This is a genomic window from Streptomyces sp. NBC_00887 (genome assembly GCF_045207585.1).
In genome coordinates, this window is sequence record NZ_CP108788.1 from 4,118,932 (window position 1) to 4,234,274 (window position 115,343).

General features: G+C 69.5%; 86 protein-coding genes, 1 tRNA gene and 3 rRNA genes (2 of these 90 only partly in view). 24 read left to right on the plus strand and 66 right to left on the minus strand.

All coding sequences use genetic code 11. The annotated features are described in order from the left end of the window. Positions 1-3: the start of an AraC family transcriptional regulator gene (locus OG844_RS18695; protein WP_406391685.1), read on the minus strand. It extends 849 nt beyond the left edge of the window; the window shows 3 of its 852 coding nt (coding positions 1-3); its start codon is at positions 1-3; its stop codon lies off the left edge, out of view. 102 nt (positions 4-105) lie between these two features. On the opposite strand from OG844_RS18695, the gene OG844_RS18700 reads away from it, so the two are divergent. Further along, entirely contained in the window at positions 106-4,794 is a 4,689-nt protein-coding gene (locus tag OG844_RS18700) for a DEAD/DEAH box helicase (protein WP_406391686.1), read from the plus strand. Between the two features lie 66 nt (positions 4,795-4,860). After that, positions 4,861-5,667 (plus strand): Fpg/Nei family DNA glycosylase, encoded by an 807-nt coding sequence (locus tag OG844_RS18705; protein ID WP_406391688.1) that lies wholly within the window; start codon positions 4,861-4,863, stop codon positions 5,665-5,667. Positions 5,668-5,750: 83 nt separating this feature from the next. Here the strand turns inward: OG844_RS18705 and OG844_RS18710 are convergent, their stop codons facing one another. The 11 genes from OG844_RS18710 to OG844_RS18760 form a co-directional block, all read right to left on the minus strand. Continuing rightward, positions 5,751-5,981, minus strand: coding sequence for a hypothetical protein (locus tag OG844_RS18710; RefSeq protein ID WP_406391690.1), 231 nt, complete (start codon positions 5,979-5,981; stop codon positions 5,751-5,753). A gap of 279 nt (positions 5,982-6,260) precedes the next feature. Then, positions 6,261-6,455, minus strand: a complete 195-nt coding sequence (locus OG844_RS18715) for a CsbD family protein (protein ID WP_406391691.1) — start codon at positions 6,453-6,455, stop codon at positions 6,261-6,263. 65 nt (positions 6,456-6,520) lie between these two features. Beyond that, positions 6,521-6,991 (minus strand): Dps family protein, encoded by a 471-nt coding sequence (locus tag OG844_RS18720; RefSeq protein WP_406391692.1) that lies wholly within the window; start codon positions 6,989-6,991, stop codon positions 6,521-6,523. Between the two features lie 197 nt (positions 6,992-7,188). Then, the gene (locus OG844_RS18725; protein WP_069169097.1) at positions 7,189-7,572 is read right to left on the minus strand and encodes a helix-turn-helix domain-containing protein; all 384 of its coding nucleotides are present in this window, start codon (positions 7,570-7,572) and stop codon (positions 7,189-7,191) included. Positions 7,573-7,681: 109 nt separating this feature from the next. Continuing rightward, positions 7,682-8,194, minus strand: coding sequence for a CinA family protein (locus OG844_RS18730; RefSeq protein WP_406391693.1), 513 nt, complete (start codon positions 8,192-8,194; stop codon positions 7,682-7,684). After that, the gene (gene pgsA, locus OG844_RS18735) at positions 8,191-8,991 is read right to left on the minus strand and encodes a CDP-diacylglycerol--glycerol-3-phosphate 3-phosphatidyltransferase (protein ID WP_406391694.1); all 801 of its coding nucleotides are present in this window, start codon (positions 8,989-8,991) and stop codon (positions 8,191-8,193) included. The genes OG844_RS18730 and pgsA overlap by 4 nt, the downstream gene beginning before the upstream one ends. Next, positions 8,988-10,469, minus strand: a complete 1,482-nt coding sequence (gene rimO, locus OG844_RS18740; RefSeq protein ID WP_351167757.1) for a 30S ribosomal protein S12 methylthiotransferase RimO — start codon at positions 10,467-10,469, stop codon at positions 8,988-8,990. The genes pgsA and rimO overlap by 4 nt, the downstream gene beginning before the upstream one ends. Positions 10,470-10,622: 153 nt before the next feature. Continuing rightward, positions 10,623-11,423, minus strand: coding sequence for a helix-turn-helix domain-containing protein (locus OG844_RS18745; protein ID WP_406391695.1), 801 nt, complete (start codon positions 11,421-11,423; stop codon positions 10,623-10,625). A gap of 213 nt (positions 11,424-11,636) precedes the next feature. Further along, a complete protein-coding gene (locus OG844_RS18750) occupies positions 11,637-14,399 on the minus strand; it encodes a DNA translocase FtsK (RefSeq protein WP_406391696.1) in 2,763 nt (920 codons plus the stop codon). 109 nt (positions 14,400-14,508) lie between these two features. After that, positions 14,509-15,189: a two-component system response regulator gene (locus OG844_RS18755; protein WP_406391697.1), complete on the minus strand. Its 681-nt coding sequence runs from the start codon at positions 15,187-15,189 to the stop codon at positions 14,509-14,511. A 244-nt stretch (positions 15,190-15,433) separates the two neighbouring features. Next, entirely contained in the window at positions 15,434-20,866 is a 5,433-nt protein-coding gene (locus tag OG844_RS18760) for a HAMP domain-containing protein (protein WP_406391698.1), read from the minus strand. A gap of 400 nt (positions 20,867-21,266) precedes the next feature. Between OG844_RS18760 and OG844_RS18765 the strand changes: the two genes are divergently transcribed. Continuing rightward, positions 21,267-23,894, plus strand: a complete 2,628-nt coding sequence (locus OG844_RS18765) for a SpoIIE family protein phosphatase (protein ID WP_406391700.1) — start codon at positions 21,267-21,269, stop codon at positions 23,892-23,894. A gap of 159 nt (positions 23,895-24,053) precedes the next feature. Here the strand turns inward: OG844_RS18765 and OG844_RS18770 are convergent. The 7 genes from OG844_RS18770 to thyX form a co-directional block, all read right to left on the minus strand. Then, positions 24,054-24,129, minus strand: a tRNA-Thr gene (locus tag OG844_RS18770). A gap of 229 nt (positions 24,130-24,358) precedes the next feature. Next, positions 24,359-24,475 (minus strand): 5S ribosomal RNA (gene rrf, locus OG844_RS18775). A gap of 79 nt (positions 24,476-24,554) precedes the next feature. Continuing rightward, positions 24,555-27,679 (minus strand): 23S ribosomal RNA (locus OG844_RS18780). A gap of 301 nt (positions 27,680-27,980) precedes the next feature. Continuing rightward, positions 27,981-29,506, minus strand: a 16S ribosomal RNA gene (locus tag OG844_RS18785). Together the 16S, 23S and 5S rRNA genes with 1 tRNA gene alongside form the textbook arrangement of a ribosomal RNA operon. A 638-nt stretch (positions 29,507-30,144) precedes the next feature. After that, a complete protein-coding gene (locus OG844_RS18790) occupies positions 30,145-31,830 on the minus strand; it encodes a ribonuclease J (protein WP_329206795.1) in 1,686 nt (561 codons plus the stop codon). Positions 31,831-31,960: 130 nt separating this feature from the next. Next, on the minus strand, positions 31,961-32,860 hold the full coding sequence (dapA, locus tag OG844_RS18795) for a 4-hydroxy-tetrahydrodipicolinate synthase (protein ID WP_406391701.1): 900 nt from the start codon (positions 32,858-32,860) through the stop codon (positions 31,961-31,963). Positions 32,861-33,012: 152 nt separating this feature from the next. Then, the gene (gene thyX, locus OG844_RS18800) at positions 33,013-33,750 is read right to left on the minus strand and encodes an FAD-dependent thymidylate synthase (protein WP_406391703.1); all 738 of its coding nucleotides are present in this window, start codon (positions 33,748-33,750) and stop codon (positions 33,013-33,015) included. A 235-nt stretch (positions 33,751-33,985) separates the two neighbouring features. On the opposite strand from thyX, the gene OG844_RS18805 reads away from it, so the two are divergent. Together OG844_RS18805 and OG844_RS18810 are read left to right on the plus strand one after the other, a co-directional pair. Then, entirely contained in the window at positions 33,986-34,225 is a 240-nt protein-coding gene (locus OG844_RS18805) for a hypothetical protein (RefSeq protein WP_406391704.1), read from the plus strand. Positions 34,226-34,318: 93 nt separating this feature from the next. Further along, the gene (locus OG844_RS18810; protein WP_406391706.1) at positions 34,319-34,870 is read left to right on the plus strand and encodes a hypothetical protein; all 552 of its coding nucleotides are present in this window, start codon (positions 34,319-34,321) and stop codon (positions 34,868-34,870) included. Between the two features lie 55 nt (positions 34,871-34,925). Here the strand turns inward: OG844_RS18810 and OG844_RS18815 are convergent, their stop codons facing one another. From OG844_RS18815 to eccD, 6 genes are all read right to left on the minus strand, one after another. After that, positions 34,926-35,378, minus strand: a complete 453-nt coding sequence (locus tag OG844_RS18815; RefSeq protein ID WP_406391707.1) for a hypothetical protein — start codon at positions 35,376-35,378, stop codon at positions 34,926-34,928. 13 nt (positions 35,379-35,391) lie between these two features. Next, positions 35,392-36,144 (minus strand): 4-hydroxy-tetrahydrodipicolinate reductase, encoded by a 753-nt coding sequence (gene dapB, locus OG844_RS18820; protein WP_406391709.1) that lies wholly within the window; start codon positions 36,142-36,144, stop codon positions 35,392-35,394. Positions 36,145-36,182: 38 nt separating this feature from the next. Continuing rightward, positions 36,183-37,562, minus strand: a complete 1,380-nt coding sequence (locus tag OG844_RS18825) for a M16 family metallopeptidase (RefSeq protein ID WP_406391711.1) — start codon at positions 37,560-37,562, stop codon at positions 36,183-36,185. Next, positions 37,559-39,772: a polyribonucleotide nucleotidyltransferase gene (locus OG844_RS18830; protein ID WP_406396181.1), complete on the minus strand. Its 2,214-nt coding sequence runs from the start codon at positions 39,770-39,772 to the stop codon at positions 37,559-37,561. The genes OG844_RS18825 and OG844_RS18830 overlap by 4 nt, the downstream gene beginning before the upstream one ends. A 266-nt stretch (positions 39,773-40,038) precedes the next feature. Beyond that, the gene (gene rpsO / locus OG844_RS18835) at positions 40,039-40,329 is read right to left on the minus strand and encodes a 30S ribosomal protein S15 (RefSeq protein ID WP_003965855.1); all 291 of its coding nucleotides are present in this window, start codon (positions 40,327-40,329) and stop codon (positions 40,039-40,041) included. A gap of 177 nt (positions 40,330-40,506) precedes the next feature. Continuing rightward, positions 40,507-42,009, minus strand: a complete 1,503-nt coding sequence (eccD, locus tag OG844_RS18840) for a type VII secretion integral membrane protein EccD (RefSeq protein ID WP_406396182.1) — start codon at positions 42,007-42,009, stop codon at positions 40,507-40,509. Positions 42,010-42,254: 245 nt separating this feature from the next. On the opposite strand from eccD, the gene eccCa reads away from it, so the two are divergent. After that, a complete protein-coding gene (gene eccCa, locus OG844_RS18845; RefSeq protein WP_406391713.1) occupies positions 42,255-46,223 on the plus strand; it encodes a type VII secretion protein EccCa in 3,969 nt (1,322 codons plus the stop codon). A 272-nt stretch (positions 46,224-46,495) separates the two neighbouring features. Here eccCa and OG844_RS18850 read toward each other — a convergent pair whose 3' ends face one another. Next, complete coding sequence (locus OG844_RS18850; RefSeq protein ID WP_406391715.1) at positions 46,496-46,924, minus strand: nucleoside deaminase; 429 nt, start codon at positions 46,922-46,924, stop codon at positions 46,496-46,498. Further along, complete coding sequence (locus OG844_RS18855; protein ID WP_406391716.1) at positions 46,921-47,784, minus strand: TIGR03619 family F420-dependent LLM class oxidoreductase; 864 nt, start codon at positions 47,782-47,784, stop codon at positions 46,921-46,923. The genes OG844_RS18850 and OG844_RS18855 overlap by 4 nt, the downstream gene beginning before the upstream one ends. Positions 47,785-47,878: 94 nt before the next feature. Here OG844_RS18855 and OG844_RS18860 point away from each other — a divergent pair, with 94 nt between their 5' ends. Beyond that, positions 47,879-48,349 (plus strand): Lrp/AsnC family transcriptional regulator, encoded by a 471-nt coding sequence (locus tag OG844_RS18860; RefSeq protein WP_406391718.1) that lies wholly within the window; start codon positions 47,879-47,881, stop codon positions 48,347-48,349. Positions 48,350-48,620: 271 nt separating this feature from the next. On the opposite strand, the gene OG844_RS18865 is transcribed toward OG844_RS18860, so the two are convergent. The 7 genes from OG844_RS18865 to eccB all read right to left on the minus strand — a co-directional run bounded on the left by OG844_RS18865 (position 48,621) and on the right by eccB (position 55,839). After that, the gene (locus OG844_RS18865; protein ID WP_351171188.1) at positions 48,621-48,920 is read right to left on the minus strand and encodes a WXG100 family type VII secretion target; all 300 of its coding nucleotides are present in this window, start codon (positions 48,918-48,920) and stop codon (positions 48,621-48,623) included. A 63-nt stretch (positions 48,921-48,983) separates the two neighbouring features. Continuing rightward, positions 48,984-49,337 carry a WXG100 family type VII secretion target gene (locus OG844_RS18870; protein WP_406391720.1) on the minus strand — a complete coding sequence of 118 codons (354 nt, stop codon included), beginning with the start codon at positions 49,335-49,337 and terminating at the stop codon, positions 48,984-48,986. 77 nt (positions 49,338-49,414) lie between these two features. Then, entirely contained in the window at positions 49,415-50,668 is a 1,254-nt protein-coding gene (locus tag OG844_RS18875) for a S8 family serine peptidase (protein WP_406391722.1), read from the minus strand. 25 nt (positions 50,669-50,693) lie between these two features. After that, entirely contained in the window at positions 50,694-52,448 is a 1,755-nt protein-coding gene (locus OG844_RS18880) for a hypothetical protein (protein ID WP_406391724.1), read from the minus strand. Further along, positions 52,445-52,885, minus strand: coding sequence for a hypothetical protein (locus OG844_RS18885; protein ID WP_406391725.1), 441 nt, complete (start codon positions 52,883-52,885; stop codon positions 52,445-52,447). The genes OG844_RS18880 and OG844_RS18885 overlap by 4 nt, the downstream gene beginning before the upstream one ends. Positions 52,886-53,050: 165 nt before the next feature. Then, positions 53,051-54,298: a type VII secretion-associated serine protease mycosin gene (gene mycP / locus OG844_RS18890; RefSeq protein WP_406391726.1), complete on the minus strand. Its 1,248-nt coding sequence runs from the start codon at positions 54,296-54,298 to the stop codon at positions 53,051-53,053. Between the two features lie 11 nt (positions 54,299-54,309). Then, positions 54,310-55,839, minus strand: a complete 1,530-nt coding sequence (gene eccB / locus OG844_RS18895; RefSeq protein ID WP_406391727.1) for a type VII secretion protein EccB — start codon at positions 55,837-55,839, stop codon at positions 54,310-54,312. A gap of 183 nt (positions 55,840-56,022) precedes the next feature. Here eccB and eccE point away from each other — a divergent pair, with 183 nt between their 5' ends. The 9 genes from eccE to OG844_RS18940 all read left to right on the plus strand — a co-directional run bounded on the left by eccE (position 56,023) and on the right by OG844_RS18940 (position 67,825). After that, the gene (eccE, locus tag OG844_RS18900; RefSeq protein ID WP_406391729.1) at positions 56,023-57,363 is read left to right on the plus strand and encodes a type VII secretion protein EccE; all 1,341 of its coding nucleotides are present in this window, start codon (positions 56,023-56,025) and stop codon (positions 57,361-57,363) included. Continuing rightward, positions 57,360-58,070 (plus strand): hypothetical protein, encoded by a 711-nt coding sequence (locus OG844_RS18905; protein ID WP_406391731.1) that lies wholly within the window; start codon positions 57,360-57,362, stop codon positions 58,068-58,070. The genes eccE and OG844_RS18905 overlap by 4 nt, the downstream gene beginning before the upstream one ends. A gap of 84 nt (positions 58,071-58,154) precedes the next feature. After that, the gene (locus OG844_RS18910) at positions 58,155-58,388 is read left to right on the plus strand and encodes a DUF397 domain-containing protein (RefSeq protein ID WP_406391733.1); all 234 of its coding nucleotides are present in this window, start codon (positions 58,155-58,157) and stop codon (positions 58,386-58,388) included. A 339-nt stretch (positions 58,389-58,727) separates the two neighbouring features. After that, positions 58,728-61,679 carry an SCO5717 family growth-regulating ATPase gene (locus OG844_RS18915; RefSeq protein WP_406391734.1) on the plus strand — a complete coding sequence of 984 codons (2,952 nt, stop codon included), beginning with the start codon at positions 58,728-58,730 and terminating at the stop codon, positions 61,677-61,679. Positions 61,680-61,876: 197 nt separating this feature from the next. After that, positions 61,877-63,751, plus strand: coding sequence for an ABC transporter substrate-binding protein (locus OG844_RS18920; RefSeq protein WP_406391735.1), 1,875 nt, complete (start codon positions 61,877-61,879; stop codon positions 63,749-63,751). A gap of 3 nt (positions 63,752-63,754) precedes the next feature. After that, positions 63,755-64,846 carry an ABC transporter permease gene (locus tag OG844_RS18925; protein WP_406391736.1) on the plus strand — a complete coding sequence of 364 codons (1,092 nt, stop codon included), beginning with the start codon at positions 63,755-63,757 and terminating at the stop codon, positions 64,844-64,846. Continuing rightward, positions 64,843-65,763 carry an ABC transporter permease gene (locus OG844_RS18930; protein WP_406391738.1) on the plus strand — a complete coding sequence of 307 codons (921 nt, stop codon included), beginning with the start codon at positions 64,843-64,845 and terminating at the stop codon, positions 65,761-65,763. The genes OG844_RS18925 and OG844_RS18930 overlap by 4 nt, the downstream gene beginning before the upstream one ends. Further along, positions 65,760-66,821 carry an ABC transporter ATP-binding protein gene (locus OG844_RS18935; protein ID WP_406391740.1) on the plus strand — a complete coding sequence of 354 codons (1,062 nt, stop codon included), beginning with the start codon at positions 65,760-65,762 and terminating at the stop codon, positions 66,819-66,821. The genes OG844_RS18930 and OG844_RS18935 overlap by 4 nt, the downstream gene beginning before the upstream one ends. Beyond that, positions 66,818-67,825, plus strand: a complete 1,008-nt coding sequence (locus OG844_RS18940) for an oligopeptide/dipeptide ABC transporter ATP-binding protein (RefSeq protein ID WP_406391742.1) — start codon at positions 66,818-66,820, stop codon at positions 67,823-67,825. The genes OG844_RS18935 and OG844_RS18940 overlap by 4 nt, the downstream gene beginning before the upstream one ends. A gap of 19 nt (positions 67,826-67,844) precedes the next feature. Here OG844_RS18940 and OG844_RS18945 read toward each other — a convergent pair whose 3' ends face one another. The 10 genes from OG844_RS18945 to rimP all read right to left on the minus strand — a co-directional run bounded on the left by OG844_RS18945 (position 67,845) and on the right by rimP (position 80,869). Further along, entirely contained in the window at positions 67,845-68,948 is a 1,104-nt protein-coding gene (locus tag OG844_RS18945) for an XdhC family protein (RefSeq protein ID WP_406391743.1), read from the minus strand. An 82-nt stretch (positions 68,949-69,030) separates the two neighbouring features. After that, the gene (locus tag OG844_RS18950) at positions 69,031-69,984 is read right to left on the minus strand and encodes a bifunctional riboflavin kinase/FAD synthetase (RefSeq protein WP_406391744.1); all 954 of its coding nucleotides are present in this window, start codon (positions 69,982-69,984) and stop codon (positions 69,031-69,033) included. 43 nt (positions 69,985-70,027) lie between these two features. After that, complete coding sequence (locus OG844_RS18955; protein WP_406391745.1) at positions 70,028-73,588, minus strand: serine protease; 3,561 nt, start codon at positions 73,586-73,588, stop codon at positions 70,028-70,030. Positions 73,589-73,796: 208 nt separating this feature from the next. Continuing rightward, positions 73,797-74,693, minus strand: a complete 897-nt coding sequence (gene truB, locus OG844_RS18960; protein WP_329206841.1) for a tRNA pseudouridine(55) synthase TruB — start codon at positions 74,691-74,693, stop codon at positions 73,797-73,799. Further along, a complete protein-coding gene (gene rbfA, locus OG844_RS18965; protein ID WP_329206843.1) occupies positions 74,690-75,160 on the minus strand; it encodes a 30S ribosome-binding factor RbfA in 471 nt (156 codons plus the stop codon). Before rbfA ends, truB begins: the two co-directional genes overlap by 4 nt. Before the next feature lie 25 nt (positions 75,161-75,185). Next, positions 75,186-75,482 (minus strand): DUF503 domain-containing protein, encoded by a 297-nt coding sequence (locus tag OG844_RS18970; protein ID WP_329206844.1) that lies wholly within the window; start codon positions 75,480-75,482, stop codon positions 75,186-75,188. A gap of 167 nt (positions 75,483-75,649) precedes the next feature. Next, positions 75,650-78,769: a translation initiation factor IF-2 gene (gene infB, locus OG844_RS18975; RefSeq protein WP_406391746.1), complete on the minus strand. Its 3,120-nt coding sequence runs from the start codon at positions 78,767-78,769 to the stop codon at positions 75,650-75,652. A gap of 149 nt (positions 78,770-78,918) precedes the next feature. Beyond that, on the minus strand, positions 78,919-79,197 hold the full coding sequence (locus tag OG844_RS18980) for a YlxR family protein (protein ID WP_406391747.1): 279 nt from the start codon (positions 79,195-79,197) through the stop codon (positions 78,919-78,921). Positions 79,198-79,328: 131 nt separating this feature from the next. Continuing rightward, on the minus strand, positions 79,329-80,369 hold the full coding sequence (nusA, locus tag OG844_RS18985; protein WP_406391748.1) for a transcription termination factor NusA: 1,041 nt from the start codon (positions 80,367-80,369) through the stop codon (positions 79,329-79,331). Between the two features lie 2 nt (positions 80,370-80,371). Then, positions 80,372-80,869 (minus strand): ribosome maturation factor RimP, encoded by a 498-nt coding sequence (gene rimP, locus OG844_RS18990; RefSeq protein WP_406391750.1) that lies wholly within the window; start codon positions 80,867-80,869, stop codon positions 80,372-80,374. 172 nt (positions 80,870-81,041) lie between these two features. Between rimP and OG844_RS18995 the strand changes: the two genes are divergently transcribed. Genes OG844_RS18995 through OG844_RS19005 form a run of 3 tightly spaced genes read left to right on the plus strand, consistent with a single transcriptional unit; the run spans position 81,042 to position 83,036 of the window. Beyond that, complete coding sequence (locus OG844_RS18995) at positions 81,042-81,563, plus strand: hypothetical protein (protein WP_406391752.1); 522 nt, start codon at positions 81,042-81,044, stop codon at positions 81,561-81,563. Beyond that, positions 81,560-82,087, plus strand: a complete 528-nt coding sequence (locus tag OG844_RS19000) for a DUF4439 domain-containing protein (protein WP_406391754.1) — start codon at positions 81,560-81,562, stop codon at positions 82,085-82,087. The genes OG844_RS18995 and OG844_RS19000 overlap by 4 nt, the downstream gene beginning before the upstream one ends. 28 nt (positions 82,088-82,115) lie before the next feature. Further along, positions 82,116-83,036, plus strand: a complete 921-nt coding sequence (locus tag OG844_RS19005; protein ID WP_406391755.1) for an aminoglycoside phosphotransferase family protein — start codon at positions 82,116-82,118, stop codon at positions 83,034-83,036. A gap of 71 nt (positions 83,037-83,107) precedes the next feature. Here OG844_RS19005 and OG844_RS19010 read toward each other — a convergent pair whose 3' ends face one another. The 13 genes from OG844_RS19010 to OG844_RS19070 all read right to left on the minus strand — a co-directional run bounded on the left by OG844_RS19010 (position 83,108) and on the right by OG844_RS19070 (position 100,967). Further along, complete coding sequence (locus OG844_RS19010) at positions 83,108-84,808, minus strand: proline--tRNA ligase (RefSeq protein ID WP_406391757.1); 1,701 nt, start codon at positions 84,806-84,808, stop codon at positions 83,108-83,110. A 72-nt stretch (positions 84,809-84,880) separates the two neighbouring features. After that, on the minus strand, positions 84,881-85,456 hold the full coding sequence (locus OG844_RS19015) for a GNAT family N-acetyltransferase (protein ID WP_406391758.1): 576 nt from the start codon (positions 85,454-85,456) through the stop codon (positions 84,881-84,883). Positions 85,457-85,485: 29 nt separating this feature from the next. Further along, the gene (locus OG844_RS19020; protein WP_406391760.1) at positions 85,486-86,346 is read right to left on the minus strand and encodes a GNAT family N-acetyltransferase; all 861 of its coding nucleotides are present in this window, start codon (positions 86,344-86,346) and stop codon (positions 85,486-85,488) included. Positions 86,347-86,509: 163 nt separating this feature from the next. After that, complete coding sequence (gene ispG / locus OG844_RS19025; RefSeq protein ID WP_406391761.1) at positions 86,510-87,667, minus strand: flavodoxin-dependent (E)-4-hydroxy-3-methylbut-2-enyl-diphosphate synthase; 1,158 nt, start codon at positions 87,665-87,667, stop codon at positions 86,510-86,512. Between the two features lie 182 nt (positions 87,668-87,849). Then, positions 87,850-89,160: a M50 family metallopeptidase gene (locus OG844_RS19030; RefSeq protein WP_406391763.1), complete on the minus strand. Its 1,311-nt coding sequence runs from the start codon at positions 89,158-89,160 to the stop codon at positions 87,850-87,852. Continuing rightward, positions 89,157-90,410 carry a 1-deoxy-D-xylulose-5-phosphate reductoisomerase gene (gene dxr, locus OG844_RS19035; protein ID WP_406391765.1) on the minus strand — a complete coding sequence of 418 codons (1,254 nt, stop codon included), beginning with the start codon at positions 90,408-90,410 and terminating at the stop codon, positions 89,157-89,159. The genes OG844_RS19030 and dxr overlap by 4 nt, the downstream gene beginning before the upstream one ends. 61 nt (positions 90,411-90,471) lie before the next feature. Next, on the minus strand, positions 90,472-91,164 hold the full coding sequence (locus OG844_RS19040) for a hypothetical protein (RefSeq protein ID WP_406391767.1): 693 nt from the start codon (positions 91,162-91,164) through the stop codon (positions 90,472-90,474). A gap of 136 nt (positions 91,165-91,300) precedes the next feature. After that, positions 91,301-91,795, minus strand: coding sequence for a nucleotidyltransferase domain-containing protein (locus tag OG844_RS19045; protein ID WP_406391769.1), 495 nt, complete (start codon positions 91,793-91,795; stop codon positions 91,301-91,303). Positions 91,796-91,841: 46 nt separating this feature from the next. Continuing rightward, the gene (gene aroA / locus OG844_RS19050) at positions 91,842-93,080 is read right to left on the minus strand and encodes a 3-phosphoshikimate 1-carboxyvinyltransferase (RefSeq protein WP_406391771.1); all 1,239 of its coding nucleotides are present in this window, start codon (positions 93,078-93,080) and stop codon (positions 91,842-91,844) included. A gap of 81 nt (positions 93,081-93,161) precedes the next feature. Next, positions 93,162-95,108, minus strand: a complete 1,947-nt coding sequence (locus OG844_RS19055) for an acyl-CoA dehydrogenase family protein (RefSeq protein WP_406391774.1) — start codon at positions 95,106-95,108, stop codon at positions 93,162-93,164. A gap of 186 nt (positions 95,109-95,294) precedes the next feature. Then, on the minus strand, positions 95,295-96,740 hold the full coding sequence (locus OG844_RS19060; protein WP_406391775.1) for an aldehyde dehydrogenase family protein: 1,446 nt from the start codon (positions 96,738-96,740) through the stop codon (positions 95,295-95,297). Between the two features lie 168 nt (positions 96,741-96,908). Continuing rightward, on the minus strand, positions 96,909-98,498 hold the full coding sequence (locus OG844_RS19065) for a PucR family transcriptional regulator (protein WP_406391776.1): 1,590 nt from the start codon (positions 98,496-98,498) through the stop codon (positions 96,909-96,911). 108 nt (positions 98,499-98,606) lie between these two features. Next, positions 98,607-100,967, minus strand: a complete 2,361-nt coding sequence (locus OG844_RS19070; protein WP_406391778.1) for an ATP/GTP-binding protein — start codon at positions 100,965-100,967, stop codon at positions 98,607-98,609. Between the two features lie 245 nt (positions 100,968-101,212). On the opposite strand from OG844_RS19070, the gene gabT reads away from it, so the two are divergent. Beyond that, positions 101,213-102,553 (plus strand): 4-aminobutyrate--2-oxoglutarate transaminase, encoded by a 1,341-nt coding sequence (gene gabT, locus OG844_RS19075; RefSeq protein ID WP_406391780.1) that lies wholly within the window; start codon positions 101,213-101,215, stop codon positions 102,551-102,553. A 150-nt stretch (positions 102,554-102,703) separates the two neighbouring features. Continuing rightward, on the plus strand, positions 102,704-103,522 hold the full coding sequence (locus OG844_RS19080) for a phosphatase PAP2 family protein (RefSeq protein WP_406391782.1): 819 nt from the start codon (positions 102,704-102,706) through the stop codon (positions 103,520-103,522). Here the strand turns inward: OG844_RS19080 and OG844_RS19085 are convergent. Further along, positions 103,473-105,299 (minus strand): chitinase, encoded by a 1,827-nt coding sequence (locus tag OG844_RS19085; RefSeq protein WP_406391784.1) that lies wholly within the window; start codon positions 105,297-105,299, stop codon positions 103,473-103,475. The two genes, OG844_RS19080 and OG844_RS19085, sit on opposite strands and share 50 nt — an antisense overlap. A gap of 229 nt (positions 105,300-105,528) precedes the next feature. On the opposite strand from OG844_RS19085, the gene OG844_RS19090 reads away from it, so the two are divergent. Continuing rightward, complete coding sequence (locus tag OG844_RS19090) at positions 105,529-105,855, plus strand: GYD domain-containing protein (RefSeq protein WP_406391786.1); 327 nt, start codon at positions 105,529-105,531, stop codon at positions 105,853-105,855. A gap of 36 nt (positions 105,856-105,891) precedes the next feature. Here OG844_RS19090 and OG844_RS19095 read toward each other — a convergent pair whose 3' ends face one another. The 7 genes from OG844_RS19095 to OG844_RS19125 all read right to left on the minus strand — a co-directional run bounded on the left by OG844_RS19095 (position 105,892) and on the right by OG844_RS19125 (position 113,691). Beyond that, on the minus strand, positions 105,892-106,359 hold the full coding sequence (locus OG844_RS19095; protein ID WP_406391787.1) for a hypothetical protein: 468 nt from the start codon (positions 106,357-106,359) through the stop codon (positions 105,892-105,894). A 145-nt stretch (positions 106,360-106,504) separates the two neighbouring features. Next, positions 106,505-107,920 carry an NAD(P)/FAD-dependent oxidoreductase gene (locus tag OG844_RS19100; RefSeq protein WP_406391788.1) on the minus strand — a complete coding sequence of 472 codons (1,416 nt, stop codon included), beginning with the start codon at positions 107,918-107,920 and terminating at the stop codon, positions 106,505-106,507. A gap of 21 nt (positions 107,921-107,941) precedes the next feature. Then, positions 107,942-108,745: an ABC transporter permease gene (locus OG844_RS19105; protein WP_406391790.1), complete on the minus strand. Its 804-nt coding sequence runs from the start codon at positions 108,743-108,745 to the stop codon at positions 107,942-107,944. Continuing rightward, positions 108,745-109,683, minus strand: a complete 939-nt coding sequence (locus OG844_RS19110; RefSeq protein WP_406391791.1) for an ABC transporter permease — start codon at positions 109,681-109,683, stop codon at positions 108,745-108,747. The genes OG844_RS19105 and OG844_RS19110 overlap by 1 nt, the downstream gene beginning before the upstream one ends. Next, positions 109,680-110,831 carry an ABC transporter ATP-binding protein gene (locus OG844_RS19115; RefSeq protein WP_406391793.1) on the minus strand — a complete coding sequence of 384 codons (1,152 nt, stop codon included), beginning with the start codon at positions 110,829-110,831 and terminating at the stop codon, positions 109,680-109,682. The genes OG844_RS19110 and OG844_RS19115 overlap by 4 nt, the downstream gene beginning before the upstream one ends. A gap of 51 nt (positions 110,832-110,882) precedes the next feature. Beyond that, a complete protein-coding gene (locus tag OG844_RS19120; protein ID WP_406391795.1) occupies positions 110,883-112,130 on the minus strand; it encodes a PotD/PotF family extracellular solute-binding protein in 1,248 nt (415 codons plus the stop codon). Positions 112,131-112,176: 46 nt separating this feature from the next. Then, positions 112,177-113,691, minus strand: coding sequence for a gamma-aminobutyraldehyde dehydrogenase (locus tag OG844_RS19125; RefSeq protein ID WP_406391797.1), 1,515 nt, complete (start codon positions 113,689-113,691; stop codon positions 112,177-112,179). Between the two features lie 219 nt (positions 113,692-113,910). Between OG844_RS19125 and OG844_RS19130 the strand changes: the two genes are divergently transcribed. Further along, positions 113,911-114,450, plus strand: coding sequence for an NADAR family protein (locus OG844_RS19130; protein WP_406396183.1), 540 nt, complete (start codon positions 113,911-113,913; stop codon positions 114,448-114,450). A gap of 60 nt (positions 114,451-114,510) precedes the next feature. Here OG844_RS19130 and OG844_RS19135 read toward each other — a convergent pair whose 3' ends face one another. Further along, complete coding sequence (locus tag OG844_RS19135; RefSeq protein WP_406391799.1) at positions 114,511-115,194, minus strand: DUF4190 domain-containing protein; 684 nt, start codon at positions 115,192-115,194, stop codon at positions 114,511-114,513. A 119-nt stretch (positions 115,195-115,313) separates the two neighbouring features. Between OG844_RS19135 and OG844_RS19140 the strand changes: the two genes are divergently transcribed. Next, positions 115,314-115,343, plus strand: partial view of an adenosine deaminase gene (locus OG844_RS19140; protein ID WP_406391800.1) — the start only. The gene runs 1,005 nt beyond the window's last position; only the first 30 of its 1,035 coding nucleotides appear in the window; its start codon is at positions 115,314-115,316; its stop codon lies off the right edge, out of view.

A 115,343-nucleotide genomic window follows, 5' to 3' on the forward strand; every position in this document is an offset into this window, starting at 1 on the left:
CATGCTCGCATTCTCGCAGCTCCGGGCCGGTGCCCGCAGGTCCGCTCGGTGGACGTCAGGCACGCTCGGCGGCCGTTGTCAGTGGTGGGGTGCACGATGGGGGACATGGCCGGTTCCGCACTCGATTCGTTCTCACCCGCGACCCGCAGCTGGTTCACAGGTGCCTTCGACGCGCCCACCGCGGCGCAGGAGGGTGCCTGGCGTGCCATCGGCGAGGGTTCGGACGTTCTGGTCGTCGCGCCGACCGGTTCGGGCAAGACGCTCGCCGCCTTCCTCGCCTCGCTGGACCGGCTGGCCGCGGTCCCGCCGCCGGCCGAGGCGAAGAAGCGCTGTCGGGTGCTGTACGTATCGCCGCTGAAGGCTCTCGCGGTCGATGTGGAGCGCAATCTGCGCTCGCCGCTGACCGGGATCCGCCAGGAGTCGGTGCGTCTGGGGCTTCCCGAGCCGGAGGTGCGGGTCGGGATCCGCTCCGGCGACACCCCGCCGGCCGAGCGCCGTTCGATGGCGACCAAGCCGCCTGACATCCTCATCACCACCCCCGAATCGCTGTTCCTGATGCTCACCTCATCGGCCCGGGAGGCGCTCGCGGGGGTCGAGACGGTGATTCTGGACGAGGTGCACGCCGTCGCGGGCACGAAGCGTGGTGCCCACCTCGCCGTGTCGTTGGAGCGCCTGGACGAGCTGCTGCCGCGGCCTGCGCGTCGCATCGGGCTGTCGGCGACCGTGCGCCCGGTCGGCGAGGTGGCGCGCTTCCTGTCGCCGCAGCGGAAGGTGGAGATCGTCCAGCCTCCGTCCACCAAGGAGTTCGACCTGTCGGTCGTGGTTCCTGTCGAGGATCTCGGTGAACTGGGCGGCTCTCCCGCCACCGACGGCGGGGCGGACCAGGCGGAGAAGCCGTCGATCTGGCCGCATGTAGAGGAGCGGATCGCGGATCTCGTCCAGTCCCACCGTTCCACCATCGTCTTCGCCAACTCCCGGCGGCTGGCGGAGCGGCTCTGCAATCGGCTCAACGAGATCGCCTACGAGCGGGCAACGGGCGAAGCGATGCCCGAGGCCCACTCCCCCGCCGAGATCATGGCCGAGTCCGGGGCGGCCAAGGGTGCGCCCGCTCTGCTCGCCCGTGCGCACCACGGTTCGGTGTCCAAGGAGCAGCGCTCCCAGGTCGAGGAGGACCTCAAGGCCGGCCGGCTGCCCGCTGTGGTCGCCACCTCGAGCCTGGAGCTCGGTATCGACATGGGTGCGGTAGACCTGGTGATCCAGGTCGAGTCCCCGCCGTCCGTCGCCTCGGGGCTGCAGAGGGTGGGCCGCGCCGGGCACCAGGTGGGCGCGGTGTCCACCGGGGTGGTCTTCCCCAAGTACCGCGGCGATCTGGTGCAGGCGGCGGTGGTCACCGAGCGGATGCGCCAGGGAGCCATCGAGGCCCTGCGGATCCCGTCCAACCCCCTGGACGTGCTGGCCCAGCAGCTGGTCGCCATGGTGGCGCTCGACACCTGGCAGGCCGATGATCTGCTGGCCCTCGCCCGGCGGGCCGCCCCGTTCGCCTCGCTGCCCGAATCCGCGTTCACGGCGGTGCTCGACATGCTGGCCGGGCGCTATCCGTCCGACGCATTCGCTGAGCTGCGCCCGCGCGTCGTCTGGGACCGCGTCGCCGGTACGGTCACGGGCCGCCCCGGTGCCCAGCGACTCGCCGTCACCTCGGGCGGCACCATCCCCGACCGCGGACTCTTCGGGGTCTTCCTCGCCGGAGCGGACCCCAAGAAGGGCGGCGGACGGGTCGGCGAGCTGGACGAGGAGATGGTGTACGAGTCCCGGATCGGCGACGTCTTCACTCTGGGCACCACGTCCTGGCGGATCGAGGACATCACCAGGGACCGGGTCCTGGTCTCGCCCGCCCCCGGTGTCCCGGGGCGCCTGCCGTTCTGGAAGGGCGACCAACTGGGGCGGCCGCTGGAGCTGGGCCGCGCGCTGGGCGCTTTTCTCCGGGAGGTCGGCGGGCTGTCGCCCGAGGACGCCCGGCACCGGCTGCTCGCTGCCGGCCTCGACACCTGGGCCGCGGACAACATCCTGTCGTACCTGGACGAGCAGCGTCGTGCCTGCGGTCACGTCCCCGACGACCGGACCATCCTCGTCGAGAGGTTCCGCGACGAGCTCGGCGACTGGCGGATCGTGGTGCATTCGCCGTTCGGTGCCCAGGTGCACGCCCCCTGGGCTCTCGCCCTGTCCGCCCGGCTCGCCGAGCGCTACGGCATGGACGCCCAGATCATGCATGCGGACGACGGCATCGTGCTGCGGCTTCCGGACGCCGATCTGATGGGCCTCGATCTGCTCGACTTCGACCCGGTGCAGGCGGGTCCCGGACACCAGGCGGATCCCGAGTCCGGGCCGGGCGACGTGGCCCCGGGTTTCCCGGGTGCCGGCGGGTACGACAGTGAGCAGCCTCCCGTCGGCGCCACGGATGTGGTCTTCGACAAGGGGGAGATCAGCCAGGTCGTCACCGATCAGGTGGGCGGATCGGCCCTGTTCGCATCCAGGTTCCGTGAATGTGCGGCGCGTGCCCTCCTGTTGCCCCGCCGCAGCCCCGGGAAGCGCACACCGCTCTGGCAGCAGCGCCAGAGAGCGTCCCAGTTGCTGCAGGTGGCCTCCGAGTTCGGCTCGTTCCCGATCGTTCTCGAAGCGGTCCGCGAGTGCCTCCAGGATGTCTTCGACGTCCCGGGTCTCACGGAGCTGATGGGCGACCTGGAGGCACGCCGCATCCGTCTGGTCGAGGTGACGACCACCGAGCCTTCACCGTTCGCGCGCTCGCTCCTCTTCGGCTACGTCGCACAGTTCCTGTACGAGGGTGACTCCCCTCTCGCCGAGCGGCGTGCCGCCGCACTCTCGCTCGACTCCCACCTCCTGGCCGAGCTGCTCGGCCAGGCGGAGCTGCGCGAGCTCCTCGACGCCGATGTCCTGGACGAACTGGAGCGGGAGCTGCAGTGGCTGACGGACGACCGGAGGATCAAGGACATCGAAGGAGTCGCCGATCTCCTGCGCGTCCTCGGTCCGCTCACCGACGACGAACTGGCCTCGCGCGGTGCCGAGTCCGAATGGGCGCCCGAGCTCGCCTCGGCCCGGCGCGCGATCCAGGTGCGGATCGGCGGGTCCGCCCACTGGGCGGCCATCGAGGACGCGGGCCGGCTGCGCGACGCCCTCGGAACCGCGTTGCCCGTGGGCGTTCCCGAGGCCTTCACCGAGCCGGTGAAGGATCCTCTCGGCGACCTCCTGGCCCGCCATGCCCGTACCCACGGCCCGTTCACCACCACCCGGGCCGCCGCCCGCTTCGGTCTCGGCAGCGCTGTCACGGACGGCGCGCTGCAACGGCTCGCCGCGTCCGGCCGGATCGTGCAGGGCGAGTTCCACCCGGCAGGAATCGGACAGGAGTGGTGCGACGCCACGGTCCTGCGGCGCCTGCGCCGCCGCTCGCTCGCAGCACTCCGCCAGGAGCTGGAGCCTGTGCCGCCCGCCGCCCTGGCCGGCTTCCTCCCCCAGTGGCAGCACATCGGCGACAACAGCCTGCGCGGGATCGACGGACTGGCCCGTGCCATCGAGCAGTTGCAGGGTGCCCCGGTCCCCGCGTCGGCTCTGGAGAAGCTGATCCTGCCGAGCCGCGTCGCGGGGTACACCCCCGCGCTGCTCGATGAGCTGACGACCACCGGCGAGGTCGTATGGGCCGGCGCGGGCGCGCTGCCCGGGAAGGACGGCTGGCTCTCCCTCTATCCCGCGGACAGTGCGCCGCTGCTCCTGCCGCCGCCCCATCCGCTGGAGCAGACCGCGCTGCACGAGTCGGTTCTCACCACCCTGCGGGGCGGGTACGGCCTGTTCTTCCGGCAGATCGCCGATCAGGTCCGCGCCACCACCCACCCCGACTGCACCGATCCGCAACTGGCGGACGCACTCTGGGACCTTGTCTGGTCCGGCCGCCTCACCAACGACACCCTCGCCCCGCTGCGCTCGTTCCTGGGCTCGGGGCGCACGGCAGGATCCACCGCCCACCGGGCGAAGCGCAGTGTTCCGCGCGGTCGTTACGGCTCGCTGACCGCCGCCGCTCGTCCCGCGTCCCGCACCGGTCCGCCGACCGTCTCGGGCCGGTGGTCCCTGCTGCCCCCGGCCGAGCCCGAACCGACCCACCGCGCACACGCACTGGCCCGCACGCTCCTGGACCGCCACGGTGTGGTGACCCGTGGCGCCGTGCAGGCGGAAGGTGTCGAGGGCGGGTTCTCCGCGACGTACCGCATCCTGGCCGCGTTCGAGGACAGCGGCCAGGCACGCCGCGGGTATGTCGTCGAGGGCCTGGGAGCAGCCCAGTTCGCGATGGACGGTGCCGTGGACCGGCTCAGGGCGACGTCGACCGCCCGTGACCGTACGGACCCCGGGGCGACTCCCCCCGCGCTCGTTCTCGCGGCGGCCGATCCGGCCAACGCGTACGGCGCGGCCCTGCCGTGGCCCGATTCCCCGGACGGCGCAGGGCACAAGCCCGGCCGCAAGGCCGGCGCGCTGGTGGTCGTCGTCGACGGTGAGCTGACGCTGTACATGGAGCGCGGCGGCAAGACCCTGCTGGCATGGCCGACCGACCCCGCCGATCCCGCGCTTCTGGCTGCGGCCGAGGCGCTCGCGTCGGCCGCCCGTGCAGGGACGCTCGGCACGGTGACGGTGGAGCGCACCAACGGTGCCTCCTCCCTCACCTCCCCGCTGGGCCGCACCCTGGAGGCCGCCGGTTTCCTCGCCACGCCCAGAGGGCTGCGTCTGCGCGCCTGAAACCCCTCAGGTGACGGTGGCGGCCGGCAGTTCCCGTCCGTGCCGGGGGCCGCGCATCATGGAGACATGCCCGAAGGTGACACCGTCCTGCAGACCGCCAAGCGTCTCGACGCGGCGCTCGCAGGTCATGTGCTGACCCGCTCCGACCTACGGGTCCCACGGTTCGCCACCGCGGACCTGACCGGCCGTGCTGTGCTCGATGTCACCGCGCGGGGCAAGCATCTCCTCACCCGCATCGAGGACGGTCTCACCCTCCACAGCCATCTGCGGATGGACGGCGCCTGGCGCGTCTACGACGCGGGAGAACGCTGGCGCGGCGGGCCCGCACACCAGATCCGCGCCGTCCTGGCCACCGCGGAGCACACCGCCGTCGGCTACCGGCTCCCCGTCCTCGAACTGCTCCGCACCCGGGACGAGGAACAGGCCGTCGGCCACCTCGGCCCCGATCTGCTGGGGCCGGACTGGGAACCGCACACTGCTCTGAGCAATCTGCTCAGCGATCCCGCACGCCCTCTCGGGGAAGCGCTCCTGGATCAGCGCAACCTGGCCGGCATCGGCAATGTCTACAAGTGCGAGCTCTGCTTCCTGGCCCGCGTCACCCCGTGGCTGCCCGTAGGAGAGCTGCCCGTGCCCACGGCCGGCCGTCTGGTGACGACCGCCAAGCAGCTCCTCGAAGCCAACCGCGACCGCCCCACACGGACGACGACCGGCCCCGTCGCCTCTCTCGGCCGGGCCCCGACGCGGGAGCGGCTCTTCGTCTACGGCCGGGCCCACCGCCCATGCCTGAGGTGCCGCACGCCGATCCGGAAGGCGGACCAGGCCGACCGGCCCACGTACTGGTGTCCGCGCTGCCAGTCGGGGCCCACTCCTTAGGAGACGCCCGCCGCGGGGCCGGATCACTCCGCACCGCCCGCCGCGGGCCCGGGTCACTCCGCGCCGCCCGCCGCTGGCGGGAATCACTCCACTCCGAACTCACTGTTCTCACGACGGTGCGGCTCGGTCCGCTTCGCCGGGCGCCCCGGCCGGACAGTCGCCGTCACATGAACGGGCAGCAGGCTCAGCCCCCAGCCGCCGGCCGCCACCGCGCCCTCGACCGGTCCGGCGTGTTCCGGCGCCAGTAACAGGCGGAGCACGGCCCACCACCACGCTCCGCCGAGGGCGAGCACCAGCACCCACCGCCGCACCATGGCTGCCTCCTCCGGCCGACGCTGGACGCTAGTACGGCTCGATCCGCTGAGGGGAGGGCGCACTGGTGCACTACCAGCGTGCGCGGCGCGAACAGGACGATGACGCACGCTCTCCAGCGGGCCGCCGGGAAAGAGGGGTCAAACCGCGGCCCTCCCCGCAGTTTCCCCCGATACGGCCCCGCCTGCATCCCGCACCCCGGTGTGCCTGCCGACATGCGTACGCCCCCGCGACAGGAGTCAGCGGGGGCGTACGCGGCCTACGGGCCGCCCTGGCGAGGACTAGCGCCCGTCGCCGTCCGTCATCGAGTCCTTGGCACCCTTGGCGCGGTCACCGGCCGCGCCCAGGGCGTCCTTGGCCTTCGCCTTCGCCTGGTCGGTCTTGCCCTCGGCCTCCATACGGCGGTCACCGGTCACCTTGCCGGTCGCTTCCTTGGCCTTGCCCTTGGCCTTGTCCATGGCGTTCTTGTCACTCATGTCGACTCCTCACTCGTTCGCCGCCGACCGCTGACAACAGCTGCCGGCCGGTCGCCAGGCGCTGGTCAGGCACTCTCGGCTTGGAACATCCAGGCATGCTTCTCGAGATCCGCCGTCAGCGTGATCAGGATGTCCTGGCTGACGGGATCCGCTTCACCGGTCGCGTCGATCCGCTCCCGCATACGGTCGACGACCACACGGAGGGCGTCCACGAGTGCCCGTACCGCGTCCACGTCCTTGATCCAGCCCTCCGGAACGGAGTCGATGGCCGTGGTCTTGGCGAGGGTCCGGCTCCGCCCGTCAGGATTGACACCGACCGCTGAAGCCCTTTCCGCGACCGTGTCCGAATGCTGCCGCGCCGTGTCCACGACCTCGTCGAGCTGGAGGTGCACGGACCGGAAGCGCGGACCGACCACATTCCAGTGGACCTGCTTCGCCGCCAGGGAAAGGTCGACCAGGTCGACCAGGGCGCCTTGGAGTGCATCCCCCACGACCTTGCGGTCACTCTCCGACAAAGGACTCTTCACGACAGACATGCGATTCTCCGATCAGATTCTGTTCGGCGTGCCACCCGTCCACGATGGCACATATGTAATAAAACACTCATCGGGCGGCTGCTGCGAATTTTCGCCTCACTCCGCGCCTGCCCTGTGAACAGCCCCGCACACACCGAAAGCCCCGGCCGACCCATCAGGGTCGACCGGGGCTTTCGGTTCTCAATGAACCACGCAGGTCAGGCGGCGACGACATCCACCGCTTCCGCAGGCGCCTTGATTGTCACTCGTCCCGTCGGCACGCCTGCCACCGACGACACGGAGACTGAATTGAGCATTGGGCGTACCGGCACAGGCACCGGGTCGCTGGCTGCTGCCGACTCGGCCAGCTCTGCCAGAGACAGTTCATCGCTCACTTCACGCATGAGCTCGGACATCCGTACGTCAAGCGCGTCGCAAATGGCGGAGAGCAGCTCGGAGGATGCCTCCTTCTGCCCCCGCTCCACCTCGGAGAGATAGCCGAGCGAGACTCGGGCGGACGAGGAGACTTCGCGCAGAGTACGGCCTTGGCGCTGGCGCTGCCGACGCAGCACGTCACCAAGCAGGCGACGGAGCAGAATCATCGGTGGCTCCCTCCTCGGACCGCGTAGCCGCATCCTTCACGCCCCACCGTACCGCCTTGCGCTGCGGCCGTGCGGGGAGCGATGTCGTGTTCACTCAGGGCTGCAAACATCAATTCCCCCCGTTCTGTTCCGTATCCTGTGCCCCCGCGTTGTCGCCGAGTTCGCCGGAGAGCAGCTCGAGCAGGCTCCGTACGCTCTCTCTACGGATGTCCGCCCGCTCGCCGTTCAACCTCAGCTCGGCTACTTTCTGTACGCCACCGGGCCCGGAGACCGCCACATAGACCGTTCCGACGGGCTTGCCGTCCTGCGGCTCGGGCCCCGCCACCCCGGTGGTCGACACTCCCCAGTCTGCGCCCAGGGTCAGCCGTACGCCTGCTGCCATCGCGCGCGCGACGTCGGGGTCCACCGCACCGCGCTCGGCGAGAAGCAGCCCGTCGACGCCCAGGACGTCATGCTTCAGGGACGTCGCATACGCCGTGACGGACCCGCGGAAGGACCGCGAGGCGCCGGGTACGGAGGTGAGCTCCGCGGCGACCATGCCGCCGGTGAGTGACTCGGCGACGGCGAGTGTCTCGCCCCGTTCCACGAGCCGCCGCAGCACCCGGGCCGCCACGGCAGTCACCGCTCGGCCTCCGCAGCGCCCCGGCTGCCGCTCACGGGCTTCACGGCTACTCCGTCGGCTTCCGTGCCCGAAGCGCCGTGGCCCGTGCTCGAAGCGCAGTGCCCCGCGCCCGAATCCGCTGCCGCCGTGACCGCTTCCATGGCCGCGTACCGCTCCGCCGCAAGCCCCTGGCGCCTCAGCACAACGGCCTGGCGCACATAGTCGAGGCCGGTGACGACCGTCAGCACGACGGCGGCCATCATCATCCAGAAGCGCATCGTCGCCAGCGGCCCCGTCAGCACCAGGACGTACATCCCGACGGCTGTGCCCTGCGCCAGCGTCTTCATCTTCCCGCCACGGCTGGCCGGAATCACCGCGTGCCGGATCACCCAGAAGCGCATGAGGGTGATGCCGAGTTCCCGGAAGAGGATCACACCCGTGATCCACCACGGCAGATCCCCGAGCGAGGACAGGCAGATCAGCGCCGCGCCCATGATCGCCTTGTCGGCGATCGGGTCGGCGATCTTCCCGAAGTCCGTCACCAGGTTGTACGCGCGCGCCAGGTGGCCGTCGAACAGGTCGGTGATCATCGCCACGGCGAAGGCCGCCCACGCGAAGGACCGCCAGACCGGGTCGTAGCCTCCGTCGTGCAGGAGCAGCATCACGAAGCCCGGGACCAGCAGCAGCCGCACCATGGTCAGGATGTTGGCGATGTTCCACAGACCGGCCTGGTCGACGGCCGCCGTGCCCAGCTTGCCGCCGCGGGGTACCGGCGTCGCGCCGGAGCCGCCTGCCGCGGATGCCGGGAGTCCCGTCATCTGGCTGCCTCCGCAAGCTCGTGGTGTTCGGCCACGAGGTCCACTCCCTCGGAGCCCACTGCCTTTGCCTCGACCATACGGCCCGGCACGAGACCCTCGCGTGCGGTGAAGACGACCTGCCCGTCCGTTTCGGGCGCCTGGTGCGCGGCACGGCCCACAGCGACGGGGCCGTCCTCCTCGGACTCCACCGACTCGACGAGAACCTGAAGGGTCTCGCCGACCCGCTCCTCGGCACGCTGCGAGGTCAGTTCCTCGGCCAGCTGCGAGATGTGGGCGAGCCGCTCGGCGATGACGTCGGCGTCCAGCTTGTTCTCGTAACCGACGGCTTCGGTGCCCTCCTCGTCGGAGTACCCGAACACCCCGATGGCGTCCAGGCGCGCTCCGGTGAGGAAGCGTTCCAGCTCGGCGAGGTCGGCCTCGGTCTCGCCGGGGAAGCCGACGATGAAGTTCGACCGGGCACCGGCCTGCGGCGCCTTGCCGCGGATGGTGTCCAGGAGCTCCAGGAAACGGTCCGTGTCGCCGAAGCGTCGCATCGCGCGCAGCACTCCGGGGGCGGAGTGCTGGAAGGAGAGGTCGAAGTAGGGGGCGACCTTCGGCGTGGACGTGAGGACGTCGATCAGTCCGGGGCGCATCTCGGCGGGCTGCAGGTAGCTGACGCGGATCCGCTCGATCCCGTCGACGTCGGCGAGCTCCGGCAGCAAGGTCTCCAGGAGCCTGATGTCGCCGAGGTCCTTGCCGTACGAGGTGTTGTTCTCGGAGACCAGCATGACCTCCTTGACGCCCTGCTCGGCGAGCCAGCGCGTCTCCCCCAGGACGTCCGACGGACGCCGGGAGATGAAGGACCCCCGGAAGGAGGGAATGGCGCAGAAGGTGCAGCGGCGGTCGCAGCCGGAGGCGAGCTTCACCGACGCGACGGGGCTGGTACCCAGCCTGCGGCGCAGCGGTGCCCGCGGACCGGATACGGGCGCGAGACCCTCCGGGAGGTCCGCAGGAGCCGGCGTGACCTCCTCCTGGGCGTGTCCGGGCAGCGCGACGGCGGCGTCCTGCCGCTCGGCCGGGCTGATCGGGAGCAGCTTGCGCCGGTCGCGCGGGGTGTGGGAGGCGTGGATACCGCCGTTGAGAATGGTCTGCAGGCGGTCGGAGATGTCGGCGTAGTCGTCGAAGCCGAGGACCCCGTCCGCTTCCGGCAGCGCCTCGGCGAGATCCTTGCCGTAGCGCTCGGCCATGCAGCCGACGGCCACCACGGCCTGGGTTCTGCCGTGATCCTTCAGATCATTGGCTTCGAGCAGGGCATCGACGGAGTCCTTCTTGGCGGCTTCGACGAATCCACAGGTGTTGACGACGGCGACATCCGCGTCGGAGGCGTTCTCGACGAGCTCCCAGCCGTCCGCTGCCAAGCGGCCTGCGAGCTCCTCCGAGTCCACCTCGTTACGGGCGCAGCCAAGAGTGACAAGGGCGACGGTACGGCGTTCGGGCATGGGCTCAAGACTACTTTGTCCCGGCACTCGTCCTGCCGTGCAGGGTTCACTGCTACAGGGAGTGACCGAACACCGGGTGACGCGCAAGGAAAACAGAGACGGTGAGTGCCCGGCGCGACCGCCGGGCACTCACCGCTGAGAGGGCGGGGGAGGTCAGCCGACCTCGGGATCACCCTTCGTGTACGAAAGCCGCTCGACCTGACCGGGCTCGAAGCGGCCGTCGACCTTCTTGCCGTTCACGAAGAGCTCGATCGCCCCGGCGTCCCCGAGGACCAGATCGACGCGCTCGTTGTCCTGGAAGGTCTTCGAGTCGCCCTGGAGCAGGATCCCGTCGAAGAGCAGCCGCCCGTTGTGGTCCTTCGCCGAGATCCAGCTCTTGCGCTCGGTGGCGCTGAGCTTCACCGTCACCTTGTCGCGCGGAGCTGCGGCGATGGCGCTTTCGGAGGGCACGGGCTTGGGGTCGGCCGGCTTGGTGGTGGGGGTGGGCTTGGGAGTCGTCTTGTCGGGCGTGGAGCCCTCCGCGACCTGTGCGGTTCCGGAGCCGTCGTCGCCGTTGAAGAGTGTGAAACCGACGAAGCCGATCACGGCGACGATCGCCGCGACCATCGCCGCGGTCCAGTTGGGCCGACGGGGTTCGGAACGGATCCGTTCCGCTTCGAACAACGGTGCCGCGGGCGTGGGCGCAGGACGGCCGCCGTGCTCGGCGTCGTACTGCGCGACCAGCGGATCCGGCTCCAGCCGAACGGCGCGGGCGAGCATTCGGATGTGACCGCGCGCGTACACGTCGCCGCCACTGCGGGAGAAGTCGTCGTCCTCGATCGCGTGCACGATGGGGATGCGCACCCGGGTGGAGCTGCTGACTTCCTCGACCGTCAGACCTGCGGCGATACGAGCCTGATGAAGCGCGCGACCGATCGAAGTACGGTCGTCTTCGGGGGAGTTGCCGATGGACACGGGGGCGCCTTTCGAGCGTGAGCCACCTGCTGGATGTTCAGTCTAGGGGTGGTACGAAAGGGTGGGGCAACCGGGAGGGACGACTTTGTACGCCATCGGGTTCGCCGGACAGCCCCTTGGGCAATGCAGGGGAGGGAGCACAGGACGGATCATCCCGCTGTTCCTCCCTTCAACTTGACGTACGACCGGGCGAAACGGTTGCCCGCAAAACTCTTACGAAGCGGTTTCCCCACGAATGACGGCCAACACTCCGTCGATCTCGTCCGGTTTCACCAACACGTCGCGCGCCTTGGAACCCTCGCTGGGGCCCACGATGTTGCGCGACTCCATGAGGTCCATCAGCCGGCCCGCCTTCGCGAAGCCGACCCGCAGCTTGCGCTGGAGCATCGACGTCGAACCGAACTGGGTGGAGACGACCAGCTCGGCGGCCTGGCAGAGCAGATCGAGGTCGTCGCCGATGTCCTCGTCGATCTCCTTCTTCTGCTTCGTGCCGACCACCACGTCCTCGCGGAAGACCGGCGCCATCTGATCCTTGCAGTGCTGGACGACTGCCGCGACCTCGTCCTCGGTGACGAACGCTCCCTGCATGCGCGTGGGCTTGTTCGCACCCATCGGCAGAAACAGTCCGTCACCCTTTCCGATGAGCTTCTCGGCGCCCGGCTGGTCGAGGATGACGCGGCTGTCGGCGAGGGACGAGGTGGCGAAGGCGAGCCGTGAGGGCACATTGGCCTTGATCAGTCCGGTGACGACGTCGACGGAGGGCCGCTGGGTGGCGAGCACCAGGTGGATGCCGGCGGCGCGCGCCAGCTGGGTGATGCGGACGATGGAGTCCTCGACGTCGCGCGGTGCGACCATCATCAGGTCCGCGAGCTCGTCGACGATCACCAGCAGATAGGGGTACGGGGACAGCTCGCGCTCGCTGCCCTCGGGCGCCTTGGCCTTGCCGTTGCGCACGGCGTGGTTGAAGTCGTCGATGTGCCGGTACCCGTACGCCGCGAGGTCGTCGTAGCGCAGGTCCATCTCCCGTACGACCCACTGAAGTGCCTCGGCGGCCTTCTTCGGGTTGGTGATGATGGGCGTGATCAGGTGCGGAATGCCTTCGTACGCGGTGAGCTCGACACGCTTGGGGTCGACCAGCACCATCCGGACGTCCTCCGGGGTCGCCCGCACCATGACCGACGTGATCAGGCAGTTGATGCAGGAGGACTTGCCGGACCCCGTCGCACCGGCGACCAGGACATGCGGCATCTTCGCGAGATTCGCCATCTCGTAGCCGCCCTCGACGTTCTTCCCGAGCGCCACGAGCATCGGGTGGTCGTCCTCGGCCGCGTCCGCGAGGCGCAGCACGTCTCCGAGATTGACCATCTCCCGGTCGGAGTTCGGGATCTCGATGCCGACGGCGGACTTCCCCGGGATCGGGGAGATGATCCGGACGTCGGGGCTGGCGACCGCGTACGCGATGTTCTTGGTCAGGGCGGTGATCCGCTCGACCTTGACGGCCGGGCCGAGCTCCACCTCGTACCGGGTGACCGTCGGGCCGCGGGTGAACCCGGTGACGGCCGCGTCGACCTTGAACTCCGTGAAGACGTTCGTCAGTGAGGCGACGACCGCGTCGTTGGCGGCGCTGCGCGTCTTGCCGGGACCGCCGCGCTCCAGCAGGTCGAGCGAGGGCAGGGAGTACGTGATGTCGCCCGAGAGCTGGAGCTGCTCGGCGCGCGGAGGCAGTGGCTGGGACCGCTCGGGGGCGGGCTTGGTCAGGTCGGGTACGCCGCCGGATGACGGCGACGCGGCCTTTCGGGCCCTGCCGCCCGAAGGTGCCTTCTCCCCCGCCCTGGCCCCTGGCACGGGCGTTCCCGTCCGCTCGCGGTCCCGCTCGGTGGAGACGCCCTGCGTCAGATCGGCGACGACCGGCGAGGGCGGCATGCCGTTGAGGACCGCACCGTCGAGCGCTGCCGCAGCCGCGGCGGCCACGTCCACGGCGTCCATCGTGCGGTTCATGGCGGGCTGGACGGAGTGCCTGCGCGGGCGGCGCCGCCTGGCCACTGCCTCGCCCTCGGCATGGTCCGGGTCGTCGTCGCCGTCCGTCTCCGGACGGCGTCCCGGAGAGCGCCGCGAGCGTTCGGGCAGCGCTTCGCGCCACTGCTCGTCGTACCCGTCGTCGTCGTGCCCCTCCTCGCCGTGCTCGTGCACCGGGTCGACGATGCCGAGCTTGGAGCCGAGCAGCCGCAGCCGCTGCGGAATGGCGTTGACCGGGGTTGCGGTGACGACCAGCAGACCGAATACCGTCAGGAGCAGGAGCAGCGGTACAGCGAGAACCTCGCCCATCGTGAAGACGAGCGGCTTGGAAGCGGCCCATCCGATCAGCCCGCCCGCGTCCTGCATGGCGCCTGTGCCGTCCTCACGGCCGGGCGATCCACAGGCGATGTGGACCTGGCCGAGCACTCCGACGACGAGGGCGGAGAGGCCGATGACGATACGGCCGTTGGCCTCGGGCTTCTCCGGATAGAGGATCAGCCGCACCGCGACGGCGCCCAGCAGTATCGGCACGAGCAGATCGAGCCGGCCGAACGCGCCGGTCACGAGCATCTCGACGAGATCACCGACAGGGCCCTGCAGATGCGACCAGGTGCCCGCCGCCACGATCAGCGCGAGACCGAGCAGCAGCAGGGCGAGGCCGTCCTTGCGGTGCGCGGGGTCGAGTCCCTTCGCGCCGCGCCCTATGGAACGGAACACCGCACCCACACCGTGTGCCGTCCCCAGCCAGAGGGCACGGACGAGCCGGTACACGCCCCCGGTGGGGGACGGTGCGGGTTTGGGCACGGGCTTCTTGGCCACGGCCTTCTTGGCGGGGGCTTTCTTCGCGGGCGCGGTCTTCTTGGCGGGCGCGGCTTTCTTCGCCGGTCCCTGGGTACGGCCGGCACGCTTCGCGGTGCCCGCCGTGCCCTGGGAACCCTTGCCGGACGTACGTGAGGCCATGTGCCTGAGGTTACCGGTGTCTACGGCACGGGACACGTGTGCCTACCGCTTCACCCGACCGTGTCGCCCTGTGCGGGCGCCGAACTGACGCTTCCTCAACCGCCGCAGGTCAGCCCTGCGAGGGCAGAGCGGCCCCGGAGCCGCCTGCACCGGGCTCCAACGCGTCCAGTGCGCGGCGCAGTCCGGTGAGCTTGCGTTCCAGGTGGGCCGCGGTCGCCACGGCCGCGGCGTCCGCCGACTCGTCGTCCAACTGCTTGGAGAGCGCCTCCGCCTGTTCCTCGACCGCGGCGAGCCGCGCCGAGAGTTCGGCCAGCAGACCGGCCGGCTCCTTCTCGGCGGCGCCCGCGTGGGCACCGCCCTCGAGCTGGAGCCGCAGCAGCGCCGCCTGCTCACGCAGCTGACAGTTCTTCATGTACAGCTCGACGAACACCGAGACCTTGGCGCGCAGCACCCAGGGGTCGAAGGGCTTCGAGATGTAGTCCACCGCTCCCGCCGCATAGCCCCGGAAGGTGTGATGCGGACCGTGGTTGATCGCGGTGAGGAAGATGATCGGGATGTCCCGGGTCCGCTCGCGCCGCTTGATGTGCGCGGCCGTCTCGAAGCCGTCCATCCCCGGCATCTGGACGTCCAGCAGAATGACCGCGAAATCGTCCGTGAGCAGCGCTTTGAGCGCCTCCTCCCCTGACGATGCCCGTACCAGTGTCTGATCGAGCGCGGAGAGAATGGCCTCCAGCGCCAACAGATTCTCCGGCCGGTCATCGACCAGGAGGATCTTGGCCTTCTGCATCATGGCCCGTCCTCCTCGCCCCGGGATCGCACCGGGTGCCGCCCCAGGGGACGACTCCCTTACGCCGTCCGTCCTTGTGCCGGTCATGGTAGCCGCACCCCGCCCGTCGCCACACCCTGTCACCGCGATGTCACTGTGCACGTACCGAAAACGCGGTGGAAGACCAGAAGGTTCCCCGGAAGACCCGCCCTCACACTCTTTCGAGCAGGGCGGGTCGACACCGCGCCGGAATGCCCACCGCGTCCGGTCACTCTCCGCTCATCCACTTCTGCATCACCGACAGCAGATGATCGGAATCGACCGGCTTCGTGACGTAGTCGGACGCTCCGCAGTCGATGGCCTTCTCACGGTCACCCTTCATCGCCTTTGCTGTCAGCGCGACGATGGGCAGTCCGGCGAACTGCGGCATCCTGCGGATCGCCGTGGTCGTGGCGTATCCGTCCATCTCGGGCATCATGATGTCCATCAGCACGATCGTCACATCGTCGTGCTGCTCGAGGACTTCGATGCCCTCGCGCCCGTTCTCCGCGTACAGCACCGACAGGCCGTGCTGCTCCAGCACGCTGGTGAGCGCGAAGACATTGCGGATGTCGTCGTCGACGATCAGCACCTTCTCCCCGTGGAAGCGGAACGTCCGGCGCTGCTCGGGCTCTTCCTGCGCTCCCTGCACCCACTCCCCCTGCGGGGAGGTCTCCTCCGCGTCCCTGCCGTTCGCCAGGGCCGGGCGCTGCGCCGCTCCGCCCAGCGCCTTGCGCCGGCGCCTGAACATCCCGGCGGAGTTGGCCGGATCGCCCAGGGGCAGTTCGGCGCCGTTGCGCTGCGCGGCCTCCAGGTGCAGAGCTCCCTCGCCGGAGGTCCGGTGGACCTCGATGGGGCCGGGCCCCGTCTGCGGGTAGCCCTGCGGCGGCAGTTCGCTCGGGTGCAGCGGCAGGTACAGCGTGAACGTCGAGCCGCGCCCCGGCTCGCTGGCGGCGTGGATCTCGCCGCCCAGCAGCCGGGCGATCTCGCGGCTGATGGACAGGCCGAGGCCCGTACCGCCGTACTTGCGGCTCGTGGTGCCGTCCGCCTGCTTGAAGGCTTCGAAGATGACCAGCATCTTGCTGGACGCGATTCCGATTCCGGTGTCGGTGACCGAGAAGGCGATGAGGTCCCCGTCGGCGTCACGCAGCGAACCGGCCTCGAGCAGGTGCTCCCTGATCGAGTTCGGCACATCCGCGCCGGCCGGCCGGATGACCAGTTCCACGGCGCCGCTGTCGGTGAACTTCACCGCGTTGGACAGCAGGTTGCGCAGCACCTGGAGCAACCTCTGCTCGTCGGTGTGCAGCGTGGCGGGCAGCTCCGGGGACACCCGTACGGAGAAGTCGAGCCCCTTCTCCGCGGTGAGCGGCCGGAAGGTCGCCTCCACGTAGTCGACCAGCTGGACCAGTGCGATCCGGGTCGGGCTGACGTCCATCTTGCCCGCCTCGACCTTGGACAGGTCGAGGATGTCGTTGATCAGCTGGAGCAGGTCGGACCCCGCCCCGTGGATCGTCTCGGCGAACTCCACCTGCTTCGGCGAGAGATTGCCCTCGGCGTTGTCCGCGAGCAACTTGGCCAGAATCAGCAGCGAGTTGAGCGGTGTGCGCAGCTCGTGCGACATGTTGGCGAGGAACTCGGACTTGTAGCGCATCGAGACCGCGAGCTGCTCGGCACGCTCCTCCAGGACCTGCCTGGCCTCCTCGATCTCGGTGTTCTTCACCTCGATGTCGCGGTTCTGCTGGGCCAGCAGCTCGGCCTTCTCCTCCAGTTCGGCGTTGGAGGCCTGGAGCGCCTTCTGCCGGTTCTCCAGCTCCTCGGACCGGTCGCGCAGCTGCTCGGTGAGCTCCTGGGACTGTTCGAGCAGCTTCTCGGTCTTCGTGTTGACGCTGATGGTGTTGACGCTCGTCGCGATCATCTCGGCGAGCTGGTTGAGGAAGTCACGCTGGATGTGGGTGAACGGCTGGAACGACGCCAGTTCGATCACACCGAGCACCTTGCCCTCGAACAGCACCGGCAGCACGATGACGTGCGCGGGCGGTGCCTCGCCGAGGCCGGAGGAGATCTTCAGATAGCCCGGCGGCACATGATCCACCTGGATCGTCCGCTTCTCCTCGGCCGCCGTCCCGATGAGCGTCTCTCCCGGCCGGAACGAGGTCGGCATGGAACCCGCCGAATAGCCGTAACTGCCGCGCATGCGCAGCTCGTACGAGCTGTCCTTGCCGTCGTCCGCACCCACCTCGGCCGCGTCACCCGTGGTCATGGCCAGGAAGAACGCACCGTGCTGGGCGGATACGACCGGCGTCAGCTCGCTCATGATCAACGAGGCGACGTCGTCCAGGTCGCGACGGCCCTGCATGAGGCCCGAGATCCGGGCGAGGTTGCCCTTGAGCCAGTCCTGCTCCTTGTTGGCCAGGGTGGTGTCACGCAGGTTGGCGATCATCGTGTTGATGTTGTCCTGCAGCACCTGGATCTCGCCTGCCGCGTCCACGTCGATCTTGAGGTTGAGATCGCCCCGGGTGACCGCGGTGGCGACCGCGGCGATGGCACGCACCTGACGGGTCAGGTTCCCGGCCATCTCGTTCACCGACTCGGTGAGGTCGCGCCACGTCCCGTCGACGTCGCGGACCCGGGCCTGACCGCCGAGCTGGCCCTCGGTGCCCACTTCGCGGGCCACCCGGGTCACCTGCTCGGCGAAGGACGAAAGCTGGTCGACCATCGTGTTGATGGTGTTCTTCAGCTCCTGGATCTCACCGCGCGCATCGATGTCGATCTTCTTCGTGAGATCGCCCTTGGCGATCGCCGTGGTGACCGTGGCGATCTGGCGGACCTGACCGGTCAGGTTGGACGCCATCGAGTTCACGGACTCGGTGAGGTCCTTCCAGGTGCCCGCGACACCCGGGACACGTGCCTGGCCGCCCAGCTCGCCCTCGGTACCCACCTCGCGCGCCACGCGGGTCACCTCGTCGGCGAACGAGGACAGGGTCGTCACCATCGTGTTCACGGTGTCGGCGAGCTCTGCGACCTCGCCGCGTGCCTCGACGGTGACCTTCTTGGTGAGGTCGCCGTTGGCGACCGCGGACGAGACCCGGGAGATGTTGCGCACCTGGCTGGTCAGGTTGTTGGCCATCAGGTTGACGTTGTCGCTGAGGTCCTTCCAGATGCCCGTCGCACCGCGCACCCGGGCCTGACCGCCGAGAATGCCCTCCGTGCCCACCTCACGGGCGACTCGCGTCACCTCGTCGGCGAAGTTGAGCAGCTGGTCGACCATCGTGTTGACCGTCGTCACCAGTTCGAGGATCTCGCCCTTGGCGTCGACGGTGATCTTCTTGGAGAGATCGCCCTTGGCGACCGCCGTGGTCACCTCGGCGATGTTGCGGACCTGGAGGGTCAGGTTGTTCGCCATGCCGTTGACGGACTGCGTGAGGTCCTTCCACGTACCGGAGACTCCTTGCACCTCCGCCTGCCCGCCGAGGATGCCCTCCGTGCCCACCTCACGGGCGACCCGGGTCACCTGCTCCGCGAAGTTCGAGAGCTGGTCGACCATGGTGTTGAGGGTGTTCTTCAGCTCCAGGATCTCGCCCCGGGCGTCCACGTCGATCTTCTGCGACAGGTCACCCCGCGCCACCGCCGTGGCGACCTGGGCGATGTTGCGGACCTGCGCGGTGAGGTTCCCCGCCATGCCGTTCACCGAGTCGGTCAGATCACGCCACACGCCGGCCACACCGGGCACCTGCGCCTGGCCGCCGAGCCGCCCGTCCGTGCCCACCTCGCGGGCCACCCGGGTCACCTGGTCGGCGAAGGCCGAGAGCTGGTCGACCATCGTGTTGATGGTGTTCTTCAGCTCCAGGATCTCGCCCCGGGCGTCCACGTCGATCTTCTGCGACAGGTCACCCCGCGCCACCGCCGTGGTCACCTGGGCGATCTGACGCACCTGGGAGGTGAGGTTCCCCGCCATGAAGTTGACGGAGTCGGTGAGTTCCTTCCACGTTCCGGAGACGCCGTCGACACGCGCCTGACCACCGAGGCGGCCCTCGGTGCCCACGTCGCGGGCCATCCGGGTCACCTGGTCGGCGAAGTTCGACAGCTGCGCCACCATCGTGTTGACGGTGTTCTTCAGTTCCAGCATCTCGCCGGCGACATCGACGGTGACCTTCTGCGACAGGTCGCCGTTGGCCACCGCCGTCGTCACCTGGGCGATGTCGCGTACCTGGCCCGTCAGGTTCCGGAAGGCGGTGTTCACCGAGTCGGTGAGGTCCTTCCAGGTGCCCGCCGCTCCCGGCACCTGTGCCTGTCCGCCCAGTCGGCCCTCTACGCCGACCTCCCGGGCGACCCGGGTCACCTCCGAACCGAAGGCCTGGAGCTGGTCGACCATCGTGTTGACGGTGTTCTTCAGCTCCAGCATCTCGCCTGCCACGTCGACGGTGACCTTCTGGGTCATGTCACCACTGGCCACCGCCGTCGTCACCTGGGCGATGTCGCGCACCTGTGTCGTCAGGTTCCGGAAGACCGTGTTCACCGAGTCGGTGAGGTCCTTCCAGGTGCCCGCCGCTCCCGGCACCTGTGCCTGGCCGCCGAGCAGCCCCTCGCCACCGACCTCGCTCGCAACACGTGTCACTTCGTCCGCGAAGGTGCGCAGCGTCTCGGTCATCTGGTTGATCGTCTCGGCGAGCTGCGCGACCTCGCCGCGGGCGCTCACCGTGACCTTCTGCGACAGGTCACCGTTGGCGACCGCCGTCGTCACCTCGGCGATACCGCGTACCTGGGACGTCAGGTTGCCGGCCATCGTGTTCACGGAGTCCGTGAGGTCCTTCCAGACCCCGGCCACTCCGGGCACCGTCGCCTGGCCGCCGAGTTCGCCCTCCGTGCCCACCTCGCGGGCGACCCGGGTCACCTCGGAGGAGAACGACGACAGCTGGTCGACCATCGTGTTGACGGTGTTCTTCAGCTGAAGCATCTCGCCGGCCACATGGACGGTGACCTTCCGCGACAGGTCGCCCTTGGCCACGGCCGTCGTCACCAGGGCGATGTCGCGCACCTGGGCGGTCAGCCGGTACGCCATGGTGTTCACGGAGTCCGTGAGGTCCTTCCACGACCCGGACATTCCGCGTACCTGGGCCTGTCCACCGAGCTTGCCCTCGGTTCCCACCTCGACGGCGACGCGCGTCACCTGCTCGGTGAACGCGGACAGCTGATCGACCAGGTTGTTGACCGTGCGGGAAACCTTCAGGAACTCGCCGCGCAGCGGGCGTACCGTCTCGTCGGCCGTGTGCGACCGCAGTTCCATCCGCTGCTCGAGGTCACCGTCGGCGACAGCGGAAAGCACCCGTCCGACCTCGGACACCGGGCGCGCCAGATCATCGACGAGCTCGTTGGAGGCATCGATCGCAGCCGCCCAGGAGCCCTCGCAGGCACCCGTCTCCAGACGCTCGGTGAGTTTCCCCTCACGTCCCACCACACGACGGACGCGCGCAAGCTCGCCGGTCAGATGGAGATTGCGGTCGGCCACCTCGTTGAAGACCGCTGCGATCTCCGTGAGCACGCCGTCGCCCGAGACGGTGAGCCGCCTGCGGAAATTGCCGTCGCGCATCGCCACGAGAGCCGCAAGCAGTCTGTTCAGAGCTGCCGCGTCCACGTCGATGGTCCCATTGCGCTGTTTCTTCACGGGCTGTCCGCCTTTTGTGCGCGTTCCTGAACCCCGCGCCGCCACGCCAGACTCCACCGTGTCCCTCCCGCAGGGGTTGACCGTATCGTTCGGGCCTTATCCGGAAGCGTGCCCACTTCCACTTTGACTCGCCGCCACAGCACACCGTCGACGGGTGACCATGCGAACGTCAAATCGTTGAAACGTACCAGGCCTGAACCGGACGGCGTGCAAGGTCCCACGGTTGCCCCACATCCCTCACCGGGGACCCCATACTTGTGCGCCCCCGCACATCCGCCGGTGGCCTGCGCGCCCAAGTCGGCCCTCCTGTACGCGGGACGTCTGGCGAGCGTCTAGCCTGGCAGGCGAATCGAAGCGGCGAGAAACGGGCACAGGACTCGGGGAAGCGACGAGACACCATATGGGGAGTGCTGTGATCACCGCGCGTGCGGCTGCCACCTTCGATCCGGTCGGACGCTCGGTGGCGACCGCCCGCGCATTCGTCCGCGACACCCTTCAGGGGTGGGGGTACACCGATGTCGTCGACGACGCCGTCGTCCTCACCAGTGAACTTGTGACCAACGCGGTGGTGCACGCGGGCACCGCCGCGGACGTGCTCTGCCTGCGCACCGAGGACGGCGTACGCGTCGAGGTCTCCGACCACTATCCGGAACGCGAGATCCCGCTCCAGAGCTCCGGCCTGGACTTCGGCAGCCCGGACCGGGAAGGCGGCCGCGGCCTGCTGCTCTGCGCCGCACTCGCCACCCGCTGGGGAGTCGAGTACACGCCGACGCACAAGCAGGTCTGGTTCCAGCTCGACCTTCCGGACCGCCCCGTGGGCATCCGCTCCGCGGGTCCCGTCCTGCCCACGGAACTGCTCCCCGTCACCGACGAACGTGTACGGGTCGCCGTCGTCCAGATCGACCGCTCCGGCTCCATCGCCGCGTGGAACGACGACGCCGCCTTCCTTTTCGGACACGCTGCCGAGAAGGTCACCGGAAAGCAGCTCACCGACTTCGCGGCTTGGCCGCACACACCGGGCACCAACACCGGTATCGCCGACGCCCTGCGGCTCTCCAGATGGGAGGGCAGTTACGGCATCCGGGGCGCCGACGGGCGCGTCATCCCGGTCTACGCCTCCCATCTCAGAGTCCGCGACACCCAGGGGGAACCGTCCACGGTCTGCCTCCTCGTTCGCGACTACGAGCGGGCCGTGCTCCAGAGCCCGGTGCGCGCCCCGGTCTCCGACACATCGGCCGAGAACCGCGCCACGGATCCGTTCGAGGTCTTCATCGGTTCTCCCGCCCCCGACGACCTCGACGGACTGCTGCAGCGCACGGTCGAACGGGCGCGGGACATGCTCGACGCGGATTCCGCTTTCCTGCTTCTGGCCACCGACGACGAGACGGAACTGGAGGTACGGGCGACGACCGGCCTTCCCTCAGCCCGCCAGCGCTTCGCCCGGGTCCCCGTCGAGGCGGGTACGGGCCGCTACGGCTCGGCCCGCATGCCCGCGGTCCACGAGGACCTCACCGTCGTACCGGGTGCCGTACCGCTCCTCAGCGACACGGGGATGCGCTCCGTCGTCACGGTCCCCCTCAAGGTCGAGGGCAGACTCACCGGTTCCCTGGGCGTCGCGGCCGAAGCACCCGGCCGGTACACGAACGAGGAGGCCCTGCGCCTTCAGTTCGCCGCGGACCGCATCGCGCTGGCCGTCGAGTCGGCCCGGCTGGGCGAGCTGGAACGTCTGCGCCGCGGCTCGCTGTCCTTCCTCGTCGAAGCGTCCGATCTGCTCGCCGGCACACTGGACAGGGACCAGACACTGGCGCTGATGGCCCAGATGACCGTGCCCACGCTGGCCACCTGGTGCGCCGTCTACACCATCGCCGACCAGTCCTCGGAGCCGTACCTCTCCTACGTGCTCCACGAGGACGAGGAACTCATCGACGGCATCAAGGCCCTGCTGTCCTCCATCGAGCCTCCGGACCCCGTCCCGGCCCCGGGCGCCCGCATCTGGCCGGCACCGGCCGCGGCAGCCCACAAGGCGGCTCTTCGCACCTCCACGCGAAGCCTCGGCAGGGATGCCCCCGCGAGCATGGGGGCGGCCGCACGCACCACGCTCGCAACGGCCTCCGCCGTGGGCGGCGAGACCGTGGTGCTGCCGCTCGTCGCACGGAACCGCGTGATCGGCATGCTGACCCTCGGCAAGCCGTCCGACGACCACTTCCGTCAGGAAATCCTGGAACTGGCCGAGGACTTGTCCCGCAGGGCCGCTCTGGCCCTCGACAACGCCCGCCTCTACTCGGAGCGCATGGCGATCAGCCAGTCCCTCCAGCGCAGCCTGCTGCCCCCGGGCCTCCCGGACGTGCCCAACGTCGAGATCGAGGTCATCTACCGCGCGGCGGGCGAGGGCAACGAGGTCGGCGGCGACTTCTACGACGTGTTCCCCATCCGTGACGGCGCCTACGGCTTCGCCATCGGCGACGTCTGCGGTACGGGACCGGAGGCCGCGGCCGTCACGGGTCTGGCCCGCCACGCGCTGCGGCTGCTGGCCCGCGAGGGCTTCGGTGGCCCGGCCGTACTGGAACGGCTCAACGCGGCAATTCTCGACGAGGGCGCCCGCAGCCGCTTCCTCACGCTCCTCTACGGGGAGTTGTGGCCCCAGGAGGACGGCAGTGCGCTGCTCAAGGTCGTCTGCGCCGGTCATCCGCTCCCGCTGCGCCTGCGGCAGGACGGCTCCGTGGAGGCGGCGGCCGAACCTCAGCCGCTGCTCGGCGTGATCGAGGACCTGGAGCTCTACGAGGAGGAAGTCACCCTCGAGCCCGGCGACGTCCTTCTGTGCGTCACCGACGGCGTCACCGAACGCCGTGAGGGAACCCGCATGCTGGGCGACGACGGCCTGGCCGATGTCCTTGCCATGTGTACGGGCCTGACGGCCGGTGCGGTGGCAGGCCGCATCCTGCGGGCGGTGGAACGCTTCGCGGCCGAACCCGCGTCGGACGACATGGCCATCCTCGCCATGCGCGTCCCGGAGCCGCAGAACTTCTGACCAGGAGGTTCCGGTCGGGCGGGCTGCCGTGCCCGACCGGCAAGGACGCGGCGAGAGCGTGCACCCTCGTTCAGGTGGCAGCCCAGGATCGGGGTTGACGCCCCATCGCCCCCGGAAACGAGAAAGGCCCCCGCCGACGGCGGGGGCCTTTCTCGTTGCTGGAGCCCCAATGCGGAATCGAACCGCAGACCTTCTCCTTACCATGGAGACGCTCTACCGACTGAGCTATTGGGGCCTGTCGCCTTGCGGCAACGAGCTAAAGCATACCCTGGACGAGGGGATGCTCAAAACCATCCGATCGACGTTTCTGAGCTGTGTTCAGGGGTTCCCTGCCGCGTTCCAGAGCGGCGGACGGGCCCGGTGTCCGCAGGCCGGCGTCGCGCTGTCCGCACATCCTCCTCAACCGCTGCGTGAACGCAGGAAAGCCCCGTGCCACAAGGGCACGGGGCTTTCCCGGAATAATTGTTCGGCGGCGTCCTACTCTCCCACAGGGTCCCCCCTGCAGTACCATCGGCGCTGAAAGGCTTAGCTTCCGGGTTCGGAATGTAACCGGGCGTTTCCCTAACGCAATGACCACCGAAACACTATGAAATTAACCAACACCGGATGAAAACACGGCCGTTCGTTATTTCAGAACTAACACAGTGGACGCGAGCAACTGAGGACAAGCCCTCGGCCTATTAGTACCAGTCAGCTCCACCCGTTACCGGGCTTCCACATCTGGCCTATCAACCCAGTCGTCTACTGGGAGCCTTAACCACTCAAGGTGGTGGGAATACTCATCTCGAAGCAGGCTTCCCGCTTAGATGCTTTCAGCGGTTATCCTTTCCGAACGTAGCCAACCAGCCATGCCCTTGGCAGGACAACTGGCACACCAGAGGTTCGTCCGTCCCGGTCCTCTCGTACTAGGGACAGCCCTTCTCAATATTCCTACGCGCACAGCGGATAGGGACCGAACTGTCTCACGACGTTCTAAACCCAGCTCGCGTACCGCTTTAATGGGCGAACAGCCCAACCCTTGGGACCGACTCCAGCCCCAGGATGCGACGAGCCGACATCGAGGTGCCAAACCATCCCGTCGATATGGACTCTTGGGGAAGATCAGCCTGTTATCCCCGGGGTACCTTTTATCCGTTGAGCGACAGCGCTTCCACAAGCCACTGCCGGATCACTAGTCCCGACTTTCGTCCCTGCTCGACCCGTCGGTCTCACAGTCAAGCTCCCTTGTGCACTTACACTCAACACCTGATTGCCAACCAGGCTGAGGGAACCTTTGGGCGCCTCCGTTACTCTTTAGGAGGCAACCGCCCCAGTTAAACTACCCATCAGACACTGTCCCTGATCCGGATCACGGACCTAGGTTAGACATCCAGCACGACCAGAGTGGTATTTCAACGACGACTCCACAACCACTGGCGTGGCCGCTTCAAAGTCTCCCACCTATCCTACACAAGCCGAACCGAACACCAATATCAAACTATAGTAAAGGTCCCGGGGTCTTTCCGTCCTGCTGCGCGAAACGAGCATCTTTACTCGTAGTGCAATTTCACCGGGCCTATGGTTGAGACAGTCGAGAAGTCGTTACGCCATTCGTGCAGGTCGGAACTTACCCGACAAGGAATTTCGCTACCTTAGGATGGTTATAGTTACCACCGCCGTTTACTGGCGCTTAAGTTCTCAGCTTCGCACACCCGAAAGTGCACTAACCGGTCCCCTTAACGTTCCAGCACCGGGCAGGCGTCAGTCCGTATACATCGCCTTACGGCTTCGCACGGACCTGTGTTTTTAGTAAACAGTCGCTTCTCGCTGGTCTCTGCGGCCACCCCCAGCTCAGGAAGCAAGTTCCCTCACCAGTGATGGCCCCCCTTCTCCCGAAGTTACGGGGGCATTTTGCCGAGTTCCTTAACCATAGTTCACCCGAACGCCTCGGTATTCTCTACCTGACTACCTGAGTCGGTTTAGGGTACGGGCCGCCATGAAACTCGCTAGAGGCTTTTCTCGACAGCATAGGATCATCCACTTCACCACAATCGGCTCGGCATCAGGTCTCAGCCTTAATGTGTGACGGATTTACCTGCCACACGGCCTACACCCTTACCCCGGGACTACCACCGCCCGGGCTGGACTACCTTCCTGCGTCACCCCATCGCTTACCTAATACAAGTCTGGTTCATCGGCTCCACCACTACCCTCAACTCCGAAGAGATCGGGCCGGCTTCACGGACTTAGCATCGCCTGATTCAGTATTGGGCGTTTCAAAGCGGGTACCGGAATATCAACCGGTTGTCCATCGACTACGCCTGTCGGCCTCGCCTTAGGTCCCGACTTACCCTGGGCAGATCAGCTTGACCCAGGAACCCTTAGTCAATCGGCGCACACGTTTCTCACGTGTGTATCGCTACTCATGCCTGCATTCTCACTCGTGAACCGTCCACAACTCGCTTCCGCGGCTGCTTCACCCGGCACACGACGCTCCCCTACCCATCCCAGCCCCCGTTGGGGGTACGTGCTGGAATGACACGACTTCGGCGGTACGCTTGAGCCCCGCTACATTGTCGGCGCGGAATCACTTGACCAGTGAGCTATTACGCACTCTTTCAAGGGTGGCTGCTTCTAAGCCAACCTCCTGGTTGTCTCTGCGACTCCACATCCTTTCCCACTTAGCGTACGCTTAGGGGCCTTAGTCGATGCTCTGGGCTGTTTCCCTCTCGACCATGGAGCTTATCCCCCACAGTCTCACTGCCGTGCTCTCACTTACCGGCATTCGGAGTTTGGCTAAGGTCAGTAACCCGGTAGGGCCCATCGCCTATCCAGTGCTCTACCTCCGGCAAGAAACACACGACGCTGCACCTAAATGCATTTCGGGGAGAACCAGCTATCACGGAGTTTGATTGGCCTTTCACCCCTAACCACAGGTCATCCCCCAGGTTTTCAACCCTGGTGGGTTCGGTCCTCCACGAAGTCTTACCTCCGCTTCAACCTGCCCATGGCTAGATCACTCCGCTTCGGGTCTTGAGCGCGCTACTAAATCGCCCTATTCGGACTCGCTTTCGCTACGGCTTCCCCACACGGGTTAACCTCGCAACACACCGCAAACTCGCAGGCTCATTCTTCAAAAGGCACGCAGTCACGACTGCATGTGCAAGCACATACAGCGACGCTCCCACGGCTTGTAGGCACACGGTTTCAGGTACTATTTCACTCCGCTCCCGCGGTACTTTTCACCATTCCCTCACGGTACTATCCGCTATCGGTCACCAGGGAATATTTAGGCTTAGCGGGTGGTCCCGCCAGATTCACACGGGATTTCTCGGGCCCCGTGCTACTTGGGTGTCTCTTAAACGAGCCGTTGATGTTTCAGCTACGGGGGTCTTACCCTCTACGCCGGACCTTTCGCATGTCCTTCGCCTACACCAACGGTTTCTGACTCGTCTCACAGTCGGCAGACCATGAAAAAGAGATCCCACAACCCCGCATGCGCAACCCCTGCCGGGTATCACACGCATACGGTTTGGCCTCATCCAGTTTCGCTCGCCACTACTCCCGGAATCACGGTTGTTTTCTCTTCCTGCGGGTACTGAGATGTTTCACTTCCCCGCGTTCCCTCCACACTGCCTATGTGTTCAGCAGTGGGTGACAGCCCATGACGACTGCCGGGTTTCCCCATTCGGAAACCCCCGGATCAAAGCTTGGTTGACAGCTCCCCGGGGACTATCGTGGCCTCCCACGTCCTTCATCGGTTCCTGGTGCCAAGGCATCCACCGTGCGCCCTTAAAAACTTGGCCACAGATGCTCGCGTCCACTGTGCAGTTCTCAAACAACGACCAGCCACCCATCACCCCGCCCTCACAGGCGAGTTCACTGGGGCCGGCAACCGAAGATCCAGACTCAACGAGCCCGTACCTTCAGATACCCAACAGCGTGCCCGACCCGACCGATCCCTCTCACTTTCCACGCCGAAGCAGTACTCGCAAAAACAACCTGTCGTGCCGAATAGTCAACGTTCCACCCATGAGCAACCACCGTCGAACATTTGCCGACGAAATGGTCTCTGGATTCCCCGAAGAGAACCTAGATGCTCCTTAGAAAGGAGGTGATCCAGCCGCACCTTCCGGTACGGCTACCTTGTTACGACTTCGTCCCAATCGCCAGTCCCACCTTCGACAGCTCCCTCCCACAAGGGGTTGGGCCACCGGCTTCGGGTGTTACCGACTTTCGTGACGTGACGGGCGGTGTGTACAAGGCCCGGGAACGTATTCACCGCAGCAATGCTGATCTGCGATTACTAGCAACTCCGACTTCATGGGGTCGAGTTGCAGACCCCAATCCGAACTGAGACCGGCTTTTTGAGATTCGCTCCGCCTCGCGGCATCGCAGCTCATTGTACCGGCCATTGTAGCACGTGTGCAGCCCAAGACATAAGGGGCATGATGACTTGACGTCGTCCCCACCTTCCTCCGAGTTGACCCCGGCAGTCTCCTGTGAGTCCCCATCACCCCGAAGGGCATGCTGGCAACACAGAACAAGGGTTGCGCTCGTTGCGGGACTTAACCCAACATCTCACGACACGAGCTGACGACAGCCATGCACCACCTGTATACCGACCACAAGGGGGGCACCATCTCTGATGCTTTCCGGTATATGTCAAGCCTTGGTAAGGTTCTTCGCGTTGCGTCGAATTAAGCCACATGCTCCGCTGCTTGTGCGGGCCCCCGTCAATTCCTTTGAGTTTTAGCCTTGCGGCCGTACTCCCCAGGCGGGGAACTTAATGCGTTAGCTGCGGCACCGACGACGTGGAATGTCGCCAACACCTAGTTCCCAACGTTTACGGCGTGGACTACCAGGGTATCTAATCCTGTTCGCTCCCCACGCTTTCGCTCCTCAGCGTCAGTAATGGCCCAGAGATCCGCCTTCGCCACCGGTGTTCCTCCTGATATCTGCGCATTTCACCGCTACACCAGGAATTCCGATCTCCCCTACCACACTCTAGCTAGCCCGTATCGAATGCAGACTCGGGGTTAAGCCCCGAGCTTTCACATCCGACGTGACAAGCCGCCTACGAGCTCTTTACGCCCAATAATTCCGGACAACGCTCGCACCCTACGTATTACCGCGGCTGCTGGCACGTAGTTAGCCGGTGCTTCTTCTGCAGGTACCGTCACTTGCGCTTCTTCCCTGCTGAAAGAGGTTTACAACCCGAAGGCCGTCATCCCTCACGCGGCGTCGCTGCATCAGGCTTTCGCCCATTGTGCAATATTCCCCACTGCTGCCTCCCGTAGGAGTCTGGGCCGTGTCTCAGTCCCAGTGTGGCCGGTCGCCCTCTCAGGCCGGCTACCCGTCGTCGCCTTGGTAGGCCATTACCCCACCAACAAGCTGATAGGCCGCGGGCTCATCCTTCACCGCCGGAGCTTTTAACCCCGTCCCATGCAGGACAGAGTGTTATCCGGTATTAGACCCCGTTTCCAGGGCTTGTCCCAGAGTGAAGGGCAGATTGCCCACGTGTTACTCACCCGTTCGCCACTAATCCACCCCGAAGGGCTTCATCGTTCGACTTGCATGTGTTAAGCACGCCGCCAGCGTTCGTCCTGAGCCAGGATCAAACTCTCCATGAATGTTTTCCCGTAATCGGGAGAGCACCATAAAAGAGCGGGACAACCAACCGGAATAGGGCTGGTCATCCACAGCGTCCTCGCTGATGTTGCCTACCCGCCACATGGGCCAGTAGGACTTCAAAGGAACCACCAACCCACCGAAGTGGGCCGGGGTATCAACAAATTTGGCGTTGACTTTTGGCACGCTGTTGAGTTCTCAAGGAACGGACGCTTCCTTCGGTCCCGTTTCACCGGGGCCCTCCGGGCGCTTCCCTTCGTTCTTGCGTTTCCGACTCTATCAGACTCTTTCGTGTCCGATTCCCGGCCGAAGCGGGCCCCCTGCGAAGCAGGAGAATTGTTACTGCGCTTTCCAGTTCTTCGCTTTCGCGCTTTCCCTTTCCAGCGATTCCAACTTTACCAGACTCTTTTCCGTTCCGTTTCCGGTCCGAATGTGATTCCGATGGCCTGTGGACTGGCCTTTGCCTTTCGGCGGATCCGACTTTATCAGAGATTCTGAGTCGGAATTCCCGACCCGCACGATGCGCTCCCCGCGCATGGCTGCGCGCGGTGCTTCCCGGTCAGGCGGAGCCGTAAACGTACTGGAGCGGGGCGCCCCGATGCAAATCGAGGTGCCCCGCTCCTGGTTGGTGCGCTACGGGTCAGACCTCGACGACGACCGGAAGGATCATCGGGCGCCGGCGGTAGGTGTCGGAGACCCACTTGCCCACCGTGCGGCGGACCAGCTGCTGGAGCTGGTGCGGTTCCATCACTCCGTCCTGGGCCGACTTGTTGAGCGCTTCCTCGACCTTGGGCACCACGGCGGTGAACGCACCGTCGTCGATACCCGAGCCGCGGGCCTGGATGTGGGGGCCTCCCACGATCTTGCCCGAGGAGCTGTCGACCACGATGAAGACCGAGATGATCCCCTCGTCACCGAGGATGCGGCGGTCCTTGAGGGACGTCTCCGTGACATCGCCGACCGAAAGGCCGTCGACGTACACATAGCCCGCCTGGACCTTGCCGACGATCTTGGCCTTGCCGTCGATGAGGTCGACGACGACGCCGTCCTCGGCGATGACGATGTGGTCCTTGGGTACGCCCGTCAGCGCGCCGAGTTCCGCATTGGCCCTGAGGTGGCGCCATTCGCCGTGGACCGGCATGAGGTTCTTCGGCTTGCAGATGTTGTAGAAGTACAGCAGCTCGCCGGCCGAGGCGTGGCCGGAGACGTGCACCTTGGCATTGCCCTTGTGGATGACGTTGGCGCCCCAGCGGGTCAGGCCGTTGATCACGCGGTAGACCGCGTTCTCGTTGCCCGGGATCAGGGACGACGCGAGGATCACCGTGTCGCCCGGGACGATCCGGATCTGGTGGTCGCGGTTGGCCATCCGGGACAGGGCCGCCATCGGCTCGCCCTGCGAACCCGTGCAGACCAGCACGACCTCGTCGTCGGGCAGGTCGTCCAGCGTCTTGACGTCGACGACCAGGCCCGCGGGGACCTTCAGATAACCCAGATCACGGGCGATGCCCATGTTGCGGACCATCGAGCGTCCGACGAAGGCGACGCGGCGGCCGTACTCGTGGGCGGCGTCCAGGATCTGCTGGATGCGGTGGACGTGGCTGGCGAAGCTGGCCACGATGATGCGCTTCTGGGCGTTCGCGAACACCGTGCGCAGGACGTTCGAGATGTCCCGCTCCGGCGGCACGAAGCCGGGGACCTCGGCGTTCGTCGAGTCGGAGAGGAGGAGGTCGATGCCCTCCTCACTCAGCCGGGCGAAGGCGTGCAGGTCCGTGAGACGGCCGTCCAGCGGAAGCTGGTCCATCTTGAAGTCGCCGGTCACGACGGCCATGCCCGCAGGGGTGCGGATGGCGACCGCGAGGGCGTCCGGGATGGAGTGGTTGACCGCGATGAACTCGCAGTCGAAGATGCCGATGCGCTCACGCTGTCCCTCGGTCACCTCAAGGGTGTAGGGACGGATCCGGTGCTCCTGGAGCTTGGCCTCGATGAGTGCGAGGGTCAGCTTGGAGCCGATGAGCGGGATGTCCGGCTTCAGGCGGAGCAGATAGGGGACGGCGCCGATGTGGTCCTCGTGGCCGTGCGTGAGGACGATGCCCTCGACGTCGTCCAAGCGGTCCCTGATGGTGGTGAAGTCCGGCAGGATCAGGTCGATGCCCGGCTGCTCCTCCTCAGGGAAGAGGACACCGCAGTCGACGATGAGCAGGCGTCCGCCGTACTCGAAGACCGTCATGTTGCGGCCGATTTCGCCCAGGCCGCCGAGCGGGGTGACGCGCAGGCCGCCCTTCGGGAGCTTCGGCGGGGTACCGAGTTCAGGATGCGGATGACTCAAAAGACTCTCCTTACCACGCGCGCCACGTACCGCTGAGGGCACGTGGCGCGCATGTCATTCGTGCACTTGCTGTTGTCAGGTGGTGTTTCTGTTGCGAGTGACCTCGCGTATTCAGTTGTGAAGTCCGTGGTTACAGCTGTACCCCGCCGGCAGCCAGATCGATCTTGAGCTGGGCCGTCTCCTGTGCGGTGAGTTCCACCAGGGGGAGGCGCAGCGGGCCGGCGGGCAGGCCCTGCAGTGTGAGTGCGGCCTTGGTGGTGATCACACCTTGGGTGCGGAACATCCCGGTGAAGACCGGGAGCAGCTGCTGGTGGATCTCGGTGGCCTTCTGTACGTCGCCGCCGCGGTAGGCCTCGATGAGCGCGCGCAGGTCAGGGGTGACGACGTGGCCGACGACGGAGACGATGCCGACGGCACCGACCGAGAGCAGCGGGAGGTTGAGCATGTCGTCGCCGGAGTACCAGGCGAGTCCGGACTCGGAAATCGCCCAGCTGGCGCGGCCAAGGTCTCCCTTGGCGTCCTTGTTCGCGACGATACGGGGATGCTCGGCCAGCCGTACCAGCGTCTCTGTGTCGATCGGCACACCGCTGCGGCCGGGAATGTCGTAGAGCATCACCGGCAGTCCGGTGGAGTCCGCGATGGCGGTGAAGTGACGCAGGAGGCCTTCCTGCGGCGGCTTGTTGTAGTACGGCGTGACGGCGAGGAGGCCGTGGGCGCCGGAGCGCTCCGCGGTGCGGGCCAGCTCGATGCTGTGGCGGGTGTCGTTGGTGCCGATGCCGGCGACGACGTGGGCCCGGTCCCCCACTGCTGCGAGTACAGCCCTTACGAGCTGGTCTTTCTCCGCGTCGCTGGTGGTCGGGGACTCGCCGGTGGTGCCGTTGACGACCAAGCCGTCATTGCCTGCGTCCACCAGATGGGCGGCGAGCCGCTGGGCACCGTCGAGGTCGAGTGCGCCGTCCGCCGTGAAGGGCGTGACCATAGCGGTGAGGACCCGCCCGAAGGGGGTCTGCGGAGTGGAGATCGGAGCCATGGGTAACACGCTACTCGTTGCTCGGAGCGCCGTGGTCCCTCGGGGGGACGGGGAAGTGGAGCCCGGTACTGCCTGCTCGGGGGTTCAGGCAGTACCGGGTCCGTTTGATCAGCCTAGATGAACTTCATGAAACGCCGCAATACGGACACCGCCTACGGGGCTACCCGTCCGTTTTTGTTGAAGGCGGCATGAGTGAGCGGCATGAGCTGCTGCCAGTGCTGCTCCATCTGTTCGCCGACCATTTCGATCTCGCGCTGCGGGAAGGACGGGACCTTCGCGAGTTCGTGCTGGGTACGCAGGCCGAGGAAGTGCATCAGCGAGCGGGCGTTGCACGTGGCGTACATCGTGGAGAAGAGCCCGACCGGGAGTACCGCACGGGCGACCTCGCGGGCGACTCCGGCGGCGAGCATCTCCTGGTAGGCGTCGTACGCCTGGCGGTAGGAGTCCTCCATGACGCGGCTCGTGAGCTCGTGCTGCTCCGGGGTGCCCTCGACGAATTCGTACTTGCCGGGGCGGCCCTGCTGGATGAGCTTGCGGGTCTCCCCCGGGACGTAGAAGACCGGCTCGAGCTCCCTGTAGCGGCCCGATTCCTCGTTGTACGACCAGCCCACGCGGTGCCGCATGAACTCGCGGAACACGAAGATCGGGGCGCTGATGAAGAAGGTCATCGAGTTGTGCTCGAACGGGCTTCCGTGCCGGTCCCGCATCAGGTAGTTGATGAGCCCCTTGGAGCGCTCGGGGTCCTTGGTGACCTCTTCCAGGGACTGCTCACCGGCCGTGGACACACGGGCTGCGAACAGCACGTCGGAGTCGCTGGCGGCAGATTTCACCAGGTCAACGGTGACATCGCTGCGGAAGTGAGCTTTCGTGGGCTCGGGGGTGTCGGTCACCGGCGGGGGTCCTTCCAATGGCGTCGCTCGGGCGGCGTCCACTCTACGGGCCCGGCCGGGGGCGCATTATCCGGCGACTGCCGGGAAGACGTCCGTCCGAGCGCAGCCGCTCGGGGGACGCGCATCCGTCCGCAGGAATTCTTGGACCCGTTCGGCGATTCGGGGCACCGATCGCCCCTCCCGTACGTCTGACTCATTAGCAGCACCCGCTACAGAGTTCAAGGAGAGTTACCTCATGTTCCGCCGGCGTGAATCCGTCCCGTTCTCGTTCGTCGCCGAGGCCGACAGGTTCCGCAGTAATGTCACTCCGCCGCCCCGGGAGCGTGCCAGCGTCTCCGAGTGGGTCGGCCGTTCCCTCGTCGGGCTGACGGTGGTCGCGGGCCTCGCGGGATCGCTGCTGTTCGGCGTCCCCGCCCTCAGCACCGACCAGACGCCCGCGCACGGTCAGAAGTCCGAGGCGTCCCGGCACCGCTGAGCCGTACGGGCCCCCTGGGGTGGTCGGCAGGTGGGGTGCTCGGTAGCCTCACCGGGCACAGCAATCGAGCGTGCTTGTGAGTGAGGATCAGTCGTGCCCCTGCCCTTTCTGACGGCCGACCGCGCATTCGACGCGGGCGCAGAGGACATCGCGCTGCCGTTCGACGACCACGACAGCTGGCGGCGGCCCTACCGTCCCGGCCCGTGGCGGGTCGCAGCCGCGGCCACCGTGCTGCTGCTCGCGTCCTTCGTACTGCTCGCGGCCATGATCATCTCGTTGGCCGGATCGATCTCCGGCGCCGGCGCGTGTTTCGTGCTCGCCGGGCTGTTGATCACCAGCGCGCTGCGGCTGCTGCGGGTCGGTGCCTGGGTCAGCCGGCACGGTGTGCGCCGGGTGGGCTTCTTCCTGACGACGACGGTGCCGTGGGACCAGGCCGCGTCGGTCCGCACGGTCCAGCAGCCGGTGAGGTGGCTGGGATTCCCGCGGACCGTCCAGGGCCAGGCCCTTGTCGTGGTGCGCCGGGGCGGTGAGGCGCTGCCGCCGCTGGTCACGGACCACAACGCGGACTTCCTGGCCCGTGGCGAGGCGTTCGAGCGGGCCACCGACACGATCGAGGCCTGGGGCGACGAGTACCTCACGGACTGATCCTGACCGCACAGCCGGGGCCGCAGACCCCGCCGACAAGCCGGTACGGCGCCGCTCAGGCGCGTACCGGCTTGTTCGCGTGCAGGGCGATGGCGCGCTGCATCGCCTTACGGGCCCGTGGGGTGTCCCTGGCGTCCTGGTAGGCGACGGCCAGCCGGAACCAGCAGCGCCAGTCGTCCGGGCTGTCCTCGGTCTCCTCGCGGCGTTGTGTGAACACGGCGTCGGCGGAGTCCCGGTCGATACGCCCGGACGGGGTGCGCAGCAGCTCGTCGACGGGGAGACCGCCCTCCGCGTCCAGTTCCGCCGCGAGGGCGTTGGCCCTGCGGACGAACTGGGTGTTCTTCCAGAGGAACCAGACCCCGATCACCGGCAGGATCAGTACCGCCACGCCGAAGGTGACCGTGAGCAGCGTGCCGTGCCGGATGAGGAGGACGCCGCGGCTGCCGGCCAGGACGAAGTAGAAGACCAGGACGGCAGCGGTGACGGCGTACGTGAGCTTTGCGCGCATGGGTTGGGCCCAGTCAGTTCAGGTCGAGGAAGTGTTCCAGGCCGAAGGTGAGGCCGGGAGTGGTTACCACGCGGCGGGTGCCGAGCAGAATGCCCGGCATGAAGCTGCTGTGGTGCAGCGAGTCGTGGCGGAGGGTGAGGGTCTCACCCTCGCCGCCCAGCAGGACCTCCTGGTGGGCGAGGAGGCCGCGGAGCCGGACCGAGTGGACCGGGACTCCGTCGACGTCCGCGCCGCGGGCGCCGTCCAGTGCCGTGGCGGTGGCGTCCGGCTGCGGGGGGCAGCCGGCCGTCCGCCGGGCCTCGGCGATGAGCTGGGCGGTGCGGGTGGCGGTGCCGGAGGGGGCGTCTGCCTTGTTGGGATGGTGGAGCTCGATGACCTCGACCGACTCGAAGTAGCGGGCGGCCTGCGCCGCGAACTTCATGGTGAGGACCGCGCCGATGGAGAAGTTCGGCGCGATGAGCACACCGGTCTCCGGGGAGCCGGAGAGCCAGGTGTTCAGCTGCGCGAGCCGTTCGTCGGTCCAGCCCGTGGTACCGACGACCGCGTGGATGCCGTGCCGGACACAGAAGTCGAGGTTGTCCATCACCGACGCGGGGGTGGTGAGCTCGACGACGGCCTGTGCGCCGGTTTCCGTGAGGGTCTCCAGCTTGTCGCCGCGGCCGAGTGCGGCCACCAGCTCCATGTCGCCGGCGGCCTCGACGGCTCGTACGGCCTCGGACCCGATGCGTCCCTGGGCGCCGAGAACGGCCACGCGCAGCTTGCTCATGTGCTCTGCTTCCTTGACTGAGGGGTGGAGAAACCGGGTCAGGAGACCGTTTCGTGGAGACGGTCCGCCTGCTTGTCCTTGAGCGGCCCGATGACCGACAGCGAGGGACGGTGTCCGAGGACATCGGCCGCCACCGCGCGGACCTCGTCGGGGGTGACCGCCGCGATCTTCGCCAGCATGTCGTCGACCGACATCTGCTCGCCCCAGCACAGCTCGCTCTTGCCGATGCGGTTCATCAGCGCACCGGTGTCCTCCAGGCCGAGGACGGTCGAGCCTGCGAGCTGGCCGATGGCACGGCTGATCTCCTCGTCACCGAGGCCGTCCGTCGCCGCACGGTCGAGCTCGTCGCGGCAGATCTTGAGGACGTCGTGCACCTGGCTGGGCCGGCAGCCCGCGTACACACCGAAGAGGCCGCAGTCGGCGAAGCCCGAGGTGTACGAGTACACGCTGTAGGCGAGGCCGCGCTTCTCCCGCACCTCCTGGAAGAGGCGTGAGCTCATGCCTCCGCCGAGTGCGGTGTTCAGGACGCCGAGCGCCCAGCGGCGCTCGTCGGTCCTGGCCAGTCCGGGCATGCCGAGGACGACGTGGGCCTGCTCGGTCTTGCGGTTCAGCAGCTCGACCCTGCCCGCGGTGCGCAGTGTGCGGGAGCCCTCACGCGGCGTTCTGGGTACGGCGTCGGTGCTGGTCAGGGCGCCCGCGCGCTCGAAGGCCCTGCGGACCTGGCGTACGACCGTGGCGTGGTCGACGTTGCCCGCCGCGGCGACGACGAGGTTCGTGGGGTCGTAGTGCTTCTTGTAGAAGCGGGCGATCTGGCCCCGGTTCAGCGCGTTGATCGTGTCGACCGTGCCGAGGACCGGGCGGCCGAGCGGGGTGTCGCCCAGCATCGTGTGCGCGAACAGGTCGTGCACGCAGTCGCCCGGGTCGTCCTCCGTCATGGCGATCTCCTCGAGGATGACGCCGCGCTCGGCGTCGACGTCCTCGGGGGCGATCAGCGAGCCGGTCAGCATGTCGCAGACGACATCGATGGCCAGCGGCAGGTCGGTGTCCAGGACCCGCGCGTAGTAGCAGGTGTACTCCTTCGCCGTGAAGGCGTTCATCTCGCCGCCGACCGCGTCGATCGCGGAGGAGATGTCGAGGGCGCTGCGCTTGGCGGTGCCCTTGAAGAGGAGGTGTTCGAGGTAGTGCGTCGCGCCGTTCAGGGTGGGCGTCTCGTCGCGTGATCCGACGTTGGCCCAGATCCCGAAGGTGGCGGAGCGGACGGAGGGCAGGGTCTCGGTGACGATCCTGAGGCCGCCGGGGAGGACCGTGCGGCGGACCGTGCCGATGCCGTTGCTGCCCTTGAGAAGCGTTTGGGTACGGGCGACGGCCCGCGCCTCCGAGGAGGTGCGGGCCGTCGTCACGGAACTACGGGACGTCACTTGTCGGTGTCGTCCTTCTTCTCGTCCTCTTCACCCTCGACGACGGGGATGAGGGAGAGCTTGCCGCGGGAGTCGATCTCCGCGATCTCGACCTGGACCTTGGCGCCGACGCCGAGCACGTCCTCGACGTTCTCCACGCGCTTGCCACCGGCGAGCTTGCGGATCTGCGAGATGTGCAGCAGGCCGTCCTTGCCGGGCATCAGGGAGACGAACGCACCGAAGGTGGTGGTCTTGACGACCGTACCCAGGTAGCGCTCGCCGACCTCCGGCATGGTCGGGTTGGCGATCGCGTTGATCGTGGCGCGGGCGGCCTCGGCCTGCGAGCCCTGCTGGGCACCGATGTAGATGGTGCCGTCGTCCTCGATCGTGATGTCGGCGCCGGTGTCCTCCTGGATCTGGTTGATCATCTTGCCCTTGGGGCCGATGACCTCACCGATCTTGTCCACCGGGATCTTGACTGTGATGATCCGCGGGGCGTTCGGGGACATCTCGTCCGGGACGTCGATGGCCTCGTTCATGACGTCCAGGATGTGCAGACGCGCGTCACGGGCCTGCTTCAGCGCGGCGGCCAGGACCGAGGCGGGAATGCCGTCGAGCTTGGTGTCGAGCTGGAGCGCGGTCACGAACTGCTTCGTACCGGCGACCTTGAAGTCCATGTCGCCGAAGGCGTCCTCCGCACCGAGGATGTCGGTGAGGGCGACGTAGTGGGTCTTGCCGTCGATCTCCTGCGAGATCAGGCCCATGGCGATACCGGCGACGGCGGCCTTGAGGGGCACACCGGCGTTCAGCAGGGACATGGTGGAGGCGCAGACCGAGCCCATGGACGTGGAGCCGTTGGAGCCCAGCGCCTCGGAGACCTGGCGGATCGCGTAGGGGAACTCCTCGCGCGACGGCAGCACCGGCACGATGGCGCGCTCGGCGAGCGCGCCGTGGCCGATCTCGCGGCGCTTGGGCGAGCCCACGCGGCCGGTCTCACCGACCGAGTACGGCGGGAAGTTGTAGTTGTGCATGTAGCGCTTGCGGGTCACCGGGGAGAGGGTGTCCAGCTGCTGCTCCATACGGAGCATGTTGAGGGTGGTGACGCCCAGGATCTGGGTCTCGCCACGCTCGAACAGCGCCGAGCCGTGCACGCGCGGGATGGCCTCGACCTCGGCGGCGAGCGTACGGATGTCCGTGACGCCACGGCCGTCGATGCGGACCTTGTCCTTGATGACGCGCTCGCGGACCAGCTTCTTGGTCAGCGCGCGGTAGGCACCGGAGATCTCCTTCTCGCGGCCTTCGAAGGCCGGGAGGAGCTTCTCGCCCGCGATCTCCTTGATGCGGTCCAGCTCCGCCTCGCGCTCCTGCTTGCCGGCGATGGTGAGCGCCTTGGCGAGCTCGGTGCTGACGGCACCGGTGAGCGCCTCCAGGACGTCGTCCTGGTAGTCGAGGAAGACCGGGAACTCGCCGGTGGGCTTGGCAGCCTTGGAGGCGAGGTCGGACTGGGCCTTGCAGAGCGCCTTGATGAAGGGCTTCGCGGCTTCGAGACCGGCGGCGACGACCTCTTCGGTCGGGGCCTCGGCACCGTCCTGGACGAGCTGGATGGTCTTCTCGGTGGCCTCGGCCTCGACCATCATGATCGCGACGTCGCCGTCCTCGAGGACGCGACCGGCGACGACCATGTCGAAGACGGCGTCCTCGAGCTCGGTGTGCGTCGGGAACGCGACCCACTGGCCCTTGATCAGGGCGACGCGGGTGGCGCCGATCGGGCCGGAGAAGGGCAGGCCCGCCAGGATCGTGGAAGCGGAGGCGGCGTTGATCGCGACCACGTCGTACAGGTGGTCGGGGTTGAGCGCCATGATCGTCTCGACGATCTGGATCTCGTTGCGCAGGCCCTTCTTGAAGGAGGGGCGCAGCGGGCGGTCGATCAGGCGGCAGGTGAGGATCGCGTCCTCGGAGGGGCGGCCCTCCCGGCGGAAGAAGGAGCCGGGGATCTTGCCGGCGGCGTACTGCCGCTCCTCGACGTCCACCGTGAGGGGGAAGAAGTCGAGGTTGTCCTTGGGCCGCTTGGAAGCGGTGGTGGCCGACAGCACCATGGTGTCGTCGTCCAGGTACGCGACGGCGGAGCCGGCGGCCTGCTTGGCGAGGCGGCCCGTCTCGAAGCGGATGGTGCGGGTGCCGAAGGTTCCGTTGTCGATAACGGCCTCGGCGTAGTGGGTCTCGTTCTCCACTAGTGATTTCTCCATACTCGTCGTCTTTCGTCCTGGCGCCCGTGTGGCGCAGGACGGTGCGGAGAGGCGCACCTTGTGTGCGAGGCCGGTCTTCGATCGAAGCTCCCGGGCGTTGTCCCGGGGGCCACTACCGAGGACCGGCGGCGGCCGTAGGCGCCTCTCCTCGTTCTCGTGCGTCCAGGTTACTGAGCCTGACCCCGGTCCCGCACGTACAGCAAAGGGAGCGGCCCCCTGGAATCGGGGAACCGCTCCCTCCCACAGCGTCCTTACTTGGCGCCGCCGGCCGCACCACGGCGGATGCCGAGGCGGTCGACGAGCGCACGGAAGCGCTGGATGTCCTTCTTGGCCAGGTACTGAAGGAGGCGGCGACGCTGGCCGACCAGGATCAGCAGACCACGACGGGAGTGGTGGTCGTGCTTGTGCGTCTTGAGGTGCTCCGTCAGGTCCGAGATCCGGCGGGAGAGCATGGCGACCTGGACCTCGGGGGATCCGGTGTCACCCTCCTTCTGGGCGAACTCGGACATGATCTGCTTCTTCGTAGCGGCGTCGAGCGGCACGCATACTCCTCTTGGTGTTCGATGCGCCCACGAGTGCCCCTGGTCTTGATCTCAGGGGAGCTTCCATGACTCGGAGGCGAAGGTCCGATGAGCGCAGCCCCCAGGATGATCCGGGGACGCGTACACAAACGGCCACTGGACAGAGTACCAGCCGTTCGGAGCGCCCCCGGACGGGTGTCAGCTGGTGAGTGCGCGGATCGAGTGGTAGACCTCGAAGACGGCGAGGCACAGCGGCAGCAGTGTCAGGAGCACGCACGCCTCGGCGATCTCCAGGAAACGGCCCCAGAACGGGGTGACTCCCTTGCGCGGCACGATCAGCCCTATGGCCGTGATCAGCGCGGCGACACCGGCGACCGCGGCGGTGAGCCAGATCGTACGGATGTCGAGTCCGCCGCTGTCCCCCTTGAACGCCTCACGGATCAGCGCGACCGGCGGGTTGAGCGACAGTCCGAGGCCGAGGAGCACGAGTGCGGCGAGGCCCGCCCCCAGGGCGCAGCCGACCTGGGCGGTGTAGCGGAACAGGTGGGCGCGCATCAGCATCGCGATGCCGGTGGCGAGCGCCAGCAGCTGGCCCCAGATGCTGTCCGAGAAGCCGAGCACCGCTGCGGCTCCCACGGCCACCAGCGCGCATCCGCCGACCAGACCGACGAGCAGTTCGTGGCCACGCCGCGCCTGGGCGGCGATGCGGCCGGCGTCGACCGGGCCCTGCGGCGCCGGGTCGGACGCCCCGTAGTCGCCCGTGGTGGTGCGGGGCGGCTCGAAGCCGATCGGGAGGCGGGCGAAGCGGGTGGAGAGGCCGGGCAGGAAGGCGAGGAGCCCCACGGAGAGGGGCGCGCACACGGCTGCGGTCTCGGCCGGTTCCATGCCGGTCATGATCGCGACGAAGGTCACCAGCAGGCCGATGGCCGAGGCGAACACGAACGCGACGAACGTGCCGTCGCCTTCGGGCGCGGCGATCATGAGGATCACCGACGCCACCAGCACGGCCGCGCAGGCGAGCAGGAACTGGAGCCTGCCGATGCCTTGGCCGTCGCTGAGCGGCAGGAGCCCGGCCCCGGCGACCGCTGCGTTGGTGAGCACGCCGATCCCCAGCGAGATGGACGAACCGCGGTCCGCGTAGACACGCGCGCGCACGCAGGCCAGCGCGAGGAGGAGCAGGGCGGTGACGGCGGCCAGGATGCCCGGCAGGCCGTGCATGTCGTGCCGGAGGTCGGAGGTCCACAGCACGAAGCTGAGCAGGACCAGCAGGACCGATCCGCCGAAGAGGCCGGCCGAACGCATGAGGCTGTCGCCCCAGAGGGTGCGGTCGCGGGCGACGGCGGTGGCGACGGCGTCGGACACGTCGTCGAAGACCGCAGGGGGCAGCGATTCCGAGAAGGGCCGCAGGGACAGCAGTTCGCCGTCGAGGATGCGCTGGCCGGCCAGCGTGCGTCCGCTGTCGAGGACGGTGCCGTCACGGCGCACCAGGTGGTAGCCGACCGGAGCGCCCGGGGTGGGGCTCTGCCCCGAAAGCCGGAGGATCTCCGGGTAGAGGTCGGCGACGGGGACGTCCTCGGGCAGCGCCACGTCGACGCGTCCGTCGGGCGCGACGACCGTGATCCGGCAGAAGCCGGTTCCGTTGCCGGCCGGAACTCCGGGACCCGTCCGGCCGGATCCGGTAGCCGCCGTTTGGGCCGTCATAGTCACGTGCTGCTCCCCCTCATGGTTCTCCTGGATCTCCCGAAATACGCACCCCTGGATCACGGGCTCCGCCTGCGTCCCGAATGACCCATTTTTTTGCGGTAGTTAGCGGATGCGTACACCGTCGCGACACCCTACCGCCCTGGGGTCACCGGGTACGCCAGTAGGATCCTCCCGCGGACGGAACCCGTCGCCACGGGGGCGCCGATAGGAACAGTTCCGTCCGGCAAGGGAATTGGTGAGCTGTGAGCCAGATCGTCGTCAAGCGCCCACCGCGGGCCCTCCCCTCCGAAGTTCCGGGCGAGCAGGTGCACTTGCAACCTCCGCCCGAGTTGCCTCGCGGGCAGCAGGAGGGGGTGATGATGCAGCTGCTGCCGATGCTCGGCATGGGTGGTTCCGTCGTCTTCTTCTTCATGACGCCGAACCCCATCATGCGGATCATGGGCATGATCATGATCGCGTCGACCATCGCGATGGCGATCGCCATGATCATTCGCTTCCGGCGAGGCACCCAGGGTCAACTCGCGGACATGCGGCGCGACTATCTGAAGTACCTGACGCAGACCAGACGCGTCGTACTGAAGACCGCCCGGGAGCAGCGCGACGCGCAGTTCTATCTCCACCCGTCCCCGGAGCAGCTGTGGGCGCTCGTCGCCGAGGGCAGCCGGGTGTGGGAGCGCCGTATCGGGGACGCGGACTTCGCGCACGTACGCATCGGCCTGGGCAGCCAGGAACTCGCCACGCCGCTCGTCGCACCCGACACCGCGCCGGTCGACGAACTGGAGCCGCTGACCGCCGGGGCGATGCAGCAGTTCCTGACGACCCACAGCACGCTGGACGGGCTGCCGATGGCGGTCTCGCTCCGTGCCTTCTACCACCTGACGATCAGCGGCGAGTCGGAGTCCGCGCGTGCCGCCGCCCGCGCGATGGTCGGCTCGCTCGCCTCGCTGCACTCCCCCGAGGACCTGATCATCGCCGTCGCGACCGGCCGCGGCTCCGCTCCGCGCTGGGAATGGGCGAAGTGGCTCCCGCACGTCCAGGTGCCGGGCTCCGTCGACGGCGCCGGCAGCCGTCGTCTGCTCACCACCGACGTCGCGGAGCTGGAGGAGATGCTCGCGGGCCGTTTCGACGGCCGGCCCCGTTTCCAGCCGGGTGGTCAGCCGCTCCTCGACCAGCCGCACATCGTCGTCGTGCTCGACGGCGAGTCCGTACCTGCGACGTCCGCGCTCGCATCGGCCGAGGGCCTTCAGGGCGTGACGGTCGTCGAGATCGTCACGGGCCAGGTCAACGGGGCGCGCGGCGGCCTCTCCGTCGTCGTGGATCCCCACTCGCTGCAGTTGGAGTCGGGGCACGGCCTGGTGTACGACGGCCTTCCCGACCTTCTGGGCCACGAGGCCGCGGAGGCACTGGCACGGCAACTGGCCCCGCTCCACGTGGCCTCGGGCGGGGACGACGACGAACCGCTCCTCGCCAACCTGGAGTTCACCGATCTGCTGAATCTCGGTGACGCCGCGTCGGTCGACGTGAGCCGGACCTGGCGGGCGCGCTCGCAGGCGGAGCGGCTCCGGGTCCCGATCGGCGTGGGCGAGGACGGCGCCCCGGTGATGCTGGACCTCAAGGAGGCGGCGCAGGAGGGCATGGGGCCGCACGGCCTGTGTGTGGGCGCCACCGGTTCCGGCAAGTCCGAGCTGCTCCGTACGCTCGTACTGGGTCTTGCCGTCACCCATACCTCGGAGACGCTGAACTTCGTCCTCGCGGACTTCAAGGGTGGCGCCACCTTCGCGGGTATGGCGCAGATGCCCCACGTCGCAGCGGTGATCACCAACCTCGCGGACGACCTGACGCTGGTGGACCGCATGGGCGACTCCATCAGCGGTGAGCTCAACCGCCGCCAGGAGATGCTGCGCGACGCGGGCAACTACGCCAACATCCACGACTACGAGAAGGCGCGGGCCGCAGGTGCACCGCTGCAGCCCATTCCCTCGCTCGTCCTGGTCATCGACGAGTTCAGCGAACTGCTGACCGCGAAGCCCGACTTCATCGAGATGTTCGTGCAGATCGGGCGCATCGGCCGTTCGCTGGGCGTCCATCTGCTGCTGGCCTCGCAGCGCCTCGAGGAGGGGCGGCTGCGCGGCCTGGAGACCTATCTGTCGTACCGGATCGGTCTGCGTACCTTCTCCGCGGGCGAGTCACGTGCGGCGCTGGGCGTGCCCGACGCCTACCACCTGCCCAATGTCCCCGGTTCGGGCTATCTGAAGTACGGCACGGACGAGATGGTGCGCTTCAAGGCGGCGTACGTCTCCGGGGTGTACCGCTCTGGCACCCAGCCTGCCGCGTCCTCCGGCCCTCTGCCGGTGGACCGCAGGCCGGTGCTGTTCACCGCGGCTCCGGTGCCGGTCCGCTACGTACAGCCGACGGCGCAGGCCTCCGTACCCGATGCGCGCAAGGCCGAGGACGACGCGCTCGCCGACACCGTGCTCGACGTGATCGTGCGCCGGTTGGAGGGCCGGGGGGCCTCCGCACACCAGGTGTGGCTGCCTCCGCTGGACAACCCGCCGTCGCTGGACGAGCTCCTGCCGGGGCTCTCCCCGGTCGAGGGCCGGGGGCTGACCCAGCCCGGGTTCGAAGGCTCGGGGCGCCTCGTCGTCCCGCTGGGCGTGGTCGACAAGCCCTACGAGCAGCGGCGCGACACGCTCTACCGTGACTTCTCCGGTGCGGCGGGCCACATGCAGATCACGGGCGGTCCGCAGTCGGGCAAGTCCACGCTGCTGCGCACGCTCATCGCGGGCTTCGCCCTCACCCACACTCCGCAGGAGGTCCAGTTCTACGGGCTCGACTTCGGTGGCGGCGGCCTTGCCTCGGTCTCCGGTCTGCCGCACGTCGGAGGGATCGCGTCCCGGCTCGACCCCGAACGGGTGCGTCGTACGGTCTCCGAGGTGTACGGGATCATGGCGCGCCGTGAGGAGTACTTCCGCAGCGCGGGCATCGACTCGATCGCCACGTTCCGCAGGCTGCGGGCGCGCGGTGACATCTCGGCGACGGATCAGCCGTGGGGCGACGTCTTCCTGCTCATCGACGGCTGGGGCAACTTCCGTACGGACTACGAGGGCCTGGAGTCGGCTGCCGTCGACATCGCGCAGCGCGGGCTCGGCTACGGCATCCACCTGATCGTCACGGCGTCGCGTTCCATGGAGGTACGGGCCAACCTGAAGGACCACCTGATGAACCGGCTCGAACTGCGGCTCGGTGACGTCATGGACTCCGAGCTGGACCGCAAGGCCGCGGTCAACGTGCCCGCCGGTGTACCCGGGCGCGGTCTCACGCCGGAGAAGCTCCACTTCATGGCCGCGGTACCGCGGATCGACGGCATCAACTCCGACAGCGACCTCTCCGAGGCCACAGCGGCCATGAACCAGGAGGTCTCCCGCCACTGGACCGCGGCGCCCGCCCCCGCGGTCCGTCTGCTGCCCCGCGAACTCCCGGTCCGCGAGCTGCCCGCGGGCCACGCGCAGCCGGACCGTGGCATCGCCTTCGGTATCGACGAGAACAACCTGGAGCCGGTCTTCCTCGACTTCGAGCGCGACCCGTTCTTCCTGGTGTTCGGCGAGAGCGAGTCCGGCAAGTCGAATCTGCTGCGCCTGCTCATCAAGCAGCTGACCGAGAGGTACGACGGGAACACCGCCAAGTTCTTCGTCATCGACAACCGGCGAGCGCTCCTGGACGTCACTCCCGCGACGCACCTGGCGGAGTACGTGCCCATGTCCAACAACATGGAGCACCACACGGACGCGCTGTACGACCTGATGAAGCGTCGTACGCCCTCGCCCGAGGTCACCGCCCAGGAGCTGCGCGACCGCAGCTGGTGGAGCGGCCCGACGGTGTACGTGGTCGTCGACGACTACGACCTGGTCTCGACGTCCAGCGGCAACCCGCTGGGCGCGCTCACGGAGATGCTGCCGTTCGCCCGTGACGTCGGCGTGCGGTTCATCATCGCCCGCAGCACGGCGGGGGCGGGCCGTGCGCTGTACGAGCCCTTCATGCAGCGCATCCTGGAACTGGGAGCGCAGGGCCTGATGCTGTCGGGTGACCCCATCGAGGGGGACATCCTCGGCAACGTACGACCGCGCCCGATGCCTCCGGGGCGCGGAGTCTTCGTCACCCGTCGACGTGGGAACCCGCTGGTGCAGTCCGGGCTGATGGACGGGGACCTGTAGGGCTTGTCGCGTATCGCGGCACGGGTGCGATGGAGGACAACCTGGGCGTCGCGGAGATCCCGATTCGCTGGCTGATCAGGCGGGGCGGGCGGTGTCAGCAGGCGACATGCCGCTGTCACCGCCCGCCTCGGCGTGTGGGGCTCGCGCCGGGATGGGAGAGGCTCCGGAAGCCCGGCATTCTCGTACTGACTGCAGGTTCTGCCCAGGTCATGGACTTCGTCGTGACGGAGGACCGCCCGGCACCCGGCCGCCGCCCAGGGGAGGGAAAGTGCTCAGCGGTAGTACCCCTCGACCACGGCCCGTACCTCGTCGAGCAGCGCGGGGCCGTGCTGTGGCACGGGAGGCTGACCGCTCCCCGGCCTGATGTCCAGGAGCTGGTCGTTGGACAGGGCGTACACCACCCGCCGTAGCCCGGCCCGCTGGATGGCTGCCTCGCACATCCCGCACGGCTGACAGCTGGTGTACATCGTGGTACCCGCCGCCGTGGCCGGATCCAGCTCCCGCGCGGCCCACCTCGCGAGCTTCAGCTCCGGGTGCGCCGTGATGTCCTCGTCGGTGAGGGTCGTGTTGTGTTCCTCTGCCAGCACCGTGCCGTCCGGGCCCGCAAGCAGCGACCCGAACGGCGGGTCACCGCCCGCGCGTGCCTTGGCCGCGAGTGCGATGGCCTGTCTCAGGAGGGCGTGGTCGTCGGGTGTGGTCATGGCTGCTCCGTCATCGGGCGGGGTGGGTGGAAGTGCGCGGCCACCGTGGCGAGTGCCTGCCGGGCCGCCTGCGGGTGGCAGGTCTCGCGGGGGTCGCCGTTGTAGGGGTCGAGGACTACGGTCTCGGCTCCCAGCAGCTGCAGCTGTTCGAGGTCGTCCATGATCTGGTCCATCGTGCCCTCCCCGGCGAGTCGTTGCGGTCCGCCGACCGGCGCCGCAGTGGGTCTGAGAGCAATCCGCGGTGCCAGGGCGGGCACGGGGAGGTTCTGCTCGTCGGCTGACGCCTTCAGCCTGGCCGCGGCTTCGCGCAGCCACGGCATGGTGCAGCGCAGCGGGTGCCATGCGTCCCCGAGCCGCACGGCGCGGCGCAGTCCCGCGTCGCTGTTGCCGCCTACCCACACCGGGATCTGCCGCTTCCCGTAGTCGGCGGTGTCCGCCCAGGCCGCCCGCATGTCCCGCAGGTGGCTGTCGGTCAGTCGCCCACGGCGTTCGAAGGGGATCCCGAGGGCGGCGAACTCCTGCCGTGCCCAACCCACCCCCATGCCGAGGACCAGACGGCCGCCGCTCAGTTCGTCCAGGTTGGCCGCCATCCGGGCGGTGAGCAGCGGATGCCGGTAAGGAGCGATGAGGACTGTCGTACCGAGCCGCACCCGGGTGGTGAGGCCTGCCAGCCAGGACAAGGTGGTGAAGGGCTCGTAGAAGGGCGCCGGATACTGCCTGGCGACGTCGGCCGTGATGGCGATGTGGTCCGAGACCATCAGCAGGTCGAAGCCCAGGCCCTCCACGGTCTGAGCCCAGTTCCGCAGGGCTCCCGGGTCGGTACCGGGCCCGAAATTGAGGACGTTGACCCCGATCTTCATGCAGATCAGCCTAGCCAGGCCACCGGGGCCGACAGAAGGGATCCCTGCCTGTTCAGGGGCGGTTGGCCCGTGGATACACCGGTAATCTGGACGGATGACCGAGAATCTTGACTCCACGGACTGGGCGATCCTGGATGAGCTTCAGCGGGACGGCCGGATCGCGTTCACGGAGCTGGCACGGCGGGTGACCCTGAGCGCGTCGGCGACGACGGAGCGGGTGCGGCGCCTGGAGGCGACCGGGGTGATCACGGGCTACCGGGCGCAGGTGCACCTGGAGCGGGCCGGATATGCGGTGCTGGCAGTGGTGCGGCTGAAGTACCCGGGGAACCGCCACGAACCGCTACGCAGGCTGCTCGGGGAGCGCCTGGAGATTTTGGAGTGCCTGCGCACCACCGGGGACGACTGCTATGTCCTGAAGGTGGCAGCCACGTCGATGGCCCACCTCGAGGAGATCGTCGACGCGCTGGCCGAGTTCGGGAGCACGACCACCAACCTCGTCCTCAGCCGGCCGCTGGAGGCCCGCGGCCCGCATGAGCCTCGGGCGAATATCCGGACCGCCCACTGAGCGATCGCCCATCCGCCCGGCCTCGCCGGTCAGTGACCGCCTGGAACAGACGCCGAAAGGCGGCCCTCCTTCGGCCATGCTCAGCCGCTGCACACGGGGAAGCTGCCCGAGGCACTCGGAGTTTCTGACCGGCCGGGCTTGGATACCTCACCGCACCTCACCGCACCGCACCGGCAGTGGCAGTGGCAGTGGCAGTGGCCTCACGACACAGGTCAGGGTGGGCACCTCCCGTGCGTGCCCACCCTGACCTGTTTGTCCTCAGCGAGGAGTCCTACTCGAAGTTGGCCCTCGCGCGCTTGTCGCCGGCCTGGTAGGCGGTACCGGCGTCGCGCACCTTGCGGGAGATCTCGGCCAGGGCCGTCTGAATCCCGGTGGCGTCTCGGTCCCAACCGGCCTGCGCGGTGTCGTACGCCGACTTGGCCTCGCCCACCCAGAGCTCGGAAACGCTGGCAACCATCCGCTTGATGGAGGCGAGGTCTTCCTGAAGCTGCCTGCCCTGCCTGTCGATGTCCGCTGCGGCCAGTTCCAGGCTCGCGTAAGTGACAACCATCGTGCCGTCGTTGGTCGACATACGGTCCTCCAGTTCAATCTAGTTAGGTGTGATGGCCCGTACGAGGTACGGGTAGGGCAAGGGTCAGAACTTGTTCATCGCCGAGGTCCGGGCCTCGGTACCCCCGGAGTGACCGGCGACGACGTCCACGCCCTGGAGGGCCTGCTTGATCTCGTCCTCGGTGTTGCCCGAGATGGTCCGGGCCGCCTTGATCGCTTCCTGGAAGTTGACCAACCGGGTGGCGATGTTGCCCATCTTGAGGTTGATGTCAGCCTGCTTGGCGTTGAACGCGGTGGCGCCGATACCCCTCCACGCGCCTTCCAGGCTGTCGATCGTCGCCTGCAGCGTCTTCAACTGGCCCCTGACGGACTCGAACCGCTTGGCGAGCTCGCCCTCGAGCTTGAGGAGACTGTCATCTGAAAGCTTCTGATCTGCCATAGTTCTGGCTTCCTTCCTGGTTCTCTTGTGCGCCCCGGCAATTGCGCCGGGCGGTGCGTATGAGGAACTACGGTCGGTCAGGCGGTACGGCGCTTGCGTACGAGCGCGAAAGCGCCGCCGCCGAGCACGAGTACGACTGCCACTCCGCCGAGAATCAGGCCCAGTTGACTGTCGTCGTTCTCGCTGCTGGAGCCTGCCAGGGCAGCGTCGTCAGCCTTCTCTTTCTCGTCAGGCTGTGACGAAGCTGGCGCAGACGGGGCAGCTGAGCCCGCGGAACCGGACGTCTTCTCCTTGGTGAGAGGGCTGATGTCCGGGGCGCCGGGGGTGCCCTTGTCCTTCAGGATGTTCATGGAGGGGCGGATCAGGCCGTGGCCGAGGTACTTGCTGAGCGTGCCCTTTTCCCAGTCCCGGCCGGCGGTGTCAAAAAGTACGTTGAGGACTTGGTTCGCAGTCCAGTCCGGGTGGGCGGACCACACCAGGGCTGCGGAGGCGGAAGCGATGGCGGTTGCTGCACTGGTTCCGCCATCGCCGTCGCAGTAGCTCTGAAATGCACTGTCGCACCACCGGGGAATGTCGTTACCCGGTGCAGCGATATCTACGATGTTCCCATTCTGGGAGTACTCGGCAACCTTGCCGTCCCGGTCTGCAGACGAGACACCGACGACCTGCGGGTACGCGGCTGGATATTGATCCTTGTTGCTTTCCTTCGCGTTGTTCCCCACACCCGCGAAAAACAGCTTGCCCTTACGCTGCGCGTACTCGACGGCTTCCCGCTCTTCTCGACCTACAAAATCGCTGGCGAAAGACATATTGATGATCTGCGCATCACTGTCCGCCGCGGCCCGGATAGCATCTGCAGTGTCATTCGCATTCACCGAATGCTCGTTCTGGAATTCTGTATCGGTGATCCGCACCGGAATGATCTTCGCGTCTGGAGCGAGACCTCGAAGGCCCCCACCCGCTCCTGTTCCAGCGATCAGCTCAGCCATGGTGGTGCCATGCCCGCGGTAGTCGTCGTACTCATCGCCATCAGCGCCTGTAGCGTCAAATCCCTTCAGAACCTGACCCTTCAGGGACGCCGTAGACGAGTTCACGCCGGAGTCAATGACAGCTACCTTCACGCCTTCACCCGTGGCGATCTTCCACATCTCCTCGGCCTGCATTGCGCTGAGGTACCACTGCTTGGACTGCGCGTCTGCGGCGACCGCTGAGGGAGCGGCACCCCCGAATCCCACGCTCCAGGCGGCGGCCACAGCCATCGTGCCGAGCAGGCGCCCCCTCAATCCGAGAGATGTACGGCGCTTCCGGGTCTGGCTCATTCCTGCTGTCATCCTGACTTCCGAACCTTCCCTGTACCTACTCGATCACCGGCGGTGCGACTCCACGCCGGCCGGCCTCCCACGTCTCTCTGTCTTCCGTCAGGTAGTCCGGGCGCGGAGTGCCACCGTCCTGGTCCTCGTCCTCGGAGTCCCTCCGCCCCGCTGGGCCACGCACAAGGCCTGCGCCGCCTGCGGTGAAGCCCTTCGAGCCTGCACCAGACCCCACAGCGCCACCGCGGGGTGTTCCCACCACTCCGTTGGTGCTGGGAGTACCTCGCCCACCCGTGCGGGAGGCGCTGTTCGTTCCACCCGCTCCGACAACACCTCGCTGGCCGACGCCGCCGACCGGGCCGCCCGGTCGTGCCGCTCCACCGGCTCCGATGACCGTGCCTCGCGGGACACCACGGTTACCCCCGGACGTTGCACCGCCCGGAACCGCGCGCTGCGGGGTGCCGCCGACGATGCCGCTTGCTGCTCGGCCGGTACGCGGGCCTGTCGTTGCGGACGTACCTGCATGGCCTGCAGCCATGGGCCTGCCGCCAGTGACACCGGACCGACCGGCAGTGGGAGACTGCGGCCCGCCTCCACTACGTCCGGAGGTCGGGCTCGCACTCATAGGCGCAGCGGGACGCCCCACCGGGCCGGTGCGGCCGTTCGCCGCTGGGCCACCGACTGTGGGGCCACTTGCTCTTGGCCCGCCGAACGCGGTCTGGCCAACTGCTTTGGGCGCGCCTGTTGCTGTCTGGGGCACCCGGGAGCTGTTGGTCACTGGGTTCACGAAGCCGGTCGCCATGGGTGGAGTCAGATTCGGGCCTCCCACAGGACCCGTGGGAGCGGGAGTTGGGGAGGGACCCGTTGTGGTCACGGGCGCTGGTGGTGTGGCCACACTGTTGATCTCCGTGGAGATACCGGTGCCGACAACCGGAGACACCGACCCAGGAGCCTCACCAGGCCCGCCAGCTGAGCTAGAACCCAGACCACCGGTAGCCGGCCGCTCCGCTACACTCTGGGCGCTTCCGGAGCCTGAGCCCTCCGACGAGTTCCCCGTTGCCGGGCCGCTTCCCTCACCGACGTAGCCCTGCGGCCTAGGCATCGCAACATCAAGTTGCTTGTCGAACCGCGGCGGCTCCTGTGCCGCCAGCGTCTCCTCCGAGACCGCGTAGTACGAAGCCAGCCGGTTCGCCTGGTTGATGGCCTCCTGGCGGTCCTTCTCGACCTTCAGCGCCGCCGCGTACTCCGGGTTGCCATCGATCCGCTTGGGGGTCTCGATCTCGTCGGGGGACTTGCGGCTCAGGCGGGTGTCGCGGGGCGGGAGGGAGTTGCGTACCGAGGCGAGGCCCGTGCCCGCGACCGTGATCTGCGTGCCGGCCGTCTGAGCGAACTCGCCCAGCTTCGTGGCGTGGGCGACCAAGCCGTTGCCCCAGTCGCGGAAGGCGGTTCCCGACTCGCCCTCCCAGTCGACAGCCGCGATGAAGTCCTTGAGTTCCTTCGCCGCGTCGCTGATCGCGGTCCTTGCCTTCAGGAGTGCCTGACCCGCCTCCTCGAGGTGCTCCGGGTTGGAGTTCTCGATCAGGTCGATCATCGAGTTGAGCTCATGGCCCTCGAAGGAGGTCCGTCCCGAGGAGCCGGAGCCCCCGAAGCCGAACGCCTCCATCACACCCTGCATCTGGCGAGTGACGTCCGTGACGATCAGCTGACCCTGGACGCGCTCCTGGTCCTGCTGCGCCTGTTCCGCGGGAGTCAGTTCCGGCTGTGCCTCGGAACCCGCTTCCGGCTTCTTCGGTTCGCTCATTCGGCTGCCCATCCCGCGTCGCTCTGCTTGTCAGCGTTCTGCTCAGGCTTGGTCGTCTTCTCGGCCTGTGCCCTCTCGCGCTCCGTGTCCAGGCGAGTCTGGATCTCGTAGAACCGCCGCCGTGTGTCGTCGTCCACGTTGTCGAAGCCGACGGCAGCCGCGTGCACGCCGAGGCTCAGGTACTCGATCTGGTCGCCCAGTGACTTCGAGAGCGTGACGAGCGACTCGTGGACGCGGTTGTACTGGCTGTAGAGCCCATCCGCTTCGGCGAAGCATGCGTTCTGGCCACTCAAGGAGGTACGCGACACCGTCTGTGCCGCAACCTTCGACTTGCCGGCTGCCGAGCCTTCCAGGTCCGTCAGCAACGCGTTCACACGCTTCTGGAACTGCTCGAGGGCTCCTACCCCACGACGGAGATCCCCGTTTCCTTCGCTCACGCTGCTGCCCTTCCCCGATTCCCCGTTTGCTCAGTCCGTTTCGCGTTGCTATCGCACCCGCGTGAACAGCACTGGCCCCACAACATCACTCTAGCCAATGGCACTGACAGGTCCAACTGTCTTGTCCATCAGGTAACTTCCCTCACACCACCTGCCGCCCGGGCGTCACACGGCGCCCTGTCGGCCCTGCCTTCGCCGTCTGTCGCGCACGGCGACTGCCGCACCTGCGATGGCCGCGACGAGGACTCCCCCGCCCACCACGACGTAGGTCGCCAGCCGGGCGTTGCGTTCGTCGGCCGTCTCGCCCAGGTGGAGTGCGGCGGGGACGGGTGCCTCGCCCTTGCTCACGCCCTCGTGTGCCACCGGCTTCTCGATGGGCTTGTCGTCCTCGGTCAGGGCGCGCACCGGGTCGACGACGCCCCAGCCGACCAGGCGGTCGTGGCCCGCGATCGAGCGTTCCGCCGTCTGCTCGATCTGGGCGACGATTTGCTCCTGTGTCCAGTCCTTGTGCTTGGCCCTGATGAGGGCGGCGACTCCCGCGACGTACGGGGCCGAGAAGCTGGTGCCGTTGTCGGCGCAGTGTCCCCCGCCGGGAACCGTCGAGATCATGTCGACGCCGGGGGCCGCGACGCCCACGAACTCGCCGGACTGCGAGAAGGCGGCCCGCTCGTTGTTGCGGTCCGACGCGGCCACGGCCAGGACACCGTCGTACGAGGCGGGGTAGGTCTCCTTGACGTTGCCGCCCAGCCCGTCGTTGCCGGCGGAGGCGACGATCACGATCTCCTTGGCCAGGGCGGCGTTCACGGCCTGCTCGAGGAGGGCGGTGGGCTTCACCGCGTTGGCAGTGTCCTGGGAGATGTTGATGACGTCCGCGTCCGCCTGGTCTGCGGCGTAACGGATGGCGGCAGCCAGGGTTTCGGCGGTCCCGTGGCCCTCGGCGTCATTCTGCTGGATGGGGATGATCGTCGCGTCCGGGGCCAGGCCGGTGAAGCCCGTGCCCTTCGCCTCGCGTGCGGCGATGATGCCGGCGACCTTGGTGCCGTGGCCGACGACGTCGGTGGTGCCGTTCTCCTTGCCGCGCTCGAGCTTGTTGCCGTTCTCGTCCTTGAGGTTCTTGTCCAGGAGGTTGCGGCCGCTCCCGATGTCCACGGCCTTCGCGAGCTGGGCGTTCTTGACGTCGACGCCGGTGTCGATGACCGCCACCCGTACGCCCTTGCCGGTGGACTGCTCCCACAGTTCGTCCATCAGCACCCGTTGCAGGGCCCAGGGACGGCCCGCGTACTTCTTCGCGGGGAAGGTGCACTGGGTGGAGTCGTCCGCGGCCGCGGGCAGCGCCGGCAATGTGACGAGGAGTACGGCAGTGGCGGCCGCGGCTGTCAGCAGGCGCCGGCGGCAGGAGGGGTGCGTGGTCACGTGGTCGCTCCTCACGAACCCTGCGGCTGGCGGGCGGCACCGGTCGACAACCGGGGGCCCGTCGGCAGGAAGGTGGACCAGGCGGCGGGGACGGGTGCGGGATCGACGTCCTTGTACCCGAGCCGGTTCTGCGCCTGCTGTGCCTCCTGTTGCCTCTGCTTCTCCTCCTTCGTACCGGACGCACCGATGCCGGAGTCGTCCTGCACACTGTCGCCGTTGGACTGCATGGCATAGCGCAGACCGGTGTCGGTCACCAGGAAGAGCGGACCGGAGTCGGGGCTGGATCCCTTGAACTGCCGGAAGAGCAGGCCGGATCCGGGGGTGACGTAGGCACTGCTGGAGCCGGAGGGGAGCGTGGCGGGAAAGCCCGTGCCCGCCCAGGTGCTGAGCGTGCTGGCACCGTCCTTGTCCGAGACACCGCGCAGGACGTTGCACACGGTGTTACGGCTTCCGCGCTCCGTGCTCGCGGAGTTGACGGGTGTCGGCTCGCTCGTGGGCCAGTCCAGCTCCTGCCCGAACGCCGCTCCGGGCTCGAACGCGCCCGCGCTGACGTGCTTCGCCTTGCCGTCCTGACCGAGGTTGACCAGCGCGCGGCTGCTGAGCAGGAGCTTGGCGACGAAGTCGGACACCGGGGCGACCCTGCCCCGCAGGACCACGTACTGCTGGGTCCTCGTGCCGGAGGTCGCTGCGAGGACCATGCCCACCTTGTTGTCCCCGGGCTGCAGCTTGCCCGGAACACCCGCGTCGGAACCGGGAGTTCCCTCGATGGCCGGGAAGGTGACCTCGTCCCCGTTGTGCAGCGTCTCCAGCCAGTCGGCGGACACCCGCTGGGGTTCGCGGTCCTGGCCGACCAGGGTGCGCAGCAGCAGTTCGTCCTTCTCCACCGCGTAGGCCGTGCCCGTGGCGTCGGCGATGTAGCGGGTCCTGTCCGGTCCGGGGCCTTCGACGTACATCAGCTCGCCGCCCTGCAGCTTGCCCGCGCCGTCGGTCTTCTTCTGCTCGCGCTCCGCGAAGAGGAACGCCGCCTTCTGGATGGCCCTGCCGCCCTCTCCGGGCCTCTCGCAGACCGCCCAGCGCTTCATGGAGCCGGCTTCGGACTTGTCGGGCAGCCGGTCCGGCGCGTACGGGATGCCGAGGGTCGCCCCGTGCGGGATCTTGCCGCTGTCGAGGACCGACTCGTCGACGTTGATGACGGTGCCCTTGTCCGGGGCGAGGAGGAGCTTGGCGCTGGACATGTTCAGCACCGGGTGGAGCTGCGTCTTGCCGTCGGTCTTCAACACCACATAGCGCGTCGTGGACTTGCTGGCGATGATGACGTTCTCGTAAGGGGTGTCCCACTTCTGGGGTGCCACGGGCTTGAACATCCCCCAGGCTCCGAACACCGCGAGGACGACCGCGCCGACGATCACTCCGGGAACCACCGCGCGAAGAGGGCGAGGTGCGCCCTCCTCCGAGCCTGACGGGTGGGGCTGCAGGAACTGTGCGACCAACCTCCGCTTCGCGAAGGTGTAGGCATTGAGTTCGTCCCGCCGTGATGCCATGTGCGCGCTGCCCCTTCTCCCCAGTGGGCGACCAGGTTCCCACACCCGCCGTGGACCGCTGCCGCCGACCGGGACCCCTACTATGCCTGTTGGTACTTGGCTCTCACTGCTCAGGTAGGGTGATCGCCCGATCAACGCCCGTGAAAAAAACGGTGAATACGGACACGAGGGGGCAACGCGGCGATGGGTGCAGCGACGGGGGAGCGCACGAGGCGGTCTGCCCAACGAACGCCCGGCCCTTCCCGGCGGCAACGGAGCAACGGGTCGGACGGCACAGCCCCCCATCAGTCGGCGGACGCACCCGCGGCGACCACTCTCCACTCGATCTCCAGGACCAGCCGGGTCGGGCCCGCGCTTCGCCAGCTGGTGCTCGTCGAGGCCGCCCTGGCAGTCGGTGTCGTGGGTGCCGCCCTCGGTGGCGCGTGGCTGATCCCCGCCGGCGTGATCGCCTGTCTGCTGGTCCTTCTCGCGGTGGTACGCCGCCGGGGCCGGGCCGTGCAGGACTGGCTGTCGACCGTGTCGTCCCTCCGCCGTCGCAGGCGGACCGCCGCGGCGCCCCCCGCCGAGACGGAGCCGCAGCTGGCTCCTGTCGCGGAGAACGTGCCGGGCTTCGCTCCGTACATCTATGTGGACGGCGCCCGCCGCACGGTGGGCATGGTCGGGGACGGCACCTTCCTGACCGCGGTCGTACGGGTCGAGGCGAGCGGTGAATCGCTCCGCCAGGCGCAGGGGGCGCGCTCGCTTCCGCTGTCCCTCCTGGGCGACGCGCTCTCGGTGGACGACATCGTGCTGGAGTCCGCGCAGCTCGTGCAGCAGGTGCGCCCCGCTCCGGCGCCGCACCTGCCGGAGCGGTCGGTGGCCCGGCTCTCGTACGGCCCCCTCCAGGACCGGACCGGGGCGCCCGCACTGCGGATGACCTGGGTGGCTGTGAAGCTGGATCCGGAACTGTGCCGGGAGGCCGTGGAGGCACGCGGTGGCGGAATCGGAGGAGCGCAGCGCTGCCTGGTGCGGGCCGCGGACCACGTGGCGAGCCGTGTCACCGGTGCTGGCTTCCGGGCCTCGGTACTGGACCAGGAGGAGTTGAACTCCGCCGTGGCGACGTCCGCTTGCGCCAGCCCCATCCTGTCGGCGCGTGCGGGCAGGCCGGACGCTCCGTCGCAGCGGCGGACGGCGGAGACACCACGGGTCTGGCGCTGCGACGACCGCTGGCACACCACCTACGCCGTGGACCGGTGGCCCGAACTGGGCCGCGGAGCAACTCCGTTGCCGCGGCTGGTCTCGCTGCTGACCTCGGTTCCGGCGTATGCGACGACGTTCAGCCTGACGGTGCGCCGCGGTACGCACCAGGGCCATGTGTCCGTACGCGGCCACGTACGGATCACCGGCGGTTCCGACACCGAACTGGTCGGTGTCCGAAGGACATTGGAGCAGGCCGCACGGCACGCGGGGGTCGGTCTCGTCCGGCTGGACCGTGAGCAGCTGCCGGGTGTCCTGGCCACGCTCCCGCTGGGAGGCGCGCAGTGACGAAGCACATCGCTCCGAGGCGAGGGCTGCTGGGGCCCCGTCATGCCGGCCACACTCTGGCGGCGGACCATCTGGGCGCCCTGTCGTTGCCGGTGGGCGACGACGGGGTGATCATCGGCGACGACGCCGAGGGGCGCCCGCAGATGATCGGGTTCCATCGGCCGGCACCGTACGACGTCCTACTGATCGGCGGTCTGTGGACCGCGCAGGTACTGGCACTCCGCGCGGCCGGTACCGGTGCGCGGGTGGCGGTCGAGACGGGGCGCACCCAGGCGTGGACCACGCTGGCGCAGGCCGCGGGTGCCGGTCTCGAGTGCATCTCCCTGCATGACGTGGGCCAGGTCCCGCCGACCGGAGCGACCGTCGGCAGCCCGGTGGTCGTCGTGCGCGACTGCGGCATGCGCCCGCCCCGTGGCCGTGTGGTGTCCTCGCCGTGGCAGTCGGTGCTGACGCTGCTGCCCTATCTGAGCCCTGTGGCACCCCGGTTGCTGCGTGCGTCGACGCTCGTGGGCATCCAGCGCGTCTCGCCGGCCGAGGCGGAGCAGATCGGCAGGATTCTGGGGCTGGCACGCACCGAGAGCGAGGCCCTGCCCACCCTGGCGGACGGTGTCACGCTCTGGGTGGCGGGCCGCGAACGCCACTGGGTGATGACCAGCGCGACGGACGTGGAGAGCGGACTGCTGGGCACCGCCCGCAGGATGGACTGATTCCTGTCTCGTTTGCACCCCTAGGTCGCCGCTTTTCAGGATCATGGCGAGGGAACGACACCGTTCGACCGAAGGGACGTGCACATGGGCACCCAGCAGGAAAAGGACGAGCTCTACGCTCTCGATATCTCGGATGTGGAGTGGCTGAGCGCACCCGGCACCGAGAACGTCGAGGAACGGGTAGAGATCGCGTACCTCCCGAAGGGTGCGGTCGCGATGCGCTCCTCGTTGGATCCGGAGACCGTGTTGCGGTACACGGAAGCCGAGTGGCGCGCTTTCGTACTGGGCGCACGGGACGGTGAGTTCGACCTCACGTAGGCGAGGGCACGGGTGGAGGGCGGCTGTCCGGACCGGACCGCCACCCTCTCGCCAGGTCGCTCCATGTCCTGTTGTGTGCCTAATCGACGGCTTCTTCCTTCGCTTTCCGCCGTACTTGTTTCACTTGATGGCGGGGCGTGACCTACCGGACAGTTCTTCCCGTGCGGTACGGCCTGCCGTAGTGCGCCCGATGGCGATTAGGGTGGGTGGGGGCGTGACAGAGGAACCTGAGGGCAGGCACTGCGCGTCGCAAGGGGGAGAGCCGGGCGGATCGGACAACGGGAACGGTCGCCCCCACCCACCACGGCACAAGGGTGCTCGACCACACCAGGAGGCAAAGTGAACGGCGATCGGGACGAGATCCGCGGGGGATGGAACACACCCGTCGACGAGTCGTCCGACGCGGAGCCCGCCGAGATGACGGGTGAGTTCACCATCGACTACACCCCGCCCGCCTGGTACACCCAGAACGCGGCGGGTGACTCGTCCGGCGGGGCGGGGTCGCACCTGGCGCCTCCTCCCCCGCCGCAGGGGGCTCCGGTGCCGGTGCCCGGACTGCCGGCCGGCGGCGGGTTCGAGCCCAACTGGTCGCCGGGTCCGCCCGCGCCCGCCGAGCCCACGCCGGCCACGGCGCCCTCTCCGTCCTCCCCGCCTTCCGAGCCCGGCCCGGTGGCTTCCGCCTCCGCTTCGGCGGGCCCCGAGGGTACGGATGCCGCGAGCGGTGCCCCGGACCCGTTCGGGAACGGCGACCTGGAGAGCGGTTCGACGATGCGGTTCTCCGCCGCCTCACTGAAGCGGGAGATCGCGGAGCGCGAGGCGGCGGCCGAGGCCTCGGCTTCCGGTACCTCGCACGCTGCCGCCTCCGGCGACCCGGCGGAGCCCGTGGCTCCCGCCGCCTCGGCGGAATCGGCGGGATCGGCGGACAAGTCCGGAGACGACTCCGGGCACTTCACTGCCGAAGCGTCTGACCCGGCGAGCGGGACAGGCACGGGGGACTCCGAGGAGTCCGGGGAGCCAGGCGCCGACGCGTCCGCCCTGGCTTCGGGCGCCTCGTCGGGCCCGGACACGGACCCTGCCCCCGTCGCGGACTCCGCGCCGCCCGCCGCCGCCGACGTACCGACGACGGATCCCGCACAGGCCGAGGGGCCCGCGGACGCCGTGCCCAAGGACGTTCAGTCCCCCGCCGCCGAACCTCAGGACGCCCCGCCGGCGAACGTGCCGGCCCCCTGGTCCCCCGCGCCCCCGCAGGGCGCCCTCCCGCCGCTGCCGCCCGCCTTCCAGCCCGCCACACCGCAGCCCGGCACACCCCAGCCGGGGTCGCAGTGGCCCGCGCAGGCGTCCGCGCCCACGCCCACGCCCGCCAACGAGGCGCCCGGCGGTTACGGATTCCCGCAGGCGCCCGCGCCCCAGCAGCCTGCCCAGCCGGTTCAGTCCCTCCAGCCGGTTCAGCCCAACGCCCCCGCACCGCAGGGCGGTTACGGGTTCCCGCAGCAGCCGCAGCAGCAGTACCCGGGACAGGGTGCGCCCCAACTGCCCCCGGGCCAGGCCCACGCAGCCCAGGAGGGCTACGGCTTCCCGCCCCAGGCCCCTCAAGCCCCTCAGCCCCCCCAGGTACCCCAGCCGCAGCAGTTCCCCGCACAGGGCGCGCCTCTCCCGCCGCAGATCCCGCAGCACTCGCAGCACTCGCAGCACCATCAGATCCCGCAGCAGCCGGTCCGGGGCACGCCGAACCTGCCGGCCCCTGTGCCCCCGCAGCCGCCCGAGCCCTACCAGCCGCAGCCGCAGGCGTACCAGCCCCAGCAGCCCGGCCCCCAGGCCCCGCCCGTCGACCCGCGCGCCGGAGCGGCCTGGCCCACACCGGTCACCCATGACCAGCGCGAGCGCTCCGTCCCGGGCGCCCCGCTCGGCTACACGGCCGCCGTGGAGCTCTCCTCCGACCGGCTGGTCCGGGGCAAGCAGAAGGCCAAGAGCAGCCGCAACCCCTCCAGCGCCGCCCGCTTCAAGCTGGGCGGAAAGAAGGAGGAACTCGAGCGTCAGCGCAAGCTGGACCTGATCCGCACACCGGTGCTCTCCTGCTACCGGATCGCGGTCATCAGCCTCAAGGGCGGTGTCGGCAAGACCACGACGACCACCGCGCTCGGCTCGACCCTGGCCACCGAGCGGCAGGACAAGATCCTCGCCATCGACGCCAACCCGGACGCCGGTACGCTCGGCCGACGGGTGCGCCGCGAGACCGGGGCCACCATCCGTGACCTGGTCCAGGCGATCCCGTATCTCAACTCGTACATGGACATCCGCCGCTTCACCTCGCAGGCGCCCTCCGGTCTGGAGATCATCGCCAACGACGTGGACCCGGCGGTCTCCACCGCCTTCAACGACGAGGACTACCGCCGGGCGATCGAGGTGCTCGGCAAGCAGTACCCGATCATCCTCACGGACTCGGGCACCGGCCTGCTCTACAGCGCGATGCGCGGCGTGCTGGACCTCGCCGATCAGCTGATCATCATTTCGACGCCGTCCGTCGACGGCGCGTCCAGCGCGTCCACCACGCTGGACTGGCTCTCGGCGCACGGGTACGCGGACCTGGTGCAGCGGTCCCTCACGGTCATCTCCGGAGTCCGCGAGACCGGAAAGATGATCAAGGTCGACGACATCGTGCAGCACTTCGAGACACGCTGCCGCGGTGTCGTGGTCGTGCCCTTCGACGAGCACCTGTCGGCGGGCGCCGAGGTCGACCTCGACATGATGCGTCCGAAGACCCGCGAGGCGTACTTCCACCTCTCCGCACTCGTCGCGGAGGACTTCCAGCGGGCCCAGCAGCAGCAGGGGCTGTGGACGTCGGACGGCAGCAACCCGCCGCCGCAGTACGCCCCGCCGATGCCCGGCCACCAGACGCCCGGTCAACAAATTCCGGGCCAGCAGCAGTACGCACCCCAGCAGCCGTACCCCGGACAGCCGTACCCCGGGCAGTCCGCGCAGCCGTACCCCGCGCAGCCCCAGCACGGCCAGCCCCAGCAGCCGTACGGCGGCCAGCAGCCTCCGCACCAGCAGGGCGCGGCACCCCAGCAGCCGTACCCGCCGCACCCCGGCCCGGGCGTGCAGCAGAACGGCTGGCAGCAGTCGCTGCCCTCCCAGGCGCAGTCGGGGGCCGACCCCGCCGGTCCGCCCCCGGCACCCGCGCACGCCGATGGCCAGGCACGTCAGCCCGGCCAGCCCGAACTGCAAGGTCCCGTTCCGCCGGCCGGCTGGCAGCAGTACCCGCCGCAGCCGCCGCCAGCGCCTCAGCAGTAAGGCAGTAGAGGTCTAAACCAATGAGGGCTCGCACCGTTCCCACGGTGCGGGCCCTTCTTGCATTCCCGCAGCCCACACGCGGTTTGACCCACCGTTGACGCGACTCGACCGCCGCTGATAAACCTTCGCTTCACCAGCTGGCGAACCAGAGATCTGCCCGCCTTCACCGTGCGAGTCATGACGCGAGGTCCACGTCCATGGTCACAAGATTCCCACCACGCTCCTCCCGCCCACGCGGCCGCATGCGTATCCTTCTCGCCTCCGGGGCCGCCGCCTTCGCGCTGGCCGCCGGATCGGTCGTTCCCGGTAACCCCCTCGGCCCCGCCCCGCAGGAGGCACAGGCCGCCGACGGCACGTCGACCCTCACGGTCGCGGTCGCACAGAGCGTCGACTCCCTGAGCCCGTTCCTTGCCCAGCGGTTGCTCTCCACGAGCATCCACCGGCTGATGTACGACTACCTCACCAACTACGACGCCAAGGACAGCCACACGATCCCCGCGCTCGCCACCAAGTGGGAGGCCTCGGCGGACAAGCTGACGTGGACGTACACCATCCGGGACGACTCGAAGTGGTCGGACGGCAAGAAGGCGACCGCTGAGGACGCGGCTTGGACCTTCAACAAGATGATGACCGACGAGGCCGCCGCCACCTCGAACGGCAGCTTCGTCGGCAACTTCAAGACGGTGACCGCACCGAGTCCGGACAAGCTGGTCATAGAGCTGAAGCAGCCTCAGGCCACGATGACGGCGCTGGATGTGCCCATCGTTCCCCAGCACGTCTGGGAGAAGGTCGGCGACTTCTCGAAGTTCAACAACGACACGAAGTTCCCGATCGTCGGCAACGGGCCGTTCATCCTGACGGACTACAAGGTCGACAGCTATGTGAAGCTGAAGGCCAACAAGGACTTCTGGCGCGGCGCGCCCAAGTTCGACGAGCTCGTCTTCCGGTACTACAAGGACCAGGACGCAGCCGTCGCCGCCCTCCGAAAGGGTGAAGTTTCCTTCGTCGCCGGCAGCCCGAGTCTGACGCCCGCGCAGGCCGCGTCGCTGAAGACCGCCGAGAACATCAAGGTGAACGACGCCCCCGGCCGGCGCTTCTACGCGCTGGCCACCAACCCCGGCGCGCAGACCAAGGACGGCAAGAAGTTCGGCGACGGGCATCCGGCCCTGCTGGACCAGAAGGTCCGTCAGGCCCTCTTCATGGCCGTCGACCGCACGACCATCATCGACAAGGTCTTCCAGGGCCACGCCATAGAGGGTGAGGGCTACATCCCGCCCCGCTACGGCTCGTACTTCTGGAAGCCGTCGGCCGAACAGAAGCTCGCCTACGACCCGGCGAAGGCCGGTGCCCTCCTCGACCAGGCGGGCTACAAGAAGAACAGCGCGGGCAAGCGGGCCGGCAAGGACGGCAAGCCGCTCGACTTCCGCATCCTGTGCCACGCCACGGACCCGAACGACAAGGCGATCGGCAAGTACCTCCAGGAGTGGTGGGGCGACCTCGGGGTCGGCCTGAAGGTCGACTGCCGGGACAACGTCTCCGACCCCTGGTACGCGGGCGAGTACGACCTCGCCTTCGACGGCTGGTCCGTCAACCCGGACCCCGACTTCGTGATGTCGATCCACACCTGCGCCGCGCTCCCGTCCAAGGCGAAGGAGTCGGCGGCGACCGACAACTTCATCTGCGACAAGCAGTACGACGCGCTCTACGCGAAGCAGCTCGCGGAGTACGACCCCGCCAAACGGGCTGACCTCGTCAAGCAGATGGAGTCGCGGCTGTACGACACGGGGTACATGAACGTCATGGCGTACCCGAATGCTGTCGAGGCCTACCGCACCGACCAGATCAAGTCCATCACGACGATGCCCTCCGACGCGGGGAACATCTTCGGCCAGGACGGTTACTGGAGCTGGTGGTCGGCGGTCCCGGCCGCCGGTGCGTCGGGCGGTTCGTCCGGCGACAGCGGCAGCTCCACCGGAGTCCTCATCGGTGCCGGAATCGCTGTAGTCGTCCTCGCCGGTGGCGGGCTGCTGTTCGCCATGCGTCGTCGTTCCACCGCGGAAGACCGTGAATAGTCCATGAGCACAGAAAGCACTCCCGCGCTCCTGAAGAGCGCGGCGGGCGTGGACGCTGTGCAGACCGACGGCCCGGCTCCGGCCGGGCCGTCGGCCCGCAGTCCGCGTGCCCGCAGCACGACCGCCTATCTCCGTTATGCGGCGGGCAAGCTGGCCGGTGCGGCCGTTTCGCTGTTCGCCGTGCTCGTCACCAGCTTCTTTCTCTTCCGGATGATCCCCGGCGACCCGGTCAAGCAGATGACGGGTGGCCGGCAGGTCTCCACCGAGCAGATCGCCGCGATGCGCCGGGAATTCGGGCTGGACCTGCCGCTCTGGCAGCAGTTCACCCAGTACTGCGGCAAGGCCCTGACCGGGGACTTCGGCACGTCCTACCAGTTCCGCGCACCCGTCATGGACAAGATCGCCGAGGCGCTGCCCGCGACGCTGCTGCTCACCGGTACCGCCTTCGTCATCTACACGGCGATCGGCATCTGGCTGGGTGCCAGGTCCGCCTGGCGCAACGGCTCCGCCGGGGACCGCTTCCACACGGCCTTCGCCCTGACCCTGTACTCGGTGCCGTCGTTCTGGCTCGGCCTGCTCCTGATCGTCACCCTGTCGGTGGGCATCGGCCCGATCCCGGGTCTCTTCCCGACGGGCGGTATGGAATCGGGCAACTCCAGCGGCTTCGGCTATGTCCTCGACGTCGCCCACCACCTGGTCCTGCCGGTCGTCACCCTCGTCGCCGTCGAGTACGCGCGCACCCTGCTGGTGATGCGCTCCTCGCTGCTCGACGAGATGGGCAGCGACTACCTGACGACGGCACGGGCGAAGGGGCTGCGCGACGATCTCGTACGCCGCCGTCATGCCGTACCGAACGCGATGCTGCCGACGGTGACACTGCTCTTCGTCAACCTGGGCCACACCGTCGCGGGAGCGATCCTGGTGGAGACGGTGTTCTCCTGGCCCGGCCTGGGCGGGCTCTTCTACCAGGCCCTGAGCGTGCCCGACCTGCCACTGGTGCAGGCGCTGTTCTTCGTCTTCGCCGCCGCGGTGATCCTGATGAACACGCTCGCCGATGTGATCTATCCGCTCCTCGATCCCCGGGTGGGCCGATGACGACCACGACCGACGCGGTGAAGACCACCGGCCCGCGTTCCCTCACCTGGGCCCGAAGGCGTCATGCCGCCGCCCGCTTCTGGCGTGGGTACCGCAGCCACCGGGCCGGCCTCGCCGGCCTTGCCGTGCTCGCGCTGATCGCCCTGATCGCGTTGTTCGCCCCCCTGCTGGTGGGAGCGGACTCGCAGAGCGTCACCCAGGCGCCGGGCGGTCCACTGGAGTCGCCGAGCGCCGAATTCCCGCTCGGAACCGACCAGTTCGGCCGCAGCCTGCTGGCCCTGCTCGTGTGGGGGACGCGGGTCTCGCTGACCGTCGGCCTGCTCGCCGCGTTCCTCACGGTGGCCATCGGGACCGTGGTGGGCATCACGGCCGGTCACTTCAAGGGCTGGTACGGGAACGTCGTCATGCGGATCACCGACTGGTTCCTGGTGATGCCGACCCTGGTGCTGGCCATCGCGCTGGCCACGGTGCTCTCGCGGTCCGTCTGGACGACGATCCTCGCCATCGGCGTGACGACCTGGCCGACGACGGCGCGGCTGGTCCGTGCGCAGACGCTGTCCGTGGAGTCACGTCCGTACATCGAGCGCTCCAAGGCGCTCGGCGGGGGCCACGGCCACATCATGTCCCGGCATGTGCTGCCCAATGTGATGCCCCTGGTGCTCGCGCAGACCACGCTGGTGATCTCCATGGCCATCCTCACCGAGGCCACCCTCGCCTTCCTCGGGCTCGGCGATCCGACGATCGTCTCCTGGGGCGGGCTGCTCCAGGACGCCCGTGAGGCCGGAGCGGTCAGCTCCGGCAACTGGTGGTACCTCGCTCCGCCCGGACTCGCCATCGCCGTCGTCGCCCTCGCGTTCACGCTGTGCGGCCGCACGATCGAGTCCGTGCTCAACCCCAAGCTGGGGGTGACCCGTTGACCGCTGTGAAGACAGAGACCGTTACGGAGCCGGAGACCCGGCAGCCGTTGCTCGACGTCAGGAACCTGCACATCACCTACGGCACGGGGGACTCGGCCGTCCCCGCCGTACGCGGCGTCGACCTGCGGGTCGAGGCGGGCCAGAAGCTCGGCATCGCCGGGGAGTCCGGCTGCGGGAAGTCGACGCTGGCGCTCGCGCTGCTGCGGCTGCTGCCGGCGTCCGCGACCCTGAGCGGTGAGATCCTGCTGGACGGCGAGGACATCCTCACCATGAAGTGGGGCCGGCTGCGCGCCGTGCGCTGGGCGGGGGCGTCGATCGTCTTCCAGGGCGCGATGCACTCGCTGAACGCCGTGCACCGGATCGGGGACCAGATCGCCGAGCCGATCCTGCTGCACAAGAAGGCCACCCCGGCCGCCGCGCACAAGCGGGCCGGCGAACTGCTGGAGCAGGTGGGGCTTCCCGCCGCACGGGCGGACGCCTACCCCCACGAGCTGTCCGGCGGGCAGCGCCAGCGCGTCATGATCGCCATGGCGCTGGCCTGCGACCCGCGGCTGATCATCGCCGACGAGCCGACCACCGCGCTCGACGTGATGATCCAGGCGCAGATCCTGCGGCTGATCGAGCAGCTCGTGGCCGACCAGGACCTCGGGCTCATCATGATCAGCCATGATCTGGCGGTGCTCTCCGACACCTGCGACCGCCTGTCGGTGATGTACGCGGGCCGGATCGTCGAGGAGGGTCCCGCCAAGCAGGTGTACGAGAACGCCAGGCACCCCTACGGCAACGCGCTGTCGGCCGCCTTCCCGCGGATCGGCGACCTCTCCTCCCGGCACGCGCCGCGCGGTCTGCCGGGCGACCCGCCGGACCCTTCGGCGCTGCCGTCCGGGTGCACGTTCCACCCGCGCTGCCCGGTGGCGCTGGACTCCTGCGCCACCGAGGACCAGGAGCTGCGGGACGCGGGGCAGGACCGGCGTGCGGCCTGTGTGCTGGTGGAGCCGGGTGTCGTCACGGCGCCCGGTCCGCAGGACGGCGCCGACAAGGCAAGGAGCACGTCATGACCACCACTCCCCCGGCTCCGCTGCTCAGTGCGGAGGCTCTGAAGGTCACCTTCCCGGGCCGGCGCGGGGCGGCGACGGCACGCGCCGTCGACGGGGTCGACCTCGACATCCGGCCCGGCGAGATCGTCGCCCTGGTCGGCGAGTCGGGCTGCGGCAAGACGACGCTGGCCCGCTCACTGCTCGGCCTCGTGCCGCCCACCTCCGGCCGGGTCACGTTCGGCGGCAAGCCGCTGGACTACGCGGGCCGCGCCCTCAAGGCGTACCGCAAGCGTGTGCAGCTGGTGCTGCAGGATCCCAGCGGCTCCCTCAATCCGCGCCACACGGTGTACGACGCCGTGGCGGAGGGCCTGCGCATCCACGGGTACGCGGGTGACGAACAGGCGGCCGTGGCAGGGGCACTGGCACGGGCGGGGCTGCGGCCCCCCGAGCGGTTCTTCCTGCGGTACCCGCACGAGCTGTCCGGCGGCCAGCGCCAGCGCGTAGTGATCGCGGGCGCGCTGGTGCTGGAGCCGGAGCTCATCGTCGCGGACGAGCCCGTGGCCTCGCTGGACGCGTCCGTGCGCGGCGAGATCCTGGCGCTGCTGCTGCGGCTGCGCGACGAGCTGGGCCTGTCGGCGCTGGTCGTCACGCACGATCTGGGTCTGGCGTGGAACATCGCCGACCGGGTGGCGGTGATGTATCTGGGCCGCATCGTCGAGACGGGCGACGTGGAGCAGATCCTCACGGCACCCCGGCACCCGTACACCCGGGCGCTGCTGTCGGTGCTGCCGGAGGCGGACGGCGATCCGGTGATTCTGACCGGGGAGCCGCCGGACCCGTCGAAGGTGCCCTCGGGCTGCCGGTTCCACGCCCGCTGCCAGGTCCTCGCCTCGGGTGAGGCGGAGCGGGCGGGGGTCGCGGACGCGTGCCGCACGAAGGATCTGCCGGTGCTGGAGGGCGGCGGCCGGACGCAGGTGGCGTGCCACTGGGCGGCGGCGACCGCGGCGAGCCCGGCCGGTGTGTGACGGCATCAGCGGGAGGGGGTCAGGGCCGGTGGTGGATCGTCCCGGTCAGCTCGCCCAGCGGGCGCCCCGTTCCGCCCCAGCGGTGCTGGATGATCTCGGCGGCGATGGAGACGGCCGTCTCCTCCGGCGTACGGGCTCCGAGGTCCAGGCCCACGGGTGAGGCGAGGCGGGCCAGTCCCGCCTCGTCCACCCCGGCCTCGCGCAGCCGGGCGATCCGGTCCTGGTGGGTGCGCCTGCTGCCCATCACGCCGATGTACGCGGCAGGCGTGCGCAGCGCCGCGGCCAGCAGGGGCACGTCGAACTTCGGGTCGTGCGTCAGCACGCAGACGACCGTGCGCGCATCCACCTCGGTCGACTCCAGATAGGTGTGCGGCCAGGCACAGACGACCTCGTCGGCCGTGGGGAAGCGTTCCCGGGTGGCGAAGGCCGGGCGGGCGTCGCACACCGTCACCCGGTAGCCGAGGAAGGAACCGATCCTCGCCGTGGCGGCCGCGTGGTCGATGGCCCCGAAGACGAGCATGCGGGGTGCGGGCGCGTACGTCTGGACGAAGACGGTCACGTCCTCCATGCGGCGCTCGCCGTGCGCGCCGTACCGGTGGGTTCCCGTGGCTCCCTGGGCGAGCAGGCCGCGCGCGTCGTCGGTGACGGCCACGTCGAGCCCTTCGCTGCCGAGCGAGCCCGAGACACGGTCGGCCAGGACCACCCGGCGGGCGCCGGTGGGCGCCGCTCCGGACACCACGGTCGCGACCGCGACCCGTTCCCCGGCGGCGACGTTGTCGACGAGCTCGCGCAGCCGGTCCCTGTCGTCCGCCGTGAGATAGGGCTGTACCAGGACGTCGATCGTGCCGCCGCAGGTCAGTCCGACGCCGAAGGCCTCGTCGTCGCTGATGCCGTACGTCCGCAGTCGGGGGCCGCCGGTGGCGAGTGTCTCGGTGGCCACCTCGTACACATCGCTCTCGACGCACCCGCCGGAGACGCTGCCCGCCACTCTTCCGTCGGCGGTCACCGCCATCACGGCGCCGGCGGCGCGCGGCGCGCTGCCCCGTACCGCCACGACCGTGGCCAGGGCGAAGGGCACACCGGAGTCGTGCCAGTCACGCAGTTCCGACAGCAGTTCACGCACGGTGCGGACGTCCTCCCGGCTCGACGGGTCCTACCCCGACGATGCCTCGGTGGGACGGCGCGCGCACCGCAGGAGATGGGTGTCAGGCCCGCTCGTAGGCGGCGATCAGCTCGCTGGAGCGCTTCACGTCGGCGGCCATCGCCACGAGCAGGTCGTCGATGGAGTCGAACTTCAGCATGCCGCGTACGTACGCGAGGAAGTCCACCGCCACGTGCAGCCCGTACAGGTCGAGGCCGACCCTGTCGATCGCGTACGCCTCGACGGTCCGCTCCGTGCCGTCGAACTGCGGGTTCGTGCCGACGGAGATCGCGGCGGGCATGGCCTCGCCGTTCACCGTCAGCCAGCCCGCGTAGACGCCGTCGGCGGGGATCGCGGTGTGCGGCAGGGTCTCCACGTTCGCCGTCGGGAAGCCGAGCTCGCGGCCTCGCTGCGCGCCGCGCACGACGATGCCCTCGACGCGGTGCGGGCGGCCGAGGATCTCGGCGGCCCCCGCCACATCGCCCTCGGCGACCAGCCGGCGGGTCAGGGTGGAGGAGAACGGCTCGCCGCCGCCCGCCTCACCGCTCACGAAGAGGTCGATGACCTCGACGCGGTAGTCGTACGTGGCACCGAGCTCGGTGAGCAGCGCGACGTTGCCGGCCGCCCGGTGTCCGAAGCGGAAGTTCGGGCCTTCGATGACCAGCTGCGCGTGCAGCTTGTCGACGAGCACCTTCACGATGAAGTCGGCGGGCGCCAGCTTCGAGAATTCGGTGGTGAACGGCAGGATCAGCACCGCGTCCACCCCCAGTTCCGCCATCAGCTCGGCACGCCGGTCGTGCGGGGCGAGCAGCGGCGGGTGGCTGCCGGGGCGTACGACCTCGCTGGGGTGCGGGTCGAAGGTGACGACGACGGACGGAATGCCGAGCGCGCGCGCCTGCTCCACGGCCCGGCCGATGATCAGCTGGTGTCCGCGGTGCACCCCGTCGTAGGAACCGATGGTGACGACGCTGCGTCCCCAGTCCTCGGGGATGTCCTCCAAGCCACGCCAGCGCTGCACTGTGACTGCTCCTCGCCCGAACCTGTGTACGTGTGTATGTCCATTACGCAGGTCTAAGACTGCCATGCTCACGTCCCACGGCCTGCATCGGCATCGGCATCCCGGGCTGTGATCTCTCCAGGCCCTCCACCGTCCGCCGGGCGCTGGGCCCCACGACGGCGGCCCACTCCTGGGGGGCGTCGGCCAGCCACCGGGTGACAAGCCCGGCGAATCCGGGCATCTCGCGGGCGAGCTCGACCAGTCCGCGGTCGAAGCGGGCGGCCCCCTCGGGCGTCCGCACCAGGAGCATTCCGGTGCGGTGCACCAGCGCCCTTGTACGGGCCTCGGGGCGTCTGCCGGAAGCCGCTGCCGCGGCCCGCAGCAGGGCCTCGAGCACCGCGGGGTCCCTCCCGGTGTCCTGCTCGAAGTCCAGCAGCAATTCCAGCAGCTCGGACCGCAGGGGCCGGGACCCGGGGCTGCCCGGAGCGGCGAGCACCCGGGCGAGCGCGGCGCGTACCGGCGCGGGCGCGGGGCGGTCCCGCAGCAGCCCGGTCACCAGGGGCAGCAGCAGTGCGCGGGCGGCCGGGCTGTGCTCCAGCCTGCGCTCCACATAGGCGGCGGCCTGTGCCCCGCGCCCCGGGTGGTTGTCGATGTACTGCCGCACGAGGCCGGGGGCGTGCAGGGCGAGGGCGGGTGTGTCCAGGCCGGCCAGCGCTCCCAGGACCTCGTCGGCCGCGTCCCCGGGCACCGCGAGGCGCGCACGCAGCGCGGCGAGCACCGGCTCCGGATGCTCGGGGAACACCTCGGCCAGCAGGGCCACGGGCAGCCCGGGGTCCCCTGCGGCGAAGACCCGCAGGGCCTGCGGCAGATAGCGGATCCGGGTCTGCGGATCCCTGACGAGCAGGGTGAGCGCCGGAGCGTGCAGGGCCGTGTCTCCCGCGCGGGAGAGGAGGGTGAGCGCGGCACTGCGCAGCAGGGCCCGGTCGGCGTCCGACGTGGCCAGGGCCGCGGTCAGCGTGGCGTGGACGGCTGCGGCCCCCCGGCGCGCGGGCCGCTCCTCGTCGCGCGCCCAGCGGTCGACGGCCCTGCAGAGGGCGGACGGCTCGTCCTCGGCGAGGGCGGTGAGCAGTTCGGCGGCGCGCGGGTGGGAGGTGTCCACCAGCGCTTCGGTCAGGTCGTCGACGGCGAGGTCGCGGCGGGCGTACAGCAGGGCCTGCGCGGCCGCGGCCACGGTGAGCCGGACCGGCACGCCCTCCTCCGCGGGCAGCGGGCTCTCGTCGGTGAACCAGCGGCAGAGCAGCGCCTGCACCGTCCGCGGGTTCGCGGTGAGCCGCCGGGCCACGGCGTCCAGATACCGCTCGTCCCCGTCTGCGCGCGGGGCACCGTCGGCCGGCAGGAGGCGGCGGAGCAGGTCGATCCGGTCCGCCTCCGGCAGTCGGAGCCTGCGCCAGAACCACGGCCCGAATTCGGCGTAGGGACCGGCTCCCGAGGCCCACCGGGTGATCCGTCCCGTGAGTACGCGCAGCACCCCGAGGTACGGCCGGGCGTCGGGCACTTTGAGCAGGCTCTCCCCGAGCAGGTGGGCCGCCCACCACACGGCGTCGGCATGCCGGGCGGACGCGCCGCCGCCGGGCTCGGCACCGGTCGTCAGACGGTCCGTCGCCTCGATCAGATCGGCCATCCTGTGCGCCAGCGCCGCGCTCCCCTGGCGGCGCCCCAGCAGGAGCATCGCCTGGATCACCGGGCCGATGCGGTGGCGGGGTACGGGGAGGTTGCGGGGTTCGGCGGCCCCGGACGGCTCCGGATCGGACCGCTGCGCGTCCTCGCGGGAGGGTGCGGGCGCCTCTCCGCTGTGCCAGCGGTGGACCAGGGAGCGCAGGGCGGCGTCCAGGTCCAGGTGGGCACCCTGCACCCAGTCGCCCAGCTCCTCGTGGGCGAAGCGGTAGCCCGCGCCCGCCGGTACGAGCAGCCCCTCGGTGAGGACCGCCGGCGCCCACCCCGTGCGCCACGGGAAGATCTCCTCGAACGTCGCCCGGTCCAGCTCCCCCTGCCCCGGCCCGAGGCAGCGCCGGGCCGCTTCGTGGACCTGTCCGGCCACCTTCGCGGCAAGCCTGCGGACCGCGGTGCCCCGGAGCCGTGGTTCGGCCTCCGCCCCGATGCGGACGGCGATCCTGACGCAGGCGAGGTCCAGCCAGGCCGCGAAGACCTCTTCGGTGCCTGGCCTGCCCGGTACGTCGGGCGGCAGCGCGCCCCGTACCTCGGCGAGCAGCCGCAGGGTCAGCGGGTGCCGGTCGTGCCCCGGTGCGATCGCGTCCGGCGGGATGCCGTACCGCTCCCTGGCCCGCTCCGCCTGGTCCGCGGTCAGGTCGCCCAGCCGCACGGCGGGCGGCAGTCGGCGGGCGGGCCGCTGCGGGCCGTGCAGGACGTCCGGCGGGTACAGCGCACCCGCGGTCTCCCAGTGCTCGGGGCGGCAGGCGACGACCATCCGCACCCCGTGGCCGCGCAGCCAGTCCACCGTCCCTCGCGTCCATTCGGCGAGCCGGTGGGCCAGCAGCGGCGGCATCTCCTCGGGACCGTCCACGACGACGAGCAGCGGATTGCCGGACGCCCCGGCGAGGCGGGCCACCCGCTCGGGAGTGGCCGTCGTCATGTCGCCCCGTGCCCCGGCCGCCGAGACGATCCGTCCGGAACGCCGCAGCGCCCGGGTGATCGCGTCGGCGACCGAGGTGTCCTCGGCCAGCAGATCGGCGCCGCGCAGCCAGATGGTCAGGGCGGGAACCCGGCCGCGGGAACGGCGGGCGGTGAGGGCCGCCAGCTCCGTGGTCCGTCCCGTGCCGGGTGCCCCCACGACCCCGAGTACCGGTCCCGTACCGGACTCGAAGGCGGTGAACTCGTCGGTGATGTGCGGGCGTTCGACGGCCTCCGTGCCGTCCGGACGTCCCGCGGAGCCGAGCGAGGTCGCGGTCAGCTGCAGGGCCCCCGCCAGGTTGAGGTCGCACCCGTATCCGGGGACACCGCTCTCGTTGCGCCGCAGCAGTTCCTCCAGCGGTCCGCCGTGGTCCGGGCCGGGGAGGAGCACCGCGAGCCCCGCCGCCTCGTGCTCCGCCCGCAGCGCGGTGGAGAGCACGCCCAGGACGGCACCGGTGTCCGGGTCGGTGACGGGCCCGCCCACGGCCGCGCCGCCCGACCGCAGCGCGTCGCGCCCGTCCGTGCCGAGGGCCAGCTCCATCGCGGCGACCGGCCGGTGGCTGCGTCCGCCCTCGTCGTACGTCGCCGGGGTCGTGCCGAGTACGCGTGCCTCCCGCCAGCCGTGGGCGGCGATCCGCACGTAGGTGCCCGTCCCCACGCGGTCGCGCGCTGCGATGGGGAGCGGTTCGACACCGAGGACTTCGGGTCCGCCGGTGTGCAGCAGCGCGAGGCCGAGGGCGGGCAGAGCGGTGATGTCGCCGGGTCCCACGGGGCAGGTCCGGCCGTCCGCCCCGTGCAGCACCAGGGGGTCGCGGGAGGCGACGGCCTGATGTCCGGTGACGACCGTGCCGCGGTCGTCCGCGACGAATCCGGTCCCCCGCGGCCGGCCGGCCGGATCGCAGATTCTTACCAGTTTCGACCGGTCCCCGCTGCCCATGGTCCGACGGTAGATCTCGGGTGATCAGGACGCGAAGCGCAGGGGGTGAAAGCGCCCCCCTCACACCCCTCAGTCACTCCGAGCGCCCGTCCATTGGGGTGAATTCACGGGTTCGGTTGGACAGGGATGGTCCCTGGAGGGGGATCGTGGAGCGGGCACCGGGGGGCCTGCCCGCTCCACGATGGGACCGACCGGTCCTCACGCCCCGTCAGGCGAAGACGGCGAGGCTCTTGGCCTTGCCCTTCTGCTCCTCGACGAGCACCAGGAACGTCCCGTCGGGCCCGAAGACCCCGACCGGGCCCGGCGGATACGCGGGCATGTCGACCCGCACGCCGTTGAGCAGCAGCCTGGCCCGCTTCTCGTCCACGTCCCAGCGGGGGAACGCGGAAGCGGCCGCCTCGGCGACCGGCATGACGACCAGTTCCTCCTGGTGCTGGTCGAGCGTCCTGGCCGCGTCGATCCCGTACGGGCCGACGCGGGTGCGCCGCAGCGCCGTCAGGTGCCCGCCGACGCCGAGTCCGGCACCGAGGTCACGTGCCAGGGCCCGGATGTACGTGCCCGAGGAGCAGACGACCGAGACGACCAGGTCGACGACGGGTGTCCCGTCCTCGGCCACCGCCTCGCGCACGTCGTAGACGCGGAAGGACGAGATGGTCACCGGGCGGGCCGGGATCTCGAACTCCTCGCCGCCGCGCACGCGGGCGTACGAGCGCTTGCCGTCGATCTTGATGGCGCTGACCTTGGACGGCACCTGCATGATCGCGCCACTCAGTGCGGCGACACCGGCGTCGATGCCCTCACGGGTCACGCCCGAGGCGTCGGTGGACGAGGTGATCTCGCCCTCCGCGTCATCGGTGACCGTGTCCTGGCCGAGCCGGATCGTACCAAGGTACTCCTTCTCGGTCAGTGCGAGATGGCCGAGGAGCTTGGTGGCCTTCTCGACGCCGAGCACGAGGACGCCGGTCGCCATCGGGTCCAGGGTGCCGGCATGGCCGACGCGCCGAGTACGGGCGATGCCGCGCATCTTGGCCACGACGTCGTGCGAAGTGAAGCCGGACGGCTTGTCGACGATGACGAGGCCGTCCGGCGTTTTGTTCTGCGTCATGCGGAAGGTGAGCCCTCGCCGTTCTCGCCGGACTCGTCGTCCTCGTCCTCCGGCTTGCGGTACGGGTCCGCGTCACCGGCGTACGTGGCGCCGGAGGATGCCTCACGGACCTTGGCGTCCGAGGCCCGTGCCCGGTCGAGCAGGTCCTCGATCGCCTTGGCGTTGTCCGGAAGGGCGTCGGCGACGAAGGCCAGGGTCGGGGTGAACTTCGTCCCCGCCGCCGCGCCGACCGCCGAGCGCAGGATGCCCTTGGCGCTCTCCAGCCCGGCCGCCGCGGACGCACGCTCCTCGTCGTCGCCGTAGACCGTGTAGAAGACCGTGGCCTCCCGCAGGTCGCCGGTGACCCGGGTGTCCGTGATGGTCACGTGCGTGCCCAGACGCGGGTCCTTGATACCGCGCTGCAGTTTCTCGGCGACCACCACCTGGATGAGGTCCGCCAGTTTCTTTGCCCGCGCGTTGTCGGCCACTGGTCCGTCTCCTTCTTGAACGTGCTCAATCGTCTTCGTCGTTGTGCAGCCGCCGTCGTACGGACAGCAGCTCCACTTCCGGCCGGCCCGCGACCATGCGCTCGCACCGGTCCAGTACGTCTGTGAGGTGTCCGGTGTCCCCGGAGACCACGGCGAGGCCGATCTCGGCCCTGCGATGGAGGTCCTGACCGCCCGTCTCCGCGACACTCACCCCGAACTTGCGGTGGATCTCGGCAACGATCGGACGGACGATGGAGCGTTTCTCCTTCAGCGACCGTACGTCGCCGAGGAGAAGGTCGAAGGACAGTGTCCCCACATACATGTGTGTCCGGATGTCCCGCCGGTTCGGGTTCGCGCCCCGCCATCGCTTGGCAGGGACACAAGAACCGTACACGGAACGGCCGGGGCCGATCGACGGAAATACGACCCGTCGACCGGCCCCGACCGTGCGGGAGCCCCGGGGGTCTCCCCCCGGGAATCCCTTGCGGATCAGCCTCGCGGCTTCTCGCGCATCTCGTACGTCGCGATGACGTCGTCGATCTTGATGTCGTTGAAGTTTCCGAGGTTGATACCGCCCTCGAAGCCTTCGCGGATCTCGGTGACGTCGTCCTTGAAGCGGCGCAGACCGGAGATGTTGAGGCTCTCCGCGATGACCTTGCCATCGCGCAGCAGGCGCGCCTTGGTGTTGCGCTTGACCTCGCCGGACCGGACCAGCACACCGGCGATGTTGCCCAGCTTGGACGAGCGGAAGATCTCGCGGATCTCCGCCGTACCGAGCTCGACCTCTTCGTACTCCGGCTTGAGCATGCCCTTGAGGGCCGCTTCGATCTCTTCGATCGCCTGGTAGATGACCGAGTAGTACCGGACGTCCACACCTTCGCGGTCGGCCATCTGCGCGGCACGCCCTGCGGCGCGCACGTTGAAGCCGATCACGATGGCGTCGGAGCCGGTCGCCAGGTCGATGTCCGACTCGGTGACCGCACCCACACCGCGGTGCAGGACCCGGATGTCGACCTCTTCACCGACGTCGAGCTGGAGCAGCGAGGACTCGAGGGCCTCCACCGAACCGGACGCGTCGCCCTTGATGATGAGGTTGAGCTCCTGGACCAGACCGGCCTTGAGCGCCTCGTCCAGGTTCTCCAGGGAGAACCGGACACCCTTGCGGGCGAAGTTGGCGTTGCGCTCACGAGCGGCACGCTTCTCGGCGATCTGACGGGCCGTACGGTCCTCGTCGACGACCAGGAAGTTGTCGCCGGCACCCGGGACGTTGGTGAGACCCAGCACGAGGACGGGGGTCGAGGGACCCGCTTCCTCGACGTTCTCGCCCTTGTCGTCGAGCATCGCGCGGACTCGGCCGTACGCGTCGCCGACCACCATCGTGTCGCCGACCCGCAGCGTGCCTCGCTGGACCAGGACGGTCGCAACGGCACCGCGGCCGCGGTCGAGGTGGGACTCGATCGCAATACCCTGCGCGTCCTGCTCCGGGTTGGCCCGCAGGTCGAGCGAGGCGTCGGCGGTGAGGACGACGGCCTCCAGAAGAGCCTCGATGTTGAGGCCCTGCTTGGCGGAGATGTCGACGAACATCGTGTCGCCGCCGTACTCCTCGGCCACCAGACCGAACTCGGTGAGCTGACCGCGCACCTTGGTCGGGTCCGCACCCTCGACGTCGATCTTGTTGACCGCGACCACGATCGGCACGTCGGCCGCCTTGGCGTGGTTCAGCGCCTCGATCGTCTGGGGCATCACACCGTCGTTCGCCGCCACCACGAGGATCGCGATGTCGGTGGACTTCGCACCACGTGCACGCATGGCGGTGAACGCCTCGTGACCCGGGGTGTCGATGAAGGTGATCCTGCGGTCCTCGCCGTTGACCTCGGCGCCGACCTGGTACGCACCGATGTGCTGCGTGATGCCGCCGGCCTCGCCCGCAATGACGTTCGTCTTGCGGATCGCGTCCAGCAGTCGGGTCTTACCGTGGTCGACGTGACCCATGACGGTCACGACCGGCGGACGGGAGACCAGGGCCTCTTCGCCGCCCTCGTCCTCGCCGAACTCGATGTCGAAGGACTCGAGCAGCTCGCGGTCCTCCTCCTCGGGGCTGACGATCTCCAGGACGAAGTTCATCTCGTCCGCGAGCATCTTCAGCGTCTCGTCGGAGACGGACTGCGTGGCAGTGACCATCTCGCCGAGGTTCATCATCACGCCGACGAGCGACGCCGGGTTGGCGTTGATCTTCTCGGCGAAGTCGGTGAGAGAAGCACCGCGCGACAGCCGGACAGCCTGTCCGTTGCCACGGGGCAGCATGACGCCGCCCACCGACGGGGCCTGCATGGCCTCGTACTCCTGGCGCCTCTGCCTCTTCGACTTACGGCCACGACGCGCGGGACCACCGGGACGGCCGAACGCACCCTGTGTGCCACCACGGGCACCCGGGCCGCCGGGACGTCCACCGAAGCCGGGACGACCGCCGAAGCCGCCGCCACCACCGGGACGGCCTGCGCCGCCACCGCCACCGGGACCACCGGGGCGACCGGCGAAGCCGCCGCCGCCACCACCGGGACCGGCCGGACGGCCGGCGAAGCCGCCGCCACCGGGACGACCTGCGCCGCCACCGCCACCGGGACGACCGCCACCGGCACCGGGACCACGGCCGCCGCCGGGGCCACCGCCGGGACGCGGGGCCGCAGCGGGACGCTGCGGCATCATGCCGGGGTTCGGACGGTTACCGGCGGGGGCACCGCCGGGACGCGGGGACTGCGGACGGGGCATGCCGCCCGGAGACGGACGGGCACCACCCTGACCCTGCGGGCGCGGTGCGCCACCGGGGCCACCTGCGCCGCCCTGCGGACGCGGAGCGCCGGGGCGCTCCTGACCGCCGCCGGGACGCGGGGCGCCACCGGGACGGGGCGCGCCGGGGCGCGCCATGCCGGTGGAGCCACCGGAGGTGAACGGGTTGTTGCCCGGACGGGGACCCGCCGGACGCGTGCCGCCGGGGCGGGGTGCGCCCTGGCCTGCGGGACGTGCCGGACGGTCGCCGCCGCGCTCGCCGCCACGCTCGCCACCGCGGCCACCGTCACGCTGACCGCCGGCCGGAGCCGGACGGGCGGGGCGGGGGCCGGGGGTGGCACCCGCGGGACGCGGGGCCTGCGGCTGCTGGGGTGCGGCCGGCTGGGCCGGTGCCGGAGCCGAGAACTCGGCGGCGGGCACCGGGGTGACCGGGGCAGCCTTGGGCGCGGGCTTCGGACCCGGACGCGGGCCCGCAGACGGCGCGGAAGGTGCTGCGGGGGTGCTGCTCGCCGGGGTCTCGGCAGCGGCCGGCTTGGGAGCCGGTGCGCCGGGCTTCGGGGCAGCAGGACGTGCCGCAGCGGCCGGGGAGGGCGCTGCGGGCTTCGCGGGGGCGGCCTTGCGGGGCGCGCCAGGCTTTGCAGCGGACTTGCCGGCGTTGCCGCCGGGACCCTGCAGTGCGTCAGTCAATTTGCGTACAACCGGCGCCTCGATCGTCGAGGACGCCGAACGGACGAATTCACCGAGTTCTTGGAGCTTGGCCATGACGACCTTGCTCTCAACCCCGAACTCCTTGGCGAGTTCGTATACCCGGACCTTAGCCACTTCGCTCCTTTTAGGTCCGGGCTACCGCCGGACCGTCGCTACTTCATGGGCGTACTCATCGCGTACTCATCGAGTGCTCATCGCAATCTCGACCTACTTCCAACTCGCGAGGTACCTGACCGCACGGGGACCCGTGCCGTTCACTTTTCTTACTGTGTCACCCGCTCGACGAACCGCTGCAGTGCCGCGGAATCGAACGGCCCCTTGGCCTTGAAGGCCCGGGGGAATGCCCGGCGGCGGACCGCCAGGTCGAGACAGACAGAGACCGGGTGCACGTACGCACCCCGGCCGGGCAGCGTACCGCGTGGATCAGGGACAACTTCACCCTCGTCCACCACGATGCGCAGCAGCTCGCTCTTGGCCGCTCGCTCCCGGCATCCCACACAGGTTCGTTCGGGGCAAGCGCGGGCGTGCGTCCGGCCAGACACGTTTAAGTCTACCTCCCCGCACCGACCTCACCCGTTGGGGGCGAAAATCGAACGGATGTTGTCGTGATCTCAGCGACGGGACGCCTCGATCTATTCCCTGGGACCGCCCCGGAACCCCGGGGCGGAACGGATCAGCCGCGCTGGGACCGCTCCCGGGCACGCTCGGCGCGCTCACGGTCGGCGACGTCCCGCTCGGCGTCGGTCTCGGTGTCCGGGCGGATGTCGATGCGCCAGCCGGTGAGGCGGGCCGCCAGGCGGGCGTTCTGCCCCTCCTTGCCGATCGCCAGCGACAGCTGGTAGTCGGGCACGGTCACCCGGGCGGAGCGCGCGGCAAGGTCCACGACCTCGACCTGGCTCACCCGAGCGGGTGACAGCGCGTTGGCGACCATCTCGGCCGGGTCGTCCGACCAGTCCACGATGTCGATCTTCTCGCCGTGCAACTCGGCCATGACATTGCGCACACGGCTGCCCATCGGGCCGATGCAGGCACCCTTGGGGTTGAGTCCGGCCCGGGTGGACCGTACGGCGATCTTGCTGCGGTGACCGGCCTCACGGGCGATGGCCTCGATGACCACCGAACCGTCCGCGATCTCCGGGACCTCGAGCGCGAAGAGCTTCTTCACCAGGTTGGGGTGGGTCCGCGACAGGGTCACGGAAGGACCGCGCACGCCCTTGGCCACCCGCACGACGTACGTACGCAGCCGCAGACCGTGCTTGTACTCCTCACCGGGCACCTGCTCCTGCACCGGCAGGATCGCTTCCATCTTGCCGATGTCGACGAGGACGTTCTTCGGGTCCTTGCCCTGCTGGACCAGCCCGGTGACGACATCGCCCTCGTGGCCCGCGTACTCGCCGAACGTCTTGTCGTCCTCGGCGTCGCGCAGGCGCTGCAGGATGACCTGCTTGGCGGTGGTCGCCGCGATGCGGCCGAAGCCGGACGGGGTGTCGTCGAACTCCTTGGGCTCCTGGCCCTCTTCGAGGTCGGCCGGGTCCTCCTTGGCCCACACCGTCACGTGGCCGCGCTCGTTCAGCTCGACCCGCGCCCGGCGGTGGCTGCCGTCGGTGCGGTGGTACGCGATGAGGAGGGCCGCCTCGATCGCCCCGACGAGCACGTCGAAGGGGATCTCCTTGTCCTGCGCCAAGCCCTTCAAAAGCTTCACATCGATGTCCACGGCTACGCCTCCTCTTCCTTCTTGTCCTTGCGGTTGAATTCGATCTCCACGCGCGCCTTGGCGATCTCGTCGAAGGCGATGCGGCGCGACGTGGGCTTGCGGCCCTTGACGCCCGGCACTTCGAGATCGAGCCCCTCGTCGTCGACTGCGAGGATGCGGGCCACCAGCTCGTCGCCGTCGTTCAGGCCCAGCTTCGCCAGCCTGCCGATGGCGCGTACGTAGTGGCGGTGCTCGGTCAACGGGCGGTCGGCACCCGGAGAGCTCACTTCGAGGACGTACTCGCCCTCGCCCATCGCGTCGCTCTCGTCGAGCGCCCCGGAGATCGCGCGGCTCAGTTCGGCGCACGTGTCGAGCTCCACGCCGTCCTCGGAATCCACGATGACCCGCAACACCCGGCGGCGGCCTGCCCGGGACACCTCGATCTCCTCGAGGTCCAGCTCCTCGGCGCTGACGAGCGGATCGATCAGTGCGCGCAGCCTATCGCTCTGGGTGGTGCTCATCCGGGTGACTCCTCGGCCGCGTGTGCTGTTGTGGGGATCGTCGCGTGTCTGGTCAAAGGGTATCCGGTCCGCAGGGGTGTTGCCGTCCGCCTCCCGCCTGTCCGCGGGTACGCTCGCCTGCGGTGATCACTTCAGGACAGAATCGGTCACAAACCAGGCCCGAAGGAGACAAGTGCGGCGCACGGGGACGACGCGCAGGAGTGCGCTCACCGCTACCGGAGCGCTCGCACTGGGTGCGGTGCTGACCGGCTGCGGGTCCGACGAGGACTCCGGCGGACAACGGGGGGACGCGAGTGCCGACGCCCGGGCAGCGGCCGCCCGGACGCAGACGGCGCTGCGGGCGGCTGCCGCCCGCACCAGTTCCGCGCTGCTCGCCCGGTACGACGAGGTCGTGACCGCCCACCCGGTGACCGCGGCCGGGCTCGCCCCCCTGCGGTCCGCGGTCCAGGAGCACTCATCGGCCCTGGGAGGCCCGCCGAAGGGCACCGACCGGCCGGCGCCGACTGTGCCCGCCACCGGCGCGAAGGCCGCGCTGCAGGCGCTGGCGGCCGAGGAGCGGCGCGTGGCCGACGCCCACACCAGGACCCTGCTGACGGCCGGGCCGGAGCTGGCCAGGCTGCTGGCCTCGGTCGCCGCAGCCGGCGCGGCCCACGCGTATCTTCTGACCGAACTGGCCAAGGAGTCCTCGTCATGACCGAAGAGGCCGGGCAGTCCGAGGAATCCGGGCAGACGAAGGACGATGCCGGGCGGATGACCCTGCCGGCAGCGCAGGCCGCGCTCGCCGCCGAGCACGCCGCCGTGTACGGGTACGGGGTGCTGGGCGGCCGGCTGGAGGGCCGCCGCCGTACCGAGGCCGCAGCGGCCCACGACGCCCACCGGGCCCGGCGCGACGCCCTGGTACGCAGGGTCCACGACCTGGGCGGTGCTCCGGTGGCGGCCGACGCCGCGTACGCTCTGCCGTTCGCGGTACGGGATCCGGCGGCGGCGGTGCGGCTCGCCGCCCTGCTGGAGGACCGGATCGCGGGCGTCTACTCCGATCTCGTACGCGCCGCCCACGGGCCCCTGCGACAGGAAGCCGCAGCTGCCCTGAGGGAGGCCGCCGTGCGGTCGGTGCGCTGGCGCGGCACCGGCGTAGCCTTTCCGGGGCTCGCCGAGAAGGCCGCCGCACGCCCGTCGGACGAGACCGCCGAGGCCGGCGCCGCGGCTGTCACGCACTGAGAAAGCTTCGAAAGGGAACTGGGCACGTATGGGTTTCGAACCGCCGCAGCGGCTGGTGCGAGCGCTCGGCGAGACGTACGGGGACGCGGCCGCCGCCGAATGGCTCGCGCAGCTTCCCGCACTCACCGAGGAGGCGCTGTCCGCAGCGGGTCACCATGTCTCGCCCGAACGGGTCGTGGCCCCGGGCGGCCGCAGCAGCCTCGCCCTCCTCGTGCACCGGCCGGACGGCACGCCCGCCGTGCTGAAGATCGCGCCGCCCGGTGCCGCGCCCTCGCTCGAACGGGCCGCGCTCGCCCATTGGAACGGCTGGGGTGCGGTGCAGCTCCTGTCCCCCGTAGGCGGCGCGGCTGCGGGTGACAGCCTGCTGCTGGAGCGGCTGCACCACGAGGTGTCCCTGCGTTCCCTTCCTGAGGCGAAGGCTCTGCTGGAGGCCTCGGGCACGGTACGGCGGCTGTGGATCGACCCGCCGGCCGGGCACCCCTTCGAGACCGTCGCGGAGCGTACCGCCCGGCAGACGGAGCCGATGCGGGCGGCCGCCGCGGCGGAACCGGAGCTCGGGGGCCTCGTCGCGGCTGCGCTGGCGGCCCGCGAGGAGTTGGTCGCCCACTCCCCCGAACTCCTGCTGCTGCACGGCAACTTCCGGCAGAGCAAGGTGCTGTCCGGTGAGCGTGCTCCGTGGCTGGCGGTGGGCCCCGAGCCGGTGGTGGGCGAGCGCGCCTACGACCTCGCGCGCCTCGTACGCGACCGCGTCGAGGACCTGATCGCCTCGCCCGGCGGCGCGGTGACGGCACGCCGGCGGATCAAGAAGCTCGCGGAGTCGCTGGAACTGGACCAGGCACGGCTGCACGGCTGGACGCTTTTCCGGGCCGTGGAGTCGGGCACCCGTTCGCTGACGGCGGGGCGTCGGCAGGACGGCGAGCTGACCCTGGAGTTCGCGGGCTGGCTGTAACGACCCCGTACGTACGCGAGAGGCCCCCACCGGGTGGGGGCCTCTCTGGTGTCTGCGGGCTGCGGGGTGGATCAGCCCCGGTCGGTCAGGCGGGCGATCGCCTCGTCGACGGTGAGCTCCTCGCGCTCGCCCGTGCGGCGGTCCTTCAGCTCCAGGACGCCTTCGGCCGAACGGCGGCCGGCGACGAGGATCTTCGGGACACCGATGAGCTCGGAGTCGGTGAACTTGACGCCGGGCGAGATCCCCGGGCGGTCGTCGACCAGGACGCGCAGGCCCGCGGCGTTCAGCTTCTCGGAGACCTCGAGGGCCAGTTCGGTCTGGAGCGCCTTGCCCGCGGCGACGACGTGCACGTCGGCCGGGGCGATCTCGCGGGGCCAGCACAGGCCCTTGTCGTCGGCGGTCTGCTCGGCGAGTGCGGCCACCGCGCGGGATACCCCGATGCCGTACGAGCCCATCGTGACGCGGACGGGCTTGCCCTGCTGGCCGAGGACGTCGAGGTTGAAGATGTCGGCGTACTTGCGGCCGAGCTGGAAGATGTGGCCGATCTCGATGGCACGGTCCACCTGGAGTCCGGTGCCGCACTCGGGGCAGGGGTCGCCCGCCTCGACGACGACGACGTCGAGGTGGTCGTCGACCTCGAAGTCACGGCCCGCGACGACGTTCTTCGCGTGCTTGCCCTCCTTGTTGGCGCCCGTGATCCAGGCGGTGCCGGAGGTGATGCGGGGGTCGGCGATGTAGCGGACCTTCTCCAGGCCCTGCGGGCCGACGTAGCCGCGCACCAGGTCGGGACGGCCCACGAAGTCCTCGGCGGTGACGAGCTCGACGACGGCGGGGGCGAGGTGCTCGCCGAGCTTGCCGAGGTCGACCTCGCGGTCGCCGGGCACGCCCACGGCCACGATCTCGCCGTCGACCTTGACCAGGAGGTTCTTCAGGGTGGCGGAGGCCGGGACGCCGAGGTGGGCGGCGAGGGTCTCGATGGTCGGGGTGTCGGGGGTGTCCAGCTCCTCGACGGGCGCGACCGCGGAACCGTCGACGGGCGTGGCCTTGAAGGTCACGGCCTCCGTGTTGGCGGCGTAGTCGCAGTTCGGGCAGTCGACGAAGGTGTCCTCGCCGGCCGGGGCGGGCGCCAGGAACTCCTCGGACGCCGAGCCGCCCATGGCTCCGGAGACGGCCGAGACGATGCGGTGGTCGAGGCCGAGGCGCTCGAAGATCCGGATGTACGCGGCGCGGTGGAGCCGGTACGCCTCGACGAGACCCTCGTCGGTGGTGTCGAAGGAGTACGAGTCCTTCATCTGGAACTCACGGCCGCGCAGCACACCGGCGCGGGGACGGGCCTCGTCGCGGTACTTGGTCTGGATCTGGTAGAGGATCACGGGCAGGTCCTTGTAGGACGAGCACATGTCCTTGACGATCTGGGTGAAGATCTCCTCGTGGGTGGGGCCGAGGAGGTAGTCGGCACCCTTGCGGTCCTTGAGCCGGAACAGCAGGTCGCCGTACTCGTCGTACCGGCCGCTCGCCTCGTACGCCTCCTTGGGGAGGAGCGCGGGCAGCAGGACCTCCTGGCCGCCGATGGCGTCCATCTCCTCGCGGACGACGCGGGTGATGTTCTCCAGGACCTTCTTGCCGAGCGGGAGCCAGGACCAGATTCCGGCGGCGGTGCGACGTACGTATCCGGCCCGGACGAGGAGCTTGTGGTTGAGCGTCTCGGCGTCGGCCGGGTCATCGCGCAGTGTCTTGATCATCAATCGGGACATGCGCTGGACCTGGGCCATGATGAACTCCTGCTCGGAAGGGTGATGAGGCCGAGGTTAGCGGGGCGGTGCGCGCGGGCGGAAATCGATTCGCTATCGGCGGCGCAGCGGAAGGGGCGCGCCCATCACCGCATAGGGCTTGGGTGCGCTGGGGAAGAGCACCTGCCTGGCCAGGTCCTGGTAGCCGAGGGCGCGGTAGAGGCCGCGTGCGGGGCTCTCCGTGTCGATCGCCGAGAGGATGGACCGGGGCAGGTCGACGGCGTCCGTGATGGTGGTGATCAGGCTGCGGCCGAGGCCGCGCTGCTGGAACTCCGGGTGGACGTGGAGTTCGGTGATCACGAACGAGTCGTCGAGCCATTGCGAGGAGCCCGTGGCGCGCAGGTAGGGCTCGACGACGGTGGACCACCAGTGGGCCCGGTTGTTCGGCAGGCCGTAGACGAATCCGACGAGCCGCCCGGCAGGGGTCGTGGCGCCGAGGGCGCGGGCCTGTGGGTGGTCCAGGTGCCTGAGCACGATGTGGCGGCGTACGTCGATCTCGTCCTGGGAGAGCCCGAAGGCGACGGCCTGCACGGCCAGGGCCTCATCGACACGTGCGGCGAGGTCGAGCGGACCGACCACGATGCCGGGGGCCCCGGAGTCCCGGGGGAATGCGGGGTCTGCTGCTGCCATGCGGGAACCCTACTGGCCGTGCCGCCCGGTCAGAACAGCACGCTCATGAACGCACCGGTCTCGCGGAAGCCGACGCGGCTGTAGGCCCTGCGTGCCGCGGTGTTGTAGTCGTTCACGTACAGGCTGACGACCGGTGCCACATCGGACAGCGCGTAGCGCAGCACGGCCGCCATGCCCGTCTCGGAGAGACCGCGGCCGCGGAATTCGGGGGCGACCCAGACGCCCTGGATCTGGCAGGCCCGTGAGGTGGCCGCGCCGATCTCCGCCTTGAAGACGACCTTGCCGTCGTCGATGCGGGCGTAGGAGCGGCCGGTGGCGATCAGCTCGGCGACCCGCGCCTGGTAGAGCAGCCCGCCGTCACCGGCCAGCGGGGAGATGCCGACCTCCTCGGTGAACATCGCCACGCAGGCCGGCATGAGGACGTCGATGTCCTCCTTGTGGATGCGGCGCACGAGCGGGTCGGGCGCCACCTCGGCGGACGGGCTCTCGGTGACCATGAGGGGCTGGTTCGGCCGGACTTCCCTGGCGGGACCCCAGCTCGGTTCCAGCAGGCGCCACAGCTGGGCGGTGGGCCCGGCGGGGCCGACGATCGAGGAACAGCGGCGACCGGCCCTGCGGGCGCGGTCGGCGAAGGCCCTGATGGCCTCGGGCGTCGCGCAGATGGGGACCAGGTTGGCACCGGAGTAGCAGAGCGAGCGCAGCCTGCCGTCGGCGTACCAGCCCCACATCTCGCCGCCGAGGCGCCAGGGGTCAAGTCCCGCGACCTGGACGCGCGACGTCACGAACGCGTTGTCGACAGGTTCGCTCTCGAGGATGGCGAGTGCGGCGGGAAGCTCGCCGGGGTCGAGGACCCGGGTAGTGGTCTGCGTCAACACTGGGGGCCTCACCATACTGTCTGCTGATTTCCGCACTGTACCCAACAAGGCTGCGGGGCGCCCCCCGCACGGGACGGGACGGCCGGATGCGAAGGGCGGACGGGCCGGGGCGGCGACGGGGTGCGGACGCGGCTGTGCCCCGCAGGGCGGGCCCTGCGGGGCACAGCGAGTGGTGGGGTCAGCCCGCGATGGAGACCTGGGGCTCGCCGGAGGCGATGCCGTCCTTCTCCATCTGCTCCGCGATCTTCATGGCTTCCTCGATGAGGGTCTCCACGATCTTCGACTCCGGGACGGTCTTGATGACCTCGCCCTTCACGAAGATCTGCCCCTTGCCGTTGCCGGACGCCACACCCAGATCCGCCTCACGCGCCTCACCAGGACCGTTCACCACACAGCCCATCACCGCGACACGCAGCGGAACCTCCATACCCTCCAGCCCCGCACTCACCTGGTCCGCCAGCTTGTACACATCCACCTGCGCACGCCCGCACGACGGACACGACACGATCTCCAGCCGCCGCTGCTTCAGATTCAGCGCCTCGAGAATCTGCAGACCGACCTTGACCTCCTCCGCCGGCGGAGCCGACAGAGAAACCCGGATCGTGTCCCCGATCCCCTCCGACAACAGCGCACCGAACGCCACCGCCGACTTGATCGTCCCCTGGAACGCCGGACCCGCCTCCGTCACACCCAGATGCAACGGATAGTCCGACCGCGCCGCCAGCAGACGATAGGCATTCACCATCACGACCGGGTCGTTGTGCTTCACCGAGATCTTGATGTCCCGGAACCCGTGCTCCTCGAACAGCGACGCCTCCCACAGCGCCGACTCCACCAGAGCCTCCGGCGTCGCCTTCCCGTACTTCTTCAGCAGCCGCGCGTCCAGCGAACCCGCGTTGACACCGATCCGGATCGGCGTACCGGCATCACCGGCCGCCTTCGCGATCTCCTTGACCTTGTCGTCGAACTGCTTGATGTTCCCCGGATTCACCCGCACCGCCGCACAACCCGCGTCGATCGCCGCGAACACGTACTTCGGCTGGAAATGAATATCCGCGATCACCGGAATCTGCGACTTCCGGGCGATCGTCGACAGCGCGTCCGCGTCATCCTGCGTCGGACACGCCACCCGCACGATCTGACAACCCGACGCCGTCAGCTCCGCGATCTGCTGCAACGTCGCACCGATGTCCGACGTACGCGTCGTCGTCATCGACTGCACCGACACCGGTGCGTCCCCACCGACCGCCACCGACCCGACCTGGATCTGACGGCTGACCCGTCGGTCGGCGAGCTTGGTCGGAACGGCCGGCATTCCGAGAGAAATCGCAGTCATGCGCTGAGCATCCCCAAGGTGTGGATCAGTGTGGATCGAGGTCCCGAGAACGGCGGGCTCCAGAGTTCGAGGTTACGGCACCGGAGGAAGGCCGGGCGCACCCCGTCCGGCAATACCGCCGAACGGTGAGTGGCCGGACACCACCTGTGTGCCCGGCCGCCACCTCCGGGACCCGGGAGGCGTCAGGTGATCTTGACGGGGTTCACGATGTCGGCGACCAGCACCAGCAGCGTGAAGCAGATGAAGACTCCGGCGACGACGTAGGCGACCGGCATCAGCTTGGCCACGTCGAAGGGGCCGGGGTCGGGCCGCTTGAAGAGGCGGGCCACGTTGCGGCGCAGGGATTCCCAGAGCGCGCCGGCGATGTGGCCGCCGTCGAGGGGCAGCAGGGGCAGCATGTTGAAGAGGAACAGGGAGAGGTTGAAGCCGGCCAGCAGGAACAGCATCATCGCGATCTGGTTCTGTGCCGGAACATCGAGGTTCATCACCTCGCCACCGATCCTGGCCGCACCGACCACGCCGACCGGCGAGTCGTCGGCGCGCTCGCCGTCGCTGAAGGCCGCGTTCCACAGATCGGGGACCTTGGAGGGCAGGGCGATGATCGAGTCGACGCCGTTCTCGATCATGTCCCCCATGCGGACGACCGAGTCGCCGAAGGAGAGCGGCAGGATCTCCGTGTTGGCGGCGAAGCCGAGGTAGCCCGCTTCGACATAGGCCTTGGGGACGACCTGGCCGTCGGCGTCCTTCTTCGCGACCGTGTTCTTCTGCAGCACGGCGTGCAGGGTCTGCTCCCGGCCGTCGCGCTCCACGGTGATGGCGGCCGGCCCGATGGTCTTCCGGATCCGGTCCGAGAGCGTCGCCCAGTCGTCGATCCTCTCTCCGTCGAAGGCGACGATCCTGTCGCCCTTCTGGAGCCCGGCGGCCTTGGCGGGCGAGACCGGGTCGGACGCCTTGCAGGCGTCGCGTTCCTCGCTCTGCTCGATCACGCACTGCTGGACGCCCGCGACCTCGGTGGTCTGGGTCTGGAAGCCGAAGGTCATGGCCACGCCCATGAAGATCGCGACGGCCAGGACCAGGTTCATGAACGGCCCGGCGAACATCACGATCACGCGCTTCCACGGTGTGCGCGTGTAGAAGAGCCGGGTCTCGTCGCCCGGCTCCAACTCCTCGAACGCCGCGGATCTGGCGTCCTCGATCATGCCGCGCCAGGGCGAGGTGGAGCGCGCCTCCAGCCGCCCGTCGGGTCCCGGCGGGAACATGCCGATCATCCGGATGTAGCCGCCGGCGGGAATGGCCTTGATGCCGTACTCGGTGTCGCCCTTCTTGCGCGACCAGATCGTCGGGCCGAAGCCGACCATGTACTGCGGTACCCGGATGCCGAAGAGCTTGGCGGTCGACAGGTGACCCAGCTCGTGCCAGGCGATCGAGAACAGCAGACCCACGGCGAAGATGGCGATCCCCAGGACCGTCATCAGGATCGTCGTCATACTCATGCGTGCGCCTCCGCTGTCGCTTTCGCCGAGAGCTCCCTGGCCCGGGATCGGGCCCAGGTCTCCGCCTCGAGGACGTCCGCGACGTCGAGTGAAGTTCCCGTGGCAGGGGTGCCGTGTTCGGCGACCACTGCGGTGACCGTATCCATGATGCCGTTGAAGGGCAGCCGTCCTGCCAGGAATGCGTCCACGCACTCCTCGTTGGCTGCGTTGAACACCGCCGGGGCGGTGCCGCCCAGTGTGCCGACGTGGCGGGCGAGCCCGACGGACGGGAACGCCTCGGTGTCCAGCGGGAAGAACTCCCAGCTGGAGGCCCTCGTCCAGTCGAAGGCGGGGGCCGCGTCCGGGATCCGCTCGGGCCAGCCGAGCCCGATGGCGATCGGGCCCCGCATGTCGGGCGGGGTCGCCTGCGCGAGGGTGGAACCGTCGGTGAACTCCACCATCGAGTGAACGTACGACTGGGGGTGGACCACGACCTCGATCCGGTCGAACGGAATGTCGTAGAGGAGGTGCGCCTCGATGACTTCCAGGCCCTTGTTGACCAGCGTCGCCGAGTTGACCGTGATGACCGGGCCCATGGCCCAGGTCGGATGCGCGAGGGCCTGCTCGCGGGTGACACCGGCGAGCTCGCTCCTCGTGCGTCCACGGAACGGTCCGCCGGAGGCGGTCACGACGAGCTTGCGCACGTCGGCGCGCTTTCCGGCGGCCAGGGCCTGGAAGAGCGCGGCGTGCTCGGAGTCGACCGGGATGATCTGGCCGGGAGCCGCGAGGGCCTTCACGAGCGGGCCGCCGACGATCAGCGACTCCTTGTTGGCGAGGGCGAGCGTGCGCCCGGCCTTCAGCGCGGCCAGTGTGGGGGCCAGGCCGATGGAGCCGGTGATCCCGTTCAGCACGGTGTGGCAGTCGCTCGCTGCGAGCGCGGCCGCGGCCCCGGGCCCGGCCAGGATCTCGGGCAGCGGCTCACCCGCCCCGTACGCCGCGCGCAGGGCCTCGCGCAGCGCGGGCACCTTGTCCTCGGCGGCGACCGCGACCGTACGCACCCGCAGCTCCCTCGCCTGTTCGGCGAGGAGCTCGACGCGGCCGCCGGCGGCGGACAGCGCCGTGACACGGAAGCGGTCGGGGTTGCGCAGCACCAGGTCGATGGCCTGCGTGCCGATGGACCCGGTGGAGCCGAGGATCACAAGATCCCGGCGGCCGTCCGCGGCGTCGAATACGAGATGCGGATCGGCAAGGGGTACGGGGCTGTCGCTCATGCCCCCCATTGTTGCCGCATCCGCTGTGCGCGCGGACAGGGCGTCCCCGTCGGCACGTGCCTCAGGCCTTCCCGGCACGGAATTTCTTCCACTGGGCGGCCATGATGTCCTGCGGCACCCCGCCGATGTCCTTGGTGGCGAGGATCTCCCCGCGGAAGGCGAGCGTGGTGGAGCCGACCCGTACGACGGTGAGGTACTCGTACAGTTTCGTCCTGTCCTTCACGTCGAGGATGGTGAAGCGGTACGCCCTCGCCTCGTCGGCCTCGTCCGCGAAGGCGGGCAGCCCGGTGGGTTCGACCTTCACGTACCTGGCCCGCGCGATGGCCCGCTCCTCCATCAGGCCCCCGGAGCAGTCCCGGCCGGCTTTGCGGATCGACCGCATGACCTTCGCGGCCTCGCCGTTCCGGTACGAGCGAAGGGTCACGTCGACCATGACGCCGAGCATCTCGTCGGGGTCGTCGACCCTGCGCTGCACCTGGGCGGCCGGTTCGTGGTCGCTGACGTCACCGGCGAGGCTGACGAGCGGCTGGCAGACGGCCGGGGTTGCGGTGTAGCCGTCGCTGAGAAGCCCGTCCAGGACGTACTCGTTGGCGGTGTAGGCGCCCGCCTTCTCCCCGTCGGTGAAGGCGACCGCCTCGAGCTGCGCTTCGGTGAGCGCGGCCGGAGCCGCGGAGGGCGAGGGGGCGGGCTTCCCGGCCTTGTCGTCGCCGCCGTCGCCGTCACCGCATCCGGTGACGCCCAGGAGCGTCACCACCGCGCATCCCGTGGCTGCGGCACTCCGCCATCCGGCCCGCCGGTTCCCCGCCCCGAACATCCTTGCCCCACTCTCCCGTTGACGGTGACGATCATGTCTCCGACCGTCGCCGAGGCTCGATTGTGCTGCATACGGGTCAGATCCGCGTATCGATGCCGAACTTCTTCCTCAGCTGCGCCATGTCCCGGACATCACGGTCGGCGGGTTCGTACCCCTGGTGGAACAGCACCTGCTGCTCCGCGGAGATGCAGCGCACGGTGGTCGTGCCGATGGTGCCGGTGACGAAGCAGGACGCGGGGTAGCGAAAGGGCTCGGCCGGATCGAGCGAGGACTGCACCGCGGAGCCGTCGGCGGCGAACTCCAGCGGGTGCAGGTCGATCTCGAGCCCGGAGGGGTGGCTGAGGACGAAGCGGGCGGGGCGCCGGTCGAGTGTCTCGGCGTAGCCGGACGAGGTCAGGGCCGCGACGACGACGGGCTCCTGCTCCCGGACGTGCAGGAGGTCGAGGTCCCGGTGCTCGCGGGTCTCCTCACCGAGCAGGGCGTCGATGCCCCAGCCTCCCGCGATCACCACGTCGGCCCCGGCCCGCCGGAGGAGGGACAGGATGGACAGGACATCGCTCCGGGACATCATGCGGGCAGGGTAGGTGCCGCCGTCGTAGGTGTGCGCGGCCTTTTCGTCAGCCGGCGCCGCCTGCCGCGAACTCCGCGAACGCCTCGTGGAATTCGGGGAACGTCTTGCGTACGCACCCGGGGTCGTCGTAGCTCATCCCGGGCGCGCGCAGCCCCGCGACCGCGAACGACATCACGATCCGGTGGTCGCCGTGGGTGGCGATCTCCGTGGCTCGGGGGTCGCCGGGGTGGATCTCGATCCAGTCGTGCCCGGTGTGCACGGTGATCCCCATCCGCCGCAGGTTCGTCGCGCAGGCCTCCAGCCGGTCGCACTCCTTCACCCGGGTGTTGGCGACGTCCTCGATCCGTACGGGCGACGAGGCGAACGGCGCGATCGCGGCCAGGGTGGGCATCGTGTCGGAGATGTCCCGCATGTCCACGGTGAGACCGCGCAGGGCGCCGGTGGACCGGACCGTCGTCGCGTCGGCCGTGGTCCGCACCTCGGCGCCCATGCGGCGCAGGACGTCGGTGAAGCGCAGGTCGCCCTGGAGCGCGTCCGTCCCGAGGCCGGGAACGGTGACCTCACGGCCGGTGAGGGCCGCGGCCGCGAAGAAGTAGCTCGCGGTGGACGCGTCGGGCTCGACGGCGTACGTGGTGGCGCGGTAGCCGCCCGGGGGAACGGTGAAGGTGTTCCCCTCCCGGACGACCTCGACGCCGAAACTGCGCATCATCGAGAGGGTGATCTCGATGTACGGCGCCGACACGAGCTCCGTGACGTCGATCCGCAGCCCGTCGGCGGTGAGCGGTCCGAGCATGAGCAGGGCGGTGAGGTACTGGGACGACTCCCCCGCGTCCAGGGTCAGTTCACCGCCCTTGACGCCCGATGCCTCGATGCGGAGCGGGTGGTGGCCCTCCGCACCCTCGTGGCGCAGGTCGACGCCGAGGGCGCGCAGGGCCTCGGTGAGCGGGGCCAGGGGGCGCCGGCGCATCTGCGCGGAGGCGTCGAAGCGGTAGGTGCCGGTGGGCGCGGCGGCGACCAGCGTCGGCAGGAAGCGTGCGGTGGTGGCCCCGTCGCGGCAGTGGACCTCGGCCTCGGTGACGGCGGGACCGGAGGGACGGCCCTCGATGTGCCAGCGGTCCGGCTCGCGCTTCACCCCGTATCCGAGGCGGGTCAGCCCCTCGGTGAAACCTTCGGTGTCGTCCGAGCGCAGGGGCCTCAGGAGGGTGGTGGTGCCGTCCGCGGCGGCGGCCAGGAACAGGGCGCGGGCGGTGACGGACTTGGAGCCGGGGATGTGGATGACGGTCACGGGCACCCATCCTGCCGTGCGGCTGGCGCACCCGCGGGGCGCGTCCAGGCAGTGGACGCGCCCCGCGGGGATGATGCCGGTTCAGCGGATGGGGCGGTGGACGTTCTCCCCCGTGGCAGGGCCGGGGGTGGCGTCGGCGATCCAGGGACCGTCGCCGCTGGGATCGATGACGCCCTCCTCCAGCCAGGTGTACGTACCGGACAGGACTCCGTCGACCACACGCCGGTCGATGTCGTCGGTGTTGGACCACAGCCGGGTGAAGAGTTCCTCCACCCGGATGCGGGACTGCCGGCAGAAGACGTCGGCGAGCTGGTACGCCTCGCGGCCGTGGTCACCGTTGACGCGCAGGTGTTCGGCACGGACGCAGGCGGCGCTCATGGCGAAGAGTTCGGCGCCGATGTCGACGATCCGGCCGAGGAAGCCCTGCTTGGTCTCCATGCGGCCCTGCCATCGGGACATCGCGTAGAAGGTGGAGCGGGCGAGCTTGCGGGCGGAGCGCTCGACGTACCGGAGGTGGGCGGAGAGGTCCGGGTGCCCCGGAACCCTGAACTCGCTGTACGCGCTGGGGAGCTGCCCCGGCCCGCTGACCAGTTTCGGCAGCCACCGTGCGTAGAACCCCGCCGCGTTGGCGCCCGCCTTGGCCTTGGCCGAGAGGGGCTTGTCGGGGTCGATGATGTCGCCGGCGACCTTGAGGTGGGCGTCGACGGCCTCGCGGGCGATCAGCAGGTGCATGATCTCCGTGGAGCCCTCGAAGATCCGGTTGATCCTCATGTCGCGGAGCATCTGCTCGGCGGGTACGGCGCGTTCGCCGCGGGCCGCGAGCGAGTCGGCGGTCTCGAAGCCGCGCCCGCCGCGGATCTGGACCAGTTCGTCGGAGATCAGCCAGCCCATCTCGGAGCCGTACAGCTTGGCCAGGGCGGCTTCGATCCGGATGTCGTTGCGGTTCTCGTCGGCCATCTGCGAGGAGAGGTCGACGACGGCCTCCAGCGCGAACGTGGTGGCGGCGATGAAGGAGATCTTCGCGCCGACCGCTTCGTGCCGGGCGACCGGCCTGCCCCACTGCTCGCGCACGGCCGACCATTCGCGGGCGATCTTCAGCGACCACTTCCCGACGCCCACGCACATGGCGGGCAGCGAGAGGCGTCCGGTGTTGAGCGTGGTCAGGGCGATCTTGAGCCCTGCGCCCTCGGGGCCGATCCGGTTGGCCGCGGGCACGCGTACGCGGTGGAAGCGGGTCACCCCGTTCTCGATGCCGCGCAGGCCCATGAAGGCGTTGCGGTGCTCGACGGTGATGCCCTCGGAGTCCGCCTCGACGACGAAGGCCGTGATGCCGCCCTTGTGGCCCTCGGACTGCGGGACGCGGGCCATCACGACGAGCAGGTCGGCGACGACGCCGTTGGTCGTCCAGAGCTTCACGCCGTCCAGGACGTAGTCGTCCCCGTCGGGAACGGCCGAGGTCGCGAGCCTCGCCGGGTCGGATCCCACGTCGGGTTCGGTGAGGAGGAACGCCGAGATGTCCGTACTGGCCAGGCGGGGCAGGAAGGCGTCCTTCTGCTCCTGGGTGCCGAACATCTTCAGCGGCTGCGGTACGCCGATGGACTGGTGGGCGGAGAGCAGCGCGCCGAGCGAGGGGCTGGCGGAACCGACGAGGGCGAGCGCCTTGTTGTAGTAGACCTGGGTCAGTCCCAGGCCGCCGTACTTGGGCTCGATCTTCATACCGAGGGCGCCGAGTTCCTTGAGGCCGTTGACGACCTCGTCGGGGATCCTGGCCTCCCTCTCGATGAGCGCCCCGTCGATGCGGGTCTCGCAGAACTCGCGCAGCCGGGCGAGGAAGGCCTCGCCTCGCCGTACGTCGTCTGCGGCGGGCTGGGGGTGCGGATGGATCAGGTCCAGCCGGAAGCGTCCGAGGAAGAGTTCCTTCGCGAAGCTCGGCTTGCGCCAGTCCTGTTCGCGGGCGGCCTCGGCCACCTGCCGTGCTTCACGCTCGGTGACCTTGGGGGCCTGGGGAATGTCGGATGGGGCGGACATGAGGAGCTCACCTCGCCGCGAGTCGGGTCGATGGTCGGGACGTACGCATACCGATCGGTACTACTCGTCCGTATGTACCCGATCCACGCCACCCCCACCACCCCTGGGACCGACTCCCGGAGGGGTACGGAACCGGCCGGAGCCCCCGCACAGCGGGCTCCGGCCGGTTCCTGACTCACGCGCGGGCTACAGGGCCAGGCCAGTGAGGACCAGCACCCGCTCGTAGGTGTAGTCGTCCATCGCGTAGCGGACGCCCTCGCGGCCCACGCCGGACTGCTTGGCGCCGCCGTACGGCATCTGGTCGGCGCGGTAGGAGGGGACGTCGCCGATGACCACGCCGCCCACCTCCAGGGCGCGGTGGGCGCGGAACGCGGTCTGCAGGTCGTGCGTGAAGACGCCTGCCTGCAGGCCGTACTTGGAGGCGTTCACGGCGGCGAAGGCCTCTGCCTCGCCGTCGGTCCGCTGCACGGACAGGACCGGGCCGAAGACCTCTTCGCAGGCGATCTTCGAGGTGCCGGGCAGTTCGGTGAGGACCGTCGGGGCGTAGGTGGCCCCGTCGCGCTTGCCGCCGGTGAGCAGCCGGGCGCCCGCCTCCACGGCCTCGTCGACCCAGGACTCGACGCGGCGGGCGGCGTTCTCGTCGACCAGCGGGCCGACGTCCGTGGCCGCGTCCGAGGGGTCGCCGGTCACGAGGGCCTCGACGGCCGCGACGATCTTCGGGACGAGGCGGTCGTACACCGAGGAGTCGGCGATGACGCGCTGCACCGAGATGCAGGACTGGCCACCCTGGTAGTTGGAGAAGGTCGCGATACGGGTCGCGGCCCAGTCCAGGTCCTCCTCGGAGGCGTAGTCGCCGAGGACGACGGCCGCGCCGTTGCCGCCGAGTTCCAGGGTGCAGTGCTTGCGCGGCACCGACTCCATGATCGAGTAACCGACGGGGCCGGAGCCGGTGAAGGAGATCACGGGCAGCCGCTCGTCCTTGACCAGGGCGGGCATCCTGTCGTTCGGCACGGTCAGGACGGACCAGGAACCGGCCGGGAGGTCGGTCTCGGCCAGCAGCTCGCCCAGGATCAGGGACGAGATGGGGGTGGCCGGGGCGGGCTTGAGGATGATCGGCGCGCCGACGGCGATGGCCGGGGCGACCTTGTGGGCGCTCAGGTTGAGCGGGAAGTTGAAGGGCGCGATGCCGAGGACGGGACCGCGCGGGAAGCGCCGGGTCAGTGCGAGGCGGCCGGTCCCGCCGGCGTCCGTGTCCAGCCGCTGGGCGTCGCCGCCGTTGAAGCGGCGGGCCTCCTCGGCGGCGAACCGGAACACGGAGACGGCGCGGCCGACCTCACCGCGGGCCCACTTGATGGGCTTGCCGTTCTCTCCGGAGATCAGCTGGGCGATCTCCTCGGTGCGCTCCGTCAGGCGCCGCACCACATGGTCGAGCGCCGCGGCCCGCACGTGCGCCGGGGTGGCGGCGAACTCGTCGCGCACGGCGTACGCGGCGGCGACGGCCTCCTCGACCTGGGCGTCGGTGGGCACGCTGACCGTGCCGACGAGACGGCCGTCCCAGGGGTTGGTGACGTCGAAGCTGTCCTCGCCGGTGGCCTGGCGGCCGGCCAGCCAGAAGGCGTGGGTGGAAGTCATGGCGGTTCCGGCCCTTCGGGGGTGTGGACGGGGGGTCGCGGGCACCGCGGAGGCACCCTCCTGGCCCCACCGTAGGTCGGCCGGGCGCGGATGACGTTTGTCCGGCGTGGAGCGGACCGGAGGGACGATGCGCCGGTTTGTCGGAGCGGGCGACCGTGGTCCTGCCCGCTACGGGGTCCCCGACGAGGCGGCTGTCGTCTTCAGGGCAAGCCACAGCTCCATCCGGACGTCCGGATCGTCCAGGGAGCGGCCCAGGATCTCCTCCACCCGGCGCATCCGGTACCGCAGCGTGTGGCGGTGGACGCCCAGGTCCGCGGCGGCGGCGTCCCACTGGCCGTGCCGGGAGAGCCAGGCCTGCAGCGAGGCGACCAGGTCGCCCCGGCCCTTCGCGTCGTGTTCGTACAGGGGGCGCAGCATCCCGTCGGCGAAGGCCCGTACCGCGTCGTCGGCCAGGAGCGGCAGGACGGAGCCCGCGGCGAGCTCCTCGTGCTCGACCAGGGCCCTGCCTCTGCGGCGGGCGACCGAGAGCGCCTGTTCGGCCTGCTTGTACGCGGCGGCGACGGCGATGGGGCCGCTGGGGGCGGACAGTCCGACGACGACGTCGCCCTCCTCCTTCCCCGGTTCGTGTGCCGGGCGCTCGTCCTGCGTCCCTGCGTGCGCGGCACACGCGGCGACCGCGGCGCCGCCGTCCGCGGCCAGCACCACGATCCGTTCGCCCTCGGGGACCATCAGCAGTGCCTCGCCGGACCGGGCAGCCGCGGCCTCCATCGTCTCGGCGAGCAGCTCGGTGGCGACGGGTGCGGAGGGGGCCGAGGGGGTGAAGGCCTCCGCGATGAGCAGCCGGAAGGGGGCGTCGAGCAGGCCCCCGTACAGGTCGCCTGCGACCGCCCGGGCGTGGTCGGGCTGCCCGGCCAGCAGCATGCGCAGGACCGCCGCGCCGAGGCGCTGCTCCGCGCCCTGGAGGGAGCGGGAGCGGGCCGTGGTGAGCGTCAGCAGGGCGACCGCGGAGTGCACCGCGTAGCGCTCGGCCGTCCCGAGCGCCGCCCCCGTGCCGACGGCCAGCGCCCCGCGGGTGCGTCGGCCGGTGCCCAGGGACTGGAGCTCGACCCGGTCCTCGGTGTCCCCGACGACGGCGCTGGCCGGGGCGGGACGGTCCCGGAGGCGCTCCACGTCGGGCGTGAGCCGGGCGGCGCGGCGGGCAGCCCAGTCGGGCGCCGCGGCGACGACCGCGCCGGAGGTGTCGTACAGGGCCGCCCAGCCGTCGACGTACGCGGCGAGGCGGGTCAGGAGTTCTCCGGGGCCGTCCCCGGCGAGTGCGGCCCGGGTCAGCTCCCGCTGGGCCTCGAAGCCCGCGGTGACGGCCCTGTACTGGTCGGCGGCGATCGCCGCCGACACGGCCTTGCTGATGGCGAGGAACGGGGTGCGGCGGGGCACTTCGAGGAGCGGCAGCCCGCTTTCGTCGGCGGCGGCGACCAGGGCGTCAGGGATGTCCTCGTAGGTGACGCCGACGGCGAAGCCGATCCCGGCGACTCCGGCGCCGGCCAGGCGCTGGACGTACCTGCGCATCGCCTCGGGGTCCTCGGCGTCGAGGTTCGTGGCGGTGACGAGGAGGAGCTCGCCGCCGTCCATGTACGGCACGGGGTCGGCGAGCTCGCTGGCATGGGCCCAGCGCACCGGCGTGTCGAGCCGGTCCGCCCCTGCCCGGACCGTGAGTTTGAGCGCGGAGTGCTGGACGAGCGAGGCGAGAGTGGGGGGCATGGGATCGCCGGACCTCTGGGAGTCGATTGCGCCGTCCCGTACAGACGGCCGCAATCGATTCTGCCAGGGCGGCACGTTCCCCGTAACCGCTTGCCCCGGCCCGCGCTCTCAGCGTCCGAGCTCGACCAGCAGCGGCGGCGCGTGTTCGCCGTCGACTGTCGTCAGGGACAGGACGGCGTGTCCGGCGGGCAGCGAGTAGGCCAGCTCGGACGCCGACCAGCGCTCCCGTTCGACGCGCCTCACGGTCACGGCGTCCCTGGTCACGGCCTTGCCGGTGACCAGTTTGCGCAGACCGTGCAGCGCGCGGGTGAACGGCTGGTCGGCGAAGACCGCGTGCTGGGCGACCTCGCGGGTCTCCACCCACTCCTTGCCCCAGACCTCCGCGAAGCGCTTGCCGTCCCAGGTGGTGACCCCGGAGAAGGCCATGCAGCAGCCGACCGCGCCGAGCAGCGCGGTGTGCAGCCCTTCGGGTACGTCGTCCACGGTGCGCAGGGTGAGGACGGCGCCCGCGTTGACCGACCGCAGCCGCCGGACGCCCCTGACCGTCTCGGTGGTGACGGTGTGTGTGGCGTCGTCCAGTACCAGGCAGACGAAGAGCGAGTGGTCCGTGCGGGCGGCGGCGATCACGTTGAACTGGGCGAGGACGAGCCGGGCGAGGAGCCGCGAGGCCTCGGCGTGCGCACGCTCCGGCAGATCGATCCTGACCCGCAGCGGAAGGTGTTCCAGGGAGCGCAGCGAGAAGGGGCGGGCGCCGTCGCCGGTGGCGAAGAACGGGGCGAACGCGGGCCGGTCGAGCAACGCGATCCGGTCGGCGAGCACCGGCGCCGGGTCCCCGGCTCCACCCTTCTGGCGCGCGCGGGTCTCGAGTTCGCGCAGCATCGCGTGGTGGCCGCCGGCCGACAGGGCATCCCGCAGCGTGCCGATCGCGGACAGGTCGCCGTCGAGGAGTTCCCTGAGTGCGGGCACCCCGGGAAAGTGCCCGTGGACGGCCCGGTAGGGGCCGAGCAGCTGGGCCAGCACCGTGGCGGCGCGCCGGCTGTCCAGGTGGGTGACGTCGCCGACGAGCCCTTCCGCGAGCACTCCCGCGGCCTCGTCGGGGTCGGTCGTGCCGCCGTACAGATCGAAGTCGTGGACGGAGGCGGGGTCACCGATCCGCACGACGACGTCGTACCCGTCGTCGGGGCCGAGCTGCCCCCCGGCCGCACCGACCGCGAGTACGGCCGCCCGTCCGGCGAGTGCCTGGAGGGCGAGCGACTCCACGACCGGGCGCACCAGCCGGGCGGACTTCCCTGCCCCGGGCGGTCCGACCGCGAGGAGCGAGGTGCCGAGCAGCGCGGGTTCCAGGGCGACGCCCGAGCCGCGGCGCGCGTAGGGGTTGTGCGGGTCGTCGGCGTAGCTGCCGATGCGGACCTGGCCGGTGAGCAGGTCGTGGCGGGCGGTGCGCTGCGGCAGGTCGCGGGCGCCGGACGGGTGGAGCGCCGCGGCTCCGCCGGTGCGCAGGACGGCTTCGGTCAGTGCGGCAACCCGGTCGGGGTGCGCCCGGCCCACGGCCCAGGCGTGACGCAGACGCGCGACGTCGACGTCGTTCATCCGGCCGGTGCGCACCTCGGCGGCGAGTGTCTCGGCCGCGTCGGTCTGCCCCGCCGCGCGCAGTTCCGGCCACTGGTCGGGGGTGGCGGCGTCCGGGGGTGCGGCGGGGGCCGCCGGGACGGGGGCCGGGGCACCGGAGCGGCCCCCGAAGCGCTCGGCGGCCGTCTCACGCCAGTTTCCGAGGCGGGCGAACGGCCAGAGGACCCCGAGGGTGATCAGGGCGTAGATCACGTTCACCACGGCCTGGCTCTGGTAGATCTCGCCGCCCGCCACCGAGGCGACGAGGACGAGGACCGGCCTGACGACGGGTACGGCGTCCTTCCACACCAGGAGCTGCGCGACCGCCGCGGCGGCGGCCGTCACCAGGGCGAGGAAGGGCTGCCCGCGCCCGGCGACGTGACGACGGAAGATCTCGGACCAGTTCCCCAGACGCCCGCACCCGTAGACGAGAAGTCCGAAGAGGACGGCCTCGTACACGGTGAGGGCGTCGGCGCCCTCGACCGTCCTGGGTCCGCCGAACGTTCCCGCGTACCACCAGTCGCCCGGGGTGAAGAGCTTCAGGGGGACCAGCCGGTAGGGGATGTAGCCGTTGCGCCACAGGGACCACAGGAGGAGCCCGCACAGTGCCGAGATCAGCACCCCGGCCACCAGTGAGCGGTCGGAGACGCCCTCCGGCTTCTCGGGCGGGCGCGGGGTGTGGCCGTAGCGCCAGACGCCCGGTTCCCGTACGGGGCGGGGGGTGCGCAGCCATTCCCCCAGCGGAGGGCCGGCTGCGGGCGCGTGCGCGGGGGGCGGTGGAGCGGACGGCGGTGGTCCCGCCGGGCGGGGCACCCGGTCCGCGCTCGTGCCCCGTTTGCCGTACGTGCCTTCGGTGTCCATGAACCGCTGCCCCCTGACCAGCCACGTCCCGCCTTCTGCACGGGTCAATCTAGTGCCAGGACACGGGGAGTTCAGCAACCCGGCCGGATGGCGCAGGCCGGGACGGCACAGCATGCCGGGTAGGCCATCTGTCCGCCGCGGACAAGGACACGCCCCCAGTGCTCCCGATCGGAGCATGCCTGCCGCCCGTCCCCGCCCCTAGCCTGCAGAAAGAGAAGCGTCCGAAACACCCCCAGGAGCCCCGCATGTCCGACATCCCGCAGGAGCGCCGCGTCGTCACTGCCATTCCCGGCCCGAAGTCGGTCGAGCTGCAGGCTCGCCGCGTCGCGGCCGTCGCCGCGGGCGTGGGCTCCACGCTGCCGGTGTTCACCGCCAGGGCGGGTGGCGGGATCATCGAGGACGTGGACGGCAACCGGCTGATCGACTTCGGTTCCGGTATCGCCGTGACGTCCGTGGGCGCGTCGGCCGAGGCGGTCGTGCGCCGCGCCACCGCTCAGCTCGCCGACTTCACCCACACCTGTTTCATGGTCACGCCGTACGAGGGGTACGTCGAGGTCTGCGAGCAGCTCGCCGAGCTGACGCCGGGCGACCACGCGAAGAAGTCGGCGCTGTTCAACTCGGGCGCCGAGGCCGTCGAGAACGCCGTGAAGATCGCCCGCGCCTACACCAAGCGCACCGCGGTCGTCGTGTTCGACCACGGCTACCACGGCCGGACGAACCTCACGATGGCGCTGACCGCGAAGAACATGCCGTACAAGCAGGGCTTCGGTCCGTTCGCGCCCGAGGTCTACCGCGTCCCGGTGGCGTACGGCTACCGCTGGCCGACCGGCGCCGAGAACGCCGGTGCCGAGGCGTCCGCGCAGGCCATCGACGAGATCACCAAGCAGATCGGCGCGGACAACGTCGCGGCGATCATCATCGAGCCGGTCCTCGGCGAGGGCGGTTTCATCGAGCCGGCCAAGGGCTTCCTCCCGGCCATCGCGCAGTTCGCGAAGGACAACGGCATCGTCTTCGTCGCGGACGAGATCCAGTCCGGCTTCTGCCGCACCGGCCAGTGGTTCGCCTGTGAGGACGAGGGCATCGTCCCCGACCTGATCACCACGGCCAAGGGCATCGCGGGCGGCCTGCCGCTCTCGGCGGTGACCGGTCGCGCCGAGATCATGGACGCCGCGCACGCCGGCGGCCTCGGTGGCACGTACGGCGGCAACCCGGTGGCCTGCGCGGGTGCGCTCGGTGCCATCGAGACGATGCGCGAGCTGGACCTGAACGGGAAGGCCAAGCGCATCGAGGAGGTCATGAAGGGCCGGCTGGCCGAGCTGCAGTCCAAGCTCCCGAACGGCGACATCATCGGTGACATCCGCGGCCGTGGGGCGATGATCGCGATCGAGCTCGTGAAGTCCGGCACGAAGGACCCCGACGCGGCCGCCGCGGCGGCGCTGGCCAAGGCCTGCCACGCCGAGGGCCTGCTGGTGCTGACCTGTGGCACGTACGGCAACGTCCTGCGCTTCCTGCCGCCGCTCGTCATCGGTGAGGACCTGCTGAACGAGGGCCTGGACATCATCGAGCAGGCATTCGCCACGCTCTGATCCCGTGCGGGCCCGCCGGCCGCCGCGAGGCGATTTCGGCGGGGATGACCTGGGCCCGCGTGTGGACCTGTGAAGAAGGTGTGCGGGGGCGATGGCGGGATAACGTTGCCGCTATCGGTCCCCCCTTCCCCTGACGTACGGTTTCCGCAGATGAGAGAAACACCCCGCCCGCAGGGGACTGCGGGCGATGCCGGGCCGGGGCTCCCCCAGTGCCGACCCGGTCGTGCCCTGGCGCACACCACTGGAGCTTCTGGCTCCGGAACTCCTCACCGATCGGATGGCCGCTCGCCCCACACCCCCCGGGGCGCGCGGCAAACCGATCCGACCGGCCACCTCGGAACAATCCCCCCTGTTCCCCGGTGGCCGGTTCTTCTCGTTTACCGGGTGTCGGCGCTGCTGGTGCTCTTCGCACTGGTCACCTGGCAGGTCGTGGCCGACGGCCCCCTGCTCGGACCGGACGAACGGGCCGGTCTGGCCCTGACCGGACGGGGTCCCGCCCGGCTCTCCGACTTCTTCGCCGATCTCGGCAACATGCAGGTGGCCGTGCCGGTACTGGCGTGCGCGGTCGCCTTCGCCTGGTTCCGCCGTGACCGTCGTGCCGCGCTGTGCGCCGTGGCGGTCATGGCGGCGGTGCCCGTGCTGGTCGTTCCCCTCAAGGTGTGGACCGACCGCCAGGGGCCGCTGACGGAGGCGACCGGCTACTACCCCTCGGGCCACACGGCCACGGCGGCGGTCGCGTACGGGGCCGCGGCCCTGCTGCTGGCGCCGTACGTGCGGCGTTCATGGATGATGCTCGTCGCCGCCGTCCTGATGACGGCGGCGACGAGCATCGGTCTGGTGCTGCGCGGCTACCACTGGCCGCTGGACGTGTTCGCCAGCTGGTGCCTGAGCGCGGTACTGCTGCTGGTGCTGCGGGAGGTCAGCTGCCGAAGTAGGCGTCGAAGTTCTTCTGGAACTCCCAGTTGTTGAAGCGGTCCCAGTTGATGGACCACGTCATCAGTCCGCGCAGCCCGGACCAGGTGCCGTGGGTCCGGTACGAGCCGCAGTCCGTCTTCTTCGTCAGACAGTTCAGCGCCTTGGTGACCTCGGCCGGCGAGGTGTGGCCGTTGCCCGCCTGGGTGGACGCGGGGAGGCCGAAGGCGACCTGCTCGGGGCGCAGGGCCGGGAAGACCCTGGTCTGGTCGCCCGCGACCGGGAAGCCGGTGAGCAGCATGTCGGTCATGGCGATGTGGAAGTCGGCGCCGCCCATCGAGTGGTACTGGTTGTCCAGGCCCATGATGGAGCCCGAGTTGTAGTCCTGGACGTGCAGCAGGGTGATGTCGTCGCGCAGGGCGTGGATGACCGGGAGGTAGGCGCCGGCGCGCGGGTCCTGGCCGCCCCAGGGGCCGGATCCGTAGTACTGGTAGCCGAGCTGCACGAAGAAGGTCTCGGGGGCCATGGTGAGGACGAAGTCCGCGCCGTACTTGGCCTTGAGGGACTTCACCGCGGAGATCAGGTTGACGATGACCGGGCTCGTCGGGCTGCGGAAGTCGGTGTCTCCGGTGTTCAGCGAGAGGGAGTGGCCCTCGAAGTCGATGTCCAGGCCGTCGAGCCCGTAGGTGTCGATGATCTTGGACACGGAGGAGACGAAGGTGTCACGCGCGGCGGTGGAGGCGAGCTGCACCTGGCCGTTCTGGCCTCCGATGGAGATCAGGACCTTCTTGCCGGCGGCCTGCTTGGCCTTGATGGCGGCCTTGAACTCCGCCTCGGACTCCACCCCGGGGCACTCGGCGGCCGGGCAGAGCGAGAAGCGGATGTCGCCGGAGGTGACGGACGTCGGCTCGCCGAAGGCGAGGTTGATGACGTCCCACGAGTCCGGCACATCGGCCATCCGCGTGTAGCCGGAGCCGTTGGCGAAGCTGGAGTGCAGATAGCCGACGAGGGCGTGGGCGGGGAGGTCCCCGTTCCCGCCTCCCCCGCCGCCGGCGGTGGTGGTGGCGCTCACGGCGGCGGACTTCGCGGACTCGCCCGCGGCGTTGACCGCGGTGACCTGGAAGCTGTACGCGGTCGACGCGGCCAGCCCCGTCACGGTCGCCGAGGTACCGGAGGCGCTGAGCACCTTCGTCCCGCCCCGGTAGACGTTGTAGCCCGTGGCTCCCGCGGAGGCGGTCCAGGACAGCGGAACGGCGGACGCGGTTGCCGTACCGGCCTTCAGCCCGGTGGGCGCGGCGGGCACGACGACGGGTTCGCCGCCGGGGCCGACGAGGGTGAGGTCGTCGGCGTAGTAGGCCGGGGTGCCGTACCAGCCGTGGGTGTAGACGCTGACCGAGGTGGTCGCGGCGCCGGTCCTGAACGTGGTGGTGAGCTTCGTGTACGCGCCGGCGGACTGGGTCCAGGTGGAGACGTCGGTGGTCCCGGTGCCGGACGCGCCGAGGTACACGTAACTGCCCTGCACCCACGCGCTCAGCGTGTACGTGGAGTCGGGCTTCACCGTGACGGTCTGGGAGCACTTGGCGTTGTCGCTGCCGGCCGGTGTCGCCTTCAGTGCGGAAGTGCCGCCGTGTACGGGCGTGCTGACGACGGCTCCGCTGCCGCCGGTACAGCTCCAGCCGTCCAGGCCCGCCTCGAAGCCGCCGTTGCGCGCCAGGTCCGCGTCGGCCGCACCGGCGGCCGGCGCCGTGGCGACGAGTCCTCCGGCGGCGAGCAGGGCGGCCGAGAAGGCAGCCAGAAGTCCGGAGAATCGGGCGGGTGGTCCGGTGCGTTCCACAACAGCCTCCGTGCAGGGGGGAATTGAGTGGGGCCGCGCACAACATGGTCCAGACCAATCAAGTTGTCAAGACCTCTGGCGGTTCCTCGCTGCTCGTCGTCGCCGCCGCCGGGCGCCTCGGCCGGCCCGTCCGGCCGGGCGGATACCGCTGTTCGGGGGATCCGCGGGCCGCCCGCGCCCCTCTCCCGGGCGGAGCGGGTATCCCCTGACGAAACGAAAGAGGGACACGATGCCGCTCTACCTGTCGAGGTTCAGCTACACGCCGGAAACGTGGGCACGCCTGATCGGACACCCCGAGGACCGCTCGAAGGCCGCCCGGTCGTACATCGAGTCCGTCGGCGGGAAGCTCCACGGCTTCTGGTACGCCTTCGGAACGCATGACGGCTACAACCTCTGGGAAGCCCCGGACAACGTGTCCATGGCCGCGGTCGCGCTGGCGATCGGCGGTGGTGGCGCGCTCGACTCGTTCGAGACGACGGTCCTCCTGAGCGTCGAGGAAACGCTGGACGCCCTGCAGAAGGCCGGGCAGGTCCGGTACCGGGCTCCCGGCGCGTGACGATGCGGGCTCCGGCAGGAGAAGCGGCCGCCCCGCTCAGTCGCGGTCGCCTCCCCCGTAGGCGCTTCGGGCGGCTGCGGCCTCATGCATCGCGAGCTCCAGGACGGTCGCGTCGGTAAGGGTTCCCGATCCGTCCGGCTGGATGAGCCACCGCACCCCGCCGACCGTGCGGCCGGGATAGGGAATCACGATCCAGGTGCCCTCTCCCGCCCCGCGGATACCGGTTCCGAGCCAGCGCGCGGCCGTTCCCGGCGGTACGAAGAACCCCATGCGGGATTCGCCGAAATCGGCGAGGACCGGCCCCGGCCGGTCGATGAGACGGGTGAGTACATCGAGGGTCGGATAGCCCAGCTCCCCCGGAAGGATCAGTACGTCCCAGCGCTTGCCGGCGGGAAGGAGCGCGATCCCCTGCGGATTGCGCTCCCATTCCCACCGGCAGGCTGCCGGGTCCGGTGCCACCGATGCGAGCCATTCGACCGCTGCGTGTGCCCCCGTGCCGGTCATGAACTGCCTCCTCCGACGTGGGCACCGGCAGGTTTCCGCCGGTGCGTTCACGTAGGGGAGTGCCGTCCGCCCGGATCATGACGCGGGTTCGGCCAACCAACGGAAGTGAGCTGGGTCACTCACGGTCCTGTCGGCCGTCGGGGCCTCAGCTGTCGAAGCCGAGCCCCAGCCTGTCCATGGCCCGCAGCCACAGGTTGCGGTGTCCGCCGTGGCTGTCCGCGCGGGCGAGCGACCGCTTGGTGAGCTCGATCCCGGCCCAGGCGAACGGCTCCGGCGGGAACGGCAGCGGCTTGGAGCGGACCATGTCGAGGGCGGTGCGCTCCGTTTCCTCGCCGGCCAGCAGATCCAGCATCACATCGGCCCCGAAACGCGTGGCCCCGACGCCCAGTCCGGTGTATCCGGCCGCATAGGCGACACGGCCGCGATGGGCCGTTCCGAAGAATGCGGAGAATCGCGAACAGGTGTCGATCGCACCGCCCCAGGCGTGACTGAAACGCACACCGGCGAGCTGCGGAAAACACTCGAAGAACTGGCCCGCGAGTTTGAGGAAGGTCTCCGGACGCTGGTCGAGATCGGAATTCAGCCGGCCCCCGTAGGGATAGATCGCGTCGTATCCGCCCCACAGGATGCGGTTGTCTGCCGAGAGCCGGAAATAGTGGAACTGATTCGCGCTGTCCCCCAGTCCCTGCCGGTTCTGCCAGCCGATCGAGGCGAGCTGGTCGGCGGTGAGCGGTTCGGTCATCAGCGCGTAGTCGTACACCGGGACGGTGAACGGGCGCATGCGCTTGACCAGCGACGGAAAGATGTTCGTGCCGAGCGCGACCCTGCGGGCGAAGACCCTGCCGTACGGGGTGCGCACCGCCATGCCGGCTCCCTGCGCGGCAAGGTCGAGGGCCCTGGTGTGCTCGTAGATCCGTACACCCAGGCCGAGGCAGGCCTGCCTCAGCCCCCAGACGAGCTTGGCCGGGTGCAACAGGGCGACCCCTCGCCGGTCCCACAGACCACCCAGGAATGTCGGTGAATCGACATGGGTCCGCACCTGCTCCCGGTCCAGGAACTCCACTCCGGTGAAGCCGAGCTCCTCGGTCCGGCTGTGCCATTGCCGCAGCTCTTCGAGCTGGTGGGGCTGGGTGGCGACATCGATCTCGCCGGTGCGCTCGAAGTCGCAGTCGATGGAGTAGCGGGCGACGGCGGCCTCGATGGCGTCGAGGTTCCGTCCGCCCAGCTCCTCCAGCTTCCCGATCTCGTCGGGCCAGCGCTCCAGTCCGTTGGCCAGGCCGTGCGTCAGCGAGGCCGCGCAGAATCCGCCGTTGCGGCCGGAGGCGGCCCAGCCCGACTCGTATCCCTCGATGAGGACGACATCGCGCCCGGGATCCCTCTCCTTGGCGAGCAGCGCGGTCCACAGTCCGCTGTAACCGCCGCCGACGACGAGGAGGTCGCAGTGCTCGTCCGCGGTGAGTGCGGGGAGCGCGTCGGGCTTTCCCGGGTCGTCGAGCCAGTAGGAGAGGGGGGTCGCGTCGGAGAGCGAATGTGCAGCAGTACGCATGGCATCCGGGGCCATGGTTTCCAACTCCTTCAGGTGTTACTTTCGCGCGTTGCTCTTCCGCCGGTTCGCAATGAGCTGTCCGACGAGTACCACCGCCACGGCGATGACGAACATGGCCGTACCGATGACGTTGATCTGCACAGGTGTACCGCGCTGCGCCGATCCCCAGACGAACATGGGGAAGGTCACCGTGGAGCCCGCGTTGAAATTGGTGATGATGAAATCGTCGAAGGAGAGCGCGAACGCGAGCAGCGCGCCCGCCGCGATCCCGGGAGCGGCGATCGGGAAGGTCACCCGCACGAACGTCTGCACGGGGCCCGCGTAGAGATCGCGTGCGGCTTCCTCGAGCCTCGGGTCCATCGACATCACACGCGCCTTGACCGCCGTCACCACGAAGCTGAGGCAGAACATGATGTGCGCGATCAGCACGGTCCAGAAGCCGAGCTCGGCTCCCATGTTGAGGAAGAGCGTGAGCAGCGAGGCGGCCATGACGACCTCGGGCATCGCCATCGGCAGGAAGATCAGCGAGTTGATCGCGCCGCGCGCCCGGAAGCGGTAGCGGACCAGCGCGAAGGCGATCATCGTGCCGAGCACGGTCGCGCCGACGGTCGCCCAGACGGCGATCCGGAGCGAGAGCCCGAGCGATCCGCACAGGTCGGCGACGCCGCAGGGGTCCTTCCAGGCGTCCAGCGAGAACCGCTGCCAGGCGTAGTTGAAGCGGCCGTTCGGCTTGTTGAAGGAGAACACCATCACGACGATGTTCGGCAGGATCATGTACGCGAGGGTCAGCAGACCCGCGATCACGATCAGGTTCCGGCGAATCCAGCGGAGTACGGGCATCAGACCAGGTCCTCCGTCCCGGAGCGGCGGATGTAGAAGGTGACCATGAGCAGGACCACCGCCATGAGGATGAAGGAGAGGGCGGCCGCCGTCGGGTAGTCCAGGACTCTCAGGAACTGGGTCTGGATGACGCTGCCGACCATCTTGGTGTCCGTGGAGCCGAGCAGCTCCGCGTTGACGTAGTCGCCGCTGGCCGGGATGAAGGTCAGCAGGGTTCCGGAGACCACCCCGGGCATGGACAGCGGGAACGTCACCTTGCGGAAGGTGGTGGCGGGGGTGGCGTACAGGTCGCCGGCCGCCTCGTGCAGCCGGCCGTCGATCCGCTCCAGCGAGGTGTAGAGCGGCAGGATCATGAACGGCAGGAAGTTGTACGTCAGACCGCAGACGACGGCCATCGGGGTGGCCAGGACGCGGTTGTTCTCCGTCCAGCCGAGCCAGCTGGTGACGTCCAGGACGTGCAGGCTGTCCATGACGTCGACGACCGCGCCGCCGTCCGCGAGGATCGTCTTCCAGGCCAGCGTCCGGATGAGGAAGCTGGTGAAGAACGGCGCGATGACCAGCACGAGCACCAGGTTGCGCCAGCGTCCCGCCTTGAAGGCGATCAGGTAGGCGAGCGGGTAGCCCAGCAGCAGGCACAGGAACGTGGCGGTGCCGGCGTACAGCAGGGACCGGATGAACTGCGGGTAGTAGTCGGCGAAGGCGTCCCAGTACGTCCGGAAGTGCCAGGTGACCTGGAAGCCCTTCTCCAGGGATCCGGTCTGTACGGAGGTCGACGCCTGGTAGACCATCGGCAGCGCGAAGAAGACGATCAGCCACAGGATGCCGGGGAGCAGCAGCCAGTACGGGATGAGCCTCTTGCGGGTGGAGGGCTTGCGGGTGGAGGGCTTGCGGATCTTCGGTTCGGTGGGTGGCGCCGGCGGCGCGTCGGTGACGCTCACGCCGCGTCCTCCACGCTCTCCACGCCCGCGTCCATGTCCTGTGCGGCGTCCAGGCCGAAGGTGTGTGCGGGGTTCCAGTGCAGGACGACCTCGGCGCCGGGGACCAGGCCCGCGCGGTGGTCGACGTTCTGCTCGTACACGTGCAGTGCCTTGCCGGCCGGGCTCTCGACGACGTACTGCGTGGAGACACCGATGAAGCTCGAGTCGGCGATCCGTCCGGTGACCCGGTTGCGGCCGTCGGCTATCGCGTCCGCCTCCTCGGCGCGCACCAGGGAGATCTTCTCGGGGCGGATGCCGACGAGCAGCCTGCCGCCGCTCACCGTGGGGGCGGAACACCGGCCGCCGGGCAGCCGGAGCTTCCCGCCGCCGGCCGAGACGACGATGTCCGTGCCCGCGGAGACGATCTCGGCCTCGATGAGGTTGGAGGTCCCGAGGAAGTTCGCCACGAAGGTGGTCTGCGGGTTCTCGTACAGGTCGGCGGGGGTGCCGAGCTGCTCGACCCGGCCGCCGTTCATCACCGCGACGGTGTCGGCCATGGTCATGGCCTCCTCCTGATCGTGGGTGACGTGGATGAACGTGATGCCGACCTCGGTCTGGATCCGTTTGAGTTCGAGCTGCATCTGGCGGCGCAGTTTGAGGTCGAGCGCGCCCAGCGGCTCGTCGAGCAGCAGCACCTGGGGGTGGTTGATGAGTGCGCGGGCCACGGCGACGCGCTGCTGCTGGCCTCCGGAGAGCTGGTGCGGTTTGCGCCGGGCGAAGTCTCCGAGCTGGACGAGATCCAGCATCTCCCCCACCTGCTTCTTCACGGACTTGATGCCGCGGCGGCGCAGCCCGAAGGCGACGTTCTCGGAGACGTCGAGGTGCGGGAACAGCGCGTAGCTCTGGAAGACGGTGTTGACGGGCCGTTTGTACGGGGGCAGGCCCGTGATGTCCTTGCCGCCGAGCGAGACCGTGCCTGTGGTGGCTTCCTCCAGGCCCGCGATCATCCGCAGGGTGGTGGTCTTGCCGCAGCCGGACGCGCCGAGCAGGGCGAAGAAGGAGCCCTGGGGGACGGTCAGGTCGAGTGGCTGTACGGCGGTGAAGGAGCCGAATGTCTTGCTGATCCCGGTGAGACGGACGTCGCCGCCCGCTGTCTGCTGCTGTGTCATGGGTCGCAGTCCCAGTGGTGTCGAGTGAGTTCGGGAGGGGGAACGGGCCGGTCAGGCGCCGATGAGCTTGGCGAACTTCTCCTCGTACGCCGTCTCTTCCTTGGAGCTGAGCGAACGGAAGGAACGCGACTTCGCGGCCATTTCCCTGTCCGGGAGGATCAGCGTGTTCGAGGCCATCGCCGGGTCGATCTTCGCGAGCTCCGCGGCGACCCCGTCGACCGGGCAGACGTAGTTGATGTACGCGGCGAGCTGGGCGGCGACCGGGGGCTCGTAGTAGTAGTCGATGAGCTTCTCGGCGTTGGTCTTGTGCCGGGCCTTGGCCGGGACCAGCAGGTTGTCGCTGGAGGTGATGTATCCGGCGGCGGGTATCGCGAACTTGATGTCGGGGTTGTCGGCCTGCAGCTGGATGATGTCGCCGGCCCAGGCGACACAGGCCGCCAGGTCGCCCTTGCTGAGGTCCGCGGTGTAGTCGTTGCCGGTGAAGCGGCGTATCTGCTTCTTGTCGACGGCCTTCTGCAGCCTGCCTATCGCGGCGTCGAAGTCGGCGTCGGTGAACGCCCCGGGGTCCTTGCCCATGTCGAGCAGGGTCAGACCGACGGAGTCGCGCATCTCGGAGAGGAAGGCGACCTTGCCCTTGAGCTTCGGGTCGTCGAGCAGCTGGGTGACGGAGTCGACCTTGCGGCCGCCGGTCGCCTTCACGTTGTACGCGATGACGGTGGGGATGCCGGTCCAGGGATAGGAGTAGGCGCGTCCCGGGTCCCAGTCGGGGCTGCGGAACTGGGCCGAGAGGTTGGCGAACGCGTGCGGCAGGTTCGCCGGGTCGAGCTTCTGCGCCCAGCCGAGCCGGATGATGCGGGCGGCCAGCCAGTCGGTGACGACGACGAGGTCGCGCCCGGTGTCCTGGCCCGCGGCCAGCTGCGGTTTGATCTTTCCGAAGAACTCGACGTTGTCGTTGATGTCCTCGGTGTACTTGACCTTGATCCCGGTGCGCTTCGTGAACGCCTGCAGCGTCGGGCGGCTCTTCTCGTCCTCGCTGACGTCCATGTACTCGGTCCAGTTGGAGAAGTTGATCTGCTTCTCACGGGCCGAGTGGTCGTCGGAAGCCGCCGCGTCCCCTTCCCGCTTGGCGGGCGGTATTCCGCACGCGCCGAGCGTGCCTATGCCGCCGAGCGTGAGGGCGCCGGCGCCGGAGGCGCGCAGCAGTGAACGGCGGGTGAGGGCGCCCCTGCCTGTGGTCAGGCTGCGCCTCATCGCGGCCGACTGGGCCGTGGAGAGGTGCTCGGGCTCGTACTGCTCCATACGCGTTGCCCTTCCGGGTGGGTGGGCCGCCGGGCGGCGGCCGTTGCTATCGGTCCCCGAAGACGGTGCGGTGCCAGTCCTTCCTGGCCACCGCGGAGTTGTCATACATGACGTGTTTGACCTGCGTGTACTCGTCGAAGGAGTACGACGACATGTCCTTGCCGAAGCCGCTGGCCTTGTATCCGCCGTGCGGCATCTCGCTGATGATCGGGATGTGGTCGTTGATCCACACGCAGCCCGCCCCGATCTCACGGGTGGCGCGGTTCGCCCGGTACAGGTCGCGGGTCCATGCGGAGGCGGCGAGTCCGTACGGGGTGTCGTTGGCGAGGCGGATTCCCTCGTCGTCGGTGTCGAAGGGCAGCACGACCAGGACCGGACCGAAGATCTCCGAGTTCACGATCTCGCTGTCCTGGGCGGCGTCCTTGATCAGCGTCGGCCGGTAGTAGGCGCCGGCCGCGAGGTCTCCCCCGGGGGCCTCGCCGCCGGTGACGACGGTGGCGTACGACCGGGCGCGCTCGACGAAGGCGGCGACGCGGTCGCGCTGTGCGTGGCTGATCAGCGGGCCGAGGTCGGTCGACGGATCGAAGGGGTCACCGAGCCGCACGCTCTCCATCAGTTCGGCGACTCCCGCCACGAAGGCGTCGTACAGCGGGCGCTGGACGTAGGCGCGGGTGGCGGCGGTGCAGTCCTGGCCGGTGTTGATGAGAGATCCGGCGACCGCTCCGTTGACCGCGGCCTCGAGGTCGGCGTCGTCGAACACCAGGAAGGGCGCCTTGCCACCGAGCTCCAGGTGGAGGCGCGTGACGGTGGAGGCCGCGATCTCGGCGACGCGCTTGCCGACGGCCGTGGAGCCGGTGAACGAGGTCATGACGACGTCGGGGTGGCCGACGAGGTGCTCACCGGCGACCTTCCCGGCGCCGCAGACGATGTTGATCACGCCGTCCGGGATGCCTGCCTCGGTGGCCGCCTGGGCGAACATCAACGAGGTCAGCGGGGTGATCTCGGCGGGCTTCAGCACGATGGTGTTACCCGCGGCGACGGCCGGGAGGATCTTCCAGGCCGCCATCTGGAGCGGGTAGTTCCAGGGAGCGACGGAGCCGACGACCCCGATCGCCTCGCGGCGTACGTAGGAGGTGTGGTCCCCGCTGTACTCGCCGGCCGACTTTCCTTCCAGGTTGCGGGCGGCGCCCGCGAAGAAGGAGGTGTTGTCGACGGTTCCGGGCACGTCGAACTCGGTGGAGAGCTTGACGGGCTTGCCGCACTGCAGGGACTCGGCGTACGCGAAGTCGGCGGCCTGCGCGTCGAGTACGGCGGCGAAGCGGTGCAGCAGTGCGGACCGCTCGGCCGGCGTGGCGCCGGACCACGCGGGGAACGCCTCGCGGGCGGCGGCGACGGCCGCGTCGACATCGTCCGTACCGGCGAGCTCGTAGCGGTAGACCGTCCTGCCCGTCGCAGGGTCCACCACCTCCTGGTGGTGTCCCGATGTGCCGGGCAGCAGTGTCCCGCCGATGTACTGCGCACCCTCCGCGAAGCGGTCCTGCACCTGGAAGCCGTTACCCATGACGTTCTCCTCCGCTGTCCCCGTGATCCGGGGGCGGCGTAGCTTCTTCCCGAATTGAGTGCCGATCCTGACAGAGCAGACCTCTACCAACAAGGGATTCCGTTGTTTCCTTTTGGTTACGCGACGGAATCTGTCGACCATGTGTCGTGCGGGTACGGAAATCCCCATACGGACTGTCCGTGGCGGATGCCAGACTCGGCTGCCATGGGACAGGAACACATGGACGACCTCCTGGCGCGCGCGGCACGCGGGGAGCGCATGAAGTACCTGCCGTTCTGGGGACACCGGCCCCGCGCGGACGGCCGTCTCGGCGAGAGCTGCCTCAGCCAGTGGTGGCCCGCGCCGTTCACGGTGGATTCGGTGACCTACGCGTCGGCGGAGCACTGGATGATGGCCGGCAAGGCACGGCTCTTCGGTGACGCGGAGGCGGAGCACGAGGCCGTGGCGGCGAGCAGCCCGGCGGCGGCGAAGAAGGTGGGCCGGCTCGTACGGGGCTTCGACGACGGCGTCTGGGTGCGCGAGCGGTTCGCACTGGTGGTGGAGGGAAGCGTCCACAAGTTCGGCCAGGACCCGGCACTGCGCGCGTTTCTGCTGGGGACGGGGAACCGCGTGCTGGTGGAGGCGAGCCCCATGGACCGGATCTGGGGCATCGGACTGGCCAAGGACGACGCGAGGACCGCGGACCCGGCTGCGTGGCGGGGGCTGAATCTTCTGGGGTTCGCCCTCATGGAGGCACGTACGCGGCTGCGCACGACATGAAACGGCCCGTGGCGGGACCGGGGAGGAGTTCCCCGGCCCCGCCACGGGCGGTTCCTGCGGTCAGCGCGCGGCGCCGACGACCAGTGAGGTCGCGTACGGGTCGTCGTAGTCGTAGTCGCTCTTGCCGGACTCCTCGTTGGCGACGGCCCAGATCAGGAATCCGAGGAACACCGCACTGATCAGAATGGAGATCGAGCCCAGGATGATCCCGGCGAGCGCCATGCCGCCGTTGGTCGCCTCGCCCCGCTTGGCGCGGCCCCGGCCGATGATGCCGAAGATCAGCGCGAGGATCCCGAGGATGATGCCGAGTCCCCACATGCAGAAGCCGACCACCGCGATGATGCCGAGCACCATCGCCGCGATGCCGAGCCCGTTCGCGGGTGCCGGGCCCCAGGCCGGCTGGCCGCCGTAGCCGGGGTATCCCGGGTAGCCGCCGTACGGAGCGGCGGGCGCCGCGGGCGCCGCCGGGTAGCCGTACTGTCCGGCGGGCGGCGGGGTGGGCTGTCCCGGTCCGTTCGGTGCGATCGGCGGCGGCGGTACGTCGGCCGTCGGCGGCCCGAAGCCTCCGCCGGCCCCCGGTATCTGCCCGGTCCCCGGATCGATGCCCGGCATGGACGTGACGGTCTGCTGGTCGTGCACCCCCGGCGGACGCGCGTCGGCCGCCTTGCCCAGCTCCACCCTGCTATCCGGCGGTGCCCACGGATCGCGCGGCCCGCCCCCGGGCTGCTGTGTGTTGTCTGACATGGGCCTCCCCCATCGTGGTCCCGCCATGCTACGGCCCGCCCCACGGCAGCCGGGCCCCGCCTACGATGATCGACGCAGCCGGTGACGCCCGGCCGATACACGAGATCCGGGAGAATCCGATGAACGATCTGCACCCCTTCATCGCGGGG

Bases quoted from the DNA above. Each gene is read 5' to 3' on its own strand.
- gabT (WP_406391780.1), top strand. From the start codon at position 101,213: ATGTCCGACATCCCGCAGGAGCGCCGCGTCGTCACTGCCATTCCCGGC.
- eccD (WP_406396182.1), bottom strand. From the start codon at position 42,009: ATGACGGCCCAAACGGCGGCTACCGGATCCGGCCGGACGGGTCCCGGA.
- OG844_RS19100 (WP_406391788.1), bottom strand. From the start codon at position 107,920: ATGGCCCCGGATGCCATGCGTACTGCTGCACATTCGCTCTCCGACGCG.
- OG844_RS18765 (WP_406391700.1), top strand. From the start codon at position 21,267: ATGGGGAGTGCTGTGATCACCGCGCGTGCGGCTGCCACCTTCGATCCG.
- OG844_RS19060 (WP_406391775.1), bottom strand. From the start codon at position 96,740: ATGACTTCCACCCACGCCTTCTGGCTGGCCGGCCGCCAGGCCACCGGC.
- truB (WP_329206841.1), bottom strand. From the start codon at position 74,693: ATGACGCAGAACAAAACGCCGGACGGCCTCGTCATCGTCGACAAGCCG.
- OG844_RS19125 (WP_406391797.1), bottom strand. From the start codon at position 113,691: ATGGGTAACGGCTTCCAGGTGCAGGACCGCTTCGCGGAGGGTGCGCAG.
- OG844_RS18710 (WP_406391690.1), bottom strand. From the start codon at position 5,981: ATGGTGCGGCGGTGGGTGCTGGTGCTCGCCCTCGGCGGAGCGTGGTGG.
- dapB (WP_406391709.1), bottom strand. From the start codon at position 36,144: ATGAGCAAGCTGCGCGTGGCCGTTCTCGGCGCCCAGGGACGCATCGGG.
- OG844_RS18925 (WP_406391736.1), top strand. From the start codon at position 63,755: ATGAGCACAGAAAGCACTCCCGCGCTCCTGAAGAGCGCGGCGGGCGTG.
- OG844_RS18955 (WP_406391745.1), bottom strand. From the start codon at position 73,588: ATGGGCAGCGGGGACCGGTCGAAACTGGTAAGAATCTGCGATCCGGCC.
- OG844_RS19070 (WP_406391778.1), bottom strand. From the start codon at position 100,967: ATGGACACCGAAGGCACGTACGGCAAACGGGGCACGAGCGCGGACCGG.
- OG844_RS19030 (WP_406391763.1), bottom strand. From the start codon at position 89,160: ATGAGTATGACGACGATCCTGATGACGGTCCTGGGGATCGCCATCTTC.
- dxr (WP_406391765.1), bottom strand. From the start codon at position 90,410: ATGAGCGACAGCCCCGTACCCCTTGCCGATCCGCATCTCGTATTCGAC.
- OG844_RS19065 (WP_406391776.1), bottom strand. From the start codon at position 98,498: ATGCCCCCCACTCTCGCCTCGCTCGTCCAGCACTCCGCGCTCAAACTC.
- OG844_RS19130 (WP_406396183.1), top strand. From the start codon at position 113,911: ATGGACGACCTCCTGGCGCGCGCGGCACGCGGGGAGCGCATGAAGTAC.
- OG844_RS18855 (WP_406391716.1), bottom strand. From the start codon at position 47,784: ATGAAGATCGGGGTCAACGTCCTCAATTTCGGGCCCGGTACCGACCCG.
- OG844_RS18870 (WP_406391720.1), bottom strand. From the start codon at position 49,337: ATGGCAGATCAGAAGCTTTCAGATGACAGTCTCCTCAAGCTCGAGGGC.
- eccB (WP_406391727.1), bottom strand. From the start codon at position 55,839: ATGGCATCACGGCGGGACGAACTCAATGCCTACACCTTCGCGAAGCGG.
- OG844_RS18725 (WP_069169097.1), bottom strand. From the start codon at position 7,572: ATGATTCTGCTCCGTCGCCTGCTTGGTGACGTGCTGCGTCGGCAGCGC.
- dapA (WP_406391701.1), bottom strand. From the start codon at position 32,860: ATGGCTCCGATCTCCACTCCGCAGACCCCCTTCGGGCGGGTCCTCACC.
- OG844_RS18755 (WP_406391697.1), bottom strand. From the start codon at position 15,189: ATGATGCAGAAGGCCAAGATCCTCCTGGTCGATGACCGGCCGGAGAAT.
- rimO (WP_351167757.1), bottom strand. From the start codon at position 10,469: ATGCCCGAACGCCGTACCGTCGCCCTTGTCACTCTTGGCTGCGCCCGT.
- OG844_RS19010 (WP_406391757.1), bottom strand. From the start codon at position 84,808: ATGGCCCAGGTCCAGCGCATGTCCCGATTGATGATCAAGACACTGCGC.
- OG844_RS19120 (WP_406391795.1), bottom strand. From the start codon at position 112,130: ATGGAGCAGTACGAGCCCGAGCACCTCTCCACGGCCCAGTCGGCCGCG.
- OG844_RS19105 (WP_406391790.1), bottom strand. From the start codon at position 108,745: ATGCCCGTACTCCGCTGGATTCGCCGGAACCTGATCGTGATCGCGGGT.
- OG844_RS18705 (WP_406391688.1), top strand. From the start codon at position 4,861: ATGCCCGAAGGTGACACCGTCCTGCAGACCGCCAAGCGTCTCGACGCG.
- ispG (WP_406391761.1), bottom strand. From the start codon at position 87,667: ATGACTGCGATTTCTCTCGGAATGCCGGCCGTTCCGACCAAGCTCGCC.
- OG844_RS18970 (WP_329206844.1), bottom strand. From the start codon at position 75,482: ATGTATGTGGGGACACTGTCCTTCGACCTTCTCCTCGGCGACGTACGG.
- OG844_RS18850 (WP_406391715.1), bottom strand. From the start codon at position 46,924: ATGACCACACCCGACGACCACGCCCTCCTGAGACAGGCCATCGCACTC.
- OG844_RS19005 (WP_406391755.1), top strand. From the start codon at position 82,116: ATGGGTTTCGAACCGCCGCAGCGGCTGGTGCGAGCGCTCGGCGAGACG.
- OG844_RS19135 (WP_406391799.1), bottom strand. From the start codon at position 115,194: ATGTCAGACAACACACAGCAGCCCGGGGGCGGGCCGCGCGATCCGTGG.
- OG844_RS18815 (WP_406391707.1), bottom strand. From the start codon at position 35,378: ATGCGCGCAAAGCTCACGTACGCCGTCACCGCTGCCGTCCTGGTCTTC.
- rimP (WP_406391750.1), bottom strand. From the start codon at position 80,869: ATGAGCACCACCCAGAGCGATAGGCTGCGCGCACTGATCGATCCGCTC.
- OG844_RS18865 (WP_351171188.1), bottom strand. From the start codon at position 48,920: ATGTCGACCAACGACGGCACGATGGTTGTCACTTACGCGAGCCTGGAA.
- OG844_RS18700 (WP_406391686.1), top strand. From the start codon at position 106: ATGGCCGGTTCCGCACTCGATTCGTTCTCACCCGCGACCCGCAGCTGG.
- OG844_RS19015 (WP_406391758.1), bottom strand. From the start codon at position 85,456: ATGGCAGCAGCAGACCCCGCATTCCCCCGGGACTCCGGGGCCCCCGGC.
- OG844_RS18750 (WP_406391696.1), bottom strand. From the start codon at position 14,399: ATGGCCTCACGTACGTCCGGCAAGGGTTCCCAGGGCACGGCGGGCACC.
- OG844_RS19080 (WP_406391782.1), top strand. From the start codon at position 102,704: ATGAGAGAAACACCCCGCCCGCAGGGGACTGCGGGCGATGCCGGGCCG.
- pgsA (WP_406391694.1), bottom strand. From the start codon at position 8,991: ATGACGGGACTCCCGGCATCCGCGGCAGGCGGCTCCGGCGCGACGCCG.
- OG844_RS18930 (WP_406391738.1), top strand. From the start codon at position 64,843: ATGACGACCACGACCGACGCGGTGAAGACCACCGGCCCGCGTTCCCTC.
- OG844_RS19115 (WP_406391793.1), bottom strand. From the start codon at position 110,831: ATGACACAGCAGCAGACAGCGGGCGGCGACGTCCGTCTCACCGGGATC.
- OG844_RS19055 (WP_406391774.1), bottom strand. From the start codon at position 95,108: ATGTCCGCCCCATCCGACATTCCCCAGGCCCCCAAGGTCACCGAGCGT.
- OG844_RS19090 (WP_406391786.1), top strand. From the start codon at position 105,529: ATGCCGCTCTACCTGTCGAGGTTCAGCTACACGCCGGAAACGTGGGCA.
- OG844_RS18860 (WP_406391718.1), top strand. From the start codon at position 47,879: ATGACCGAGAATCTTGACTCCACGGACTGGGCGATCCTGGATGAGCTT.
- eccE (WP_406391729.1), top strand. From the start codon at position 56,023: ATGGGTGCAGCGACGGGGGAGCGCACGAGGCGGTCTGCCCAACGAACG.
- OG844_RS18875 (WP_406391722.1), bottom strand. From the start codon at position 50,668: ATGACAGCAGGAATGAGCCAGACCCGGAAGCGCCGTACATCTCTCGGA.
- OG844_RS19020 (WP_406391760.1), bottom strand. From the start codon at position 86,346: ATGGTGAGGCCCCCAGTGTTGACGCAGACCACTACCCGGGTCCTCGAC.
- OG844_RS18720 (WP_406391692.1), bottom strand. From the start codon at position 6,991: ATGTCTGTCGTGAAGAGTCCTTTGTCGGAGAGTGACCGCAAGGTCGTG.
- OG844_RS19095 (WP_406391787.1), bottom strand. From the start codon at position 106,359: ATGACCGGCACGGGGGCACACGCAGCGGTCGAATGGCTCGCATCGGTG.
- OG844_RS18910 (WP_406391733.1), top strand. From the start codon at position 58,155: ATGGGCACCCAGCAGGAAAAGGACGAGCTCTACGCTCTCGATATCTCG.
- OG844_RS19000 (WP_406391754.1), top strand. From the start codon at position 81,560: ATGACCGAAGAGGCCGGGCAGTCCGAGGAATCCGGGCAGACGAAGGAC.
- OG844_RS18880 (WP_406391724.1), bottom strand. From the start codon at position 52,448: ATGAGCGAACCGAAGAAGCCGGAAGCGGGTTCCGAGGCACAGCCGGAA.
- OG844_RS18805 (WP_406391704.1), top strand. From the start codon at position 33,986: ATGTTCCGCCGGCGTGAATCCGTCCCGTTCTCGTTCGTCGCCGAGGCC.
- OG844_RS18715 (WP_406391691.1), bottom strand. From the start codon at position 6,455: ATGAGTGACAAGAACGCCATGGACAAGGCCAAGGGCAAGGCCAAGGAA.
- OG844_RS18940 (WP_406391742.1), top strand. From the start codon at position 66,818: ATGACCACCACTCCCCCGGCTCCGCTGCTCAGTGCGGAGGCTCTGAAG.
- OG844_RS19045 (WP_406391769.1), bottom strand. From the start codon at position 91,795: ATGATGTCCCGGAGCGATGTCCTGTCCATCCTGTCCCTCCTCCGGCGG.
- OG844_RS18920 (WP_406391735.1), top strand. From the start codon at position 61,877: ATGGTCACAAGATTCCCACCACGCTCCTCCCGCCCACGCGGCCGCATG.